The organism is Pseudomonas sp. PGPPP4 (genome assembly GCF_002256045.1).
GTDB lineage: Bacteria > Pseudomonadota > Gammaproteobacteria > Pseudomonadales > Pseudomonadaceae > Chryseomonas > Chryseomonas oryzihabitans.
The window spans coordinates 1-112,455 of sequence record NZ_NKID01000004.1 but is presented as its reverse complement, the minus strand read 5'-3'; the positions used below and the strand labels follow the sequence as shown (position 1 = coordinate 112,455).

General features: G+C 67.0%; 99 protein-coding genes and 2 pseudogenes (1 of these 101 only partly in view). 49 read left to right on the top strand and 52 right to left on the bottom strand.

Annotated features, from left to right (window positions below; all coding sequences use genetic code 11):
• Window positions 1-319, bottom strand: partial view of an LOG family protein gene (locus CFE50_RS08765; protein ID WP_241808725.1) — the 5' end (the start) only. The gene continues 761 nt to the left of window position 1, outside the view; 319 of the gene's 1,080 nt are visible here — the first part of the coding sequence; it begins with the start codon at window positions 317-319; the stop codon falls past the left edge of the window.
• A 14-nt stretch (window positions 320-333) separates the two neighbouring features.
• Window positions 334-741, bottom strand: coding sequence for a quorum-sensing-regulated virulence factor family protein (locus CFE50_RS08760; RefSeq protein WP_027597050.1), 408 nt, complete (start codon window positions 739-741; stop codon window positions 334-336).
• Window positions 742-882: 141 nt separating this feature from the next.
• Between CFE50_RS08760 and CFE50_RS08755 the strand changes: the two genes are divergently transcribed.
• Window positions 883-1,620: a tRNA-uridine aminocarboxypropyltransferase gene (locus CFE50_RS08755; protein WP_007159377.1), complete on the top strand. Its 738-nt coding sequence runs from the start codon at window positions 883-885 to the stop codon at window positions 1,618-1,620.
• Here CFE50_RS08755 and CFE50_RS08750 read toward each other — a convergent pair.
• Window positions 1,613-2,509: a DMT family transporter gene (locus CFE50_RS08750; protein ID WP_286732787.1), complete on the bottom strand. Its 897-nt coding sequence runs from the start codon at window positions 2,507-2,509 to the stop codon at window positions 1,613-1,615. The two genes, CFE50_RS08755 and CFE50_RS08750, sit on opposite strands and share 8 nt — an antisense overlap.
• A gap of 172 nt (window positions 2,510-2,681) precedes the next feature.
• On the opposite strand from CFE50_RS08750, the gene erdR reads away from it, so the two are divergent.
• Together erdR and CFE50_RS08740 are read left to right on the top strand one after the other, a co-directional pair.
• On the top strand, window positions 2,682-3,332 hold the full coding sequence (gene erdR, locus CFE50_RS08745; protein WP_007159375.1) for a response regulator transcription factor ErdR: 651 nt from the start codon (window positions 2,682-2,684) through the stop codon (window positions 3,330-3,332).
• Window positions 3,333-3,445: 113 nt separating this feature from the next.
• The gene (locus tag CFE50_RS08740) at window positions 3,446-3,811 is read left to right on the top strand and encodes a diacylglycerol kinase (protein ID WP_286733338.1); all 366 of its coding nucleotides are present in this window, start codon (window positions 3,446-3,448) and stop codon (window positions 3,809-3,811) included.
• 12 nt (window positions 3,812-3,823) lie between these two features.
• Here CFE50_RS08740 and CFE50_RS08735 read toward each other — a convergent pair whose 3' ends face one another.
• Entirely contained in the window at window positions 3,824-5,023 is a 1,200-nt protein-coding gene (locus tag CFE50_RS08735; RefSeq protein WP_286732782.1) for a zinc-binding metallopeptidase family protein, read from the bottom strand.
• A gap of 312 nt (window positions 5,024-5,335) precedes the next feature.
• Here CFE50_RS08735 and CFE50_RS08730 point away from each other — a divergent pair, with 312 nt between their 5' ends.
• From CFE50_RS08730 to hutC, 7 genes are all read left to right on the top strand, one after another.
• Window positions 5,336-7,816 (top strand): circularly permuted type 2 ATP-grasp protein, encoded by a 2,481-nt coding sequence (locus tag CFE50_RS08730; protein WP_286732780.1) that lies wholly within the window; start codon window positions 5,336-5,338, stop codon window positions 7,814-7,816.
• Complete coding sequence (locus CFE50_RS08725; RefSeq protein ID WP_286732778.1) at window positions 7,816-8,697, top strand: transglutaminase family protein; 882 nt, start codon at window positions 7,816-7,818, stop codon at window positions 8,695-8,697. The genes CFE50_RS08730 and CFE50_RS08725 overlap by 1 nt, the downstream gene beginning before the upstream one ends.
• 690 nt (window positions 8,698-9,387) lie before the next feature.
• On the top strand, window positions 9,388-10,602 hold the full coding sequence (hutI, locus tag CFE50_RS08720; RefSeq protein ID WP_286732775.1) for an imidazolonepropionase: 1,215 nt from the start codon (window positions 9,388-9,390) through the stop codon (window positions 10,600-10,602).
• Window positions 10,592-11,536 (top strand): formimidoylglutamase, encoded by a 945-nt coding sequence (gene hutG, locus CFE50_RS08715; RefSeq protein ID WP_286732774.1) that lies wholly within the window; start codon window positions 10,592-10,594, stop codon window positions 11,534-11,536. The genes hutI and hutG overlap by 11 nt, the downstream gene beginning before the upstream one ends.
• A gap of 33 nt (window positions 11,537-11,569) precedes the next feature.
• Window positions 11,570-13,240, top strand: a complete 1,671-nt coding sequence (gene hutU, locus CFE50_RS08710) for a urocanate hydratase (RefSeq protein WP_286732773.1) — start codon at window positions 11,570-11,572, stop codon at window positions 13,238-13,240.
• A 3-nt stretch (window positions 13,241-13,243) separates the two neighbouring features.
• Complete coding sequence (hutH, locus tag CFE50_RS08705) at window positions 13,244-14,776, top strand: histidine ammonia-lyase (protein WP_241810300.1); 1,533 nt, start codon at window positions 13,244-13,246, stop codon at window positions 14,774-14,776.
• Window positions 14,777-14,852: 76 nt separating this feature from the next.
• Window positions 14,853-15,566, top strand: a complete 714-nt coding sequence (gene hutC / locus CFE50_RS08700; RefSeq protein WP_286732771.1) for a histidine utilization transcriptional repressor HutC — start codon at window positions 14,853-14,855, stop codon at window positions 15,564-15,566.
• Between the two features lie 131 nt (window positions 15,567-15,697).
• Here hutC and CFE50_RS08695 read toward each other — a convergent pair whose 3' ends face one another.
• The 3 genes from CFE50_RS08695 to CFE50_RS08685 form a co-directional block, all read right to left on the bottom strand.
• Window positions 15,698-16,306 carry an FMN-dependent NADH-azoreductase gene (locus tag CFE50_RS08695; protein WP_286732769.1) on the bottom strand — a complete coding sequence of 203 codons (609 nt, stop codon included), beginning with the start codon at window positions 16,304-16,306 and terminating at the stop codon, window positions 15,698-15,700.
• Window positions 16,307-16,757: 451 nt separating this feature from the next.
• Entirely contained in the window at window positions 16,758-18,131 is a 1,374-nt protein-coding gene (locus tag CFE50_RS08690; RefSeq protein ID WP_241809850.1) for a PepSY-associated TM helix domain-containing protein, read from the bottom strand.
• 88 nt (window positions 18,132-18,219) lie between these two features.
• Window positions 18,220-18,627, bottom strand: a complete 408-nt coding sequence (locus CFE50_RS08685; RefSeq protein WP_241809851.1) for a hypothetical protein — start codon at window positions 18,625-18,627, stop codon at window positions 18,220-18,222.
• A gap of 103 nt (window positions 18,628-18,730) precedes the next feature.
• Here CFE50_RS08685 and CFE50_RS08680 point away from each other — a divergent pair, with 103 nt between their 5' ends.
• Window positions 18,731-19,276, top strand: coding sequence for a GNAT family N-acetyltransferase (locus tag CFE50_RS08680; protein ID WP_286732766.1), 546 nt, complete (start codon window positions 18,731-18,733; stop codon window positions 19,274-19,276).
• Here the strand turns inward: CFE50_RS08680 and cobF are convergent.
• Window positions 19,243-20,004, bottom strand: a complete 762-nt coding sequence (gene cobF, locus CFE50_RS08675; RefSeq protein ID WP_241809853.1) for a precorrin-6A synthase (deacetylating) — start codon at window positions 20,002-20,004, stop codon at window positions 19,243-19,245. The two genes, CFE50_RS08680 and cobF, sit on opposite strands and share 34 nt — an antisense overlap.
• 203 nt (window positions 20,005-20,207) lie before the next feature.
• On the opposite strand from cobF, the gene CFE50_RS08670 reads away from it, so the two are divergent.
• Window positions 20,208-21,341 carry an MFS transporter gene (locus tag CFE50_RS08670; protein WP_286732764.1) on the top strand — a complete coding sequence of 378 codons (1,134 nt, stop codon included), beginning with the start codon at window positions 20,208-20,210 and terminating at the stop codon, window positions 21,339-21,341.
• Here the strand turns inward: CFE50_RS08670 and CFE50_RS08665 are convergent.
• The 7 genes from CFE50_RS08665 to pdxR form a co-directional block, all read right to left on the bottom strand.
• The gene (locus CFE50_RS08665; protein ID WP_286732761.1) at window positions 21,338-23,950 is read right to left on the bottom strand and encodes an excinuclease ABC subunit UvrA; all 2,613 of its coding nucleotides are present in this window, start codon (window positions 23,948-23,950) and stop codon (window positions 21,338-21,340) included. The two genes, CFE50_RS08670 and CFE50_RS08665, sit on opposite strands and share 4 nt — an antisense overlap.
• A 114-nt stretch (window positions 23,951-24,064) precedes the next feature.
• Window positions 24,065-26,461 carry a TonB-dependent siderophore receptor gene (locus CFE50_RS08660; RefSeq protein WP_286732759.1) on the bottom strand — a complete coding sequence of 799 codons (2,397 nt, stop codon included), beginning with the start codon at window positions 26,459-26,461 and terminating at the stop codon, window positions 24,065-24,067.
• Between the two features lie 133 nt (window positions 26,462-26,594).
• Window positions 26,595-27,548, bottom strand: a complete 954-nt coding sequence (locus CFE50_RS08655; protein WP_286732757.1) for a FecR domain-containing protein — start codon at window positions 27,546-27,548, stop codon at window positions 26,595-26,597.
• Entirely contained in the window at window positions 27,545-28,060 is a 516-nt protein-coding gene (locus CFE50_RS08650; protein WP_074584476.1) for a sigma-70 family RNA polymerase sigma factor, read from the bottom strand. The genes CFE50_RS08655 and CFE50_RS08650 overlap by 4 nt, the downstream gene beginning before the upstream one ends.
• A 231-nt stretch (window positions 28,061-28,291) precedes the next feature.
• Window positions 28,292-29,485, bottom strand: coding sequence for a DUF2252 domain-containing protein (locus tag CFE50_RS08645; RefSeq protein WP_286732754.1), 1,194 nt, complete (start codon window positions 29,483-29,485; stop codon window positions 28,292-28,294).
• Window positions 29,486-29,614: 129 nt separating this feature from the next.
• The gene (locus CFE50_RS08640) at window positions 29,615-31,246 is read right to left on the bottom strand and encodes a methyl-accepting chemotaxis protein (protein WP_286732753.1); all 1,632 of its coding nucleotides are present in this window, start codon (window positions 31,244-31,246) and stop codon (window positions 29,615-29,617) included.
• A gap of 349 nt (window positions 31,247-31,595) precedes the next feature.
• The gene (pdxR, locus tag CFE50_RS08635) at window positions 31,596-32,996 is read right to left on the bottom strand and encodes a MocR-like pyridoxine biosynthesis transcription factor PdxR (protein WP_286732751.1); all 1,401 of its coding nucleotides are present in this window, start codon (window positions 32,994-32,996) and stop codon (window positions 31,596-31,598) included.
• Between the two features lie 86 nt (window positions 32,997-33,082).
• Here pdxR and CFE50_RS08630 point away from each other — a divergent pair, with 86 nt between their 5' ends.
• The 7 genes from CFE50_RS08630 to CFE50_RS08600 all read left to right on the top strand — a co-directional run bounded on the left by CFE50_RS08630 (window position 33,083) and on the right by CFE50_RS08600 (window position 38,524).
• Window positions 33,083-33,532, top strand: a complete 450-nt coding sequence (locus CFE50_RS08630) for a GNAT family N-acetyltransferase (protein ID WP_286732749.1) — start codon at window positions 33,083-33,085, stop codon at window positions 33,530-33,532.
• Complete coding sequence (locus CFE50_RS08625; RefSeq protein ID WP_241809862.1) at window positions 33,529-34,167, top strand: FMN-dependent NADH-azoreductase; 639 nt, start codon at window positions 33,529-33,531, stop codon at window positions 34,165-34,167. The genes CFE50_RS08630 and CFE50_RS08625 overlap by 4 nt, the downstream gene beginning before the upstream one ends.
• Window positions 34,168-34,170: 3 nt before the next feature.
• A complete protein-coding gene (locus CFE50_RS08620; RefSeq protein ID WP_286732747.1) occupies window positions 34,171-34,602 on the top strand; it encodes a carboxymuconolactone decarboxylase family protein in 432 nt (143 codons plus the stop codon).
• A 153-nt stretch (window positions 34,603-34,755) separates the two neighbouring features.
• A complete protein-coding gene (locus CFE50_RS08615) occupies window positions 34,756-35,112 on the top strand; it encodes a YajD family HNH nuclease (RefSeq protein WP_286732745.1) in 357 nt (118 codons plus the stop codon).
• A gap of 96 nt (window positions 35,113-35,208) precedes the next feature.
• Window positions 35,209-35,910 (top strand): ATP-dependent Clp protease proteolytic subunit, encoded by a 702-nt coding sequence (locus tag CFE50_RS08610; RefSeq protein ID WP_241809864.1) that lies wholly within the window; start codon window positions 35,209-35,211, stop codon window positions 35,908-35,910.
• A gap of 265 nt (window positions 35,911-36,175) precedes the next feature.
• Window positions 36,176-37,660 (top strand): SulP family inorganic anion transporter, encoded by a 1,485-nt coding sequence (locus CFE50_RS08605; RefSeq protein ID WP_286732743.1) that lies wholly within the window; start codon window positions 36,176-36,178, stop codon window positions 37,658-37,660.
• A 12-nt stretch (window positions 37,661-37,672) separates the two neighbouring features.
• On the top strand, window positions 37,673-38,524 hold the full coding sequence (locus CFE50_RS08600; protein WP_286732742.1) for a universal stress protein: 852 nt from the start codon (window positions 37,673-37,675) through the stop codon (window positions 38,522-38,524).
• Between the two features lie 45 nt (window positions 38,525-38,569).
• Here CFE50_RS08600 and CFE50_RS08595 read toward each other — a convergent pair whose 3' ends face one another.
• Complete coding sequence (locus CFE50_RS08595; protein ID WP_286732740.1) at window positions 38,570-39,487, bottom strand: LysR family transcriptional regulator; 918 nt, start codon at window positions 39,485-39,487, stop codon at window positions 38,570-38,572.
• A 117-nt stretch (window positions 39,488-39,604) separates the two neighbouring features.
• Here CFE50_RS08595 and CFE50_RS08590 point away from each other — a divergent pair, with 117 nt between their 5' ends.
• Window positions 39,605-39,865, top strand: a complete 261-nt coding sequence (locus CFE50_RS08590) for a DUF2798 domain-containing protein (protein ID WP_241809868.1) — start codon at window positions 39,605-39,607, stop codon at window positions 39,863-39,865.
• Window positions 39,866-39,899: 34 nt separating this feature from the next.
• On the opposite strand, the gene CFE50_RS08585 is transcribed toward CFE50_RS08590, so the two are convergent.
• Window positions 39,900-40,541: a DUF998 domain-containing protein gene (locus CFE50_RS08585; protein ID WP_502694693.1), complete on the bottom strand. Its 642-nt coding sequence runs from the start codon at window positions 40,539-40,541 to the stop codon at window positions 39,900-39,902.
• Between the two features lie 134 nt (window positions 40,542-40,675).
• Here CFE50_RS08585 and CFE50_RS08580 point away from each other — a divergent pair, with 134 nt between their 5' ends.
• Window positions 40,676-41,545, top strand: a complete 870-nt coding sequence (locus tag CFE50_RS08580; RefSeq protein ID WP_286732736.1) for a LysR substrate-binding domain-containing protein — start codon at window positions 40,676-40,678, stop codon at window positions 41,543-41,545.
• 511 nt (window positions 41,546-42,056) lie between these two features.
• Here CFE50_RS08580 and CFE50_RS22790 read toward each other — a convergent pair.
• The 4 genes and pseudogenes from CFE50_RS22790 to CFE50_RS08565 all read right to left on the bottom strand — a co-directional run bounded on the left by CFE50_RS22790 (window position 42,057) and on the right by CFE50_RS08565 (window position 47,462).
• The gene (locus CFE50_RS22790; RefSeq protein ID WP_502694692.1) at window positions 42,057-42,920 is read right to left on the bottom strand and encodes a methyl-accepting chemotaxis protein; all 864 of its coding nucleotides are present in this window, start codon (window positions 42,918-42,920) and stop codon (window positions 42,057-42,059) included.
• A pseudogene (locus CFE50_RS22785) lies at window positions 42,915-43,889 on the bottom strand (methyl-accepting chemotaxis protein); the annotation flags it as partial. The gene CFE50_RS22790 and the pseudogene CFE50_RS22785, both read right to left, overlap by 6 nt.
• Window positions 43,890-44,514: 625 nt before the next feature.
• Window positions 44,515-46,161 carry an acetolactate synthase large subunit gene (locus CFE50_RS08570; RefSeq protein ID WP_286732732.1) on the bottom strand — a complete coding sequence of 549 codons (1,647 nt, stop codon included), beginning with the start codon at window positions 46,159-46,161 and terminating at the stop codon, window positions 44,515-44,517.
• 152 nt (window positions 46,162-46,313) lie between these two features.
• A complete protein-coding gene (locus CFE50_RS08565; protein ID WP_286732730.1) occupies window positions 46,314-47,462 on the bottom strand; it encodes a YbfB/YjiJ family MFS transporter in 1,149 nt (382 codons plus the stop codon).
• Window positions 47,463-47,571: 109 nt separating this feature from the next.
• Between CFE50_RS08565 and ptrR the strand changes: the two genes are divergently transcribed.
• On the top strand, window positions 47,572-48,456 hold the full coding sequence (gene ptrR, locus CFE50_RS08560; protein WP_286732728.1) for a putrescine utilization regulator PtrR: 885 nt from the start codon (window positions 47,572-47,574) through the stop codon (window positions 48,454-48,456).
• A 50-nt stretch (window positions 48,457-48,506) separates the two neighbouring features.
• Window positions 48,507-49,427, top strand: coding sequence for a Gfo/Idh/MocA family protein (locus CFE50_RS08555; protein WP_286732725.1), 921 nt, complete (start codon window positions 48,507-48,509; stop codon window positions 49,425-49,427).
• Between the two features lie 208 nt (window positions 49,428-49,635).
• Here the strand turns inward: CFE50_RS08555 and trmA are convergent, their stop codons facing one another.
• From trmA to CFE50_RS08540, 3 genes are all read right to left on the bottom strand, one after another.
• Window positions 49,636-50,724 (bottom strand): tRNA (uridine(54)-C5)-methyltransferase TrmA, encoded by a 1,089-nt coding sequence (gene trmA / locus CFE50_RS08550; protein ID WP_286732723.1) that lies wholly within the window; start codon window positions 50,722-50,724, stop codon window positions 49,636-49,638.
• Window positions 50,725-50,787: 63 nt separating this feature from the next.
• Entirely contained in the window at window positions 50,788-52,083 is a 1,296-nt protein-coding gene (locus CFE50_RS08545) for an NCS2 family permease (protein WP_027602630.1), read from the bottom strand.
• A gap of 124 nt (window positions 52,084-52,207) precedes the next feature.
• Window positions 52,208-53,599, bottom strand: a complete 1,392-nt coding sequence (locus CFE50_RS08540; protein ID WP_283818321.1) for an MFS transporter — start codon at window positions 53,597-53,599, stop codon at window positions 52,208-52,210.
• A gap of 174 nt (window positions 53,600-53,773) precedes the next feature.
• On the opposite strand from CFE50_RS08540, the gene CFE50_RS08535 reads away from it, so the two are divergent.
• The 4 genes from CFE50_RS08535 to CFE50_RS08520 all read left to right on the top strand — a co-directional run bounded on the left by CFE50_RS08535 (window position 53,774) and on the right by CFE50_RS08520 (window position 56,519).
• Window positions 53,774-54,025 carry a hypothetical protein gene (locus CFE50_RS08535; protein WP_241808069.1) on the top strand — a complete coding sequence of 84 codons (252 nt, stop codon included), beginning with the start codon at window positions 53,774-53,776 and terminating at the stop codon, window positions 54,023-54,025.
• Between the two features lie 84 nt (window positions 54,026-54,109).
• Entirely contained in the window at window positions 54,110-54,514 is a 405-nt protein-coding gene (locus CFE50_RS08530) for an RcnB family protein (protein WP_241808070.1), read from the top strand.
• Between the two features lie 87 nt (window positions 54,515-54,601).
• The gene (locus CFE50_RS08525; RefSeq protein ID WP_007159331.1) at window positions 54,602-54,904 is read left to right on the top strand and encodes a putative quinol monooxygenase; all 303 of its coding nucleotides are present in this window, start codon (window positions 54,602-54,604) and stop codon (window positions 54,902-54,904) included.
• Window positions 54,905-54,965: 61 nt separating this feature from the next.
• Window positions 54,966-56,519 (top strand): alkaline phosphatase D family protein, encoded by a 1,554-nt coding sequence (locus CFE50_RS08520; protein ID WP_286732712.1) that lies wholly within the window; start codon window positions 54,966-54,968, stop codon window positions 56,517-56,519.
• A gap of 6 nt (window positions 56,520-56,525) precedes the next feature.
• Here CFE50_RS08520 and CFE50_RS08515 read toward each other — a convergent pair whose 3' ends face one another.
• Both CFE50_RS08515 and CFE50_RS08510 read right to left on the bottom strand, forming a co-directional pair.
• Window positions 56,526-57,878 (bottom strand): GntP family permease, encoded by a 1,353-nt coding sequence (locus tag CFE50_RS08515; RefSeq protein ID WP_286732710.1) that lies wholly within the window; start codon window positions 57,876-57,878, stop codon window positions 56,526-56,528.
• Window positions 57,879-58,081: 203 nt separating this feature from the next.
• On the bottom strand, window positions 58,082-58,615 hold the full coding sequence (locus CFE50_RS08510) for a gluconokinase (RefSeq protein ID WP_286732707.1): 534 nt from the start codon (window positions 58,613-58,615) through the stop codon (window positions 58,082-58,084).
• A gap of 186 nt (window positions 58,616-58,801) precedes the next feature.
• Between CFE50_RS08510 and gntR the strand changes: the two genes are divergently transcribed.
• The gene (gene gntR / locus CFE50_RS08505; RefSeq protein ID WP_108581323.1) at window positions 58,802-59,818 is read left to right on the top strand and encodes an HTH-type transcriptional regulator GntR; all 1,017 of its coding nucleotides are present in this window, start codon (window positions 58,802-58,804) and stop codon (window positions 59,816-59,818) included.
• 219 nt (window positions 59,819-60,037) lie between these two features.
• Here the strand turns inward: gntR and CFE50_RS08500 are convergent, their stop codons facing one another.
• The 5 genes from CFE50_RS08500 to CFE50_RS08480 form a co-directional block, all read right to left on the bottom strand.
• Window positions 60,038-60,544: a GNAT family N-acetyltransferase gene (locus CFE50_RS08500; protein WP_256203931.1), complete on the bottom strand. Its 507-nt coding sequence runs from the start codon at window positions 60,542-60,544 to the stop codon at window positions 60,038-60,040.
• Window positions 60,545-60,564: 20 nt separating this feature from the next.
• The gene (locus tag CFE50_RS08495; protein ID WP_108581324.1) at window positions 60,565-60,891 is read right to left on the bottom strand and encodes a hypothetical protein; all 327 of its coding nucleotides are present in this window, start codon (window positions 60,889-60,891) and stop codon (window positions 60,565-60,567) included.
• Window positions 60,892-60,907: 16 nt separating this feature from the next.
• On the bottom strand, window positions 60,908-61,564 hold the full coding sequence (locus CFE50_RS08490; RefSeq protein ID WP_286732702.1) for a DUF2726 domain-containing protein: 657 nt from the start codon (window positions 61,562-61,564) through the stop codon (window positions 60,908-60,910).
• A 70-nt stretch (window positions 61,565-61,634) separates the two neighbouring features.
• Window positions 61,635-62,012, bottom strand: coding sequence for a lysozyme inhibitor LprI family protein (locus CFE50_RS08485; RefSeq protein ID WP_286732701.1), 378 nt, complete (start codon window positions 62,010-62,012; stop codon window positions 61,635-61,637).
• A gap of 54 nt (window positions 62,013-62,066) precedes the next feature.
• Window positions 62,067-63,023, bottom strand: coding sequence for a LysR substrate-binding domain-containing protein (locus CFE50_RS08480; RefSeq protein ID WP_286732699.1), 957 nt, complete (start codon window positions 63,021-63,023; stop codon window positions 62,067-62,069).
• 260 nt (window positions 63,024-63,283) lie between these two features.
• Here CFE50_RS08480 and CFE50_RS08475 point away from each other — a divergent pair, with 260 nt between their 5' ends.
• Together CFE50_RS08475 and CFE50_RS08470 are read left to right on the top strand one after the other, a co-directional pair.
• Complete coding sequence (locus CFE50_RS08475; protein WP_286732698.1) at window positions 63,284-64,186, top strand: DMT family transporter; 903 nt, start codon at window positions 63,284-63,286, stop codon at window positions 64,184-64,186.
• A gap of 22 nt (window positions 64,187-64,208) precedes the next feature.
• Window positions 64,209-65,105: a DMT family transporter gene (locus CFE50_RS08470; RefSeq protein ID WP_286732696.1), complete on the top strand. Its 897-nt coding sequence runs from the start codon at window positions 64,209-64,211 to the stop codon at window positions 65,103-65,105.
• A gap of 16 nt (window positions 65,106-65,121) precedes the next feature.
• Here CFE50_RS08470 and CFE50_RS08465 read toward each other — a convergent pair whose 3' ends face one another.
• Genes CFE50_RS08465 through paoA form a run of 3 tightly spaced genes read right to left on the bottom strand, consistent with a single transcriptional unit; the run spans window position 65,122 to window position 69,000 of the window.
• The gene (locus CFE50_RS08465; RefSeq protein ID WP_286732694.1) at window positions 65,122-67,344 is read right to left on the bottom strand and encodes a xanthine dehydrogenase family protein molybdopterin-binding subunit; all 2,223 of its coding nucleotides are present in this window, start codon (window positions 67,342-67,344) and stop codon (window positions 65,122-65,124) included.
• 10 nt (window positions 67,345-67,354) lie between these two features.
• A complete protein-coding gene (locus tag CFE50_RS08460; RefSeq protein ID WP_286732693.1) occupies window positions 67,355-68,335 on the bottom strand; it encodes an FAD binding domain-containing protein in 981 nt (326 codons plus the stop codon).
• Window positions 68,332-69,000 carry an aldehyde dehydrogenase iron-sulfur subunit PaoA gene (gene paoA, locus CFE50_RS08455; protein ID WP_286732692.1) on the bottom strand — a complete coding sequence of 223 codons (669 nt, stop codon included), beginning with the start codon at window positions 68,998-69,000 and terminating at the stop codon, window positions 68,332-68,334. The genes CFE50_RS08460 and paoA overlap by 4 nt, the downstream gene beginning before the upstream one ends.
• A 318-nt stretch (window positions 69,001-69,318) precedes the next feature.
• Here paoA and CFE50_RS08450 point away from each other — a divergent pair, with 318 nt between their 5' ends.
• From CFE50_RS08450 to CFE50_RS08440, 3 genes are read left to right on the top strand one after another with little or no spacing between them, the layout of a single operon-like run.
• Window positions 69,319-69,849, top strand: coding sequence for a (2Fe-2S)-binding protein (locus CFE50_RS08450; protein ID WP_115945958.1), 531 nt, complete (start codon window positions 69,319-69,321; stop codon window positions 69,847-69,849).
• Window positions 69,846-70,832 carry an FAD binding domain-containing protein gene (locus tag CFE50_RS08445; protein WP_286732689.1) on the top strand — a complete coding sequence of 329 codons (987 nt, stop codon included), beginning with the start codon at window positions 69,846-69,848 and terminating at the stop codon, window positions 70,830-70,832. The genes CFE50_RS08450 and CFE50_RS08445 overlap by 4 nt, the downstream gene beginning before the upstream one ends.
• The gene (locus CFE50_RS08440; RefSeq protein WP_286732687.1) at window positions 70,829-73,054 is read left to right on the top strand and encodes a xanthine dehydrogenase family protein molybdopterin-binding subunit; all 2,226 of its coding nucleotides are present in this window, start codon (window positions 70,829-70,831) and stop codon (window positions 73,052-73,054) included. Before CFE50_RS08445 ends, CFE50_RS08440 begins: the two co-directional genes overlap by 4 nt.
• A 265-nt stretch (window positions 73,055-73,319) precedes the next feature.
• Here CFE50_RS08440 and CFE50_RS08435 read toward each other — a convergent pair whose 3' ends face one another.
• From CFE50_RS08435 to purM, 4 genes are all read right to left on the bottom strand, one after another.
• A complete protein-coding gene (locus tag CFE50_RS08435) occupies window positions 73,320-73,499 on the bottom strand; it encodes a hypothetical protein (RefSeq protein WP_007159313.1) in 180 nt (59 codons plus the stop codon).
• A 347-nt stretch (window positions 73,500-73,846) separates the two neighbouring features.
• Window positions 73,847-74,560, bottom strand: coding sequence for a DUF3108 domain-containing protein (locus tag CFE50_RS08430; protein WP_027596994.1), 714 nt, complete (start codon window positions 74,558-74,560; stop codon window positions 73,847-73,849).
• Window positions 74,561-74,575: 15 nt separating this feature from the next.
• Window positions 74,576-75,244 carry a phosphoribosylglycinamide formyltransferase gene (gene purN, locus CFE50_RS08425; protein ID WP_286732681.1) on the bottom strand — a complete coding sequence of 223 codons (669 nt, stop codon included), beginning with the start codon at window positions 75,242-75,244 and terminating at the stop codon, window positions 74,576-74,578.
• On the bottom strand, window positions 75,241-76,302 hold the full coding sequence (gene purM, locus CFE50_RS08420; RefSeq protein WP_007159310.1) for a phosphoribosylformylglycinamidine cyclo-ligase: 1,062 nt from the start codon (window positions 76,300-76,302) through the stop codon (window positions 75,241-75,243). Before purM ends, purN begins: the two co-directional genes overlap by 4 nt.
• Before the next feature lie 285 nt (window positions 76,303-76,587).
• On the opposite strand from purM, the gene CFE50_RS08415 reads away from it, so the two are divergent.
• On the top strand, window positions 76,588-77,667 hold the full coding sequence (locus CFE50_RS08415; protein ID WP_286732677.1) for a DUF2066 domain-containing protein: 1,080 nt from the start codon (window positions 76,588-76,590) through the stop codon (window positions 77,665-77,667).
• Window positions 77,668-77,764: 97 nt separating this feature from the next.
• The gene (hda, locus tag CFE50_RS08410) at window positions 77,765-78,469 is read left to right on the top strand and encodes a DnaA regulatory inactivator Hda (protein WP_017638945.1); all 705 of its coding nucleotides are present in this window, start codon (window positions 77,765-77,767) and stop codon (window positions 78,467-78,469) included.
• A 15-nt stretch (window positions 78,470-78,484) separates the two neighbouring features.
• On the opposite strand, the gene wrbA is transcribed toward hda, so the two are convergent.
• Together wrbA and arsC are read right to left on the bottom strand one after the other, a co-directional pair.
• Window positions 78,485-79,084 (bottom strand): NAD(P)H:quinone oxidoreductase, encoded by a 600-nt coding sequence (gene wrbA, locus CFE50_RS08405; protein ID WP_007159307.1) that lies wholly within the window; start codon window positions 79,082-79,084, stop codon window positions 78,485-78,487.
• Window positions 79,081-79,434, bottom strand: coding sequence for an arsenate reductase (glutaredoxin) (gene arsC / locus CFE50_RS08400; RefSeq protein ID WP_042135924.1), 354 nt, complete (start codon window positions 79,432-79,434; stop codon window positions 79,081-79,083). The genes wrbA and arsC overlap by 4 nt, the downstream gene beginning before the upstream one ends.
• Before the next feature lie 91 nt (window positions 79,435-79,525).
• Between arsC and CFE50_RS08395 the strand changes: the two genes are divergently transcribed.
• Together CFE50_RS08395 and CFE50_RS08390 are read left to right on the top strand one after the other, a co-directional pair.
• The gene (locus tag CFE50_RS08395) at window positions 79,526-80,776 is read left to right on the top strand and encodes a YihY family inner membrane protein (protein ID WP_027602651.1); all 1,251 of its coding nucleotides are present in this window, start codon (window positions 79,526-79,528) and stop codon (window positions 80,774-80,776) included.
• Complete coding sequence (locus CFE50_RS08390; RefSeq protein WP_286733337.1) at window positions 80,776-81,060, top strand: acylphosphatase; 285 nt, start codon at window positions 80,776-80,778, stop codon at window positions 81,058-81,060. Before CFE50_RS08395 ends, CFE50_RS08390 begins: the two co-directional genes overlap by 1 nt.
• 16 nt (window positions 81,061-81,076) lie before the next feature.
• Here CFE50_RS08390 and CFE50_RS08385 read toward each other — a convergent pair whose 3' ends face one another.
• Entirely contained in the window at window positions 81,077-82,783 is a 1,707-nt protein-coding gene (locus tag CFE50_RS08385) for a proline--tRNA ligase (RefSeq protein WP_074584449.1), read from the bottom strand.
• Window positions 82,784-82,934: 151 nt separating this feature from the next.
• The gene (locus CFE50_RS08380; RefSeq protein WP_286732667.1) at window positions 82,935-84,257 is read right to left on the bottom strand and encodes an OprD family porin; all 1,323 of its coding nucleotides are present in this window, start codon (window positions 84,255-84,257) and stop codon (window positions 82,935-82,937) included.
• 368 nt (window positions 84,258-84,625) lie between these two features.
• Here CFE50_RS08380 and CFE50_RS08375 point away from each other — a divergent pair, with 368 nt between their 5' ends.
• The 3 genes from CFE50_RS08375 (at window position 84,626) to CFE50_RS08365 (ending at window position 90,288) form a co-directional block, all read left to right on the top strand.
• On the top strand, window positions 84,626-85,042 hold the full coding sequence (locus CFE50_RS08375) for an HIT domain-containing protein (protein ID WP_042135918.1): 417 nt from the start codon (window positions 84,626-84,628) through the stop codon (window positions 85,040-85,042).
• Window positions 85,039-85,248, top strand: a complete 210-nt coding sequence (locus tag CFE50_RS08370) for a SlyX family protein (RefSeq protein ID WP_007159300.1) — start codon at window positions 85,039-85,041, stop codon at window positions 85,246-85,248. Before CFE50_RS08375 ends, CFE50_RS08370 begins: the two co-directional genes overlap by 4 nt.
• Window positions 85,249-85,440: 192 nt before the next feature.
• Window positions 85,441-90,288, top strand: a complete 4,848-nt coding sequence (locus CFE50_RS08365; RefSeq protein WP_286732662.1) for an NAD-glutamate dehydrogenase — start codon at window positions 85,441-85,443, stop codon at window positions 90,286-90,288.
• Window positions 90,289-90,396: 108 nt separating this feature from the next.
• Here the strand turns inward: CFE50_RS08365 and CFE50_RS08360 are convergent, their stop codons facing one another.
• A complete protein-coding gene (locus CFE50_RS08360; RefSeq protein ID WP_286732660.1) occupies window positions 90,397-91,422 on the bottom strand; it encodes an alpha/beta fold hydrolase in 1,026 nt (341 codons plus the stop codon).
• 214 nt (window positions 91,423-91,636) lie between these two features.
• Between CFE50_RS08360 and CFE50_RS08355 the strand changes: the two genes are divergently transcribed.
• The 4 genes from CFE50_RS08355 (at window position 91,637) to CFE50_RS08340 (ending at window position 97,464) form a co-directional block, all read left to right on the top strand.
• Window positions 91,637-93,886, top strand: a complete 2,250-nt coding sequence (locus CFE50_RS08355) for an ATP-binding protein (RefSeq protein WP_286732658.1) — start codon at window positions 91,637-91,639, stop codon at window positions 93,884-93,886.
• An 8-nt stretch (window positions 93,887-93,894) separates the two neighbouring features.
• Window positions 93,895-94,356 (top strand): response regulator, encoded by a 462-nt coding sequence (locus CFE50_RS08350; protein ID WP_007159296.1) that lies wholly within the window; start codon window positions 93,895-93,897, stop codon window positions 94,354-94,356.
• A gap of 99 nt (window positions 94,357-94,455) precedes the next feature.
• Window positions 94,456-96,867, top strand: a complete 2,412-nt coding sequence (locus tag CFE50_RS08345; protein WP_286732654.1) for a PAS domain-containing hybrid sensor histidine kinase/response regulator — start codon at window positions 94,456-94,458, stop codon at window positions 96,865-96,867.
• A gap of 27 nt (window positions 96,868-96,894) precedes the next feature.
• Complete coding sequence (locus CFE50_RS08340; protein ID WP_169854106.1) at window positions 96,895-97,464, top strand: biliverdin-producing heme oxygenase; 570 nt, start codon at window positions 96,895-96,897, stop codon at window positions 97,462-97,464.
• Between the two features lie 7 nt (window positions 97,465-97,471).
• On the opposite strand, the gene CFE50_RS08335 is transcribed toward CFE50_RS08340, so the two are convergent.
• Window positions 97,472-98,347 (bottom strand): DUF6685 family protein, encoded by an 876-nt coding sequence (locus tag CFE50_RS08335; RefSeq protein WP_286732650.1) that lies wholly within the window; start codon window positions 98,345-98,347, stop codon window positions 97,472-97,474.
• A gap of 185 nt (window positions 98,348-98,532) precedes the next feature.
• Here CFE50_RS08335 and CFE50_RS08330 point away from each other — a divergent pair, with 185 nt between their 5' ends.
• The gene (locus CFE50_RS08330; RefSeq protein ID WP_286732649.1) at window positions 98,533-99,552 is read left to right on the top strand and encodes a quinone-dependent dihydroorotate dehydrogenase; all 1,020 of its coding nucleotides are present in this window, start codon (window positions 98,533-98,535) and stop codon (window positions 99,550-99,552) included.
• Between the two features lie 118 nt (window positions 99,553-99,670).
• Here CFE50_RS08330 and rmf read toward each other — a convergent pair whose 3' ends face one another.
• A complete protein-coding gene (gene rmf / locus CFE50_RS08325) occupies window positions 99,671-99,886 on the bottom strand; it encodes a ribosome modulation factor (protein WP_007159291.1) in 216 nt (71 codons plus the stop codon).
• A 317-nt stretch (window positions 99,887-100,203) separates the two neighbouring features.
• Between rmf and rlmKL the strand changes: the two genes are divergently transcribed.
• Both rlmKL and CFE50_RS08315 read left to right on the top strand, forming a co-directional pair.
• Window positions 100,204-102,375 (top strand): bifunctional 23S rRNA (guanine(2069)-N(7))-methyltransferase RlmK/23S rRNA (guanine(2445)-N(2))-methyltransferase RlmL, encoded by a 2,172-nt coding sequence (gene rlmKL / locus CFE50_RS08320; protein ID WP_278439740.1) that lies wholly within the window; start codon window positions 100,204-100,206, stop codon window positions 102,373-102,375.
• A 167-nt stretch (window positions 102,376-102,542) separates the two neighbouring features.
• On the top strand, window positions 102,543-103,577 hold the full coding sequence (locus CFE50_RS08315) for an acyltransferase family protein (RefSeq protein WP_286732647.1): 1,035 nt from the start codon (window positions 102,543-102,545) through the stop codon (window positions 103,575-103,577).
• Here CFE50_RS08315 and CFE50_RS08310 read toward each other — a convergent pair.
• On the bottom strand, window positions 103,571-104,629 hold the full coding sequence (locus tag CFE50_RS08310) for an oxidoreductase (RefSeq protein ID WP_286732645.1): 1,059 nt from the start codon (window positions 104,627-104,629) through the stop codon (window positions 103,571-103,573). The two genes, CFE50_RS08315 and CFE50_RS08310, sit on opposite strands and share 7 nt — an antisense overlap.
• Window positions 104,630-104,710: 81 nt before the next feature.
• Window positions 104,711-105,148, bottom strand: coding sequence for an HPF/RaiA family ribosome-associated protein (locus tag CFE50_RS08305; RefSeq protein WP_241808096.1), 438 nt, complete (start codon window positions 105,146-105,148; stop codon window positions 104,711-104,713).
• Between the two features lie 221 nt (window positions 105,149-105,369).
• Here CFE50_RS08305 and CFE50_RS08300 point away from each other — a divergent pair, with 221 nt between their 5' ends.
• Window positions 105,370-106,434: a diguanylate cyclase gene (locus CFE50_RS08300; protein WP_286732642.1), complete on the top strand. Its 1,065-nt coding sequence runs from the start codon at window positions 105,370-105,372 to the stop codon at window positions 106,432-106,434.
• The gene (gene ybaK, locus CFE50_RS08295) at window positions 106,431-106,901 is read left to right on the top strand and encodes a Cys-tRNA(Pro) deacylase (protein ID WP_241808098.1); all 471 of its coding nucleotides are present in this window, start codon (window positions 106,431-106,433) and stop codon (window positions 106,899-106,901) included. The genes CFE50_RS08300 and ybaK overlap by 4 nt, the downstream gene beginning before the upstream one ends.
• Before the next feature lie 157 nt (window positions 106,902-107,058).
• Here ybaK and xylB read toward each other — a convergent pair whose 3' ends face one another.
• From xylB to CFE50_RS08270, 5 genes and pseudogenes are all read right to left on the bottom strand, one after another.
• On the bottom strand, window positions 107,059-108,555 hold the full coding sequence (xylB, locus tag CFE50_RS08290; RefSeq protein ID WP_286732639.1) for a xylulokinase: 1,497 nt from the start codon (window positions 108,553-108,555) through the stop codon (window positions 107,059-107,061).
• 72 nt (window positions 108,556-108,627) lie between these two features.
• Window positions 108,628-110,103, bottom strand: a complete 1,476-nt coding sequence (locus CFE50_RS08285; RefSeq protein WP_286732637.1) for a mannitol dehydrogenase family protein — start codon at window positions 110,101-110,103, stop codon at window positions 108,628-108,630.
• 65 nt (window positions 110,104-110,168) lie between these two features.
• Window positions 110,169-111,266, bottom strand: coding sequence for an ABC transporter ATP-binding protein (locus CFE50_RS08280; protein ID WP_007159282.1), 1,098 nt, complete (start codon window positions 111,264-111,266; stop codon window positions 110,169-110,171).
• Between the two features lie 157 nt (window positions 111,267-111,423).
• Window positions 111,424-112,257, bottom strand: a complete 834-nt coding sequence (locus CFE50_RS08275; RefSeq protein ID WP_007159281.1) for a carbohydrate ABC transporter permease — start codon at window positions 112,255-112,257, stop codon at window positions 111,424-111,426.
• 10 nt (window positions 112,258-112,267) lie between these two features.
• A pseudogene (locus CFE50_RS08270) lies at window positions 112,268-112,455 on the bottom strand (sugar ABC transporter permease); the annotation flags it as partial.

Below are 112,455 nucleotides of genomic sequence, written 5' to 3'. Positions count from 1 at the left end.
CGAGGGTATAGAGGCCGTGATCGATGCGGGTCCGCGCCGAGCCGAACACCGTGACCTTGCGCCGCCGGCGAAAGCGCTCCAGGGTGCGGAAGGCCTGCTCCAGCTCCTTGAGCGTCTGCAGCATGATCTTGGCGTCCCAGCGCGCCGGATTGGTCTGCGCCATGCGCACCACCGTCACCAGCATCTCGCGGTAGAGGCCGAGATTGGGGCTGCCGCCCGGCAGGGCGTGCGCCAGCAATTCGTCGATGCGCTGACCGAGGTCCGCGGCGCTGGGCTCCACATGGCGGGCCAGGTAGCTGTCGTCGCTGTCCTCGGTCATGCCGCGGTCTCCGCTTACTTGCCCAGGCCGCAGTCGGCGGCCTGGAAGCGCTCGACCATGACCGGCTTGTTGGTCTGGTATTCGGTGAAGTCATAGACCAGGGTGGCGCCGCGGGCCAGCAACTGGCGATAGCCGTTGTTCTGGCAGACGCTCTCGGCGAGCTGCACCCGCACCGTGGCCGGATTCTCGCGCATGCGGGCGGCATGGGCCGGGCGGACGCTGAGGTTGTTGATCAGCTGCTTGCCCTGCACGGTGTAGCCGCGGTCGAGGATGTCCTCGTTGATGGCGCGGGGCGTGCCCTGGCTGCTTTCGGTGGCCACCTTGCGCAGCATCTGGTTGAGCTCGTGGTCCTTGAGCGACTCGGCCGCCTGGACGGTGAAGGGCAGGGCGAGGGTCAGGGCGAGCAAAGCAAAACGAGGCATCGTGTTCTCCAGCGTAGAGGAGCCCGTTTCGACCGTGGTCGCGGGCGGGGGTTCGCAAGGCGTCTGCGCAGGGTAACCTGCCTGGCCGCCGCGGGCATCCCGATCGCTCTGGTAAACTGCGCTTTTGCCCGCGAGCCCGGCATGACCCCGATCAGCGACACCCCTCTGCATGCCGTGGCCCGTTTGCGCCAGGAGCGCCTGGCGCGCAGCATCAAGCCCTTCATCGCTCGTGGCTCGCGCATGGCGCGCTGCCCGAATTGCCGCCTGGCGCCCAGCCACTGCCTCTGCGACCTGCGTCCCCTGCGCCAGACCCAGGCCGGCATGTGCCTGCTGATGCACGACGTCGAGCCGCTCAAGCCGAGCAACACCGGCTGGCTGATCGCCGACGTGGTGGCCGACACCCACGCCTTCGGCTGGAGTCGCACGGCGGTGGATCCGGCGCTGCCGGAATTGCTCGCGCAGCCGGAATGGCAACCACTGCTGGTGTTTCCCGGCGAATACGCCGCGCCCGAGCGGGTGGTCGAGAGCCTGCCGCTGGCCCCCGGTCAGCGCCCGCTGTTCGTGCTGCTGGATGCCACCTGGACCGAGGCGCGCAAGATGTTTCGCAAGAGTCCCTATCTGGACCACCTGCCGGTGCTGAGCTTTCAGCCCAATGCGCTGTCGCGCTACCGGTTGCGGCGCTCCACCCGCGGCGAGCACCTATGCACCGCCGAGGTCGCCGCCCTGTGCCTGGAACTGGCCGGTGAGGCACCGGCCGGACGCCTGCTGGAGGCCTATCTGGATGTCTTCAGCGAGCGCTACCTGGATGCCAAGCATCACCTGCCGCTGGCGGCGGACAGCCCGGCCAGCCAGCAACTGAAGACCCTGCGCGCTAGTTGACCGGCTTGACCTCGACCGGCGCCTGGCGCGGCCAGAGCTGGGCGGCGAGCATGCCGGCGAACATCAGGACGCAACCCAGGTAGCCACGACCGCTGAGGGCCTCGCCCAGCAGCCAGGCACCAAAGAAGGCGGCGAACACCGCCTCCAGGGAAAAGATCACCGCCGCATGGGAGGCGATGGCACCGCGCTGGGCGAAGACCTGCAGGGTGTAGCCGATGCCGGCGGCGATCACCCCGCCATAGAGAAGCTCGGGCAGGGCCAGGACGATCCGCGTCGACTGGATCGGCTCGAACGCCAGCGCCAGCGCGAGGCTGAGCACGGCGCAGACGCCGAATTGCAGAATCGACAGCACCGTGGCGTCGTGGCGACTGGAATAGTGGCCCACCAGCAGGACATGGACTCCCCAGGCCAGGGCCCCGGCCAGTTGCAGCAGATCGCCCGAGGCCACCTGGAAGTTGTCGCCGATGCTCAGCAGGCCCATGCCCACCACCGCCAGGCTGGCGCCGATCCAGGTGCCCAGATGGCTGCGCTGGCCGAGCAGCAGCCCCAGCAGCGGCACCACGATGACATAGAGACCGGTGATGAAGCCGGAGTTGGTCACGCTGGTGAACAGCAGCCCCACCTGCTGCAGATTGATGCCCAGGGTCAGCACCAGGCCCATCAGCAGGCCGCCCTTGAGGGTGTCGCGGGTTAGGCGCTGCTGGCGGCCGCGGCGGCGCAGGAACAGCAGCAGCGGGACCAGGGTGAGGGCGCCCAGGGCGAATCTCAGGCCGGTGTAGAGAAAGGGACTGATGTGCTCCATACCGCCGGTCTGGGCGACGAAGGCGCTGCCCCAGATAAGGGCGGTGAGCAGCATGAGCAGATCGGCACGCAGGGCGGCGCTGGGCATGGGGCATCTCTTGGGCAAAACGGCAACTGTGCCGCAAACCGCAGGGCCTTGCCTACCGTCGGCGAGCCACCCGGCCTTGCTCCCGTCCGCGCCGTTCGGCATGCTTGCGTGCAGCCCGTGCGCCAGCTTCCTGGTCGATGGGGGCGCTCACGACAACAAGGAAAGCTACACCATGGCGGCTGCCTACCAGATCCTGATCGCCGACGATCATCCGCTGTTTCGCAGCGCGCTGCAGCAGGCCCTGACCCTGGGGCTGGGTGCCCAGGCGCGGCTCACCGAGGTGGCCGACATCGCCGAACTCCAGGCCTGCCTGGCCGAGCGCACCGACTGGGATCTGGTCCTGCTCGATCTCAACATGCCCGGCGCCTATGGCTTTTCCGGACTGGTCCTCCTGCGCGGCCAGTATCCTCAGGTGCCAGTGGTGATGATCTCGGCCCAGGAAGAACCCGCCGTGGTGCAGCGCGCGCGGGAGTTCGGCGCCAGTGGCTTCATTCCCAAGTCCAGCGATCTGAGCACCCTGCAACAGGCGGTCAGTCAGGTGCTGGATGGCGATACCTGGTGGCCACCGCAGGTGGAAGGCGCCGCCGCCCTGAGCGAGGAGGCCAAGGCCGCCAGTGCCGGCCTCGCCAGTCTCACGCCGCAGCAATTCCGGGTGCTCACCATGCTCTGCGAGGGGCTGCTCAACAAGCAGATCGCCTTCGAGCTGAATGTCTCCGAAGCCACGGTCAAGGCCCATGCCACGGCCATCTTTCGTAAACTCGGCGTGCGCACCCGCACCCAGGCGGCCCTGCTGCTGCAGCAGCTGGAGAGCACGTCCGGCTGACGTCCGCTGGCAGCGGCGCCCGGCCTGGGCGTGACTGCCCGCTTTTCCCTTTTCCGCACCTGCCGTCCACGCGCGGCGGCGGTTCGCCCCTGCTGGATGGAGCTTGTTTCGTGATCTCTCCCTACAAAGGCAAGACCGGTCTGCGCCGGGTCATCAACGCCACCGGCTATTCCCTGGCCGGCCTGCGCACGGCCTTTCGCCAGGAAGCGGCCTTTCGTTCGCTGGTGCTGCTCAACGTGGTGCTGGTACCCCTGGCCTTCTGGCTGGACGTGAGTCGCGGCGAGCGGGCGCTGCTGGTGGCGGTCTGCCTGCTGTCGCTGGTGGTCGAACTGTTCAACGCCGCCATCGAGGCGGTGGTGGATCGCATTTCCCTGGACTGGCACGAACTGTCGAAGAACGCCAAGGATCTTGGCAGTGCCGCGCAGTTCGTGGCCATGATCATCATTGCCGTGGTCTGGAGTATCGTCCTGCTCGGCTGAGCAGGACGAGGATCACAGGGTCGCGCCCAGGGCGGCGCCGGCTGCCGTGTCGTCCGTGGCCAGGCCCCGTTCCAGCAGACTGGGCTGGGCCGAGTGGATGACCTTGTGGATGAAGTGCAGCTTGGCGATCACCGGAGCGGGCAGGGCGAAGGGGTAGAAATCCGGCTGGCCCATGCTGCGGGACAGCTCGTTGAGCATCGCCGCCAGTTCGATCCAGGCATTGGCGAAGCCGAGGAATTCGTCGTCGCTGCGGTCTTCCGCCTCGTACAGCGCCTCGCGGGTGAAAGGCTGGAAGTCCAGCTGCAGGCTGCCGGCGTTCATGCCCAGGCTGGCGGCAGTGGCCAGGGTGTCCATCATGTGCAGGTAGTGCGCCCAGGTCTCCGCCCAGTCCTCCCAGGGGTGCATGGTGGCGTAGGCGCTGACGTACTGGCTCTCCCAGCCGGCCGGTGCGCCCTGTTCATAGTGGCGCTGCAGGGCTTCGCCATAGTCGGCGCGCTCGTCGCCGAAGAGGGCGCGGAAGGGCTCTTCCCAGTCGGTCCTGGCGACCAGCCGATCGAAGTAGTAGTGACCGACCTCATGGCGGAAATGGCCGAGCAGGGTGCGATAGGGCTCGTGCATGTCGGCGCGGACCTTTTCCCGGTGGGCATCGTCCGCTTCGAGGATGTTCAGGGTGATGAGGCCGTTGGCGTGCCCAGTGGTGGGGGTGCCGGTGGCGTCGGGGGCGAGAAAGTCGAAGGCGAGTCCGTGCTCGGCATCCACGGTCTGGGGGATCACCTGTAGCCCCAGGCCCAGCAGCTGGGCGACCAGTTGCCGCTTGGCCAGCTCCAGCTTGCGCCAGCGCTCGCCGTTGCCCTCGAAGGACAGATCCGGAATGGTGTGATTGAGCTGGCAGGCCACGCAGAATTCGTTGCCGGAATCGGCCGGCACCAGCCAGTTGCAGGCGGCGGGCGTGTCCAGGTTGGCGCAGCGGCGATAGAGGCCGCTACTGGCCTCGGGCAATTGCCAGAGACCGCCTTCGCCCGGCAGCAGCGCCGTCGGCGTGCCCTGGTCGGGGGCGTAGCCCAGGGCGTTGCCACAGGCCAGGCATTCGCTGTTGGGAAAGAAGATGGCCTGGCCGCAGGTGCAGTTGGCGACCTTGCGCTGGACGGGCAGGGCGCGCAGGGCGTTGCGTTGCTGACGATTGGAACTGTAGCTTCCGAGAAAATTGCGCATGGGGGCTGATACCTGGCGAGAGCGGCCGCGTCGGACGCCGGCGGAGCGCTGGCGTCTTGCTAGCGAATTAGTAGAGCGGCCAGACCCTGGAGTTCCAGGTTGTTCGTCGCCTGGGACGACCGGCGAGGGCTCTAGGATCGGTCCCGGCACCCGCTGACGCTTCGCTGGCCGCGGTGGCCCGCGTTTGCAGTGGCGCATCCCGAGCCACACCACTACCCTAGTGACCATCGAGACGGGCGCGGGCGCTCCGGCGCCCCCGCCGCTGCGCGCCGTCCGAATCCGCTTCCGTACCCTGTCAGCCGTCCCTTGACCATGCCCCCGAACGCTTCCCGCAATGCCAGCGACATGACCGGCAGCTACCACGAACTCTGGAGTCCGCGGGGCGGCGTGCGGCCGTCCTGGCGGCGCTTCTACGGGCACCTGGCCGGACTGCGACCCGCCCAGCTCGACCAGCGCCAGGCCCTGATCGCGCGGCAGATCCAGGAAAACGGCGTGACCTACAACGTCTACGCCGATCCCAAGGGCAGCGACCGGCCCTGGGCGCTGGACCTCTTGCCCCAGCTGATCTCGGCGGAGGAGTGGGCGCCCCTGGCCGCCGGCGTGGCGCAGCGGGCGCGCCTGCTGAATCGGGTGCTGGGCGATCTCTATGGCGAGCAGCGCCTGCTCCACGAGCGGCTGCTGCCGCCGGAGCTGGTGTTCGGGCACAACAACTTTCTCTGGGCCTGCCAGGGGTTGCGTCCGCCGGGCGATACCTGGCTGCACGTCTATGCGGTGGACCTGGCGCGGGCGCCCGACGGTCGCTGGTGGGTGCTGGCCGATCGCACCCAGGCGCCGTCCGGCGCCGGCTATGCCCTGGAGAACCGCCACATCGTCGCGCGGGCCTTTCCCGAGTTGCACCGCGATCTGCAGGTCCAGCCGCTCAACGGCTACTTCCAGGCGCTGCAACGCACCCTGAGCACCGGCCTGGACACCGGCGAGGAAGCGCCGCTGGCGGTACTGCTGACGCCGGGGCGCTACAACGAGACCTACTTCGAGCACCTCTACCAGGCGCGGCAACTGGGCTTTCCGCTGGTGGAAGGCCAGGACCTCACGGTGCGCGACGCCTGCCTCTATCTCAAGACCCTGAGCGGGCTGAGGCGCGTCCACGCGGTGTTCCGCCGCCTGGACGACGACTTCTGCGATCCGCTGGAATTGCGCACCGATTCGGCGCTGGGCGTACCCGGTCTGCTGGAAGCGGTGCGCCAGGGTAACGTCATCATGGCCAATGCCCTGGGCAGCGGGCTGCTGGAGTCGCCCGGTCTGCTGGGTTTCCTGCCCGGGGTCTGCCAGGCCCTGCTGGGCGAGACCTTGGCGCTGCCTTCCGTCGCCACCTGGTGGTGCGGCGAGACGCCGGTGCGCGAAGCGGCCCTGGCGCGGCTGGCGGAGCTGGTGATCAAGCCGGCCTATCCGGCCCAGGGCTTCGAGCCGGTGTTCGGCAAGGCGCTGGATGCCGCGGGGCTGGCCGAACTGCGCGCGCGCATCCTGGCCACGCCCCATGCCTATGTGGCCCAGGAACGCATCCAGCTGTCCCAGGCGCCGGTCTGGCAGGGCAGCAGTCTGCAGTCGCGGGCCATCGGCATGCGCGTCTATGCGGTGGCCAGCGAAGACGGCTATTGGGTGATGCCCGGGGGGCTGACCCGGGTCGCTCATGAAGGCGCCGCGGTGGTGTCCATGCAGCGCGGCGGGTCGAGCAAGGACACCTGGGTGCTGGGCGGCAGTCGCGGCGCCGCCGAGGTGCCCGGGGCACGGGTGCTGGGGGTGCGCGACCTGGTGCGCAAGGATCCCTTCCTGCCCTCGCGCACCGCCGAGAATCTGTTCTGGTACGGTCGCTACAGCGAGCGCTGCGAGGATGCCGCGCGCCTGCTGCGCATCGTCCTGAGTCGCTACCTGGACGCCGACGACGGCGGGCCGGCGGTGCAGTCGGCCATCGATCTGGCCACGGCCCTGGAATTGCTGCCGGCCGGCGGCCGACTGGCGGACCAACTGCACGCCGCCCTGGGGCCGGGTGACTTTCCCAGCGGCCTGGGCGCCAATCTGCAACGGCTGCACTGGGCCGCGGCCCAGGTCCGCGGCCGGCTGTCACCGGAGAACTGGCGCGCCATCCGCGAGGTGGAGCGCGAGGCCCATGGCCTGGGCCAGGTCGGCAGCGAGCCGGGCGAGGCGCTGCAGAGCCTCAACCGCCTGGTGATGGCGCTGGCGGCGGTGGCCGGCTTCACCTTCGACGACATGACCCACGACGAGAGCTGGCGCTTTCTGATGATCGGCCGGCGCATCGAACGGGTGCAATTTCTCGCCGGCAGCCTGGCGCACTTCCTCGAAGGCGGCGCCACCTGGGATGCGGCCGGCCTGGAATGGCTGCTGGAACTGGGCAACAGCATCATCACCTATCGTTCGCGCTACCAGGCGGCGCCCCAGCTGATCCCGGTGCTGGACCTGCTGATGCTGCACGAGCACAACCCCTATTCGATCCGCTTCCAGCTGCATGCCCTGATCAACGCCGTGGAGCACCTGGAACGCTATTACGGCCTGCCCCGCGATCCGGCATTGCACGATACCTACGACCGCCTGCGTCGCTTCGACCTTGGCACCCTGGAGAACACCCTGTTCGGCGACGCCGGCCGGGTCGAGGTGCAGCAGGGGCTGGCGCGCCTGCTGCGACAGATCGCCGAGGCCAGCAGCCAGCTGTCCGAACGGGTCATCTATCGCTGCTTCGCCCATGTCGACGCCGTCAGCCAGCGCACGGTATCCATGTGATGAACCAGGTCCGCTACCGCATCCAGCACGACACCCACTATCGCTACGAGGCGCCGGTGTCGCTGTCGCAGCAGCTGCTGCACCTGTTGCCGCGCGACTGCGCCTGGCAGCGCTGCCTGTCCCGGCAACTGGTGATCCTGCCGCAGCCGACCCAGCGCCAGGACGCCTGGGACGCCTTTGGCAATCCGCTGACCCGGCTGTCCTTCGAGCGGCCCCACGACGAACTCTATGTCGGCACCGAGCTGGAGGTGGAAGTGGACTCCCGCGCCGGTCTCGGGCTGGCGGATTCGCCCGCCTGGGAAGGGGTGCGCGATGGCCTGCGCTATCCCGCCGCCCGGGTGCCGCTGGACGTCCATCACTTCCGCTTCGAATCCCCGGCGGTGCCCCTGGACGCCATCTTCGCCCGCTTCGCCGAGGACTGCTTCCCGCCGGGCCGCCCCCTGCTGCTGGGCTGCCGGGCGCTGATGGAAAAGATCCACCGCGAATTCCGCTTCGACGCCACCGCCACCCAGGTGGCGACGCCGCTGCGCGAGGTGCTGGAGCACCGCCATGGCGTCTGCCAGGACTTCGCCCACCTGATGCTGGCCTGCCTGCGCGCCCTGGGGCTGGTGGCGCGCTATGTCAGCGGCTATCTGCTGACCCGGCCGCCGCCTGGTAAACCCCGGCTGATCGGTGCCGACGCCTCCCACGCCTGGGTCAGCGTGCATTGCCCGCTGCTGGGCTGGGTCGACTTCGATCCCACCAACGATGTCCTGCCGGATCTGGAGCACATCACCCTGGCCTGGGGCCGCGACTTCACCGACGTCTCGCCGCTGCGCGGAGTGATCCTCGGCGGCGGCGACCACGATCCGGTGGTCGAGGTGACGGTGACGCCGCTATAGCGTGCTTGGCTTGGCAAGCATTCCCGCTATGAAACGCCTGGCTACAGCGCCGTAGCGTGGAAAACGGCGCAGCCTTTTCCACCGGGCCTACGTGGCGAGGGGCGCCCTCACCCCAGCCCTCTCCCGCAAGGAGAGGGGGTGGTCCGAGCAGGCGTTCAGCGCTATCTACGAAACGCCTGCCTGCAGCGCCGTAGCGTGGAAAACGGCGCAGCCTTTTCCACCAGGACTGCGTGGCGAGGGTCGCTCTCACCCCAGCCCTCTCCTGCGGGGAGAGGGGGTGTCCGAGCAGGCGTTCAGCGCTATCTACGAAATGCCTGCTGCAGCCCCGTAGCGTGGAAAACGGCACAGCCTTTTCCACCGGGACTGCGTGGCGAGGGGCGCCCTCACCCCAGCCCTCTCCCGCGGGGAGAGGGGGTGGTCCGAGTAGGCGTTTAGCGCTATCTACGAAACGCCTGCCTGCAGCGCCGTAGCGTGGAAAACGGCGCAGCCTTTTCCACCGGAACTACGTGGCAAGAGTTCTCCCTCAACCCTTATTGTCTATACAAATCGAATGTCGCCTTTCCCCGGTGCCGGGCTTCCATTGCCTCGCTATCAGCATTCTGCTGGCCCCGTAGGCAAAGAGAAGCTTCGCGTGCTTGACGGGCGATCGGCTCTGCATTAAATGTATATACATTAACCGGAGAGGTCATCATGTCCGCCGCTACCCAATCGCTGCTCTGGCGTCACGTCACCCTGTTCGATGGCCTGCAGACCCTGCCCAAGCCCATGGCGGTCTGGGTTGAAAACGGCAAGATTGCCGGTGTCTGGCCGGAGTCCGAGTTTTGTTCCGAGCTGGCCCAGGGCGCCGAACTAACCGGGGAGGGTGGGGTGCTGACACCCGGCCTGGTGGATTGCCATACCCATCTGGTCCATGCCGGTCAGCGTGCCGGAGAATTCGAGCAGCGGTTGGAGGGCGCCAGCTACGCGGAAATCGCCCGCGCCGGTGGCGGCATCCTCGGCACCGTAAGGGCCACCCGGGCAGCCAGCGAGGCGGACCTCTTCGCCCTGAGCCTGCCGCGCCTGCAGGCCTTGGCCGACGAGGGTGTCACCACCGTGGAGATCAAGTCCGGCTATGGCTTGACGGTGGCCGACGAACTCAAGCTATTGCGGGTCGCCCGCCAGCTGGGCGAGGCGCTGCCGGTACGGGTGATTACTACCCTGCTAGGTGCCCATGCCGTACCGCCGGAATTCCAAGGCGATGCCGACGGCTACGTCGACCTGGTCTGTCGGGAGATGATCCCGGCCGCGGTGGCCGAGGGCCTGGTCGATGCGGTCGATGTCTTCTGCGAAGGCATCGCCTTTTCGCCGGCCCAGTGTGAGCGGGTATTCCTGGCGGCGCGCGAGCACGGTCTGCCGATCAAGGCCCATGCCGAGCAGTTGTCCAATCTGGGTGGCAGCGTCTTGGCCGCCCGGTTGGGCGCCCTGTCCACGGATCACGTGGAATACCTCGACGGAGCCGGCGTGCGCGCCCTGGTCGCCGCCGGTACCGTCGCCGTGCTCTTGCCCGGTGCCTTCCTGATGCTGGGCGAAACCCAGCATCCGCCGGTGGAATTGCTCCGTCGGTACGGGGTGCCCATGGCCCTGGCCAGTGATGCCAATCCCGGCACCTCGCCGCTCTATCTGCCGACCCTGATCGCGCACCTGGGCTGCACCCTGTTTCGCCTGACCCCCCGCGAAGCCCTGGCCGGCATTACCGCCCATGCGGCCCAGGCCCTGGGGCGTCCGGAACTTGGCCGTATCCAGGTGGGCGCCCCGGCGGATCTCTGCCTGTGGGACGTCGGTCAGCCGGCGGAGCTGGCCTATGAGGTGCGCCCGGGCCGCCTGCGGCAGCGCGTCTTTGGTGGGGAGGTGCAGCATGTTCGCTGATCGCCAGACCCTGGAGCTCTGGACTGGCCGTACCGATCCAGAAGCCGACGCCTTGCGCTGGCACCAGTGCATCCAGCCGCTGACCGCGGACAGCACGCCGGGTATGGCGCTGCTGGGTTTCGCCTGCGACGAGGGGGTAAGGCGCAATCAGGGTCGCGTGGGCGCTGCCGAGGGTCCCGTCGCGCTGCGGCGGGCCCTGGCCAACGTGGCCTGGCAGCGTCAGGGCCCAGCCTATGACGCCGGTGATGTCCGCTGCGCCGATGGTGATCTGGAAGGCGCTCAGACGCGCCTGGCCGGGGCCGTGTGCGGTCTGCTGGACGGCGGTCATCTGCCGGTGGTGCTGGGCGGCGGCCACGAGGTCGCCTGGGCCAGTTGGTCGGGCCTGGCGCTGCACCTGGCCAAGACGCTTCCCAAGCCACGCATCGGCATCGTCAATTTCGATGCCCACCTGGATCTGCGCGATCCGACGCGGGGCCCCACCTCCGGTACGCCCTTCGCCCAGATCGCCGCTCACTGCGCCCATCACGGCTGGACCTTCCGCTATGCCTGCCTGGGCCTGAGCCTGGCGGCCAATACCCGCACCCTGCTCAGGCGTGCCGCCGAGCTGGACGTGCTGATCCGTGAAGACCACGAGATTCGCGAGGGCAGTCTTGAGCGCATCGGCGCCGAGCTGGACGCCTTCGCCGCCGGCTGCGATGCCCTCTATCTGACCTTCGACCTGGATGTGCTGCCGGCGGGCGAGGCGCCCGGGGTCAGCGCCCCCGCCGCTCATGGCGTCAGCCTCGCACTGCTAGAGCCGCTGATCCGTCGGCTCAAGGCCAGCGGCAAGTTGCGCCTGGCCGACGTGGCCGAACTCAATCCCGCACTCGACCAGGACGGCCGCACGGCCCGGGTCGCGGCGCGGCTGATCCATACCCTGGCACTGGACCTTTAAGGCCTGCCGCGAACAACAAGAGAGGAAGATCCCATGACCCGTTTTCGTGAAGGTGAGATTCGCGCCCCCCGCGGCACTCAGCTCAATGCCAGGAGCTGGCTGACCGAGGCGCCGCTGCGCATGCTGATGAACAATCTCGATCCCGAGGTCGCGGAAAACCCCCAGGAGCTGGTGGTCTACGGCGGCATCGGCCGCGCGGCGCGCAACTGGGAGTGCTACGACAAGATCGTCGAGAGCCTCAAGGCGCTGGGTGACGACGAAACCCTGCTGGTGCAATCGGGCAAGCCGGTCGGGGTGTTCAAGACCCACGCCGATGCCCCGCGGGTGCTGATCGCCAACTCCAACCTGGTACCGCACTGGGCCAGCTGGGAGCACTTCAACGAACTGGATGCCAAGGGCCTGGCCATGTACGGCCAGATGACCGCCGGCAGCTGGATCTACATCGGCAGCCAGGGCATCGTCCAGGGCACCTACGAGACCTTCGTCGAGGCCGGGCGCCAGCACTATCAGGGCGACCTGCGTGGCCGCTGGGTGCTGACCGCCGGCCTCGGCGGCATGGGCGGCGCCCAGCCCTTGGCCGCGACCCTGGCCGGCGCCTGTTCGCTGAACATCGAGTGCCAGCAGAGCCGTATCGATTTCCGCCTCAAGACCCGCTATGTGGACGAACAGGCCAGCGACCTGAACGATGCCCTGGCGCGCATCGCCCGGCACACCGCCGCCGGCGCCGCGGTTTCCGTCGCCCTGCTGGGCAATGCCGCCGAAATCCTGCCCGAACTGGTCCGCCGCGGCGTGCGCCCGGATATGGTCACCGACCAGACCAGCGCCCACGATCCGCTCAACGGCTACCTGCCGGCCGGTTGGAGCTGGGAGCAGTATCGTGATCGCGCCCAGACCGATCCGGCTGCCGTGGTCGCCGCGGCCAAGCAGTCGATGGCCGTGCACGTCCAGGCCATGCTCGACTTCCAGAAGATGGGCGTCCCGACCTTCGACTATGGCAACAACATCCGTCAGATGGCCCAGGAAGCCGGCGTCGCCGATGCCTTCGCCTTCCCGGGTTTCGTGCCGGCCTATATCCGCCCGCTGTTCTGCCGCGGCATCGGTCCGTTCCGCTGGGCCGCGCTGTCGGGCGACGCCGAGGACATCCATCGCACCGACGCCAAGGTCAAGGAACTGATCCCCGATGACGCCCACCTGCACCGCTGGCTGGACATGGCCCGCGAGCGCATCGCCTTCCAGGGCTTGCCGGCGCGCATCTGCTGGGTCGGCCTGGGCTTGCGCGCCAAGCTGGGTCTGGCCTTCAACGAGATGGTGCGCAGCGGCGAGCTCAAGGCGCCCATCGTCATCGGGCGTGACCACCTGGACAGCGGCTCGGTATCGAGCCCCAACCGCGAGACCGAGGCCATGCAGGACGGCTCCGATGCCGTCTCCGACTGGCCACTGCTGAACGCCCTGCTCAACACCGCCAGCGGTGCCACCTGGGTCTCGCTGCACCACGGCGGTGGGGTAGGGATGGGCTTTTCCCAGCATTCCGGGATGGTCATCGTCTGCGACGGCACCGACGCCGCCGCCGCCCGCATCGCCCGGGTACTGCACAACGACCCGGCCACCGGGGTGATGCGCCACGCCGACGCCGGCTATGACATCGCCATCGACTGCGCCCGCGAGCAGGGTCTGAATCTGCCCATGATCGGCAAAGGAGTCTGATCGATGAACACCCTTATCCTGAAACCCGGCACCCTCAATCTGGCCCAGCTGCGCCAGGCCTATCTGCAGCCGCTACGCATGGAGCTCGATCCCGCCGCTTATGCCGCCATCGACGCCAGCGTGGCCTGCGTGGAAAGCATCCTGGCCGAAGGCCGGACCGCCTATGGCATCAACACCGGCTTCGGCCTGCTGGCCTCGACGCGGATCGCGCCGGCGGATCTGGAAAAGCTGCAGCGCTCCCTGGTGCTGTCCCATGCCGCCGGTGTGGGCGAGGCGCTGGACGACGACCTGGTGCGGCTGATCATGCTGCTCAAGGTCAACAGCCTGGCCCGCGGCTTCTCCGCCATTCGCCGCCAGGTCATCGAGGCGCTGATCGCCCTGATCAATGCCGAGGTCTATCCGCACATTCCGCTCAAGGGCTCGGTGGGAGCGTCGGGTGACCTGGCGCCGCTGGCGCACATGTCGCTGGTGCTGATTGGCGAGAGCAAGGCGCGCTACCAGGGCCAGTGGCTGCCGGCGCGCGAGGCGCTGGCGGTAGCCGGCCTCGAACCCATTACCCTGGCCGCCAAGGAAGGCCTGGCACTGCTCAATGGCACCCAGGTGTCCACCGCCTATGCCTTGCGCGGGCTGTTCGAGGGTGAAGATCTGTTCGCCGCGGCCACGGTCTGCGGCGGCCTGAGCGTCGAGGCCATGCTCGGTTCCCGGGCGCCCTTCGATGCGCGTATCCATGCCGCGCGGGGCCAGCGTGGCCAGATCGACGTGGCCGCGGCCTATCGCGAGCTGCTCACTGACAGCAGCGAGGTGTCCCGCTCCCACGCCAATTGTGACAAGGTCCAGGATCCCTATTCGCTGCGCTGCCAGCCCCAGGTGATGGGCGCCTGCCTGACCCAGTTGCGCCAGGCCGCCGAGGTGCTGGAGGTAGAAGCCAACGCCGTGTCCGACAACCCGCTGGTGTTCGCGGAAGAGGGCGACGTCATCTCCGGCGGCAACTTCCACGCCGAGCCGGTGGCCATGGCCGCCGACAACCTGGCCCTGGCGCTGGCCGAGATCGGCGCCCTGTCGGAGCGGCGCATCTCGCTGATGATGGATCGGCACATGTCCCAGCTGCCGCCCTTCCTGGTGGAGAACGGCGGGGTCAATTCCGGCTTCATGATCGCCCAAGTCACCGCCGCGGCCCTGGCCAGCGACAACAAGGCCCTGGCGCATCCGGCCAGCGTCGACAGCCTGCCCACCTCGGCCAACCAGGAAGATCACGTGTCCATGGCGCCCAATGCCGGCAAGCGGCTGTGGGTCATGGCCGAGAACGTGCGCGGCATCCTCGCCATCGAGTGGCTGGGCGCCTGCCAGGGCCTGGATTTCCGGCATGGCCTGAGGAGTTCGGAACGCCTGGAAAAGGCGCGCAGCCTCTTGCGCGAGCGGGTGCCCTACTACCAGGAAGACCGCTTCTTCGCCCCCGACATCGAGGCGGCCAGCGCGCTGCTGGCCAGCGGCTGCCTGAACGGGCTGGTCACGCCGCGGCTGCTGCCCAGTCTCTGAGGATGACGCGGTCCGGCAGCCAGAGCGCCGGACCGCGCGTTATCATCGGCTTTCCATTTTCCGGCTCGGAGCTCGCGTGAGCAGCACGACACCCCCACGCTACAAGGTGATCGAGGACTTCCTGCTCGAACGCATCCAGGGTGGTGCCTACCCGGTGCATCACCAGATCCCCACCGAGGAGCAGCTGGCGCGGGATTTCGCCGTCAGCCGCATGACCGCCAACAAGGCCATCACCCGCCTGGTGCAGCAGGGCTACCTGACGCGCCAGGCCGGCCTCGGGACCTTCGTCATCGAGCGCAAGGCCGAGTCCTCGCTGCACGAGGTGATGAACATCGCCGCCGAGGTGCGCGCCCGCGGGCATGTCTATTCCAACGAGGTGCTGCGCAGCGAGGCCATCGCCGCCGACGACGAGGTGGCCCTGCGCCTGGGCCTGCGGATCGGCAGCCAGGTGTTTCACAGCATCCTGGTGCACCGCGAGAACGGCCTGCCCATCCAGCTGGAGGATCGCTACGTCAATCCGCGCTGGGTGCCGCACTACTTGGAAAGCGACTTCAGCCGCCAGACGCCCAACGAGGTGCTGGTGGCCAGCTGTCCGATCAGCGATGTGGAGCATATCGTCGAGGCGGTGCTGGCCACCGCCCAGACCGCACGCTGGCTGGACATCGCCGAGGGCGCGGCCTGCCTGTCGATGATCCGCCGCACCTGGTCGAACGAGCACCTGGTCAGCTATGTGCGGCTGCTGCATCCGGGCGACAGGTACAAGCTGAGCTCGACGACGCGGCATCGCTGAGGGACCTGGCGCGGGGAGGGGGTAGGGCTTCGCGGTGCTCAACCCAACCTACGCGCCCGTCCGCCCGCGCCGATCTGCCCCCTCTCCCTTGGGGAGAGGGTTGGGGTGAGGGTGGCCCCTGCAGTCAGCGATCAGAGCCTGCTCACCAGGGCCACGGCGTCCTGTTTGGCCTGGTCGCGCGACGCCTGGTCGACTTCCGGTCCGAACAAGGTCTTTTCCACCACCACGGTGTGCATCCGATCGATGCCGACCATCTCGCACCAGGTGCGCAGATAGGACTCCTGGTGCTCCTGGCGATCCAGGGCCGCACCGCGGGCCGCGATCACCAGCGCCTGGCGACCGCCGAGCAGGCCGTTGAGGCCGCGGTCGTCGAAGGTGAACAGCAGGTCCTTCTGGCTGACCACGTCGAACAGCTGCTTGAGCTTGTAGGGGATGCCGAAATTCCAGCAGGGCACGCCGAATACCAGTACATCGGCGGCCTTGAAGCGCTGTGCCAGTGCCTTGGCCACCTTCCAGGCATGCTCCTGCTCGCTGCTGAGGGACTCGCCCTGGATGCCGGCGTACTTGGCGTCGAGGATGGGACCGTCGAATTCCGGCAGGTCGCACTGCCAGACGTCGAGGGTATCGACCTCGGCATCGGGGTGTTTGCCCTGCCAGGCCTGGATGAAGGCAGTGGCGACTTCCAGCGAAGCGGAGCGATCCTGGCGGGGCGAACCTATCACGTGCAACAGATGGGGCATGGCAGATCCTCGAAGGATGGGGATTGCGATAACTATAAGCGTCTCGCTGGGGTGCGCCAGCGTCGGATAGGGTGTGCCGATGGATGGTCTGGGAGGCGGTTCCTGGGGTGACGATGGGTGTTGGGCGGGCCCTCACCCCAACCCTCTCCCAAAGGGAGAGGGGGTGGTTTGGTGTGGGCGGGAGACTGCATTCCACCCGTTCGGCTTGGGCACAGGTGGAAAACGCTGCGCGATTTTCCACGCTACGACTGCGATTTGGGGCGGGCCCTCACCCCAACCCTCTCCCAGAGGGAGAGGGGGTGGTTGGTGCGAGCGGGAGGCGGCGTGCGTGTAGGGTGGACAACGGCGCAGCCTTGTCCACGCGTCCGAGGTGGGCACAGGTGGAAAACGCTGCGCGGTTTTCCACGCTACGACTAGGTCAGGGCGAAGCCCAACAACCACCCAGCCCAGCTCAGGCCGAGCCGGCCTCCGTGCGCAGTGCCGGGCCGCGCAGGCCGAGCAGGATGTCCAGCAGCAGGAACAGCAGCAGGCTGCCGCCCAGCACCGGCAGGCACAGACCGATCAGCAGGGCCGTCGCCGGCACCAGCAGACGCGGCAGCGGCGACAGCTGCCGCCAGAGGGCGAGCAGCCCGGGTTGCGCCGGATCGCGGCTGGGCCGGCGGCGCCACCAGAGCAGATAGCCCCAGACGGTCATCACCAGCAGCCCGAGAGCGATGGCTGCCAGCACCAGCTGGTTGGCCAAGCCGAACAGCACGCCCATGTGGGCGTCGATGCCCCAGCGGGTCAGCTTGGCCGGCAGCGAGTACTGGGCGAAGCGCACCTGATCGACCACCTTGAAGCTGGTCGGGTCGACGGCGACGGCGTCCACCTGGGTCGGCCAGCGGCGGTCGATCTCGCTGACCGTCCAGGCCTTGTCGGCGCTGCGCCCCGGACGGATCTCCAGCTTACCGGCGTCTATGCCGGCGGCGCGGGCGCTGGCCAGCACCCCGTCGAAGGTGGCCGGATCCAGAGCCGGCGCCTTTTCCATGTGCATAGCGCCATGGTGATCGGCATGCTCGTCATGGGCCATGGCCGGCGCGGGGGCGGTGCCCAGGGCGGTTTTCACGCCCGGCGTGGACCAGCCGTAGTGGGCGCGCAGCAAGCCGATGTTGTCGCCGGCGAAGCGCGACCAGGTCAGGCCGGTGGCGGAGAGGAACAGCAGGCCACCCAGCAGCCAGACGCCGGTGCTGGCATGCAGGCTGCGCAGGCCGCTAGCTGGGCGGCGCTGGCGGCGACGCACCAGCCACAGGGTCAGGCCGCCGAGGGCCGCGACCCACAGCCAGGAGGCGGCCAGCTCGCTGTAGAGACGACCAGGCTCGCCGAGCAGCAGGCTGCGGTGGAACTGGTCGATGGTGGTGCGCAGCGGCAGGATGCCACTGGTGCCGTACACCGCCATGTCACCGCGGATGGCACCGGTGACCGGATCGATGAACAGCGCGCGGTGGGTCGACTCGCCCAGCGACGGATCGTTGAACATCACCCGGGTGGTGTCGCCCTCGGCCGGCGCGGGGCGCACCGCGCCCAGGGTCAGGGTGGGACCTACCGCGGCCTGGGCGATATGGATCTGCTCGGCCAGCGGCAGGGGCTTGCCGCGGCTGGGGGTATGCAGGGCCTCGGCATAGAGATGGGCCTCGAGTTGCGGCGTGAGGGCATAGATCAGGCCGCTGGCGGCGGCCACCAGCAGGAAGGGCCCGACGAACAGGCCGATGAGGAAATGCAGCCGCGCCAACAGCTGCAGCAGCGGCCCCGGCGTCTTGGCGGCCGGAGTGGAGGGGTGCGAAGTCATAGCGTTCACCACGGAGCGACGCGCGGCCAGCAAGAGGCCGCGTGCGGGATTACGGAAAAGAGGACAGCAGCTTTCCGCGACCGGGGTGTCAGGGCGCCTGGGGATGCAGCGTGGAGCGCCGTGCGCGCGGTGGCGGCGGCAGGGCGCTCTGGTAGCGAGGACGATGAGGATCGCCGGGGCGCAGCAGCCACTGCAGCACGACGGCGGCCAGCGTGGCGAGGAACAGGGTGGCGGCGAAGACGCAATCACCCGTAGGGGAGAGCGTCGTCACGCTGCCGCCCGGCAGACCCGCGTGCATGCCGGCCATGTCGCCCTGGGCGGTCTGGACGTGCAGGCCGTGATGATGCTCGTGTGCCTGGGCCAGCGGCGGCAGGATCGGCAGGGTGAAGCGCGCCAGCATCTGGCCATGGCCCAGGGCGCAGACGAGTCCGTTCAGCAGGATGCAGGCGAGCAGCATCCAGGCGAGCGAAGCGCGCGGGGAACGGACGGTTATCATGACGGGGGACTGTATCATCGTCGCAGGCGGCGCACAGCCCGGCCGGCGCGAACCTGCGCCGAAATGTCGCGCCCCTGCCGCTGCTGGAGAGACGAACAGGACCATGAGCGAAGCGCCACCCATTACCCTCGAACGGCTCTCCGTGGCGGATGACGAGACGCTGGGCTTTCTGCTGGCAAGCTATCGCGAGCTGTTCGGTAGCCGGGTCGAGGCGACGGCCGTACCCCGGGATCTACAGCGCTTCGCCGACCACTATGGCGCGGGTCGTGGCTGCCTGCTGCTCGCCCGAGACGCCGCTGGAGAGCCCCTCGGCAGCATCGCCTATCGGCCCTACGATCGGCGCTTTCCCCAGCTGGCCTATCCCGGCGAGCGGGTGGTGGAGGTGGTGCGACTGTTCGTGGTGCCCCGGCAGCGGCGCCAGGGCCTGGCGCGGCGGCTGTTCGCGGCGCTGCTGGCCCAGGCGCGGCGCGACGCGGTCGAGCGCCTCTACCTGCACACCCATCCCTTCCTGCCCGGGGCCGAGGCCTTCTGGCTCGACCAGGGCTTTCAGGTCGTCGTGCGGGAGACGGCCTTGCCCTGGCAGACCCTGCATCTGGATCGACGGTTGGACAACCCTCAGGCGTCCGCCGGGCCCCGACAGAGCAGATAGGTGTCCATGATCCAGCCGTGCTCTTCACGCGCGGCGCTGCGCACCCGGTGGATCTCCTCGGCCACCTCCTGCAGCGGACCGGCGATAAGGATCTCGTCCGCCGTGCCCACATAGGCACCCCAGTAGATGTGCAGGCCGGGTTCGTCCAGGCGGCGATAGGCCTCGTGGGAATCGAGCATCACCACCAGGCTGTCCAGGTGCGCGGGAAAGCGCTCCAGGCGCCGGCCCGGGGTGATCTCCAGGGCCTGGCCGATGCGATTGAGCGGCACCCGGTGGCGCGCGGCCAGGGCCTGGACGCTGGAGATGCCGGGGATCACCTCGTAGTCGAAGTCCAGCCGACCTTCGCGCCGGATCGCCGCCAGGATGCGCAGGGTGCTGTCGTACAGCGCCGGATCGCCCCAGACCAGGAAGGCGCCGCATTCGTCGTCCGCCAGTTCCTGCTCGATCATCTCCACCATCAGCGCCTGCTTGGCGGCGTTGAGGTCGTCCACCGCCTGGCGGTAGTCGCCTTCGCGGCGACGCTCGGGGATGGGCGCGGTGACGAAGCGATAGTCCGCCTGGCGGATGTGGCGGGCGCAGATGGTTTCGCGCAGGTGGATCAGGCTGTCCTTTTCCGTGCCCTTGTCGAACAGGAAGAAGGTACTGGCGCGATTGAGGGCGGCGACGGCCTGGAGGGTGAGGTAGTCGGGATCGCCGGCGCCGATGCCGATGACCAGCAGGGTTTTCATGGGGTGGCCTCGAGGAAAGGAGCGGCGCCCAGTGTAACGGGGGATGTCTCTTCCGTAGAGACTCAGGCAATCGTCATGCTAGTTTCGACCGGTTTGCCTGCCGCCAGGCAGGGATGGACGGGATCGAGGGGGACAGGGGCGTGACGATGACGGCGAGCTGGCGACGGATACCCCGAGGGGTCTGGATTCTGGGTGGAGTGAGCATGTTCATGGACATCTCTTCGGAGATGATCCACAGCCTGCTGCCGCTGTTCCTGGCCACCGGCCTGGGCCTGAGCGTGCTCTATATCGGCATTATCGAAGGGGTGGCCGAGGCGACCGCGCTCATCACCAAGATCTTTTCCGGCGTACTCAGCGACTACCTGGGCAAGCGCAAGGGCCTGGCGGTGCTGGGCTATGGCCTGGGCGCCCTGAGCAAGCCACTGTTCGCCCTGGCCAGCGGTGCCGGTCTGGTGTTCGGCGCGCGCTTCATGGATCGCATCGGCAAGGGCATCCGCGGCGCGCCGCGCGACGCCCTGGTGGCCGATGTGACACCGCCGGAGATCCGTGGCGCCGCCTATGGCCTGCGCCAGTCGCTGGACACCTTCGGCGCCTTTCTCGGCCCGCTGCTGGCGGTGGGGCTGATGCTGCTCTGGGCCAACGATTTCCGCGCGGTGTTCTGGGTGGCGGTGATCCCGGCCTTCATCGCCGTGGCCCTGCTGGTTTTCGGCCTGGACGAACCCAGGGCGGCCATCGTCCAGGCGCGCACCAATCCGCTGACGCGCAGCCAGCTGCGCAAGCTGTCGGCGGCCTTCTGGCAGGTGGCGCTGCTCGGCGGCGTCTTCACCCTGGCGCGTTTCAGCGAAGCCTTCCTGGTGCTCAAGGCTGAGCAGGTGGGCGTACCCCTGGCGCTGGTGCCGCTGGTGATGGTGGGCATGCACCTGGTGTTCTCGCTGTCGGCCTATCCGCTTGGGGCGTTGTCCGACCGGGTCAGTCACCGCGCGCTGCTGGCCTGGGGCCTGGTGCTGCTGATCCTGGCTGACCTGGCGCTGGCATTGAGCAGCGGCTGGAGCGGTCTGGCGCTGGGCATCGTGCTCTGGGGCCTGCACATGGGCATGACCCAGGGGCTGCTTGCCGCCATGGTCGCCCGCACCGCCCCGGCCGAGTTGCGCGGCACCGCCTTCGGCCTGTTCAACCTGGTCAGTGGCATCGCCCTGTTGCTGGCCAGCAGCATCGCCGGCGCGCTCTGGCACTTCCTCGGTTCCGCCGCCACCTTCCAGTTCGGTGCCCTGGCGGCGGTGGCTTCCCTGCTGGTGCTGGCGGCCTGTCGCCGCAGCCTGGCACCGCTGGCCAGCTAGTCGAACAGGGGGCGCAGATAGGGCGCCGTGGGGCTGGCGGGATCGTCCGCCACCGCGCGGGGCGTGCCGCTGGCGACGATGCGACCACCGGCCGTGCCGGCGCCGGGGCCGATGTCGATCAGCCAGTCACTGCCGGCCACCACCTGCAGATTGTGCTCCACCAGCACCACTGTATTGCCTTCGTCGACCAGGCCGTGCAGCTGGCGCATCAGGCGCTCCACGTCGGCCGGGTGCAGGCCGGTGGTGGGTTCGTCCAGCACATAGAGGGTGGTGCCACGGCTGGTGCGCTGCAACTCGGTGGCCAGCTTGATGCGCTGGGCCTCGCCGCCGGAAAGTTCGGTGGCCGGCTGGCCGAGGCGCAGATAGCCCAGGCCGATGTCGGCCAGTACCCGCAGCGCTCGCGCCACCGGGGCTTCCTCGGCAAAGAAGGCCAGGGCCTCGTCCACCGTCAGGCCGAGCACCTCGGCGATGGTCTTGCCCTGCCAGCGCACCTCCAGGGTCTCGGGGTTGTAGCGCGCGCCCTGGCAGGTGGGGCAGGCGGCATAGACGCTGGGCATGAACAGCAGCTCGACGCTGACGAAGCCTTCGCCTTCGCAAGTTGGGCAGCGGCCCTTGGCGACATTGAAGGAAAAGCGCCCGGCATCGAAGCCTCTTTCCTGGGCTTCTGGGGTGGCGGCGAACAGCTTGCGCACTCCGTCGAACAGCCCGGTATAGGTGGCGAGGTTGGAGCGTGGGGTACGGCCGATGGGTTTCTGGTCCACCGGCACCAGGCGACGAATGCCGCCGAGACCCTCGACCACCTGGCCGGTGGTGGCGAGCAGGGCATCGGCCTCCAGCTCCGTTGCCTCGTCACTGTCCTCGGCGGCGCGCTGGCCCAGCTCGGCGCCCACCAGTTCCAGCAGCGCCTGGCTGACCAGGCTGGACTTGCCCGAGCCGGAGACGCCGGTCACCGCGGTCAGGCAGCCCAGCGGAAAGGCGGCGTCCAGGCTCTGCAGATTGTTGCGGGTGACCCCGGCCAGGCGCAGCCAGCCCTGGGGCTCGCGCGGTGGCCGGGTCCCGCGTTGCGGCGCGGCGAACAGATAGCGCGCCGTCACCGATTCCTCGATCTCGGCGAGACCGGCGGGCGGACCGCTGTAGAGCACCCGACCACCGCCTTCGCCAGCCGCGGGACCGACATCCACCAGCCAGTCGGCGCGCTTCATGGTGGCCAGGTCGTGCTCCACCACGAACAGCGAATTGCCCTGGGCCTTGAGGCCGTCGAGGGCTTCCAAGAGGGATTCGCCATCGGCCGGATGCAGACCGGCAGAGGGTTCGTCCAGCACATAGACCACGCCGAACAGCTGGGACACCAGCTGGGTCGCCAGGCGCAGCCGCTGCAACTCGCCGGAAGAGAGGGTGGTGGTACTGCGCTCCAGCGCCAGGTAACCGAGGCCGAGACGGGTCAGGGTCTGCAGCCGTTCCAGCAATTCGCTGGCCATGCGCTGGGCGGCCAGGCGTTTCTCCGGCGACAGATCGGGAGTCCGGCGCACGTCCGGTGCGCCAGCGTGGTCGCTGCCGCCAGCAGCCTTGCGCCGGGCGCGATCCTGCTGGCCGGTCTTGGCGTCCAGCACGCGGGCATCCTCCGCCTCGTCGAAATCGCCGGCCGCGACCCGGCGCAGCAGTACGGTGAGGTCGTCCAGCGGCAGCCGCGACAGCTCGCCGATGTCCAGGCCGGCAAAGGTCACCGAGAGCGCCGCCCGGGTCAGCCGCTTGCCGTGGCACAGCGGGCAGGTCTGGCCGATCATGAAGCGCGACGCGCGCTGCTTCATCTTGGCGCTCTGGGAGTTGGCGAAAGTGTGCAGCACATGGCGCCGCGCCCCGGTGTAGGTGCCCTGGTAGCTGGGCTCGGCCTTGCGCTTGAGCGCGGCGCGGGTTTGCTCGGGGGTGAGGCCGGCATAGACCGGGACGGTGGGCTGCTCCTCGGTAAAGAGGATCCAGTCGCGTTGCTGTTGTGGCAGGTCGCGCCAGGGGATGTCGACGTCATAGCCCAGGGTGACCAGGATATCGCGCAGATTCTGCCCGCCCCAGGCGGTGGGCCAGGCGGCGATGGCGCGCTGGCGAATGGTCAGCGAGGGGTCCGGCACCATGGAGGCCTCGGTCACCTCGTAGACCCGGCCCAGGCCGTGGCACTCGGGGCAGGCGCCCTGGGGCGTGTTGGGCGAGAAGTCCTCGGCATAGAGCATCGGCTGGTCGGCGGGATAGCGCCCGGCGCGGGAATAGAGCATCCGCACCAGGCTGGACAGCCCGGTCACGCTGCCCATGGACGAACGACTGTTGGGCTGGCCGCGCTGCTGCTGCAGGGCCACCGCCGGCGGCAGGCCCTCGATGGCCTCCACCTGGGGTACCCCGACCTGGTCGATCAGTCGCCGCGCATAGGGCGCCACGGATTCGAAGTAGCGGCGCTGGGCCTCGGCATAGAGGGTGCCGAAGGCCAGCGACGACTTGCCCGAGCCGGACACCCCGGTAAAGACCACCAGGGCATCGCGGGGGATGTCCACGTCGACGTTCTTCAGATTGTGCTCGCGAGCACCGCGGACGGAGACGAAACCGGGACGGAGGGAAGAAGGCATGACGGGCGGAAACCTTAGCTGAGAGCGTGCAGACTCGGACCGCGTCAGGGGGCAAAGGATCGCTGGGCGATGGCGGGCGACGGGACAGAGGTCTCGTCGCCGCCTGCAGCAGGCTCAGAAGTTGTAGCTGACCGACAGCGTCGCGTTGCGCGGCGCACCGTAGTTGCCACTGGTGGCGTTGTTGTACAGCGACAGCAGGTATTTGCGGTCGGTGAGGTTGTTGAGATTGAGCTGGGTGCTCCAGTGTTCGTCGAAATCGTAGCTGCCCAGCACATCCACGAGCGCATAGGCGTTCTGGTGGATACGACTGTTGTTGTCGTTTTCGATACCGCTCTGCCATCTCAGCCGCGCGCCGACCTTGGCCTGGGGCAGAGCTGGCAGGCGATAGGTCGCCAGGCCTCGCAGGCTGTGGCTGGGCACGAATTTGCGTGCCCGCTCACCGTCCGTGTCGTCGATGCGGACATAGGTGTAGCCGGCCAGCAGGTCCAGGCCGGGCAGTGCCTCGCCGGAGACCTGCAGTTCCAGACCATGGCTGCGGTAATCGGTGGTGTCGTAGAGATAGCGCGAACCGGCGAGCACCGAGGTGGCGGCCACGTTGCGCTGCGCGGTCTTGAACACCGCGGCGGTCAGGCTCAGGCGATCGTCGAACAGGCCGCCCTTGATTCCGGCTTCCAGGCTCTTGCCTTCCAGGGGATCGAGCAGCCGGCCATCCAGGCCGAAACTGTGTTGCGGGCTGAAGATCCTGGTCCAGCTGGCATAGAGGCTCCATTGCGGGCTCAGGTCGTAGACCAGGCCGGTGTAGGGGGTGACCTCGCCATGGGCGCGGGTGTAGTAGTCGTCACCGTAGCTCAGGCCGCTGGCATCGGCGCTGAGCATCCGCGCACCGACGATCCAGTGCAGGTCGTCGATCAGATTGAAGCGGGCACCGGCGAACAGGCTCTTCTGGCGATCAGTGAAGTCCTGGGTATGGCCGATGTCGTCGGTGTATTGCAGCGACGGCTCGGGAACGCCGGCCAGGGAGCCGGAGAGGGTAGTAGGGTAGTAGCCGTCCTCGGCGAGGATCTTTTCCCGCAACTTCTGGTGGGTCCGGCCGTAGCTGGCGCCCAGGGTCAGTTCGTGGTCGCGGCCGAACAGTTCGAAGGGACCGGACAGCCTGGCCTCGCCGATCAGCTGGTGCGCCTTGCTGGCGGAGTGATCGCCGAAGGCGGTGGCGTCGTCGCCGCTGACGCCGAAGATGTAGTACATGTCGGCGTTCTGCCGCTCGGTGACGCCGGTCGCCGTGAGGGTACCCTGCCAGCCGTTGCCGAAGTCGTGGGTGAATTCACCGAAGACGCGCTGGGTATCCAGATTCCAGTAGGTCCAGTCCTGGCCGATGCTGGAACTGCGACGGCCGTAGTGCAGCGGATTGCCGTCTACATCGGCCAGCGGCAGGTTGCCCCAGGAGCTGCCGTTGGCGTCGCTGTTGTGCTGGGAGAAGCCCAGGGTCAGGGTGTCGGCGTCGCTGAGATCGAAGGCCACCAGACCGGCCGCGATGTTCTTTTCGTGGCCATAGCGGTCCAGCCAGGAATGGCCCTTGTCGTGGGCGTAGATGAAGCGGCCACGTACGTTGCCGGTCTCGGTCAGAGGGCCGGAGACATCGGCATCCACCCGGCGGTTGTCCCAGGAACCGACGCTGGCGCCGAGCTTGGCCTGGAACTCGGCGGTGGGCCGCTTGCGGACGAAGTTGACTGCCGCGGAGGGGTTGCCGGTGCCGCTCATCAGGCCATTGGCCCCGTGCAGGACGTCCACCTGCTCGTATTCCGCCAGATCCTGATCGCCCACCAGCGTGGTGCTGACGAAGGGCATGCCCATGCCGTCGTACTGGAAGCTGTTGATGTCGAAGCCGCGTGAGGTGAACTGGGTGCGATCGGTCTCGGTCTGCTCGACGGTCACCGACGGGGCGGCGCGCAGGGCTTCCTTGATGCTCTGCAGGCGGAAGTCCTCGACCTGGTCCCGGGTCAGGGTAGTGATCGCCTGGGGCGTCTGGCGTTCGCTCAGGCCCAGGCGCGTGGTGCTGGTGCTGACAGGACGCCGGTAGCCGACATCGGCGCCGCCGCCTGCGGCACTGGCCTGGATGGTGGTCTCGGGCATGGCCAGGGCGGCCTCGGCGCTGCCGCCTTCCAGGGCGTAGATACCGGCACCGCGTTCGCTCCAGCGATAGCCGCTGCCACGTAGCAGGTGCTCGAAGCCCTGGTCGAGGGTATAGCGGCCCTGCAGCCCCGGACTGCTGCGACCGGCCAGCGGCGCCGGGTCGAACACCAGCTGGACGCCGGCCGTGGCGGCGAAGCGCGCCAGCACGGCGTTCAGCGGACCCGCGGGAATCCGGTAGTCACGCCCCTCCGCGGCGGCCAGGGCCGGCAGGGGTAGCAGGGCTAGTCCGGTACCGGCCAGGGGCATGCCCTGCAGGGCGACGGCCAGGATCAGTGGAGTGAAGCGTCGGGTGCCGGGTTGCTGCCGGTGGATCTTTGCCATGTCGTGTTGCCGTCCTCTAAAGCGCACCAGGTGCGGGCTGCCACCGCTCCCCATGAGGGTGTCTGCAGCTATCCCGGACGAGCGCGGCAAAGTGCTCAGGGAGCGCGGACTTTTTTTGCGGCGTCGTTGACGGTCAGGGCGCGCCCACCGCCACCCAGTAGCGGGTGCGGCGGCTGACGCGGATCGGCAGGGTGCGTTGCAGCGCCAGCAGGGCCTGATCGGTATCGTCCAGGGACAGGGCGCCGGACACCCGTAGCCCGGCGACGGCCGGGTCGCAGCGCAGCAGGCCAGGGCGATAACGACCCAGTTCGGCCAGCACCTCGGCCAGCGGGCGGTCGTGGGCGACCAGCATGCCGCGTGTCCAGAGGCTGGCATCCTCGTCCACCAGGGCGCGGCGCTGCACGCCGAGGGCATCGAACCAGGCCTGTTGTCCGGCAGTCAGCCGCACCGCAGTGCCTCGTTGCGGACGCAGCTCCACGCCGTGGGCGAAGACCGCGACCTGGCAGAGACCCTCATCCCGTCGCACGCTGAAGCGGGTACCCAGCGCTTCGACCTCGCCTTGCGCCAGGCTGACCACGAAGGGCCGGCGCGGCACGACCGGATCGGCATGGGTGGTCACCAGTACCTCGCCCCGTCGCAGGTGCAGGCGACGGATGCCTTCGTCGAAGCGCACGTCCAGGGCGGAGTCGCTGTTCAGCACCAATTGGCTGCCATCGGCGAGCACCAGTGAGCGCCGCTCGCCGATGGCGGTCGTCAGTTCGGCGCCCGGCGCATCCCACGGCAGGGTGCGCAGGGCCAGCCAGCCGCTGGGAGCTCCCACCAGCAGGGCGGTGAGCAGGCGCAGGGTGCGCCGCCGGCTGAGGGCCCGGGCACCTGCGCGGCGTAGCGCCTGCTGGCCAATATCCAGCGGAACGCTGGCGAAGGTACCCATGACCCGCTCGGCCCGTGCCCAGGCCGCGCGATGGGCCTCGCTCTGCGCCCGCCAGCGCTCGAAGGCCTGGCGCTGCGCCTCGTCGGTGTCATCGAAGTTCAGCGCGAGTAGCCACTCGGCCGCTTCCTTGAGCAACTGCGGCGCGGGCGGATTCATGCTTCGCCGGCCACCAGGCAAGCCACCAGGGCGCGCTGGATGTAGCGGCGTACGGTGATCACCGCCAGATCCAGCCGCACGGCGATCTCGGCCAGGGTCAACCGCTGGAATTGCGCCAGCAGAAAGGCCTCCCGTACCGGGCCGGGCAGGCCGTCGAGCATGGCATCGATGCGCAGCAGGGCGTCGACGATCAGCCAGTGCGTCTCTGGCGAAGGCACCTGGGCCTCAGGCAGATGGGCGATGGCTTCGCGATAGGCGCGCTCCACCTCCTGGCGTCGCCAGAGGTCGATCACCAGCCCCTTGGCCACCTGCACCAGATAGCGCCGCGAGTCCTCACGCAGCGGCAGCCGTCCGGAGCTGAGGATGCGCAGATAGGTGTCCTGGGCGATGTCCGCCGCATCTGGCGCGTTGCCCAGCCGCCCGCGCAGCCAGCCGCTGAGCCAGCCGTGATGATCGCGATAGAGCCGATCCAGGGCGACGGTGGGCGAGCCGGAAGACAGGGCAGGGCGCATGGAAGATCCTTGGCGCGAGCGCCGGTCTTAAATGATAAAGCGTCTCATTTTATTTAAAGGCTGAAGGTCGCACAATGCGTGATCAAGCGGATCGACGAGGCGGGCAGGTGGCTGAGGGTCAGGTGGGCGCCGCCTGCCGCTCCCGGGTTGGACCGGGCAGGCGGCGGGGAAGGGGCGGGAGCGAAAAGCGCGGCCCGAGGCGGTTAGCCTCGGGCCGGTCTCACGGTGGCCTCAGTCCTGCGCATGCTCCAGGGCATAGGCGCGGCAGTGGGCCAGATAGCCCATTTCATGGGCGCCCACCAGTTGCACCACGCTGCTCCACAGCCAGGAGGGGGCATCCAGGGTGCGGGTGCGATTGCGCTGCAGATCGCTCATCCACTCGACGCGGGTGGCCAGGTCCATCTGCCGGGCGTGGGCGCGGCCGACCACCCGGGCCAGGTAGGCCGCGGCGCTCATGGCTTCGCGGGCGCTGAGTTCGTCCAGTTCCAGCTTGAGATCCTGGGGCAGCAATTCACGGATGAAGAAGGAGTGATCCAGCATGCGCACCGCCAGCATGCGATTGCCCAGGGCTGGGGAGAGCTGGCGGGCGCCTTCCACCACCCGCTTGCCGTTGTCGCGGGGCATGGTGGCATGGGCCACGCGCGGAGCGGCGGCGGCTACCGCCTGCTTGACGTCGATCAGGCAGTAGTCCTGGTCATCGCCGTCGTCCACGCCCAGCAGCACGGCGTAGCGGCGCAGCCCCAGGGAGCTGCAGCCCTTGACCCAGTAGGCGCTGTCGAGCAGTTCGACGCGGCTGTCGTGGCTGCGGCCCTTGAGCGAGGTCACCAGGGCATGGATCCCGGGCGTCTCGCACAACTCGGCGATGGCCTGGCGCTCGTCCTTGCTCAGCTGCCAGAAGTGCTTGCCCAGCGGCAGCTTGGGGCGGGTGTTCTCCATGCGCTCCTTGGCCAGGTGCTTCCAGGTGCGCTGCACCGCGCTGCGCATCCCCGCCTTGACCTGAGCGGGGCGCGGGACCTCGCGTTCGAGATCATCTTCGAAGGCCACCTCGTAGCCGCGCATCATCTCTTCGAGCATCCGCGCGGTGGTCACCCCCGGCAGGTCGGAGCCGCGCGCCGCCGTGGCCAGCGACAGCGCCAGGCGTACCAGGTCATGGGCCGGATTGCCGACCACGGTCTGGTCCAGGTCGCGGATGTTGACGTCGGTGGAGCCGTGCAGATCGCCGGTGGGGCCGAGGTTGCCGGCGTGGCAGTCACCGCAGATCCACACCGCTGGCCCATTGGGCAGATTGCGGCCGGGCTGGCTGTGCAGCCACTCGTAGAACTGCACCGTGCTGCCGCGCACATAGGCGTGGGCGGAACGGGCCATTTTCAGATTGCGCAGCTGGTTGAGGCGGGGGAGACGATCGGCGGGACGCGGGGTTTTCATGCAGGGCGCAGGCCTTGAGGGAGACGCCTTTGTGACCGTTGCGCTAGGAGAATGTTGCGAGGTGTTTCGGCGAGGCGATCCCGGCCAGGTGCCGGGATCGAAGGAGACGCAGTGCGGGGAGGCCTGACGCTAGCAGCGGAACTGGCTGATCTGGCGATTCAGGTCGTTGGCCAGGGCGTCCAGGGACACCGCGGTCTGCACCGTCTCGCCGATGGCTTCGCTGTTCTGCTGGGCCATCTGCGCCAGGCGCTCCACGGTGCGGGCGACGTCGTGGCTGGCGGCGGTCTGCTCGCGCAGGGCCAGGGAGATCTGGTTGACCACCCGCACCACCTTGTCCGACGAGGTGTTGATACTGACCACCGCCTCACCCGCCTGGTTGGCCAGGTCGACCCCGCCATTGACCTGGCGCACGCCCACTTCCATGTCGCTCATGGCCGCCTGGGTCGCTGCCTGGATCTTCTCGATCATGGCGGCGATCTCCTGGGTGGAATTGGTGGTGCGCTGCGCCAGCTGGCGCACCTCGTCGGCCACTACGGCGAAGCCACGTCCCTGTTCGCCGGCCCGTGCCGCCTCGATGGCGGCATTCAGCGCCAAGAGGTTGGTCTGGTCGGCGATGCCCTTGATCACGCTGACGATGGAGGACACCCGCTCGGAGTGCTCGCCCAGTTCACCGATACGGGTGGCCGAGGACTGCACGGTACCGGCGATGGATCTCATGCTGTCCACCGAGGCCTGGATGGTCTGGCCACCGTCCTGGGCCAGTTGGCCCGATTGGCTGGAGAGGTCGTGGGCTTCCCCGGCGTTGTCCGAGACGTGGTTGATGCTCACGGTCAGCTCTTCCACGGTAGCGGCCATGCTGGAAGCGGCGCTGGACTGTTCCTGGGCAGCGGCGGACAGCTGCTGGGAATTGGCCGAGATGCTGTGGGAGGCGGCCACCAACTGGTCGGTGCCCTGCTTGATCCCCTGGATCATGCCGCGCAGCTTGTCCTGCATCTGGCCGAAGGCGGCCAGCAGTTGGCCCAGTTCGTCGCGGCCACCCGTGGGAATCGGCGAATCCAACTGCCCGGCCGCGATAGTGCGGGCGATGGCGACCGTCTGCTCCAGCCGACCCACGATGGTACGTGACAGCGACCAGGCAATGCCCAGGGCCAGCAGTGCGGCGAGAATACCGCCACTGATGAGGATCGCCATGGCCTGTTGCTTGGCGTCATCCATCGACTGGGTACGGCTGTCCAGCAGCCGGCTCTCGCGGGCCTTGATCTGCGCCAGCACGTCGCGCATGCCGTCCATCTTGCCCTTGTCCTGAGCTGTGGCGATGCGCGCGGTCAAGGCATCCAGCGGCTGGGTGCCGGCATTGACCTGCCGCCGCAGCGTCAGGATCTGCTGCACGGATTCGTTGTTCCATTGCTGCTTGGCCTGACCCAGTTGGGTCAGATCGGCTTGCTGGGCGGGGTTGTCGCGGGTGAGCTGAGTCAGCTCCTGCAACTGCTCGGCGAACTGCTGTTCGCCCTTGTTCAGGGGGTCGAGAAACTCCTCCTTGCCGGTCAGGGCGAAACCACGCATGCCGGTTTCCATGTTGACCAGCGCCAGCAGGGCCGCGTCGGAATCCTGCAGGACATGGTAGGAGTGGATGTTCTGCCGGACGGCCTGGTTGACCTGGTTGAAGCCCTGCCAGGCCGCCAGGATCAGCGCCAGGATAATGACCAGAATGGCGCCGAAGCCGAGTCTGAGTTTGTTCGCGATGGTCAGCTGTTGCAGCATGGGAAGGCCTCACGCGCCAGGTTGTCGACTCACGCCCAGAGGGCAACATTTATGGGAGTACCGCGAACGAGCGGAGGGAAACGCGACTAATCCGTGTCTTGCGTGGACGGCGGGGAAGCGTGGCTCCAGGTAGTGCAGGTATCGCAGGTGACTCCGCTCGTACCGCTCCCTGCGGACTAGGTGCCGAAAAAGGCAGGCTTTCCGATCAAGAGTGGCAGGCTAGAGCCTCCGAGCCTGGTCTTTGAGCGGTTGCGCCTGAAAAAGTTTTATGTGACGCAATAAACATTTTTGCGCTTCGGGGCAGCCCCTGATGACGGGACGGCGAAGGGCCGAGACGAACAGCGAGCGGTCAGGGCGCCAGCTGAGCCAGCCGCCGGGCCAGGACTACGGCTTCCCCCACGCTGGCGACATTGGTGAATCCCAGTAGCAGGCCCTGGGCACTGGGCGTCTCCAGGTACCAGCGCGACAGGGCCTGGACCGCCAGGCCGTCGGCCTGGGCAGCCTCCGCCCAGCTGCGATCGTCGCCCTGGGGCAGGCGGGCCAGCAGGTGCAGACCGCCGGCCTGCAGGTCGATCCGCGTCGCGTCGCCCAGGGCGTTCGTCAGCGCCTCGGCCAGCCATTGGCGGCGTTGCCGATAGAGGCTGCGCATGCGATTCAGATGGCGGGCGAAGTGCCCTTCTTCGAGAAAGCTCGCCACCGTGCCCTGCAGCAGCAGGGGCGCGTGGTTGTGCAACCGATCAGCGCTGCGACCGAAGGCGGCGACCTGGGCGGGCGGTACCACCAGGTAGGCGAGGCGCAGACCGGGAAACAGCACCTTGCTGAAGGTCCCGGTGTAGAGCACCCGACCGCCATCGTCCAGGCTCTTGAGCGCGGGCAGTGGCTTACCCTGGTAGCGGTATTCGCTGTCGTAGTCGTCCTCGATGATCCAGGCGTTCTGCCGCCCCGCCCAATCCAGCAGCGCCAGCCGCCGGGGCAGGGCGAGGGACACGCCCAGCGGACTCTGGTGACTGGGGGTGACCAGGGCACAACGGGCCGCGGGTGCCCGGGCGAGACCGGCGGCGACATCCAGTCCCGCCGCGTCCACCGGAACCGGCACCAGTGCCAGGCCGGCGTCCTGCAATGCCCGGCGGGCGATGAAATAGCCGGGCTCCTCGAACCAGCAGGCGTCACCGGGCGCCAGCAGCGTCTGGACGACCAGATCCAGGCAGGCGCGATAGCCCGCGCAGACGAACACCTGCTCCGGACGACAGGCGATCCCACGGGACAGGCCCAGGTAGGTGGCAATGGTGGCGCGCAAGCCGGCGTGACCGCGGGCATCGGGATAGACCAGTCCTTCCAGGCCCTGGCTGCGCAACTGGCGCGCGGCCAGGCGCGTCCAGAGCTTGCGCGGAAAGGCGTCCAGCGCCGGCAGGCCTAGCTGCAGGGGCAGCGGCGCGCCGCCGGCATGGGTCGCCGAGGCGATCGGCGTGGGGGGTACGGCCGGTGGCGGTACGGCCGGGCGACTCCACTGCGGCGAGACGATGGTCCCGGCCGGACCGCGGGGCAGCAGAAAGCCTTCGGCGATCAGCTGCTGGTAGGCCATCTCCACCGTGCCCCGGGCCACGTTCAACTCCGCCGCCAGGGCGCGAACGGCCGGCACCCGGTCACCGGGCCGCAGCTGGCCTTCGTCCAAAGCCTGGCGGAAGCGCTGGTAGAGCTGGCGATAGAGCGGCAGGGCAAGGCGGCTGTCGAGGGCGGCGTTCAGGGTCATGGCCTGGTCGTTTGTAGCTTTCTTGGCTCTATAGCCTAGGCCATTGGCGGCCTAGAGTGGCGGCATCTTTCCTGGAGACCCTCACCATGGCCCTGACCTTCCAGCCACTGCCGCCCGATCATCCCCTTTGCCCGGCCAGCCTGGCGCTGATGCAGGTGCTGCGCCCCCATCTCGCCGACGCCGAGCGCTACCAGGCGCAACTCCAACGCCAGGCGGCCCAGGGCTATCGGCTGCTGGCCGCCCTGGAGGAGGGCGAGGTGGTCGGCCTGGCCGGTTATCGCGAGCTGGAGAATCTGCTCTACGGTCGTTTCCTCTATGTGGACGATCTGGTGGTACAGCCGGCCCGCCAGCGCGATGGCTTGGGTGGGCGGCTGCTGGCGGCGGTCCGTCGCGAGGCCTTGGAGCGCGGCTGCTCCCATCTGATCCTGGATACCGGGCTGCACATGCCCCTGGCCCAACGCTTCTATTTCCGTCAGGGCCTGCTCGCCCGCGGCTTGCATTTCGCCGAGCGCCTGAGCGGAGAGCTGCCGGCATGAAGACCGCTCTCTACCTCAATGCCAGTCCGCGCCCGGCTGCCTCCCAGGGGCATCGGCTGTCCGGCGAACTCCTGGCTGCCCTGCGCCAAGGCTATCCCCGCCTGCGGGTACTGGAGCGGGATCTGGCCACCGCGCCGCTGCCGCCCCTGAGCGCCGACTATGCCGAGGCCCTGACCCGGCGCACGCCACCGGAGACGCCGGTATTCGCCCTGTCCGAAATCCTCATCGGCGAGTTGGAGGCCAGTGACCTGCTGCTGATCAACACGCCGCTGCACAACTTCACCCTGCCGGCGGCGCTCAAGCTGTGGCTGGACTTCGTGCTGCGCATCGGCCGCACCTTCGAGTCCACCGCCGAGGGCAAGCGCGGGTTGCTGGCCGACCGGCCGGTCTATCTGCTGGTCAGTTCGGGCGGTCATCACCGCGGGCCACGCGCACGGCAGCCGGATTTCCTGACCTCCTACATGCGCCATGCCCTGGGCACGCTCGGGCTGTTCGACCTGCACTTCAGTTATCTGGAGGGCCTGGTCGGCGACCCCGCCGAGGTGGCCGACACCCTGGCGAGCGCCCGTGAACAACTCTCCCGCGAGGTGCCTTTCCGCCATCTCGCCAACCCTGCCACTACCACTCTGGAGTGAATCATGAGCCAACTGCGACTGCCGTTTTCCACCCTATCTCCCGCCGCCTACCAGGGCCTGATCGCCACGGGCCAGGCCTTGGCGCAGAGTTCGCTTGGCCAGGAATTGGTAGAGCTGATCTATCTGCGCATCTCTCAGATCAATGGCTGCGCCTTCTGCCTCGGCAAGCATGCCGAAACCCTGCGCAAAGCGGGTGTTACCCAGGCCAAGCTGGATCGTCTGGCCGGTTGGCGGATCAGCGAACTGTTCGATGCCCGCGAGCGTGCCGCCCTGGAATGGGCCGAGACCCTGACCGCTGTCGCCGACAAGGGCGCGCCCGATGTGGCTTACGAACCGCTCAAGGCGCAGTTCAGCGACGCGGAAATCGCCGACCTGACCTTTGCCGTGGCCTTGATGAATGCCTTCAATCGGTTGGCGGTGGGGATGCGCCTCTGAGGCGACGGTGGGCCGCAGCGAAGACGGATTGCAGGACTTCGCCGCGCGCCCCGGATGCTTGGGCGATCAACCGCCCGATCCAGACGCCGACGCTCACTTGGAAGACCGGGCCAGGCTATACTGCGCCTTTCTACCCGACCACCCAGGTGCAGCATGGCTACCGATACCTCGAAGCTGGATCGAATCCTCGCCGAGACCCAGCGTGAGCGCGAACGCGGCTACCGCGACAAGGCGCTGAAGATGTATCCCCACGTCTGCGGTCGCTGCGCCCGCGAATTCGCCGGCAAGCGCCTGAGCGAGCTGACCGTGCACCACCGTGACCACAACCACGACAACAATCCCCAGGACGGCTCCAACTGGGAATTGCTGTGCCTGTACTGCCACGACAACGAGCACAGTCGCTACACCGATCAGCAGTACTTCAGCGACAGCTCCCTGAGCTCGCCCAAGATGGCCCAGGCCACCCACAATCCCTTCGCCGGGCTGGCCGGGCTGCTGAAAAAGGACTGAGGGCAGCGCGGACCTGCGCACCCCGGTGGGTTAAGCCGGCCTTAAGACGTGCCATCTACCTTTTCAGTCCTGATGCCGAAAAGGGAGCGAGCGGGGATGAGACGTTCGACGCGTGCGCCACGGCTGCCCAGGGTCGTCCTGGCGCTGCTGACCGCGAGCTGGCTGACGGAGGCTGCGGCCGACATGACCGTCATCCGCGGGGAAGGCAGTGCGACCACTGCCGATACCGCGTCGGTGTACTTCAACAGCGGCATCAACGATCGTTCGGTCAGCTCCCTGCTGGCCGCCTTGAGCGACATAGCACTCAAATATCCCACTACCAAGAACGTCAATCTCCATCTCAACAGTGGCGGCGGCATGATGAATGCCGGCTATGTCGCCTACGAGTTCATCCGGCACTATCCCTTGCATGTCAATGTCATCAATGCGGCCGCTACCGATTCCGCGGCCACGATGATCTATTGCGCGGCCACGGATCGCTATGCCGAACCGCTCTCGAGCTTTCTCTTGCATCCGGCTGCGGCGGAGATAGCCGCCAACGGATTCATCAAGCCTGATCAGGCCAGACAGGCAGTGCAGGATGCGGAGCGGGCGAACCTGAAATTCAGCGAGATCTACAAGAGCTGTCTGAAGCTGGCGCCGGACGCCCTCGCCACGTTGCTGTCCTCCGAAAGCAACAGCCGACATCTGAATTACGCGGCCGCCAAGGACATCGGCCTGATCACCAGGGCGCAGGACCAGTTACCCGAGGGGAGCGACCGTGCCGCCTATTTCATCAGCGACGGCGGGGGCAGATAGGGCCAGGTCAAGGCTCGGCGTCGGGGCCAGATCCCGGCGCGGTCTACAGGCGCACTCGCTTTCGTGCTATCTTCGACCTATGCAATGCCCTTCTCCTGACTGGCAACCCAGTCCCCCATAGCTCGCGCCTTCCTCGTCCTTGCCTGTTGCAAGGACGCTTGCCGTCCTGTCGCGCCCGCGACGTGGCGGCTGCCCACCCTGACATTCACGCCTGATCCGGCGTTTGCCACCTGCTCGATGGGTCAGGCACAGGTGCGAGTTATCTATGCTGCATACCCTCAAGACGCATTGGTTCTCCAATGTGAAGAACGACGTGCTGTCCGGCCTGGTGGTCGCCCTGGCGCTCATCCCGGAAGCCATCGCCTTTTCCATCATCGCCGGGCTCGATCCCAAGGTGGGGCTCTACGCCTCCTTCTGCATCGCCGTGGTGATCGCCTTCGTCGGCGGTCGGCCGGGGATGATCTCGGCGGCCACGGGCGCCATGGCGCTGCTGATGGTGACCCTGGTCAAGGAACACGGCCTGCAGTACCTGCTGGCCGCCACCCTGTTGACCGGGGTGCTGCAGATCGCCGCCGGCTATCTGCGCCTGGGCGCGCTGATGCGCTTCGTGTCCCGCTCCGTGGTGACGGGATTCGTCAACGCCCTGGCGATCCTGATCTTTCTTGCCCAGTTGCCCGAGCTGACCCATGTCGGCTGGGAGGTCTACGCCATGACCGCCGCCGGGTTGGGCGTCATCTATCTGTTCCCCTTGTTGCCGGTGGTGGGCCGGATGCTGCCGTCGCCGCTGGTCTGCATCCTGGTGCTGACCGCCGTCTCCCTGGCCCTGGGCCTGGACATTCGCACGGTGGGCGACATGGGTCAGCTGCCCGATACCCTGCCGGTACTGCTCTGGCCGCAGGTGCCCCTGACCCTAGACACCCTGCTGATCATCCTGCCCTATTCGCTGGCGCTGGCCGTGGTCGGCCTGCTGGAGTCGCTGATGACCGCCACCATCGTCGATGACATCACCGATACGCCCAGCGACAAGAATCGCGAGTGCAAGGGCCAGGGGATCGCCAACATCGCTGCGGGTCTGCTGGGTGGTATGGCGGGCTGCGCCATGATCGGCCAGTCGGTGATCAACATGAAATCCGGGGGCCGTACGCGGCTGTCCACCCTCTGTGCAGGCGTCTTTCTGCTGCTGATGGTGGTGTTCCTGGGCGACTGGCTCGCGCGCATCCCCATGGCGGCCCTGGTCGCGGTGATGATCATGGTTTCCATCGGCACCTTCAGCTGGGATTCGATCCGCAATCTGCGGCGTCATCCGCTTTCCACCAATCTGGTGATGGTGGCTACCGTGGTGGTCGTGGTCGCTACCCACAACCTGGCGCTCGGCGTGCTGGTCGGGGTCTTGCTGGCCTCGCTGTTCTTTGCCAACAAGGTGGGGCACCAGCTGACCATCATCTCTCGCCTGGAGGCGCCCGGCGTACGCCGCTACGAGGTGCAGGGCCAGGTGTTCTTCTCTTCCACCGCGGCCTTCCTCGCCGCCTTCGATTTCAAGGAGGTGCTCGACGAGGTGCGCATCGACCTCAAGGCGGCCCAGTTCTGGGATATCACCGCCGTCGCCGCCCTGGACAAGGTCGTGCTCAGGTATCGCCGGGAAGGCGTGACCGTGCAGGTGCTCGACCTCGACCAGGCCAGCGCGACCCTGGTCGATCGCTTCGGCATCCACGACAAGCCGGGGGCCGGCAGCGAACTGCTGGGCCATTGAGGAGAGACACCCATGAGCAAGATCATCGCCTGTATCGACGGCTTGCCCCTGGCGGGCAGTGTCTGCGACCACAGCGCCTGGCTGGCCCACCGCCTTGCGCTGCCCATCACCCTGCTGCACGTCCTGGAACGCAGCCTCTATCCGACCTCACCTGACACCAGCGGCGCCATCGGCCTCGGCTCGCGCGAGCACCTGCTCGAAGCGCTGGCCCGGCTGGACGAGCAGCGTGCCCGCCTGGCGCGGGCCGACGGCGAGGCGCTGCTGGCCGGAGCCCTGCAGCGGTTGCACGCGCGGGGGGTGGCGACGGCGCCGACGACGCTCCAGCGTCATGACTATCTGGCGGATACCCTGCGCGAACTGGAGGCCGAGCTGGGCGTGCTGGTGATCGGCAAGCGCGGTGAGCACTCCGGCAGTCGTGGGATCGGCAGCCAGCTGGAAACGGTGGTGCGGATGCTGCACAGGCCCATCCTGGTCTGCGCTGCCGATTTCATCGAGCCCCGGCGCTATCTGGTCGCCTACGATGGCAGCGAAACCACTCACCAGGGTCTGTTGCGCGTCGCCAGGAGTCTGCTGCTGTCGGGGCTCGAGGGCGAGATCCTGCAGGTCGGCGACACCACCCCGGCCCGACTGGCCGGACTGGAAGCCGCTGCGGATCTCTTGAGGTCCTGTGGCAGCACGGTGACGACGCATCTCGTTGCCGGGCATCCGGAGGAGGCGATTCCCGACCGGGTGCATGCCACTCGGGCCGACCTGCTGGTGATGGGCGCCTACAGCCATTCTGCCGCCAGGCGCTTCCTGCTGGGCAGCCAGACCTCTCACATGCTGCGTCACACCGACATCACCACCCTGGTACTGCGCGCCTGAGAGAGCGGCCCTGGTCAGGATCGCGACCAGGACCCGCGAGCCCGGCTAGACGGCCTTGGGCGGCAACGCCTCTTCGAGAAAGTCGATGAAGGCGCGCACCTTGCCGGTCAGCGCCGAACGTTCGGCGACGCAGGCATATATGTCCATGGCTTCCGACTGGGCCGACGTGGCGCCCTGGCCATCCGCGCCGAACAGCGGTATCAGCTGCCCGCGCTCGATCAGCGGCAGGGCGACGAAGTCCGCCAGGCGCGCGATGCCGCCGCCGTTCACCGCGATCTGCGCCAGCATGTCGATGTCGTCGCAGACGAAGCCGGGGCGCGTGGCTGCCTCGAACACCTGGCCTTCGCGTTCGAATCGCCAGGGCAGATAGCGACCGTCGGTGGGATAGCGAAACAGCAGGCAGGCATGCTGCTGCAGGTCTTCCGGAGTGCGCGGCGTGCCCGCGTGCGCCAGATAGGCGGGCGATGCGCAGAACAGGAAAGTCCGGGACGCGATGCGTCGGGCGACAAGGTTGTCGCTGAGCTGCGCCTTGATCCTCAGGCTGACGTCTATCTGTTCCAGGCGATGATCCAGGCGCCGGTCGGAGCCGATCAATTCGATGTCGATGCCCGGATAGCGGCGCTTGAACGCCGGCAGCAGCGGCGCCAGCAGATGCCGGCCGAAGGCGGCGGTGGTCGCCACCCGCAGCGCTCCCTGGGGTTCGCTGGCCAGGGTCGCCGACTGGGCGGCGCTCTCGACCTCCTGCGGGATGTGCCGGACCTTGTCGAAATAGCGGGCCCCGCTTTCCGTCATGGCCAGGCGGCGCGTGGTCCGCGACAGCAGGCGCACGCCCAGATGCGCCTCCAGCCGGGCCAGGCTCTGACTCACCGCGGTCGCACTCAGGCCCAGGCCACGGGCAGCCCCGGCGATGCTGCCGGCTTCCACGACCTTGATATAGGTACTGATCAAACCCAGGATGTCCACGAGATCCCTATCGCTGTATTCGTTGATTTCTGTTGAAGGTGAACCAACGGCGACGCGGCTACCGGCCGGTTCCGCTGCTTGTTAGCTTGGCCTCGCCCATCCACCAGAGACTAGCCGATGAATTCCCAGACTCCAGCGCTTACCGCCAGACGACGCCTGCCCAAGGGCGTGACGCCCTATGTGTTCGCCCTCTATATGTCGACCATCATGGCCTTGCTGATGTGCCTAGTGATCACCCTGGCCGAGTTCGGGTTCGATGCCTATTACTTCAGGAATGTGATGAATGCCTATCAGGTGGCGATGCCTGCGGCGTTCGTCTGCGTGTTGCTGGTCAGACCGCTGGTGGCGCGGCTGGTCGCCCTGACCGTGCAGGCCTGAGGCGTCCGCCGTGGCGCTCGCCGCTGGCCGCCGGTTACCCGCGTTCGTGCCGGGCCAGCCAGGCCAGGACCGCGAGCCAGCAGACGCCCGTGGCGTAGTTGAGGCGCTGGTAGAGGCCGAAGCCCTGGCCGTCGGTGACCGCTCCCGCCATCAGGGCCGCGGTGACCAGCGCCAGCGCGGTACAGAGGATCGAGAAGCAGGCAAAGCCTGGCGAGGCCAGCAGGCGCCTGCCAAGCCAGCCCCAGAGTGCGCTGGCCAGGGTCAGCGACAGGAACATCACCAGGCCCGCCAGGTTGTGCAGCGTTTGCGAGCGCGAGGGCTGCACCGGGGCGCAGCCCTGATCGCAGGGAAAGACGCCGGTGGCGAAGCTCGCCAGGCCATGCAGCAGGATCAGGGCCGCACTCAGGCAAGCCAGGTGCGAACCGCGAAAGCGCCGGGCCAGGCCCAGGGCCACCAGCACGAAGAGCACGCCGAGCGGCAGGTTGTTGATCCAGGCGGAAAAGCCCTGGGTAGGCGCATCGATGGCGCCCAACCGACTCAGGGCGTGGTCGACATGGCTATAGCCGGGATAGGCCAGGGCGGTCAGTCCTACACCGATCGTCAGCCAGACAGGAATCACCAGACCCATGCCCAGCAGAACCCGGTCGACCCTGTTCAAGGTGGACGTCCTCGTCATCATGGCTCGCGCTTCCTGGGTCTTGAGATCCGCTCATGCTAGGAGGCGCTGGCCGGCGAGCGTTACGGATTTTTTTGCAAGGCAGCTTGCCCTGGCGTCATCCTGTGCCGCCCCGCCGCCAAGGATGACCGCCGATGACTAGACGCCTGCCCAGCACCACGGCGCTGGTAGCCCTGGAGGCGGCTGCCCGCCATCTCAGCTTCGCCAGGGTCGCGCAGGAGCTGGCGCTCAGTGAGGGCGCCATCAGCCGGCAGATCGCCAAGCTGGAGGCTGCGCTGGGTGTCCGGCTGTTCAATCGGATCGGCAATCGCGTCGAGCTCTCCGCCGCCGGTGCCGGCTATGCCGCGCAGATGCGCACGGCGCTCGCCGACATCGAGCGCCATACCCAGCAACTGATCGCCCAGGCCCGCGGCGCCACGACGCTGGAAATCGGCGTCATCCCGACCCTGGCCGGTCGCTGGCTGATCCCCCTCCTGGCGCGTTTCCACGAGCGCCATCCGGAGATCCAGGTCAACCTGCGCGAGCGGACGCAGCCCTTCGCCCTGGAAGACAGCGGCCTGCATGCCGCGATCAACTACGAGCATCCGGCCTGGCAGAGCCTGAGGGTGCAGCGGCTGTTCGAGGCGCCACTGGTCGCGGTCTGTCATCCGCGACTGGCCGATCATCCGCCGGCCAGTCTGCCGTTGTTGCACAAGCGGGAGAGTCCGCACAGCTGGCGTCGTTATGCCGCGCTCACCGGACTGCCCTTGGGTGTCCAGGCGACCGGCCCTACCTATGATCGCTATTCGCTGCTGATCGAAGCCGCCAAGGCCGGTTTCGGCATGGCCCTGGTGCCCCAGCGCTACATCGAGGAAGACCTGGCCACCGGCCGCCTCCAGGCGCCCTGGCCGGCCATGCCCGAATTGCGCGAGCGCTATGTGCTGGTGACCCGGCCCGCGGAGGCTGTCGATCCGACGCTGGCGCTTTTCGAGCGGTGGCTGCTGGAGGAGGCCAGCCTGGAGTAGGGGAACCCGAGGGTGGAAAAGGCGGCGCCGTTTTCCACCCTGCGCTGGGGCATAGCGGGTGCGCCCCTCTACCTGGGGGCGTGGTAAGGGATCTGCAGGCTGGTTTGCAGCGAAGCCGCTATCGCAGCGGGCTCTTTCGCGTGGAAAAGGCTGCGCCGTTTTCCACCCTACGCGGGCCACACTGGGTACGCCTCCTCGCCCCATGGGAGAGGGACGGGGTGAGGGATCTGCAGGCTGGTTTGCAGCGAAGTCGCTATCGCAGCAGGCTCTTTCGCGTGGAAAAGGCTGCGCCGTTTTCCACCCTACGCGGGCCATAGCGGGTACGCCCCTCTGCCTGGGGAGAGGGGCGGGGTGAGCGATCTGCAGGTTGGTTTGCAGTGAAGCCGCTATCGCAGTGGGCTCGTCCGCGTGGAAAAGGCTGCGCCGTTTTCCACCCTACGCGGGCCACACCGGGTGCGCCCCCTCTCCCCATGGGAGAGGGTCGGGGTGAGGGAGGCCCCCGGCGCCAGACCTACACCTTGAAGCGCGCCGTCATCTCCTGCAGACGCACGCCGATGCGGGCCAGCTCCATGCTCGAAGAGGCCGTCTCCTCGCTGGCGGCGGCGGTCTGGTCGGAGATGTCGCGGACGTTGGTGACGTTGCGGCTGATCTCTTCGCCGGCCGAACTCTGTTGCTCGGCGGCGCAGGCGATCTGTTCGTTCATCGACTCGATGTCCTTGACCGACTGGGTGATGCGCTTGAGCATCTCGCCCGCCTCGCGCGACAGGCCGACGCTGCTGTCGGTCAGCTGCACATTGTGGTCGAGCACCGTCGCCATGCGATCGGTGCTCTGGTGCAGGCCGGTGATGAGCTGGGCGATCTCGTCCGTCGAGGAGCGAGTGCGCTGGGCCAGGCCGCGAACCTCGTCGGCGACCACGGCAAAGCCGCGGCCTGCCTCGCCGGCGCGAGCGGCTTCGATGGCGGCATTGAGCGCCAGCAGATTGGTCTGCTCGGAAACCGCCTTGATCACGTCGAGCACGCCGCCGATGCTGTCGGCATGGCCGCGCAGGGTGGCCATGGCCGCCTTGGTGGACTCCATTTCCTGCGCCAGCACCTCGATCTGGCTGACCGCCTTGCTCACCGACTGCTCGCCCTGCTGGGCCTGGCGACTGGCCTCCAGCGCGGACTTGGCCGCGTCCCCGGCGTTGCGCGCCACCTCGTGGGTGGTAGCGGTCATCTCCTGCATCGCGGTGGCGATCTGGTCGGTCTCGACCTTTTGCGACTGCACGCCGGCGCTGGTCTGTTCGGTGACCGCCGACAGCTGTTCGGCGGCACTGGCTACCTGGACCACCCCGTCGCGCACCTCGCCGATCAGCCGCCGCAGGTTGCCGGTCATGCGCTGCATGCTGGTCTGCAGGGCGCCCAGTTCATCCTTGCGGGTGACCGCCTGCTGATGAGTGAAATCGCCGTTGGCGACGCTTTCGGCCAGGGCCACGGTGTCCTGCAGCGGCTTGACGATGGAGCGGGTGATCAGCCAGGCACAGGCCGAGCCCAGGACAATGGCGACCGCCAGCCAGATCAGCAGCAACTGACGGGCACTGGCCGCATCGGCCTCACGAAAGTCCTGCTGGATCGCGGTCAGTTTGTCGGCGACGGAAAGCAGTGTGGTAATGGTGGTGGTGATACCGCCCTGAGCCTGGTCTACCTGCGCTTGCGCCGTCACCAGCTGGTCGAGACGTTGTCCGTAGCCGGTGATTTCATTGACGAGCTTCTGCACGGCCTCGGTGGGCAACGCCGTGGCGCCGAGCGCCTTGGCCTGGGTGAGCGCCGCGCCGATCGAGGTACGCGCCGTCTGCTCGCTGTCCTTGCCGGGGGTGGTGGCGTAGCCACGGAAATCGATCCTCATGCGCTGCACGCCGATGAACAGGGCGGCCACCTGCTGGCGATCCGCCGGACGACCGGTCTCGCCATTGGCTGCTTCGGCCAGTGTCAGCAGCTGGGCATTGGCTGTCTCCGCCGAGGCGCTGGCGGTCTTGCGGATGCTTTCCCGCTCGCGGGTGGCGGCGATCGTCTGATTGTAGAAGTCGCGATAACGCTTGAGGGCGTTGTCCGCCTCGTCCAGCAGGGTCCGGTTAACGGGGGCGTTGAAGTACGGAACGATGCTGTGCAACTGGCCTTCGGTCTTTTCCAGTGCGGCGAGCCACTTGGCCGCCTGGGCGTCATCGGCCTTGGTGAGGTAAACCAGCCGTTCGATACGCATGTCGCGAGCTACGGTGCTGTAGGTGGCGATGTCATTCATGCGCTCGCTGCGATCGCGCAGGGTATCGGTGGCGGCCCACCCGGTATAGGCCACCAGCAGGATCATGCCGATGAGCAGGGCGAAGCCAAGGCCCAGCTTGGCCCTGACAGTGAGATTACTTAGTGGATTCCAGCCATTTTGCTGCATGTGGACTACCTGGATAGCGGCGCGGTGGAAGGCGCCGGCTCGGTAGCCTGGCGCCTCATGCTTCGCGGTTACGGCAGCCTCTGTCGATTCGTCACCCAGCCGGCGGGACCGGCCGGCGCGAAGGGGGCGCTTGGCATCTTGTGCGGGTAACCACGGATTGGCCTGGAGAAATCGCCATTGGCATTCGGCCTCAGCGGCCGGATCCCCCGATCCGCCACGCCGTCGAGATCAGGGCAGTCGGACGGTCGGCTCAAGGACGGGGGTGGATGCCTCGATTACTACGATTCCTAAAGGCTGCCTAATAGAGCCTGAATCGCCGTAATGTTCGAATTTGGGCGATAGGCTGCGCGATTACGAGGACAGTCGGCAGGGTGCGAGGAGGTCCTACATCGTACCTTCCGTTCTGTCAGGGTCTTGTCAGCTATTGGTTTGACTATATGGCGTTGACCAAGGGGTGGCAGAGGGCTGGGTACTTTCTCCAGCAGAAATGAAAACGCCCCGACCGCTAGGCCGGGGCGTTCTCTGGATGGGCGGAGCCCGCCGATCACACCGCCGCGCTGCGCTCCTTGATGTCCTGGTGCAGGATGCGGTCGTTCTCGGAGTAGTCCACCGGGCAGTCGATGACGTGCACGCCGGGGGTGTCCAGGCAGTGCTGCACCAGCGGCGCGAAGGCCGCCGCGCTTTCCACGCGATGGCCGTGGGCGCCGTAGCTTTCGGCGTAGCGGACGAAGTCCGGGTTGCCGTAGTCCAGACCGAAGTCCTCGAAGCCCATCTGCGCCTGCTTCCAGCGGATCATGCCGTAGCCGTCGTCGCGCAGGATGATGACCACCAGGTTCATCTTCAGGCGCACCGCGGTTTCCAGCTCCTGGCTGTTCATCATGAAGCCGCCGTCACCGCACACCGCCACGATGGGGGTGTTGGGGTGCACCAGGCGCGCGGCCATGGCCGACGGCAGACCGGCGCCCATGGTGGCCAGGGCGTTGTCCAGCAGCACCGTGTTGGGCATGTAGGCCTTGTAGTTGCGGGCGAACCAGATCTTGTAGATGCCGTTGTCCAGGGCGACGATGCCGTCGGACGGCAGCACGTGGCGCAGATCGGCTACCAAGCGCTGCGGATAGACCGGGAAGCGGTCGTCGGTGGCGCCTTCGGCGACATGGGCCTCGTTGGCTTCGCGGATGGTCAGCAGGCGATCGAAGTCCCAGGTGGGCTGGACCTCGATGCGCTCCTTGATCTCCCAGATGGCGTTGGCGATGTCGCCCACCACCTCGACCTGCGGGAAGTACACCGGATCGACTTCGGCGGAGCGGAAGTTGATGTGGATGACCTCGGTGCCGCCGCGGGTCATGAAGAACGGCGGCTTCTCGATCACGTCGTGGCCGATGTTGACGATGAGGTCGGCGGACTCCAGGGCGCGGTGCACGAAGTCACCGGCGGAGAGGGCAGCGTTGCCCAGGAAGCGCGGATGGCGCTCGTCGACCACGCCCTTGCCGAGCTGGGTGGTGACGAAAGGGATGCCGGTCTTCTCGATCAGCTGGCGCAGGACACGCGCGGTCATCTTGCGGTTGGTGCCGGCGCCCAGCACCAGCACCGGGCTGCGGGCGTTTTCCAGCTTGGAGACGGCGGCGGCGATGGCCTTGGCTTCGGCGACCGGACGACGGCTCAGGCTCGGCGGGACCGGCAGGCTCTCGGTGTGCTCGTCGGCGATGTCTTCCGGCAGTTCCAGGTGCACGGAGCCGGGCTTTTCTTCCTCGGCGAGGCGGAAGGCCTCGCGGATGCGCGACGGGATGTTGTCGGCGGAGGCGAACTGGTGGGTGTACTTGGTGAGCGGCGCCATCATGCGGCACACGTCGAGAATCTGGAAACGCCCCTGCTTGGATTTCTTGATCGGCTTCTGGCCGGTCAGCATCAGCATCGGCATGCCGCCCAGGTAGGCGTAGGCGCCGGCGGTGACCAGGTTGGTGGCACCTGGACCGAGGGTGGAAAGGCAGACACCGGTCTTGCCGGTGAAGCGGCCGTAGGTGGCGGCCATGAAGCCGGCGGACTGCTCGTGGCGAGTCAGGATCAGCTTGATCTGCGAGGAGCGACGCAGGGATTCCAGCAGGTCCAGGTTCTCTTCGCCGGGAATGCCGAAGATGTATTCCACACCCTCGTTCTCCAAGCAGCGAACGACCAGATCGGAGGCCTTGATCATGAGTGTTGTATTCCTTGTAGGGTGGATGGCGAGCGCCTGAGGCGCCTCCTCTATGAGGCGCGGCGACCACTGTACTCAGGAACGGCGAAATATTTCAAAACAAGGAACCACCCAGTTTTACTTCTGTGACGAATGGCCGCAGCGGAAACGATTCAGGCGACGCAGCGCTGTAGCGACGCCCGGGCGCGGCGCAGTTGCAGACCAGCGAACAGCAGACCCAGCGCGGCGATCACCAGGGCCGGTTGCAGATCGCCGGCATAGTGACTGCTGGCAGCGCCGAGCAGCGGACCGAGCAACTGGCCGGTGGCGAAGCTGGCGGTGAGCACCCCGGCGTTGCGTTGCGGCGTGGCCGGCGCCAGCTCGCGGCCGTATTGCATCACCAACTGCATGCAGGCGAGGAAGGGACCGCCGCAGAGCAGCACGCCAAGGAACAGCGCCAGGCTACCGGGCAGGAGGCAGAGCAGCACGCCCGCGGCCTGCAGCCAGAGGGTCGCGATCAGCCAGCGGCGGGTATCGGTGCCCGGGCGCCTCAGGCTGACCAGCACCACGCCCAGGGCCGCGGCCAGGCCGTAGCCGGGCCAGAAGAGGTCGGCCTGCCACTGGCCATGGAAGCGGCTGGCGGCCATCTGCGAGAGAAAGGTCGCCGGCAGGATGTAGCCGACGCCCACCAGGCCATAGGCCAGGATCAGGCGATTAAAGGCCGGGGAGCGCTTGGCCGGCGCCGCGGCGGCGCTGGGTAGCGGGGTGGCCGGACCGCGCCGTGGCAGCAGGGGCAGCAGCGCCAGGGTCGCCACGCTGGCGAGCAGGCCGTAGCTCAGCCACAGCTGGTTGGAGTCACCGCCCAGGCGATTGCTGACCAGGGCCATCAGACCGCTGATCAGGATGCCTACCCCGGGACCGGTAAAGACCAGGGCGCCCAGGCGCGGCCGGCCGGCCTCGGCGGCCAGGGGCTGGCTGAGACCGGTCACCATCACCAGTACCCAGGCGCTGGCCAGCCCGGTACCGAAGCGCAGCAGCGCCTGGGCGGCCAGGCCATCGGCCAGCAGCGACGCCAGGGTCAGGCCGGCGCAGAGCCAGAGGCCGCCGACCAGCCGGGCATGGGTACGGCGGGCGAAGAGGGCATCCAGGGCGCCCAGCAGATAGCCCAGGTAGTTGGCCGCGGCCAGCAGGCTGGCGCCGGTGAGGTCGATCTGGCCCTCGGCGATCAGGTGGGGCAGGGCGGGGGTGAGGGCGAAGCGGCCGATGCCCATGGCGGTGGCCAGGGCCAGCAGGCAGGCCAGCAGGCGGGTGGTGGCGGTCATCGCAAGACTCCAGTAGCGAGCGGATGGGTACAGCCTAGGCCTTGAAGTTAATCAATAAAAACGAATAATAGAGAAATAGATGTTCAGCTAAAGAGAAGGGTGGTGATTCATGGAATTCGCAGAGCTACGCATCTTCCAGGCGGTGGCCGAGGAGGGTTCCCTGGTGAAGGCCGCCGAGCGGCTCAATCGGGTGCCGTCCAATCTCTCCACGCGCCTGCGCCAGCTGGAAGACAAATTGGGGGCGGAGCTGTTCCTGCGCGAGCGCCAACGGCTGCACCTGACCGCCGCTGGCCACCGGCTGCTGGACTACGCCCATCGCCTGTTCGCCCTGGCCGACGAGGCGCGCAGCGCGGTGCAGGGCGGCGAGCCGGCCGGTACCTTTGTGCTGGGCTCCATGTTCAGCACCGCGGCCATCCACCTGCCGGGGCTGCTGGCCCGCTATCACCAGCGCTATCCCAAGGTGAATCTGCAGGTGCACAGCGGCCCCAGTGGCGAACTGGTCGAGGGCCTGCTGGCCGGGCGCCTGGACGCCGCCCTGGTGGACGGCCCGGCGCCCGACGCGGCGCTGGAAGGCCAGCCCTGGTTCGAGGAGCGCCTAGTGCTGATCACCGGGCTGGAACTCGGTCCGGTGCGTTCGCCCGCCGACGTGGCGGGGCGCCCAGTGTTCGGTTTTCGCGCCGGCTGCTCCTATCGTCGCTACCTGGACACCTGGTACGCCGCCGCCGGGGTGCCCAGCGGACCGGTGATGGAGATCGAGTCCTACCACAGCATGCTGGCCTGCGTGATCACCGGCGGAGTGGCGCTGATGCCGGAATCCATGCTCGACAGCCTGCCCGGTCGCGAGCGGGTGCAGCGTCACGAAATCCAGGCACGCTTCGCCCGGGCCACCACCTGGCTGATGTGGCGCAAGGGCCGCGAGGGGGCCAATCTGCGCAGTTGGCTGGAGTTGCGCGAGAGCCTGCAGACCGACCGCGAAGCTGTTGCTTTGGTGTGATGATTGCCCGATCCTAGGTGGCGGTTTCCTACCGTTTACCGAGGACGATCATGATAAGAATAGCCATCGTCGGTTTGGGCAAGATCGCCCGTGACCAGCACCTGCCGGCGCTCGCCGCCAATCCCGACTACGAGCTGGTCGCCGTGGCCAGCCGCAATGCCCAGCTCGACGGCGTCGCCCACTATCCCAGCCTGAGCGCCCTGCTCGAAGACGGTCCGGCGATCGACGCCGTGTCGCTTTGCGCGCCCGCGGCGGTGCGCTACGAACAGGCCCGCGAGGCCCTGGCCGCGGGCAAGCACGTGATGCTGGAAAAACCGCCGGGGGCGACCCTGAGCGAGGTGGATGCCCTGGCCCGCCAGGCCGAGGCGGCCGGTCTTTCGCTGTTCGCCACCTGGCATTCCCGCCATGCCCAGGGCGTGCAGCCGGCCCGCGCGTGGCTGGAAGGCAAGCGCATCCAGGCGGTGCGGATCGAGTGGAAGGAAGACGTGCGCGTCTGGCATCCGGGGCAGGCCTGGATCTGGGAACCGGGCGGCATGGGCGTCTTCGATCCGGGCATCAATGCCCTGTCCATCGTCACCGCCATCCTGCCGCGGCCGTTCTTTCTCAAGGAGGCGACGCTGCAGGTGCCCGGCAACTGCCAGACCCCAGTGGCGGCGCAACTGGCCTTCGTCGACAGCGCCGGGGTGCCCATCGCCGCCGACTTCGACTTCCTGCAGACCGGTCCCCAGACCTGGGACATCCATGTCGACACCGATGCGGGTCGCCTGACCCTGAGCAAGGGCGGCAGCGAGCTCTATCTGGACGGCCAGCTGAGCCACCAGGGGCCGGATCAGGAGTACGCCGGTCTCTATGCCCGCTTCGCCGAACTGGTCGCCGCAAATCGCTCCGACGTCGACGTGGCCCCACTGCGCCATGTAGCGGACGCCTTCCTCTATGGCCGTCGGGAGACCGTGGCGGAATTTCACGAGTAAGGGGACCCTCACCCCAGCCCTCTCCCCGAGGTAGAGGGTGCGCCACCTGGGGCTCGTGTAGGTTGGGTTGAGCGCAGCGAAGCCCAACAAGGGTGGCTTGGCTTGTTGGCTTCCCTCACCCCAACCCTCTTCCCAAGGGAGAAAGGCGCTCAGCTGCGGCGTAGGGTGGAAAACGGCGCAGCCTTTTCCACGCGGGCTGGCTCGATGCTCAACGCCGCTCCAGCAACACCCCACTCTCCATGTGGTGCGTCCAGGGGAACTGGTCGAACAGGGCGCAGCGGGTGATGCGGTGGGTGTCCTGCAGCTGGGCGATGTTCTCGGCCAGGGTCTCCGGGTTGCAGGAGATGTAGAGGATGCGCTCGAAGCGGCGGGTCAGTTCGCAGGTGTCCGGATCCATGCCGGCGCGCGGCGGATCGACGAAGACGGTGCCGAACTCATAGCTCTTGAGATCCACCCCGGCCAGGCGCCGGAAGGGACGGACCTCGTTGAGCGCCTGGGTCAGTTCCTCGGCGGAGAGGCGCACCAGGCTGACGTTGTCCACGCCATTGCTGGCCAGGTTGTGCAGGGCGGCGTTGACCGAGGTCTTGCTCACCTCGGTGGCCAGCACCTTGCGGACCCGGCTGGCCAGCGGCAGGGTGAAGTTGCCATTGCCGCAATAGAGCTCCAGCAGATCGTCGTCGCGCTCGCCTAGGGCGGTATGGGCCCAGCTCAGCATCTTCCCGTTGACGGTGCCATTGGGCTGGGTGAAGCCGCCCTCGGGTTGCAGATAGCTATAGGTCTTGCCGGCCACCTCCAGCTCCTCGATCACATGGTCACGCCCGATCACCAGGCGTTGACCGCGGGAGCGACCGATCAGGCTGACGCCGAGGTCGGCGGCCAGGCGCTCGGCGGCGGCCTGCCAGGCGGCGTCCAGCGGGCGGTGGTAGGCCAGGGTGATCACCGCATCACCGCTCAGGGTGGTGAGGAATTCCACCTGGAACAGCTTGAACGACAGCGCCACGTCTGCCTGCCAGCCGGCCTTGAGCCGGGGCATCAGGTCGTTGATGCGCTGGCTGGCGATGGGGAAGTCCTCGATGAGGATCGGCGTGTGCTTGTCGCCCGGGGCGAACATGGCGTAGTGGCGCTCTTCGTTCTCCCGCCACAGGCGGAATTCGGCGCGCAGTCGGTAGTGCTGCAGCGGCGAGGCGAAGACCTCCGGCTCGGGCGCCTGGAAGGGCGCCAGCAGGTCGCGCAGGCGACCGGCCTTGGCATCGAGTTGGGTCTGGTAGTCGGCGGGGGCGAAGGAAGGCTGGGACATGGTAGATCCGGAGAGACGATGAGGCGGGGAAACCCTCGGGACCAGGGCCCCGAGGGTGGCGGGTCAGGCGTTGAACCAGCCCAGCTTGATGACGAACAGGATCGACAGCACGATCAGCGCCGAATTCAGCTCGCGGGTACGGCCGGACAGCAGCTTGATGACCGTCCAGGTGATGAAGCCGAAGGCGATGCCGTTGGCGATGGAATAGGTCAGCGGCATGGCCAGAGCGGTGACCAGCACCGGGGCGGCGGTGGTCAGGTCGTCCCACTCGATCTCGGCCAGGCCCGAGGTCATCAGCACGGCGATGAAGAACAGCGCCGGCGCGGTGGCGAAGGCCGGCACGCTGCCCGCCAGGGGAGCGAAGAACAGCGCCAGCAGGAACAGCACCGCGACCACCACGGCGGTGAGGCCGGTACGACCCCCGGCGGAGACGCCCGCGGCCGATTCGATGTAGCTGGTGGTGGTGGAGGTGCCCAGCAGCGAGCCGAACATGGCGGCGGAGCTGTCGGCGATCAGGGCGCGGCCCATCTTCGGCAGATGGCCGTCCTTGCCCATCAGGCCGGCGCGCTTGGCCACGCCGATCAGGGTGCCGGAGTTGTCGAACAGGTCGACGAACAGGAAGGCGAAGATGACGCTGATCAGGCCGACGTCCAGGGCCCCCCGGATGTCCAGCTGCAGGAAGGTCGGGGCCAGCGACGGCGGCATGGAGACCAGGCCGCCAAAGGCGCTGACGCCCAGAGCGATGGCGATCACGGTGACCACCAGGATGCCGATCAGCACCGCGCCGGTGACCTTGCGCGCCTCGAGCACGACGATCAGGAAGAAGCCGAGGATGGCCAGCAGCGGACCGGGTTTGGACAGGTCGCCCAGGCCCACCAGGGTCGCCGGATTACCCACCACGATGCCGGCGGTCTGCAGGGCGATCAGCGCCAGGAACAGGCCGATGCCGGCGGCGATGCCCGAGCGCAGCGGCAGCGGGATGCTGTTGATGATCCATTCGCGGATGCGAAAGATCGACAGCAGGAAGAACATCAGCGCCGAGAGGAACACCGCGCCCAGGGCCACCTGCCAGGTATGGCCCAGGTGCAGGACCACGGTGTAGGTGAAGAAGGCGTTGAGGCCCATGCCGGGGGCGAGGGCGATGGGGTAGTTGGCGATGAGTCCCATGAGCGCCGAGCCGATGGCCGCGGCCAGGCAGGTGGCAACGAAGATCGCGCCCTTGTCCATGCCGGTGGCGCCAAGGATGCTCGGGTTGACGAACAGGATGTAGGCCATGGCCAGGAAGGTGGTCACCCCAGCCAGCAATTCGGTGCGGACAGAGGTGTTGTGGGCCTTGAGTTGGAAGAGTCTTTCCAGCATGGGATGCCTCGTGCGCGCCGGTCTGATCGGAAAAAACGGCGCGCATCATAACAGGTCGGTTAACACGGGTAAGGCACTAAGACTTACCCCCAAATCGGCATCGGGTCGAGCACTGTCCGGTCGGTCAGCTTTTCGCGGTGTGCCCGCTGACCGAATCGCCTGCGTTGCGGGCCAGGCGGAAGGCATCCAGGGTGCTCAGGATGCCGAGCACGGCCACTATGCAAAAGGCTAGCCGGAAGTCCGACAACTGCGGATCGAGGTGGCCGTGCCACTCCATCGAGGCGCGCAGCAGCAGGGCGGCGATGGCCACGCCCAAGCCCATGGCCAGCTGAAAATTGGTGCTGAACAGGGTGGACGCATGGCTCAGCTGGGGTTTGGGGATGTCGGCGAAGGCCAGGGCATTGCTGGCGGTGAATTGCAGCGAGCGGGACACCCCGCTGGCGAATAGCAGGAGCACGATCAGCGGCAGCGGCCAATCCGGGGTGAGCAGGCCGCACGCCAGCAGGCTGATCGCGCTGAGCAGGCCGTTCATGGTCAGGATGGTGCGCAGGCCGAAGCGGCGCATGGCGGCGGTGGTGAAGGGCTTGGCCGCCAGGTTGCCGGCGAACAGCGCCAGGAGCAGCAGGCCGGCCTGGAAGGCGTCCAGGCCAAAGGCCAGCTGGAACATCAGGGGCAGCAGAAAGGGCGCGGTGGCGATGGTGATGCGGAACAGGCCACCACCGAGAATGGCGGCGCGGTAGGTGGGAATCCGCAGTGTGCCAAAATCGATCAGCGGACGTTCGATCTTCGTCATGTGACGCACCGCCTTGGTGCCGAGAATCAGCCCTATCCCCATCCAGGCCAGGTTGCTGCCCAGGCTGCCGTGGTTCTGGCCGAGCCGTTCGACGCCCCACATGAAGGCGACGCAGGCCCCGCCCAGCAGCAGGAAGCCGCGCCAGTCCAGCGGATGGCGCTGGGTTGGCAGGTCGGCGGGCACCAGGCGCCAGGCCAGCAGCAGGGCGATCGACCCCAGCGGCAGATTGAGATAGAAGATCCAGCGCCAGTCGGCATAGGTGGTGATCAGGCCGCCCAGGGGCGGGCCCAGCACGGGGGCCACCAGGCCTGGCCAGGTGATGAGGGCGATGGCGCGCACCAGTTCGTGCTTTTCGGTGACCTGCAGCACCACCAGCCGCCCCACCGGCACCATCAGCGCGCCGCCGAGCCCCTGGAGGATGCGCGCGGCGATGAATTGCTCGAGGGAGAGGGCCATCCCGCACAGCAGCGAGGCCAGGGTGAAGACGCCAATAGCCAGCGTAAAGACCGGTCGTGGACCGAAGCGCTCGGCGATCCAGCCACTGACCGGGATGCCCACGGCGATGGCCAGCAGATAGGCGCTGATGCCCAGATTGAGGTCCACCGGATCACGGCCGAAGGACGCCGCCATCTGCGGCAGGGCCGTGGCGATCACGGTGGCGTCGAGGTTTTCCATGAAAAAGGTAAAGCTCACCAGGCCGGCGAGAATCTTCCAGCGTTCCAAGATGCGGCGCCTCAGGCCAGGGGGGTCGGGCTACTCTGCCTGAGGTCCTGCAAGGTGCGCCAGCCCTGGCTTGCCGATAAAAAGTCAAAGGATTCACCACCGTCTTCCGGGCAGGCTGCTACAGTCGAGAGGGGACAGGTTCGATAATCGTCATCGCCACGAGGAAGCCGTTGCATGAAGGACGTGACCGATAGCCACATCATGGCCATGGCGGAAGCCCGGCGCCTGCTCGAACGCGGTAGCCAGGCCAAGCGCCAGCACCAGCGCTATTTCCTCAATTTCCTGACCTTGCGTCAGGAGGCCTCGCGCCTCAGCCAGCAGTCCTATCGCCTGAGCTGCTCGCTGGACGCCTTTTCCACTCAGCGCTCTCGCCAGTTGCCGCCGGTGCTGACCCTGGTGAAGGTCGACCAGGACGAACGCCGGTAAGACCAAAGGCGCAGCCGTAGGTATTCGTGGAGCTTTTCCGTTGGCCTAGGGGTCAAAACCTCGAATGCAGAGGAGAAACACCCCATGATCAAGCAATCGCTGCTCTCCCTGGCCCTTGGTGCCGTCGTCCTGACCGGCGCCCTCCACGTCCAGGCCGCGCCCGAGTCCATGACGCCAACCAAGCCGGCCGCCGACAAGGAAGCTTCCGAGCCCACCAGTCCGCAGTATCAGACCAAGGTCAACAAGAAGGACGCCAACCAGGGGGAAGAAAAGGTCACGCATGATCCTGATCATCCTACCTTTGAACTCGAAGAGGGTGGCCGAGCGCCGCGTAAGTACATCCGTGACGAGTACGTGATCAAGGACTGGAAAAAGCACGGTCTGGAGCAGCCTGGGGAAGACAGTCAGTGGGTCAAGATTGGGTCGGACTATGTGCTGATAAAGCGTAGCAACGCGGTGATCGGCAAGATCGTCAAAGCCAAGCAGTGATCTACAGCGCCAGGGTCGCGTCGTCGACCCGGTAGCGTTCAGGGTGTCCAGGCGGCATGCTGAGGCACCCTTTCCGGAGTTTTTTGCATGACCAGTGAAATCCGCGTCGTCGCCATCCTGCAGGCCAAGCCCGGCCAGGCGGCCGCCGTCGAAAACGCCCTGCGCGCCATCGTCGCCCCTTCCCGCGCCGAGGCTGCCTGCCATTTCTATACCCCGCACCGCGATCCGAGCCACGAGGGCCGCTATGTCTTCATCGAGCGCTGGGCCAGCCGCGAGGCCCTGGCCGAGCACGAGCAGACCGCGCACTTCAAGCAGCTGCTGAGCGATCTCGACGGCCTGCTCACCGAGGCGCCCCAGGTGATGATCCTGGAAGAATTACCGCTGGCGTGAGCCGGGCGACATAGCGCTGTCATTTGCCTGAGTCACCCTGGCCTCTTTTCGCGGAGCCTGGATGAACTCCTCTAGACGTCAAGCGCTGGGTCTGCTCGGCCTGGGTCTGAGCGCGCCCTGGTTCGCCGGATGCAGCGCGCGTGAGCCGCAACCGGATCCCTTCACCCTAGGCGTCGCCAGTGGCGATCCCGCTGCCGATGGCTTCGTCATCTGGACCCGCCTGGCGCCGGATCCCCTGGCCGAGGATGGCTTGGGCGGTCTGCGTACCCCGGTCGAGGTGCAATGGGAAGTCGCCCTGGATCCGGGGCTGCGTCAGGTGATCCAGCGCGGTACGGTCCAGGCGCAGCCCCAGGCGGCCTTCAGCGTACCTATCACCCTGGTCGGTCTGCCGCCGGGGCGACCCTACTGGTACCGCTTCACCGCCCTGGGGCATCAGAGTCGCATCGGTCGCGCCCTCACGCTGCCGCCGCCGGCCAGCGCGCCGCAGCGTCTCAAGCTGGTGGCGGCCTCCTGCTCCCACTATGAGAAGGGCTTCTTCAGTGCCTATCGGCACATGGCCGACGAGCAGCCGGACCTGGCGCTGTTCCTCGGCGACTACATCTATGAGTCCAATGTGCCGCTGCTGCTGCCAGCGGTCCGCCGCCACGGCCTGCCGGAAGCCCGCGACCTGGCCGGCTATCGGCGGCGCCATGCGCTGTACCGCACCGATCCCGATCTGCAGTACCTGCACGCCCATGTCACCAGCCTGCTGACCTGGGATGACCACGAGGTGCAGAACGACTATTCCGGTCCCTGGTCGGCGGATCCCCGAGTCAGTCTGGCCGCCTTCGCCGCACGACGGCAGGCGGCCTACCAGGCTTTTCGCGAACACGCCCCGCTGCGCGCCTGGCGCATCCAGGGCAGCGCGCTGCACCTCTATGACCGGTGGCGCTTTGGCGACCTGGCGGATATCCACCTGCTCGATGGCCGGCAATACCGCAGCGAACCGGCCTGCGCGACGACCCGGACCCGGGGTGGCCATCTCGTTGCCCCGAACTGTCCCGGCCTGCGCGACAGCACACGCAGCATGCTCGGGCAGGCGCAGGAGGATTGGCTGATGGATGGCTTTCGCCGTAACAGTACTCGGTGGAATCTCATTGCCCAGGACCTGTTGCTGGCACCCCTGCGCCAGCGCCTGCCGAATGGCGACCCGGCGCGCTGGACCGACGGCTGGGACGGTTACCCGGCCACGCGGGAGCGCCTGCTGGCGGCCATGGCTGCAAGTCGCCTGCCCAATCCGGTGACCCTGGGCGGGGATATCCATTCCTTCTGGGTGACGGATCTGCACCGCGATCCGGAGGACGAGCGGAGCCCAGTGGTGGCGAGCGAATTCGTCGGCACCTCCGTCACCTCGGACGGACCGGATTACCGCCGCTTCCAGGCGCTGTTGCCGGAAAATCCCCAGGTGCGCTTCTTCGACAGCCGGGAGCGTGGCTATCTGGCCCTGGAGCTGACGCGGGAGCGGTTGCAGGTGGACCTGCGCACCATCAGCGACCGAACCCGCCCGGATGCCAGGCGCGGCACCCGGGCGAGCTTCGTGGTGGAGGGGGGGCGGCCGGGGGCCACCCCGATCTAGCGAGGATCAGACGAACAGCGACAGCAGCATGATGAAGGCCAGGGCCACCACCGAGAGGATGGTCTCCATCATCGACCAGGTCTTGAAGGTCTCGGCCACGGTCATGTTGAAGTACTGCTTCACCAGCCAGAAGCCGGCGTCGTTGACGTGGGAGAGGATCACCGAACCGGCGCCGGCGGCCAGCACCAGCAATTCCTTGTTCACGCCGGGGATCAGCGCCACCACGGGGGCGACGATGCCGGCGCCGGTGATGGTCGCCACGGTGGCGGAACCGGTGGCCACGCGGATCACCGCCGCCACCAGCCAGGTCAGCAGGATCGGCGAGATCTGCGTCTGCACCGCCAGGTTGCCGATCACGTCACCGACACCGCTGGCCACCAGCATCTGCTTGAAGCCACCACCGGCGCCGACGATCAGCACGATGGCCGCCACCGGCGCCAGGCTCTGGTCGAGCAGCTTGACGATCTTCTCGCGGGAGAAGCCGCAGGCGGTGCCGAAGCTGTAGAAGCTCAGCAGCAGCGCGGCGAGCAGGGCGGTGATGGGATGGCCGATGAAGTCCATCCAGATGCGGAAATGATTGTCGGCGGCAAAGAAGATGTCGGCGAAGGCCTTGAGCAGCATCAGGATCACCGGCAGCAGCACGGTGAAGACGGTGATGCCGAAGCCCGGCAGATTGCGGTTGTCGGTCTCCTGGGCGATCTGGGCGACCAGCTCGGGATTGGCCGAACCGGGGATGCGCTTGGCGATCCAGGCACCAAAGATGGGACCGGCGATCATGGCGGTGGGCAGGCCGACGATCAGGCCGTAGAAGATGGTCTTACCGATGTCGGCGCCGAACACCCCGACCGCCAGCAGCGGACCCGGGTGCGGCGGTACCAGGCCGTGCACGGCGGACAGGCCGGCCAGCAGCGGGATGCCCAGCTTGACCAGCGACAACCCGGTACGGCGGGCGACGATGAACACCAGGGGCGCCAGCAGCACGAAGCCGATCTCGAAGAACAGCGGGATGCCCACCAGGAAGGCAGCGAACATCATCGCCCAGTGCACGCGCTTGATGCCGAAGGCGCGGATCAGCGTCTGGGCGATCTGGTCGGCGCCGCCGGAATCGGCCATCAGCTTGCCGAGCATGGTGCCCAGGCCGAGCAGGATGCCGACGAAGCCGAGCACGCCGCCGAAGCCGTCCTGGAAGGATTTCATGACCTTTTCCACCGGCATGCCGGAGGTCAGGCCGAGAAAGCCCGAGGCGATGGTCAGGGCGATGAAGGGATGGACCTTGAACTTGGTGATCAGGAGCACCAGGCCGACGATGGTGACCGCGGCGTCGAGCAGAAGGAAGCTGTTGTGGTCCATGCCGAACATGGCGCCTCTCCTATTGTTGTTGTGGGCGTTGTAAGAGCCTATTCAAAGTCTGCTGCGCGTCGGCCAAACTGCGTTGAAAATGGCTTCGGAATGCTCATTTACCATTCGTAAACTCCGCTTCCTCAGTCCTTTTCGCCTTGTTTGTCTCTAGCTCGCGAGACTTTGAACAGACTCTAAGGGTTGGAATGGGTAGCGCTGTCTCGTCAGGCCGGCTGGGCCAGGCGAGTCGAGGTGTTCCACCAGGCCGACACCTGGGTGCCGATGGCGGGCAGGGTGTCGCGTGCGTCCACTACCAGCGTAGCCGGTTCACCGTGGGGTGCTTCGAGGGCGGCGAACTGGCTGTCGATCAGGCTGGCGGGCATGAAGTGCCCCGGGCGATTGGCCACGCGCTGGGCGGCGGTCTCGCGGGTCAGTTCGAGAAAGACGAAGCCGAGACCGGGCACGGCCTGGCGCAGCTGGTCGCGATAGCGGCGCTTGAGTGCGGAACAGGTGAGTACCGGGCGTTCGCCCGCGGCCACGGCAGCGGCCAGTTCTTCACCGAGGCGGGTCAGCCAGCCGGCGCGATCCCCGTCGTCGAGGGGGATACCGGCGCTCATCTTGGCGATGTTGGCGGCGGGGTGGAAGGCGTCGCCTTCGATCAGGCGGCCACCGTCCTGCTCGGCGATGGCCGCGCCGATGCTGCTCTTGCCGCAGCCTGCGACGCCCATGACCACCAGTGCGGGAATGGGAGTGTTCATCATCACCTCCGGTCTGGAGACAGCGCTACCCCGAAAAGCGAAAAAGGCAGCGGCTTCCAGTTCTTGTCGATCTTGTTGGGCCGAATGCCGACGCGGTGCGGAAGACCACGTCAGGCTTGTAGTGTCTGCTGAGACAGCGCTACCTTAGGCGCGTTCTCCGTCTCTGACAAGTCTGAAACCATAACAATGAATCGAACGGGTTCTCGTAGTTCCGGTCGGCCCACCCTCACCGAGGTGGCGCTGCAGGCCGGTGTTTCCCCCATCACGGCCTCGCGTGCCCTGCGAGGTGTCGCCAGCGTGGCACCGGAGCTGGTCACCCGCGTGCAGGAGGCCGCCGCGCGCCTTGGCTATGTCACCAATCCGGCCGCTCGTGCCCTGGCCTCGGCCCAGGGGCATTCGGTGGTGGTGCTGGTGCCCTCGCTGTCCAACCACCTGTTCATCGAGCCCCTCGAGGCCATCCACGAGGTCCTGCGTCCCCGTGGCCTGGAGGTGCTGATCGGCAACTACCACTACGATCCCGAGGAAGAGGAAAAGCTGATCCGCAACTACCTGGCCTATCAGCCCCGGGGACTGCTGCTGACCGGCTTCGACCGCACCGACGCCGCGCGCCAGCTGCTGGCGGCCAGCGGGGTGCCGCGGGTGCACATGATGGAGCTGGATCCGGCGGGGACGGTGCCCAGCGTCGGCTTTTCCCAGCGCGCCGCCGGGGCCGCCGCGGCGCGGCATCTGCTGGCGGCCGGACGCAAGCGCCTGGGCTATGTGGCCGCCCAGCTCGACCCGCGGGCGCTGGCCCGAGGGGAGGGCTTTCGCGAGGTGCTGCGCGAGGCGGGCTGCTATGACCCGAGTCTGGATGTGCTGGATCCGCAGCCGTCGTCCGTGGGGCTGGGCGCCCGGCAGTTTCGCGAGCTGCTGGCCCGGCGGCCGGATGTCGACGGCCTGTTCTTCTGCAACGACGACCTGGCGCAAGGCGCGCTGTTCGAGGCGCAGCGGCTGGGCATCGCCATCCCCGAACGGATCTCGGTGCTGGGCTTCAACGACCTGCCCGGCTCGGCGCACACGGTCCCCCGGCTGACCTCCATCCAGACCCCCCGCGCCGCGGTAGGGCGCCAGGCCGCGACCCTCCTGCTGGGGCTGCTCGACGGCCGCAGCCAACCGACCTGCGTGGACCTGGGATTCGAGTTGGTGAGTCGGGAGAGTGTGTAGGGCTTTGGCTTGGGTCGATCGTGACCACGGCGGTCTGTCGATGCAGCCAGAACTGTATGACGTTGCTTATCGCGGTCATGGGCCGCTCCTACGGGGCTTGACGCTTCTGTAGGAGCGGCCCATGGCCGCGATAAGGTTTTGCTCGGACAACGAATAATCCATCTTCTGGCATCCATCAGCTCCGCGGACCGTCATAACCGCGATCGCGGTGCAGCCACCTTACCGCAACGCCTTGGCCAATATCCGCGACTGCCCCCGGAAATCCTGGCGGGCATAGAAGGCCTGGGCGTCCTCGTTGAATTCCATGACCTCCAGGCGCAATTCGTCGACGTCGTTGTCCCGCGCCCAGGCTTCCACCGCGTCCAGCAGCCGGGCACCCACGCCCAGCCGTCGGTGGCAGGCCGACACCACCAGGGTGCCGATCCGGCAGAGGATCAGCGGCTGCAGAAAGGAAATCGAGCGGGTGTCGGACAGGCGCGCGGTAACGAAGCCGACCAGTTCGTCACCGGCCTCGGCGACGAACAGCACCCCGTCTTCCGGCTCCAGCTGGGCGGCCCAGTAGTCCTGGTCGCGCCAGCCGCCGGAGGGTTCGGCGAAGGTCGCCGGGGCCTGCCGGTGATGCTGCTCGGCGAGTTGCTCGGCCAGCCGGCAGACGGCGGCGAGATCGGTGACGAAGGCGGGACGGATACGCAAGAGCGGTGCTCGCAAGAGGAGTCGGCCGTTCACCTTACGCCGCGCTGCGCGGGTCAGGAAGCCTTGGCATCCAGCTGCCGGTACCAGTCGGCATAGGGGGTGTTCCTGGCCATCCGCCGGTTGTAGTCGGGCGCGCCATCGGTCCACCAGACCGGTCCGCGCTCGCCCAGGGCGTGCTTGGCGGCGTCCACCGCGGCGCGTGCGCTGCGCAGGGCGGCTTCGTCACCCTGACGCTTGGCCACGCCCACCTGACGGCGGGCATCCATCAGTTCATGGGTCAGCAGGTCGCGGCGGTCGGCGGGCAGGCTGGGGTCGGTGCAGCGCCAGAGTCGGCCCCTGACCACGAAGTAGCGTCCGTCCGGGGTGGTGGGATAGCGCATGGCAAGGGCCCCTTGGTCAGTCGTCGATGTCGAGCAGGCCGCGGCAATCCGGATAGTTCGAGCAGGCCCAGAATTCCCGGCCCTGGTGGCGACCGCTGCGCGCGCGGCGGCGGACCATGGGCGCCTGGCATTCCGGGCATTCCGGCGCGAGGGGCTGGCTGGGCACTGCGGTTCGCTGGCGCGGACGGCGCCCGCCGAACACGGCGTCGCGTACGGCGGTGGCGGAATAGCGCGCCGCCGCAGGGATCTCCACCAAGCGCAACTGGGCGGCATCGCACACCGCGCGGACGAAGCGGTCGCGCTGCTGGCGATGGCGCTGCAGGTGCGACCTGTCGTTGAGTTCGACCACGGCGTGCACGGCGAGGTCGTCGCGGCGGCAGATGGCGAAGTCGAAGTGCTTGCAGTTGATGCGATTCTGCGCGATCAGATAGCGGCGGCGATCGCGCAGCGGCAGGGTCTGGACCACATCGGCGATGCGCACCTTGCCGAACACCCGGTAGTCGTCGCCCACGGCTTCGTCGAGCACCGCGAGAAAGGCCTGTTCGGCGGGGGTGAAGAGGGCTTCGACCTGGCGATAGGGAAAGGCGGCCTGGCGCCGGCGCTGCCACCACCACAAAGCCCCCAGAAGCAGCAGTCCGGCCGGGACCAGCAGGGGCAGGTAACGCTCGTACATCTCGAACTCCAACAGCGGGGCGCCATGATAGTGAGTTCCGGCGCCGGACAGCAGCGGTGGCGACGAAGCGTCAGTCGCGCCGCGGGAGTTGCCGTTGCAGATCGTCCAGCCGCAGCAGGGTCACCGACTTCAGACAACTCAGATACTGCAGCTGCTGCATGGCGCCCTGGAATCCGCGCGTCGCGTCAGCGCAGCGGGGTGCGCGGTCGCTTTGCCAGAGCTGCTGCAGGCGTTCGAAGGCGGGTCGTTGCGCAGCGGAGAGCGCGGCCAGGCGGCGGCCGTAGACGTCGGCCAGCCGGGCTTCGGCCAGGGCCAGATCCCCGGCGGCGCAGGCCGCCAGCTGCGCCTCGCCGCCCTGGCGATCGCAGTCGGCCGGGGGCTGCTCGGCGGCCAGGGCGGCGGTCGAGAGCAGCAGGGCGAGCAGGGCGGACAGGCGACAGGTGTTCATGCAGGCTGACTATTGCAGGGGCGGAGCGCCTAGACTGCCGTAAAAGCGCGGCTCTCACCAGGCGCCGCCGGTCTCCTGCGGCTCGCCCTGGGTCTCGCGGAATTGGCGGATCTGCACCAGCAGCCAGTCGATCCAGCGCTGTACCGGCGCGTCTACCGGGCCCTTGGGCAACACCAGGAAGTAGGCCTGGGTCGACAGCTGGTTGAACCGATCCGGCAGCGGGCGGACCAGGGCGCCGCTGGCCAGCAGGCGCTGGGCCAGCACGCAGCCGCCGAGGGCCACGCCCTTGCCGGCCGCGGCCTGTTGCAGGGCCATGCCACTCAGCGAATAGCGCGGACCGCGCAGACTTTCGCCCAGGGGTACCTGCTGGCTGGCGAACCAGTCCTGCCAGGCGTTGAAACGGCTGCTGGGCCGGCCCGAACGCCAGCCGCCGGGCCATTCGGCATGCAGCAGCGGATAGGCCAGCAAGGCGGCGGGTTCCGCCAGTGGCGCCGGGATCAGCGTCGGGCTGCACACCGGAAAGATCCATTCGCGCAGCAGCAGGCGCGTCTCGCCGTCCTGCCAGTCGCCGCGGCCATAGCGGATCGCCGCCTGGGCACCGCCCTCGGTACCCAGCGGCACGATGGCGGAGGAGGCATCGAGAAAGACCTCGATATCCGGATGCTGGCGCTGGAAGTCTTCCAGGCGCGGCAGCAGCCATTCTTGGCCAAAGGTGGGCGGCGCACTGACGGTCAGGACGCTGCTCTTGACCCGCGCCCGGGCGACGGCGCGGGTCAGGCCGTCGAGGTGCGGCGCGATCTCCGACGCCAGGGCGCGCCCCTGGACGGTGAGGCGCACCCCCTGGGCCAGGCGCTCGAACAGCGGCTGCCCCAGCTCTTCCTCGAGCAGGCGGATCTGCCGGCTGATGGCGCCGGCGGTGACGTGCAACTCGTCCGCGGCCTTGGCAAAGTGTTGGTGTCGCGCGGCGGCGGCAAAGGCGCGTAGGGCATTGAGGGGGAGGGCGGTGGTCACGGCAGCCTCGGCTTGTCTGAAAAGTGCCTGCGCTCGGTCATGCTGCGTTAAAAACCGGCTGGATCGCCAGCCCGGTCGGAATGCTCATTTACCACTCGTAAACTCCGCTTCCTCACCGATTTTTGCCTTGCCTGACCTTCGCTCGGCGACTTCTCAGACAAGCCTTAGTTTTCCTGAGCCTGACGCCCATTAAACATCGTTTGTCCGACCTGTTCAGCCACCTTCACCATGCAGGCTCACTTTTTCCTGGAGCGACGCTCATGCGCAAGGAGCTGGATCTCCCCGCCGTGCTGGTCATGCTGGTGCTCTGCCTGGTCTGGGGCCTGCAGCAGACGGCGATCAAGGCCATCGCCGAGCAGGTGGATCCGCTGCTGCAGATCGGCTGGCGCTCGCTGCTGGCGGCCGGGCTGCTCTATGGCCTGGCGCGCTGGCGCGGCATCCGCTGCCTGGGCCGCGACCAGACGCTGATCCCCGGGCTGCTCGCCGGGTCGCTGTTCGCCCTCGAATTTCTCTGCATGGCGGTGGGCCTGAAATACACCAGCGCCGCGCACATGGTGGTGTTCATCTACACGGCGCCGCTGTTCGCCGCCTGCGGTCTGCACTGGCTGGTGCCCGGGGAGCGGCTGTCGGGGCGGCAATGGCTGGGCATGCTGCTGGCGGCCACTGGGGTGGTCTGCGCCTTCCTGATCGGCAAGCCGAGCGGCGGCACCAGCTGGCTGGGCGATCTGATCGGCCTGGCCGGCGGCGCCGCCTGGGGCGCCACCACGGTACTGATCCGCCGCAGCGCCCTGGCCGAGGCGCCGCCACTGCGCACCCTGTTCTATCAACTCGGGGTGACCGGCGTGGTGCTGCTGGCGCTGGCCCTGCCGCTCGGCAAGCGCCTGGATCTGGCCGGGCTGGATTCCCTGGCCTGGTCGAGCCTGGCCTTCCAGGTGTTCATCGTCGCCGGCATCAGCCTGCTGGGCTGGTTCGTGCTGCTCAGTCGCTATCGCGCCGCGCCCCTGGGCGTGCTGACCCTGCTGACGCCGCTGTTCGGTGTGCTGATGGGCGTCTGGTTGCTGGGCGAGACCCCGGGACCGGGATTTCTCGCCGGCGCGGCCCTGGTGCTCAGCGGTCTGCTGATCGTCAGCTATCCTTCCCGCTCGCGAGTCGCGTCCCGCTGACTCGCCTGGCCCTGAGCATCCGATGTCGTCCACCTCGCTGAATCCCTGGTTGCTGCGCCTCATCCCCCTGGTGTTCCTGGCCCTGTGGTCCGCCGGCTTCGCCGTGTCCAAGGTGGGCCTGGCCTATGCGCCGCCCTTCACCCTGCTGGCGATGCGTTATGCGCTGGCCTTCAGCGTGCTGCTGGTGGCTTTCCTGATCCTGCGTCCGCCGCTGCCGCGCACCCGGCGGGAATGGGCGAATCTGGCCGTGGTGGGCTTTCTGATCCAGGGCGTCTATTTCGGCATGAGCTATGGCGCCCTGGTGCTGGGTGCCTCGGCCAACGTGGTGGCCATGGTCGCCTCGCTGCAACCGATCCTGGTGGCCCTGGGCGCACCCCTGCTGGTGGGCGAGCGGGTGACGCCGCTGCAGTGGCTGGGGCTGGCCCTGGGATTGCTCGGCGCCATCGGGGTGATCCTGGCCCGGGCCAGTGTGGCCGTGGAGTCCGTCCCGGGCATCTGCCTGGCGGTCGGCGCGCTGCTGGGCATGACCAGCGCCGTGCTCTACGAAAAGCGCCTGGGCGTGGCCCAGCATCCGGTCACCAACAATCTGGTGCAGTACAGCGTCGGCCTGGTGTGTTGCGCACCTCTGGCGCTGCTGTTCGAGCACAGCCCGGTGCACTGGGCACCGGCCTTCATCGGTGCCCTGGCCTATCTGGTGCTGGCCAACTCGCTGCTGGCCATCAGCCTGCTGGTGTGGATGATCCGCGCTGGCGAGGCGGCGCGGGTCAGTGCGCTGTTCTTTTGCGTACCGCCGGGCGCCGCCCTGAGCGCCTGGCTGCTGCTGGGCGAGACCCTGCCGCCACTGGCCTGGGTGGCCATGGTGATCGCTATCGGTGGGGTGCTGCTGGCGACCCGGGCAGGGGGCAAGGCGGCGCGCTGAACCGCGCCGCCCGTCCTCACGTCGTCTTCAGCCCCGCCAGCACCTTGTCCACCGTCAGCGGATAGTCGCGGATGCGCACCCCGCAGGCGTTGTAGACGGCGTTGGTAAGGGCGGCCCCGGCGCCGCAGATCCCCAGTTCGCCGACCCCCTTGATCTTCAGCGGATTGGCCTTGTCGTCCACTTCCGGCAGGAAATGGGCTTCGATGGCGGGGATGTCCAGGTGGCAGGGGTAGTGGTAGTCGGCCAGATCATGGTTGACGAAGTGCCCGTGGCGCGTATCGATCACCCCGTCTTCGTGCAGGGCGCTGCCCACGCCCCAGATCATCCCGCCCAGCATCTGCGAATGGGCGGTCTTCTCGTTGAGGATACGCCCGGCAGCGAACACCCCAAGCATGCGTCTCAGGCGGATCTCGCCGGTGAGGGCATGTACCCCCACCTCGGCGAAGAAGGCCCCGTAGCCCTGCTGCGAATAGTCCTTGAGGGTCTGCCCCGGCTTGATCTCGCCGATGGCCTGGAGATCGTGCTGGCGCGCCAGTTCGGCGAGGTCGCGACTGCCGTTGTCGGCGATTAAGCGACCGCCAACGAAGCGGGCACTGGCCGGATCCAGACCCGCCGCATCCGCCGCTTTCAGGCGCAGATTCTCGCAGGCGACATAGACCGAAGAACCGGAACTGGCGGCGCCAAAGGAGCCGCCGGAGCCGGCCCCGGCCGGGTCGTCGCTGTCGCCCAGCAGCACCTTGACCCGCTCCACCGGCAAGCCGAGCGACTCGCCGGCGATCTGCGCCAGGATGGTGTAGGTCCCGGTGCCGATGTCGGTCATGGAGGTCTTGACCGTGGCCGAGCCGTCCGCCTCCAGACGCACCCCGGCCTGGGACGGCCTGAGCATGTTGGCGCGACTGGCCGCCGCCATGCCCATGCCGATCAGCCAGTCGCCGTCGCGCACCTGACCAGGCGTGGCCTGGCGCCTGCTCCAGCCAAAGCGGCGGGCGCCGTCCTGCATGCACTCCACCAGCTTGCGGGAAGAGAAGGGGATGTGCTTTTCCGGATCCTGGCTGGGCTCGTTGCGGATGCGCAGCTCGATGGGATCGAGACCGAGCTTGACTGCCAGCTCGTCCATGGCGCTCTCGCTGGCCAGCATGCCCACGGCTTCGCCGGGCGCCCGGCAGGAGCCGGACTCGGGCAGATCCAGCTCGACCATGCGGTGCGCCACCAGGCGGTCGTTGCCGGCATAGAGGGTGCGCGAGGACAGGCCGGTGGGCTCGTAGTAGGTCAGGCCGCGGGCGGAATGGGACCAGCCTTCGTGGGCCATCGCCTGGATACGGCCATCGCGGTCGGCGCCCAGGCGGATGCGCTGGATGGTGGCTGAGCGGTGATCAGTGATCTGGAACATCTGCTGGCGGGTGAGGGTGACCTTGACCGGCCGGCCGATTGCGCGAGCGGCCATGGCGCCGATCAGGGCGTCGGCATAGATCGGCAACTTGCCGCCGAAGCCGCCACCGATATAACGCGCCACGATGCGTACGTTTTCCTTGGGCAGCTGCAGGGTATTGGCCACGCAACTCTGCGCCTGCTCGACGAACTGGGTGGAGCAATAAATGGTCACCCGGTCGCCGTCCCACTGGGCCAGGCTGGCGTGGGGCTCCATCTGCGCATGGATGTGGTAGGGCGTGGTGTAGCGCTCGTCGAGCTTGATCGGCGCCCGGGCAAAGGCGGCGTCGACATCGCCCGAGGCGGTGTCGGTGGGCTGGTCGCCATCCGGCGGCTTGACCGCCTGGCCGAGGTTGGCGGCCAGGTCGAAGACGCCCGCTTCGGCCGCATAGTCGATCTCCACCAGAGCCGCCGCCAGGCGCGCCTCCTCGAAGCTCTCGGCCACCACGAAGGCCACCGGCTCGCCGAAATAGCGCACCTGGTCGCTGTCCAGATAGGGCTTGGGCCGGGTGAAGCGACCGCTGTTGTTCGGCTCGCGCGCCGCCTGGCGCGGCGCGTTGCGATAGGTCAGCACGCTGAGCACGCCCGGCGCGCTCTCCGCAGCCGCGGTGTCCAGCCGACTGATGCGGCCCTTGGCGATGGTGGCGCCGACGATGAAGCCGTAGGCCACGCGATCGTTACGAAACTCGAAGCTGTAGGGTGCCTGGCCGGTGACCTTGAGCAAGCCGTCCACGCGGTCGACGGGCTTGCCGATCAGGCCGCCGCGATTCTCGTCGATGAGGTTGCGGCCGGCGGGTTGGTTCATTTCCATGCTGCTGTCCTCAGGCCTGTTGGCGGGCATCGGCTACGCCAGCGCGCAGGATGCGGCGGGTCAGCTCGAGCTTGAAGTCGTTGTGGCCATAGCCACGGGCGCCGGCGAGCAGGGCATCGCCCACGGCGGCCAGGTCACTGTCCACCGCCTGGCCGGCAAAGGCCTGGTCGGCCGCTGCCACCCGCCAGGGCTTGTGCGCCAGGCCGCCGAAGGCCGCCCGACCGCTGCGGATGCGGCTGCCATCCAACTCGACGATGGCCGCCATGGACACCAGGGCGAAGGCATAGGAGGCGCGGTCGCGTACCTTGCGATAGACCTGGATACCCGGTGGTGGTGGCGGCAGGGTGACGGCGGTGATGAGTTCGCCGGGTTGCAGCACCGTTTCGATCTGCGGGGTGTCCCCGGGCAGGCGATGGAAGTCGGCGAGGGGGATGCGCCGGGTGCGGCCAGTGGCTTCGCGGGTCTCCACCGTGGCGTCCAGCACCCGCATGGCCACCGCCATGTCGGAGGGATGCACGGCGATGCACTGGTCGCTGGCGCCGATCACCGCGTTCATCCGATTGAAGCCGCCCAGCGCCGCGCAACCACTGCCGGGCTGGCGTTTGTTGCAGGGCATGGCGGTGTTGTAGAAGTAGGAGCAGCGGGTGCGCTGCAGGAGATTGCCGCCGGTGGTGGCCTTGTTGCGCAACTGCGCCGAGGCGCCGGCTAAGAGGGCGCGGGACAGCACCGGATAGCGTTCGCGCACCCGGGCGTCGGCGGCCAGGGTGGAGTTGCGCACCAGGGTGCCGATGCGCAGGCCGCCGTCCGCGGTGGCGCTGATCTGGTCCAGCTGCAGGCGATTGATGTCCAGCACCTGGCTGGGGGTCTCGATCTCCAGCTTCATCAGGTCCAGCAGGTTGGTACCGCCGGCGATGAAGCGACTGCCGGCCTGGGCGCCCCGGCGGCTGGCCTCGGCTTCAGTCTGCACGCGCTGATAGTCGAAGACCCTCATGCCTGGCCCCCCGCCATCTGGATGGCCGCGACGATATTGGGATAGGCGCTGCAGCGGCAGAGGTTGCCGCTCATGCGCTCGCGGATCTCTTCTTCACTGAGCTTCATCGGCCCGTCGAGGCGCGCTGATACGTGACTGGGCATGCCGGCCTTGACCTCGTCCAGCAGGGCCACCGCCGAGCAGATCTGTCCCGGGGTGCAATAGCCGCACTGGAAACCGTCCTTGGCCAGGAAGGCGGCCTGCATGGGATGCAGGCGCTCGGCGTTGCCCAGGCCCTCGATGGTGGTGATGCTGTCGCCTTCGTGCATGGCCGCCAGGCTCAGGCAGCTGTTGATGCGCTGGCCGTTCACCAGCACCGTGCAGGCGCCGCACTGGCCATGGTCGCAGCCTTTCTTCGTGCCGGTCAGGTGCAGGTTCTCGCGCAGCGCATCGAGCAGGGTGGTGCGGCTGTCGACCCGGAGCCGGCGCGCCTCGCCATTGATCTGCAGGGTCAGCGGCAGCAGTTGCGGCAGGCGGGCGGCGATGGCCTGGGGCGTCAGGGGCGCACCACCGCTGGCCTGGGCGAAGGCGTAGCCGGGGATGGCGCTGGTCGCCACCAGCACCGCGGAGGTGCCGAGGAACTGACGCCGGGACAGGCGCCAGCGTGCATCGGAGTCGGAAGCCATGGTCGGATTCTCATCGTTGGGGGCACATCACGGGCGTTCTGATGACTGCCCCCGAACCTATGGGGTTCAGGCCACTGGGCCGCTGGCGCAGCGGAGCGCCATACCAGATGTGTCCTGGCCGGGGCGAAGCCCTCTGGAACGGGCTTTCCAACGCTTCGCTGAACAACCCTCAACGTGACGTTGAATACCGCTGGGCAGGGGTGCTGAACCGCTTCCGGTCGGGCGCAGTCCCTTACCTGAGGTGGCCTTTCGCTGTCACCGCCTGATTCCGACCACGGGGGCAATCTGCACCCCGCGGCTTTAACCGTGAGGTCCGCCATGAACGCTACCCCCGCGCGCCAGTTCCAGCCCCTGGCCGAACCCGAGTCCCATACCATCGCCCTGACCCTCAACGGCAAGCAGCTGCAGCTGGCCGTGGAGCCCTGGACCACGCTGCTCGATCTCTTGCGCGACCACCTCGATCTCACCGGTACCAAGAAGGGCTGCGATCACGGTCAGTGCGGCGCCTGCACCGTGCTGGTCAACGGCACCCGCATCAACAGCTGCCTGGCCCTGGCGGTCATGCAGGACGGCGCCGAGGTCACCACCGTCGAGGGCCTGGCCCAGGGCGACCAGCTGCACCCCATGCAGGCCGCCTTCGTCGCCGAAGACGCCTTCCAGTGCGGCTATTGCACCCCGGGGCAGATCTGCTCGGCCATCGGCATGCTCAAGGAAGGTCACGCCCACAGTGAAGCCGAGGTGGCCGAGCAGATGAGCGGCAACCTCTGCCGCTGCGGCGCCTATCGCAACATCCGCGCCGCCATCGAGCGGGCGCGTCCTGATTGCCAGCAAGGGGAGGGCCGCGAATGAACCGCTTCGGTTATGCCAAGCCCAACGCCGTGCCCGACGCCATCCGCCAGCATGGCCCCCAGACACATTTCATCGCCGGTGGCACCAACCTGCTGGACCTGATGAAAGAAAACGTCGAGCGCCCCGAGCAGCTGATCGACGTCAACGGCCTGCCCCTGCGCGAGGTCGAGACCACCACCGAAGGCGGGCTGCGCATCGGCGCCCTGGTCAAGAACGCCGAGGTCGCCTACCACCCCGAAGTGCAGCGGCGCTATCCGCTGCTGGCCAAGGCCATCCTCGCCGGCGCCTCGCCGCAACTGCGCAACATGGCCTCCACCGGCGGCAACCTGCTGCAGCGTACCCGCTGCTACTACTTCTATGACGTGGGCACCCCCTGCAACAAGCGCGAACCCGGCTCCGGCTGCGGCGCCCGCGAGGGGCAGAATCGCATCCACGCCATCCTCGGCCACAGCGAGCAGTGCATCGCCACCCATCCCTCGGACATGTGCGTCGCCCTGGCCGCGCTGGAAGCCCGGGTCGAGGTGAGCGGTCCGAACGGCGAGCGGGTCATCGATTTCGCCGACTTCCATCGACTGCCCGGCGACACCCCCGAGCGCGACACCAACCTCGCCGCCGACGAACTCATCACTGCCGTGACCCTGCCGGCCGAGAGCTTGGCGGCCAACAGCGCCTACCTGAAGATCCGCGACCGCGCCTCCTATGCCTTCGCCCTGGTCTCGGTGGCAGCCGCGCTGGAATTGGACGGCGAGCGCATCAAGCAGGTCCGCGTCGCCCTGGGCGGCGTGGCCCACAAGCCCTGGCGCCTGCCGGAGGCCGAGCAGGCGCTGGTCGGTCAGGTGGCGGACAAGGCGGCCTTTGGCCAATTGGCCGATCGCCTGCTGCAGGGCGCCCAGGGCTTCGCCCACAACAGCTTCAAGATCGAACTGGCCCGCCGCGCCATCGTGCGTGCCCTTACCGAAGCCGCCGGAGGTACCCTGCAATGACCGTCGTCCATCTGCAAAAAGCCGTTCCCCGCGTCGACGGTCCGCTAAAAGTCACCGGCCAGGCGCTCTATGCCGGCGAATTCAGCGTCCCTGATCTGGCCTTCGGCTTCGTCGTCAACGCCACCATCACCAAGGGTCGCCTGCTCGGCCTGGATGTCAGCGAGGCCCTGGCCCAGCCGGGCGTGCTCGAGGTGCTCAGCCATCTCAACCGACCCAAGATGGCCAGCTATGATGAAAGCTACACCGACATGGACGCGGCCGACGGCAAGCCCTTCCGGCCGCTGTACAACGATCGCATCCTCTACAGCGGCCAGCCCATCGCTCTGGTGGTGGCCGAGACCTTCGAGGCCGCGCGCCACGCCGCCTCGCTGATCCGTGCCCAGTACAGCGAGGAAGACCACGCCACCGACCTGGCCCAGGCCCGCAGCCAGGCCCACGAAGCGCCCATGGAATTGCCGGACAACCGCGGCGACGCCTCGGCGGCCTGGGCCGCGGCGCCCGTACGGATCGAGGCCGAGTACCACTCCGCGGCGGAATTCCACAACCCCATGGAGATGCATGCCTCCACCGTCATCTACCACAAGGACGGCAAGCTGACTGTGCATGACAAGACCCAGGGCGTGCAGAACAGCGCCCAGTTCGTCAGCAACATCTTCGGGCTGGGCGAGGGCGACGTGAAGGTCATCTCGCCCTTCGTCGGCGGCGCCTTCGGCTCCGGTCTGCGTCCCCAGTACCAGCTGGTGCTGGCGACCATGGCCGCGCTGCAACTCAAGCGCTCGGTGCGGGTGACCCTGACGCGCCAGCAGATGTTCACCTTCGGCTACCGTCCCGAGACCTACCAGCAGCTCAAGCTGGCCTGCGACAGCGACGGCAAGCTGCAGGCCATCGATCACAGCGCCCTGGGCATCACCTCGCGCTTCGAGGACTTCACCGAAATGGTGCTGGTCTGGTCGGCGTCGCTCTATGCCTGCCCCAACGTCAAGCTGGCCTATCAACTGGCCGCGCTGGACGTCTACACCCCCCTGGACATGCGCGCCCCGGGCGCGGTGCTGGGTGTCTATGCGCTGGAAAGCGCCATGGACGAACTGGCCTATGCGGCCGACACCGATCCACTGGAATTGCGCATCCGCAACTTCACCGACACCGATCCGGCCAAGGGCAAGCCCTATTCCAGCAAGGAATTGCTGGCGTGCTATCGCCAGGCTGCCGAGCGGTTCGGCTGGGAGCGGCGCAGTATGGCGCCACGCTCTATGCGCGACGGCAACCAGCTGGTGGGCTGGGGCATGGCCACCGGGGTCTGGGAAGCCATGCAGCAACCCGCCACCGCCAAGGCGGTGATGAACATCGACGGCAGCCTGGTGGTGGCCAGCGCCACCTCCGACATCGGCACCGGCACCTATACGGTGATGACCCAGATCGCCGCCGAAAACCTCGGCCTGCCGCTGGACAAGGTTACCTTCAAGCTGGGCGATTCCACCCTGCCCAAGGCACCCCTGGAAGGCGGTTCCTTCACCGTGTCCTCGGTGGGCACCGCGGTAAAGCTGGCCTGCGACCAGCTGCGTCAGCAACTGCTGGATGCGGCCAAGGAAATGGATAACTCGCCGCTGGCCAAGGCGGAGCTGGAGCAGGTGGTGTTCGCCGACGGCGGCATCAGCCTCAAGACCGATCCGGCCCAGCGCGTCGACTTCACCGCCATCCTCAGGGCCTCGGGTTCGCCGTCGATGGAGACCCTGGCCAGCGCCGAACCGGCGGAGGAGCGCGACAACTACGCCACCGGTACCCACTCGGCGGTGTTCGTCGAGGTCAAGGTCGACGAAGACTTCGGCAGCGTCCAGGTCAGTCGCGTGGTCACCGCAGTGGCTGCGGGTCGCATCCTCAACCTCAAGACCGGCGAGAACCAGGTGGCTGGCGGCATCGTCTGGGGCATCGGCATGGGCCTGCAGGAAGAGGGGATGATGGACACCACCGAGGGGCGCTGGATGAACCACAGCCTGGCGGAGTACCACTTCCCGGTGCAGGCCGACATCCAGCAGCTGGAGGTGATCTTCGTCGAGGAGAAGGACGAGATCGTCAATCCGCTGGGCGCCAAGGGCATCGGCGAGATCGGCATCGTCGGAGTGGCGGCAGCCATCGCCAACGCCATCTTCCACGCCACCGGCAAGCGGGTCCGCGATCTGCCCATCACCCTGGACAAGGTGTTCGCCGACGAGCTGGTGCACTAGGGCCGAGGTTGGAGCCATGTTGGGCTTCGACGATGAAGCCGTCTCAGCCCAACCTACCAAAGCGTCCCGCCGCGCTGAACCGCCCCCTCTCCCCCCGGGAGAGGGCTGGGGTGAGGGGTGCCAGGTACACCGTTGACCCCGATAACGTTGGGCTTCACTCCGCTCAACCCAACCTACCCCAACCCCTCGCTCCACCCTGAAACGAAAAAGGCCCGCCTCCAAGAGGCGGGCCTTTTTCAGGCAGTCGGTAAAAAGATCCTTCGACTCACTCGGCGTGCGACGCGCCTTCGTGTTCGATCTGCTCCTTGTATTCCAGGGCAGCGGCTTCGCTCTGATAGACGCCGACCAGTTCCCCTTCCTGCTTCACGTCCCACAGATGCATGCCCAGGCCACGGGCTTCGCGGGACATATGGTCTTCGTCACGTTCGGTTACGGTAATGGTCATGCTGAATCTCCTTGGTCGAGCCCGCGCTACGGCAGGGCTTGAAAACCCATACTAGAGCGTTTCGCTTCTGGACCAAGGCGTATCTCGGCAACAAGTTGTTACAACTTCTGCGACAATCTGTCGCGCCTGCGGTTGTCGTTTCGCTGCGTCGGCATCGCGGCCATGGGCCGCTCCTACAAAATCCTGCCAGCATGTAGGAGCGGCCCATGGCCGCGATAGGAGAAGAGGCACACTGCCCGAGGAAGGCTGCTGGATACTCACTCGACTGTCACCAGGCAGCCATCACACCTGCCTTGGCGCATAAAAGAAAACGCCCTCCGAAGAGGGCGCTTTGCCTGCAGACTGGATCAGTTGGCGCCCTTCACCGTGCGCCCGTTGACCGTGCCTTCCTTGAGGCTGGTCTGGTATTCCTTGCCGTCGCTCTCCTGCTGGTAGAGACGCACCAGCAGATAGTCCCAGTCCTTGGCGAACCACAGCTCGGTCTTGCGGCTGCTCTTGGTGGGGTCGCGCACGCGCTCGACCTTGATGGTGTCGAGCAGACCCAGCGGGGTGCGGATGCGCTCCGGGCCGATGACGCGGAAGTCGTAGGTGTCGATGCTGTCGCCGTCGACGATCTGGTAGCTCATGCTCTTCTTGCCGTCGGCCACGTCCTGCTGCAGCTTGAGCTGGTAGGTGGACTTGTCCAGCAGACCGCGATCCAGGGTCAGGCTGACCGGATCATCCTTGTCCTTGCCGGTGACCTTCTTGCCGGCCCAGTCGAAGGTCAGCTCGCTCTCGCGGCTCTTGCCCAGGCCACTGCGCTTGTACTGGTAGGTATCCGGCAGAAAGGCTTCGCCTTCGCGGCGGAAGGTGCTGGATTCGTTGAGACCGGCGACCAGCATGGAGGCCTCGAACTTCAGCTCCCAGCGGCCATCGGCTTCCTTCTGCAACGAGCGCTCGGCCGAGCCGCTGACCGGCATCTGCTTCCAGTCGGCGGTGTAGCTGGCCGTGAACGGCTGCAGGTCGAAGGCAAAGGCCGAGGCGCTGCAGAGGGTGGCCAATAGGAACAACAGACGTCGCATCAGTTTCTCCTTGGATCAGGAAGGGGAGGCCGCGGCCGTCAGCGACGGCAACTCGGCCCCGGTAGGCGGCAGCGCCTCGCCGTCCAGCTCGGCACCCAGGGTACCCAGCCGCAGACGACCTTCGGCAAACAACCGCACGGCCACAGGATAAAGGAGGTGCTCGGCGGCGTGTACCCGTGTCGCAAGGCTCTCCGCCGAATCTTCGGAACGTACCGGCACCCGCGACTGCAGCACGACCGGACCGCCATCCAGCTCTTCGGTGACGAAGTGCACGCTGCACCCGTGCCAGGCATCGCCGGCATCGAGGGCGCGCTGGTGGGTGTGCAAGCCCTTGTACAGGGGCAGCAGCGAAGGATGGATATTGAGCAGGCGACCCTGGTAGCGCCGCACGAAGGCGGGCGTGAGGATGCGCATGAAGCCGGCCAGCACCACCAGATCGGCGCCCTGGGCGTCGATGGCGGCCGCCAGGGCCGCATCGAAGCCTTCGCGATCGGCATGCTCGCGGTGATCGATCACCTGGGTGGCGATCCCGGCCTGCCGGGCCCGCTCCAGGCCATAGGCCTCGGCGCGGTTGGCGATCACCGCCGCGATCCGCACGGGCGGCGTCGCGGCGTCGATCAGGGCTTGCAGGTTGCTGCCGTGGCCGGAGATGAGCACCACCACGGCGCAGTCGGCTTGACTCATCCGTGCTGTTTCAGATTGTTCAGCACGACCTGGTCGGCGCCCTCGGCGGCCTGTTCGATGCGGCCGATGACCCAGGGCTGCTCACCCTCGGCACGCAGCACCTGCAGAGCGGCTTCGACCTGCTCCTGGGCCACGCAGATGACCATGCCCACGCCGCAGTTCAGCACGCGGTGCATCTCGGTCTCGTCGACGTTGCCCTGCTGCTGCAGCCAGTCGAACACCGCCGGACGCTGCCAGCTGGCCACGTCGAGCACCGCCTGGGCGCCCTCGGGCAGTACGCGCGGGATGTTGTCCAGCAGACCGCCGCCGGTGATGTGGGCCATGGCCTTGACCGCACCGGTGTCCTTGATCAGCTTGAGCAGCGGCTTGACGTAGATGCGGGTGGGCGCCATCAGCAGCTCGGTCAGCGGCTGGCCGTCGAGCTGGATGTTCTCGATGTCGGCACCGGCCACCTCGATGATCTTGCGGATCAGCGAATAGCCGTTGGAGTGCGGACCGGAGGAGGGCAGGGCGATCAGGGCGTCGCCAGTGGCCACCTTGGAACCGTCGATGATCTCGGACTTCTCCACCACGCCGACGCAGAAGCCGGCCAGGTCGTAGTCTTCGCCTTCGTACATGCCGGGCATCTCGGCGGTCTCGCCGCCCACCAGGGAGCAGCCGGCCTGTTCGCAACCGGTGCCGATGCCGGTCACCACCTGGGCGGCGACGTCGACGTTGAGCTTGCCGGTGGCGTAGTAGTCGAGAAAGAACAGCGGCTCGGCGCCACAGACCACCAGGTCGTTGACGCACATGGCCACCAGGTCGATGCCGATGCTGTCGTGCTTGGCCAGGTTCATGGCCAGGCGCAGCTTGGTGCCGACACCGTCGGTGCCGGAGACCAGTACCGGCTGGCGATAGCCTGCCGGGATCTCGCACAGGGCACCGAAGCCCCCCAGGCCGCCCATGACTTCCGGGCGGGCGGTGCGCTTGGCGACGCCCTTGATGCGTTCTACCAGAGCCTCACCGGCGTCGATGTCTACACCGGCGTCCTTGTAGCTCAGCTGGGGTTGTTTGCTCATGAATCCTGGCCTTTGGCTAATGGCGAAACGAGCCGGCTGGCGCCAGCCGGCAATGAGGCGGGCGATTTTACCAGAAGCCGTGCCAAAGCACGCGGCCCGCCGCGGCCTCCGGTCCGGGCGGCGATGGCACCCGGCCAGCCTGCCGTGGTCTGAGCCAGATCGCCTGTCCTTTCGCCGGGCGGGTAGTCCCCGCCGCTACCTTATAAGCAGCCCGCGACCCAGTGCCCTTGCTCGCGGGTCAGGCGGCTTTTAAGGTATGCCCCTTGCCCCTTCTATGGAATCGCCATGCGCCGTCTCGTCCTTCCGTTGCTCGCTTCGCTGCTGGTCCTGAGTCCGCTCGCCCGCGCCGAGGTGGTGGACAACCTCTACCAGGTCCGCGAGCCGGTGACCTCGCAACAGCCGGACGAGCGCAATGCCGCCCTCAAGCGCGCCCTGCAGGTCCTGGCCGGGCGCCTGACCGGCAACCCCCAGGCCGGCCAGACCCCGGCGCTGGCCAGCGCCCTGGCGGCGCCCGAATCCCTGATCAGCCAGTACGGCTACGACGCCGGTCCGCCAGAGGTGCTGGTGGTCAACTTCGATCCGGCCGCCACCGAGCGGGCCCTGGGTCAGGCGGGTCTCTCGGTATGGGGCGCCAATCGTCCGGTGGTGATGATCTGGTGGCTCAACGACGCCGACAGCGGGGCGACCCTGGTCGGTGACGGCCAGCCCGCCAGCACCGGGGTCCAGCGCGGCGCCCAGCGCGCCGGTCTGCCGATCCGTCTGCCGCTGGCCGACCTCAACGAACAACTCGCCGGCACCGCCGCCAACATCGACGCCAGCGATCCGACCGCCCTGCGCCAGGCCTCCGAGCGCTACGGCGCCAATGCCCTGCTGGCCGTCCACGCCAAACCCCAAGGCAATGGCTGGCAGGCCCAGTGGCGCCTGTGGAACAACGGTGCCGCCGAACAGGGCAGCAGCCAGGCCGCCGATCAGGATGCCCTGGCCGCTGCGGTGCTGCAGGATGTCGCCGCGCGCCTGTCAAAGAAATTCGTCTCCCGCCCGGGCACGACCCAGCCGCTGACCCTGGTGGCCGACAATTCCAACTTCGAACGCTATGCCCAGCTGCAGAAGGTACTGGAGCCCCTGTCGAGTCGGCTGGTCAAGGTCGACGGCACCCAGCTGACCTACGACCTCACCGCCAATCCGGACCAGTTGCAGGCGCAACTCGGTCTTGCCGGTCTGCAGCCTGCTACGGCGCCGGCCGCTCCGGCACCGGCGACCCCGGCTGCACCCGTCGATGCCACGGCTGCTCCGACCCCGCCCGCGGCTCAGCAGGCGCCGGCCGCGCAACCGGCGCGGAACACCCTGTATTTCCGCTGGCCGTGAGGGCTGGCACCCAAGACTGAAGCGGCTGCTGCGAGGGGCCCGGGATTTGGTTAGACTTGGCGCCCTCGCGAAACTGCCAAGAGCCGTTCGAGCCGGCATGATGCCTTTACAGCTGCCCCTGGGCATTCGTCTGCGTGACGACGCCACCTTCGTCAACTACTACCCTGGCGCCAATGCCGCGGCGCTCGGCTATGTCGAGCGTCTCTGCGATGCCGACGCCGGCTGGACGGAAAGCCTGATCTATCTCTGGGGCGGCGCGGGTGCCGGCCGCAGCCACCTGATGCAGGCCGCCTGTCACCGCCTGGAAGAACTGGGCGAGCGCGCCATCTACCTGCCCATGGGCGAACTGGCCGACTACGGCGTCGAGCTGTTCGACAACCTCGAACAGTGCGAGCTGGTCTGCCTCGACGATCTCGACGCCCTGGCCGGGCAGCGGCGCTGGGAAGAGGCGCTCTTCCATCTGTTCAATCGCCTGCGCGATGCCGGCAAGCGACTGCTGATCTCCAGTACCGCCTCGCCGCGGCAATTGCCGGTGCAGCTGGCCGATCTCAAGTCGCGCCTGACCCTGGCGCTGGTCTTCCAGTTGCGCCCGCTGTCCGACGAAGACAAGCTGCGCGCCCTGCAACTGCGGGCCTCCCGCCGCGGCCTGCACCTGACCGACGAGGTCGGTCGCTTCATCCTCTCGCGCAACACCCGCAGCATGGACGCCCTGTTCGACATGCTTGAACGCCTGGATCAGGCGTCGCTGCAGGCGCGACGCAAGCTCACCATTCCCTTCGTCAAGGAAATCATGGGCTGGTAGCCGCGCCGGCTACCGCTATTGCTGCAGGCGACCCGCCAGGGTCGCCAGGCGCTTGCCCAGGGCCCGGCACAGCGCCGTCTCCTGCTCGTCCAGCGCGCGCTTGCCATCCGCCCCGGCGAAATGACTCGGCCCATAGGGCGTACCGCCCCCCTTGGTTTCCAGCAGGGCGCTTTCGCTGTAGGGCAGGCCGGTGATGAGCATGCCGTGGTGCAGCAGCGGCAGGGCCATGGACAGCAGGGTGCTCTCCTGGCCGCCATGCAGACTGGCGGTGGAGGTGAAGACGCCAGCGGGCTTGTCCACCAGGGCGCCGGTCAGCCAGAGGCTGTTGGTGCCGTCGAGAAAGTACTTCATGGCGGCGGCCATGTTGCCGTAGCGCGTCGGACTGCCCAGGGCCAGGGCCGCGCAATCGCGCAGGTCGTCGAGGGTGGCGTAGACCGCGCCCTGCTCGGGCACCGCCGGAGCGACGGCGGCGCACTCGGCGGAGACTGCCGGCACGGTGCGCAGGCGCGCGGCCATGCCGCCCATCTCCACCCCGCGGGCGACCTGGCGGGCCATCTCGGCGGTAGCGCCATGGCGGCTGTAGTAGAGCACCAGGACATAGGCTTCGGGGGTCATTGCAGGATCTCCAGGACACGCTCGGGGGGACGACCGACGACGGCGCGTTCGCCGTGCACGGCGATGGGTCTTTCGATCAGCTTGGGATGGGCGGCCATGGCCGCGATCAGGGCTGCGTCGTCCAGCGCCGGATCGGCGAGGTTCAATTCGCGATAGGCGTCCTCGCCGGTGCGCAGCAACTGGCGCGCCTCCAGGCCCAGCTTGGCGAGCAGCGCGCGCAGGGTGGCGGCATCCGGCGGCGTTTCCAGGTAGGGCACCACGGACACGGCTAGCTCGCGGCTTTGCAGCAGCGCAAGGGCTGCCCGCGATTTCGAGCAGCGCGGATTGTGATAGAGGACGATTTCACTCATGGGCTGATCCATAGAAGGTAAGATGCCCATTGTAGCGGGTTGGCGAGGACTGCCGCGCCAGCCCTTGACCGTGCCTTTCGAGGAACCGCCAATGCCGGCCCGCTTGCGTGAACTGCTGTCCTTCGTTCGCTACCTCGCCGACCGCTTCATCGAAGACCGCGCCCCCAACAATGCCGCGGCCCTCACCTATACCACCCTGTTCGCGGTGGTCCCGGTGATGACCGTCACCTTCGCCATGCTCTCGGCGATACCCGCCTTCCAGGGCACGGAAGTGCAGATCCAGGCCTTCATCTTCCGCAATTTCGTGCCCTCCACCGGGGCGACCCTGGAAGAGTACCTGCGCAACTTCATCGAGCAGGCGCGGCACCTGACCTGGCTGGGCGTGGCCCTCCTGGCGGTGACGTCCTTCTTCATGCTGGTGACGGTGGAAAAGACCTTCAACGACATCTGGCGGGTACGCATTCCGCGGCGCGGGGTCTCCAGCTTCCTGCTCTACTGGGCGGTGCTCAGCCTGGGGCCCCTGCTGCTGGGCGCCGGCTTCGCCATGAGCACCTACCTGGCCTCGGTGGCCCTGGTGTTCGGCTCCTACGGCATGTCCGGCGCCCAGGCGCTGCTCAAGGTCACGCCGCTGCTGTTCAGCATCGCCGCCTTCACCCTGATGTACGCCGCCGTGCCCAACACCCGGGTCCCGCTGCGCCATGCGCTGATCGGCGGAGCCCTGACCGGGGTGCTGTTCGAGGCGGCCAAGAGTCTGTTCGGCCTCTATGTCTTCTATTTCCCCGGCTACCAGCTGATCTATGGCGCCTTTGCCACGGTGCCGCTGTTCCTGGTGTGGATCTATGTCTGCTGGCTGATCGTGCTGCTCGGCGCGGAGGTGGTCTGCAGCCTGTCCACCACCCATCACTGGCGCCGCGCGCCGCTGCCGGCCTTCTTCATCCTGCTCGCCGTGCTACGGGCCTTTCTGGAAAGGCAGCAGAGCGGTTCCAGTCTGCATCTGGGGCGGCTGCACCAGGCGGGCTGGAAGCTGCCGGAGCATGAATGGCATGCGGTGCTGGCGTTCCTGCAGCAGGAACGCCTGGTGTGCCAGAACGACAGCGGCCACTGGGTGCTCTGCCGCGACCTACATGGCTATGCGCTGCTGGATCTGCTGGATCGCGCACCCTGGGCACCGCCGGCGCCGGATTGCTGGCCGCCTGCCGAACGCTTTCCCGGTGACTGGTATCCACAGCTGCAGGAGGCCTTCGCGCGGCTGCAGGCACAGCGTCATGAACTGCTCGCCGGAAGCGTGGCCCAGTGGCTCAAGGTCGCGCCGGTGCTGGAAGAACGAGGAGCCCCGCGATGATGGCAAAATCGGCACGTCATGGCCTGATAAGTGGCCGCGTCCAGGGCGTCTACTATCGCGAGAGCACGCGGCAGGAGGCGCAGCGACTGGGCGTCACCGGCTGGGTGCGGAATCTGGCGGATGGCCGGGTGGAATGCCACCTGGAAGGTTCGGTCGAGGCGCTCGCCCAAATGGAGCTCTGGCTATGGCAGGGACCGGCAGCGGCCGAGGTGACCGGGGTGGAGCTGGAGGAGGTGGCCTGTACAGGCCTGACCGACTTCCAGGTCAGGCGCACGGACGCCTGACCTGGAGCGGTAGCCCTCAGCGGGCCTTGAGGAAGCCGACGATCTCGGCCAGGGCGACGTTCTGGCTGTCGCTGTCGGTACGGCCCTTGTATTCGACCAGGCCTTCGTTGAGACCGCGCTCACCCACCACCAGGCGATGGGGGATGCCGATCAGCTCCATGTCGGCGAACTTCACGCCAGGGCTGGTCTTCTTGTCGCGGTCGTCCAGCAGCACATCGAAGCCGGCGGCCTTCAGCTCGCCGTAGAGGCGATCGGTCGCTTCCTTCACCGCGGCGTTCTCGTACTTCATCGGCACCAGGGCGATCTGGAAGGGCGCCAGGGCAGCCGGCCAGCGGATACCGCGCTCGTCATGGTTCTGCTCGATGGCGGCGGCGACCACGCGGGACACCCCGATGCCGTAGCAGCCCATGGTCAGGGTGGTGGGTTTGCCTTCCTCACCCAGCACCGACAGTTTCATCGCCTCGCTGTACTTGGTGCCCAGCTGGAAGATATGGCCCACTTCGATGCCGCGCTTGATCACCAGGGTGCCCTGGCCATCGGGGCTCGGATCACCGGCCACCACGTTGCGCAGATCGGCGACCTGGGGCAGCGGCAGATCACGCTCCCAGTTCACGCCGAAGTAGTGCTTGTCTTCCTGGTTGGCGCCGATGCCGAAATCGCTCATCAGGGCGACCGAGCGATCGACGATGCAGGGGATCGACAGATTCATCGGGCCCAGGGAACCGGGGCTGGCGCCGATGGCCGCGCGGATCTCCGGCTCGGTGGCGAACACCAGGGGGCTGGCGACTTCCGGCAGGTTGGCCGCCTTGATCTCGTTGAGTTCGTGATCGCCACGCACCACCAGCGCGACCAGGGTGCCTTCCTCGGCGCCACGCACGACCAGGGTCTTCACGGTCTTTTCGATGGCCAGGCCGAATTTCTCCACCAGATCGGCGATGGTCTTGGTGTCGGGGGTGTCGACCAGACGCAATTCCTCGGTGGCGGCGCCGCGCGCGGTCTCCCGCGGCAGGGCCTCGGCCTTCTCGATGTTGGCGGCGTATTCGGAAGTGTCGCTGAAGGCGATGTCGTCTTCACCGGAACCGGCCAGCACATGGAATTCGTGGGAGCCGCTGCCGCCGATGGAGCCGTTGTCGGCCTGCACCGGACGGAAATTCAGACCCAGGCGACTGAAGACGTTGCAGTAAGCCTGGTACATGGCGTCGTAGGTTTCCTGCAGCGACGCCTGGTTTAGGTGGAAGGAATAGGCGTCCTTCATCACGAACTCGCGGCCGCGCATCAGGCCGAAACGCGGGCGGATCTCGTCGCGGAACTTGGTCTGGATCTGGTACAGGTTGATCGGCAGCTGTTTGTAGCTGTTCAACTCGTTGCGCATCAGGTCGGTGATGACTTCCTCGTGGGTCGGGCCCACGCAGAAATCGCGCTGATGACGGTCCTTCAGGCGCAGCAGCTCGGGGCCGTACTGCTCCCAGCGACCGGATTCCTGCCACAGCTCGGCGGGCTGGATCGCCGGCATCAGCACCTCCAGGGCGCCGGTGGCGTTCATTTCTTCGCGCACCACGGCTTCCACCTTGCGCAGCACGCGCAGGCCCAGCGGCAACCAGGTATAGAGACCCGAGGCCAGCTTGCGGATCATGCCGGCACGCAGCAGCAGCTGGTGGCTGATCACCACGGCATCGGAAGGGGTTTCTTTGAGGGTGGACAGCAGGAACTGGCTGGTACGCATGGCTAGGCGGTCTGTCGGCATCGAGACGGGACCGGCATTGTACGGCGGGGTGGGGCAGGGCGTACAGGGACGCGGGTGGCGCCGACCGGAGGCCGGAAAAGAACAGCCCGGCGAATGCCGGGCTGCTGGATCGTGCGAGGTACGCTATCCCTTACAGGATGCTCAGCGGGTACTCGGTGATCAGGCGGAACTCGTTGACATCGCCACCAGTGGTGGCATCACCACGGTGCCAGGTTTGGCGAACGCGGAAAGAGAGGTTCTTAGCAGGACCGCTTTGCAGGATGTATTTGGCTTCTACGTTGGTCTCTCTTTCTTCCGCACCGTCGGCGTAAGCGCCATAGAAGCCGTTGGTGCTGTCCTCGATACCGGTACCACGGACATAACGAGTCATGAAGCTCAGGCCAGGTACGCCAAGGGTGGCCATGTTAAGGTCATACCGAGCCTGCCAGGACTTTTCGCCAGGCGCATTGAAGTCGGAGTACTGAATAGAGTTAGCCAGGAAGATGCCGTCCCCGCCGCCATTGGTACCCGCTACTGCAGCGTAATCGAAGGGCGTGTTGCCGTTCACCTTTTGGAAGCCAAGGGTAAACGTGTGAGCATCAACGCTGTAAGCCGCTGCCAAGGAGTAGGTGTTGTTGCTGATGTCACCTGCTTTGGCGCTGCCAGTGTCTTTGGTGTAGTAGTAGTTAGCGTCGAAGGTCAGCGACTGGTTGGCTGTCAGCGGCTGTACGTAGTTGGCATTCGCGTAGTACTGGTTCCAGACATCTTCCAGTTTTGCGTAGTACAGCGATGCACTGAACTGATCCGAGAATGCGTACTTACCGCCAGCGTAAGCTGCGGAATTCGCTACTGCGCCAGAATAGCTGGTGCCGATCGAGCCATTGTGGAAGGTGTTAACACCGTCGCGGGCATCGGTGAAGTAACCAGCTTCGAAGAACAGCTTGTCGATTTCTTCGCTGGTCAGCATGAAGCCAGTGCCGGTGGCCGGGAACAGGCGGCTACCGCCTAGAGCGAAGACCGGAGACGTAGGCTGCAGGTAGCCGTACTTCAATACAGTATTGGACACACGCACTTTGACCGCTGCGTTAGCAAACGAGTACTCGTCTGCTGGGCTACGATCGTTTTCGATAGGTAGGTTGCCAGAGTTGGAGTGACCAGCACCGCCGTCCAGTTTCAGGCCAAGATAACCGCTGGCATCCACACCAACACCCACGGTGCCTTGGGTAAAGCCAGAGGAGTAGTTGAGGATGAAGCCATGGGACCAGTTGCGCCCGTCATGTGGCACCTTGTCACCATCAGCATTTACGGATCGCTGCGTTTCCGCACTACGGTTGAAGTAGTAGTTTCGGTTCAACAGGTTCAGCTTGCTGTCTTCGACAAAGCCCTTGGACTCGGACTGCTGGTCGGCGAAAGCCAGTTGAGTGGTCCCTGCGGCTACGGCCAGGGCGAGAATGCTCCACTTCATCGCTTGCATCAGAAATGCTCCTTTGGGTTGAAAGTCAGCCATCGTGTCAGCCGTGGCTGTTTGTTCTAATGGCGGCACATATAGCACCTCTCTCGGAGGGGCGATAGGCTTCATCAAAATTTTGCGTGTGATGAGCGGATTAACCGTGACTCTTAAGAAAGCTCTTTAAGAGTTCCCGTCCGATCGTCGTACCCGGATCGTGATAGCAAAAAGCGTGCACAAACGCTCAATCCCTGAGCCCGCCTGTCTATCGCTGCTCCGCTCCCCGGGCAATGGGCAGTTTCGGAAGGGTTGGTTGCACCTTTGTGACACCAAAGGTTTCACTTGCACAAAGCTGTGCACACTTTTAGTGCCGACAGGTGTTGGCAGGAGATGAGATGTTCCAAATAGACCCACGGCTGGCCGGAGATACCCTGGAAGTGGCGTCCTTGACGCTGTGTCAGGTATTGCTGCTGAACGACAGGCGCTATGACTGGCTGGTGCTGGTACCCCGGCGCGAAAGTGTTACCGAGATCCTCGACCTGTCACCCCAGGATCAGGCACAACTGTGGCGAGAGGTGACACTTGTTGCCCAGGTGTTGCGCCACGCGCAGCCGGATCTAAAATTGAACATCGGTGCTCTGGGCAACGTCGTCAGGCAATTGCACCTGCACGTCCTGTTGCGGCAGGAGGGCGATCCGGCCTGGCCCGGCCCGGTATGGGGGCACTCGCCACGCGAGCCCCATACCGCGGAAGCCGGCCATGCCGCAGCGGAACGCTGGCGGGTGCTGCTCGCGGAGGAGACACAGGCATGACCCTTGAAGACCGTATCGCCGACCTGGAAATGCGCCAGGCCTTCCAGGACGACACCATTCAGACCCTCAACGACATCATCGTCGAGCAGCAGCGGGCGCTGGATCGCTGCGCGGCCCAGATTCGCGTCCTGGCCGAGCGCCAGGCCGAGCTGCAGAGTTCGGGTGGCGGTGGGCTGCCGGACGAGGCGCCGCCCCCACACTATTGAGATCCGTTCCGCAGCTGAATCTTGTTGTCGCGCTGACGTACGTGCATAGCTGTCTTTGTTGGCTACTCTAGCCGCACTGCATCTTTGCACTTTTTTGGTGCAGTCCGGCCTCGTCCCCTGTGGAACTCGCTCCGGGAGAGGCCTGTCCTCTGCGGAGCGAAGCCCACAGCACCTTCAGGACGGAGTACGGTTATGGCGTTTTTCACCGCTGCCAGCCAAGCGGATTTCCAACAACAACTCAAGAATGCCCTCGCGGCCCATGTCGAAGGGGATGCCCTCGAACAGCTGGAGCGCTTCACCGCCCAGTTCTTCGGCATCGTCCCGCTGGAAGAGCTCACTCAGCGTCGGCTCTCCGATCTGGTCGGCTGCGTACTGTCGGCCTGGCGTCTGCTGGATGTCTTCGATCCGTCCGAGCCGCGGGTCCAGGTCTTCAATCCGGACTACGAACGACACGGCTGGCAATCGAGCCACACCGTGGTGGAGGTGCTGCACGCCGATTCGCCGTTCCTGGTCGACTCGGTGCGCATGGAGCTCAATCGCCAGGGTTACAGCGTCCATACCCTGCAGAACAGCGTTCTCAGCGTGCGCCGGGATGCCCAGGGTCGTCTGCTCGAGTTGCTGCCCAAAGGCCAGCAGGGCGAAGGGGTGACCCGCGAAGCCCTGATGTTCCTCGAGATCGACCGCTGTGCCGCAACCAGCGAGTTGCGCGCCCTGGAGGCGGCGCTGCAGGAGATCCTCGGTGAGGTGCGCCTGGCCGTCGGCGACTTCGCCGCCATGAAGGCCAAGGTCGCCGACCTGTTGAGCTGGCTGGATCGGCGTCCGGCTGGCGTGGAGGAGGGCGAACTGGCCGAGGTCAAGGCCTTCCTCGACTGGCTGCGCAACGACCGTTTCACCTTCCTCGGCTACGAGGAATTCACCGTCGAAGGCGACGGCGAGACTGCGGTGCAACGCTATGTGCCCGACTCCCTGCTCGGCCTGTCGCGACGCCTGCGCGGTCGCCCTGAGACCGCCGAAATCACTCTGTCCGGGGAGCCGCTGCGCTATCTGCGCGAACCGGTGCTGCTGTCCTTCGCCAAGGCAGCCGACCCGAGCCGGGTGCATCGCCCGGCCTATCCCGATTTCGTTTCCCTGCGCGAAGTGGACGCCAGTGGCCGGGTGGTGCGCGAGCACCGCTTCATGGGCCTCTACACCTCCAGCGTCTACAACGACAGCGTGCGCGAGATTCCCTATATCCGCCGCAAGGTCGACGAGGTGCGTCGCCGCGCCGATTTCGACAGCAGCGCCCACCTGGGCAAGGAACTGGCCCAGGTCCTCGAAGGCCTGCCGCGGGACGATCTGTTCCAGACCCCTGTGGACGACCTGTTCAGCACCGCCATGGCCATCGTGCAGATCCAGGAGCGCAGCAAGGTGCGCGTCTTCCTGCGCCGCGATCCCTATGGCCAGTTCTTCTATTGCCTGGCCTATGTGCCGCGCGACATCTATTCCACCGAGGTGCGCCAGCGCATGCAGCAGATCCTCATGGATCGCCTGCATGGCACCGACTGCGAATTCTGGACCTTCTTCTCCGAATCCGTGCTGGCGCGGGTGCAGTTCATCCTGCGCGTCGATCCGCTGCAGCCGCAGGACGTCGATCCGGCGCGCCTGGAGCAGGAGATGGTGCAGGCCTGCCGCAGCTGGAAGGACGACTTCGCCAGCCTGATGGTGGACAGCTTCGGCGAAGCCCAGGGCACCTCCATCCTGGCCGACTATCCGCTGGGCTTTCCGGCCGGCTACCGCGAGCGCTTCGCGCCGCACCTGGCCGTGGTGGACATGCGCCACCTGCTGGCGCTCAGCGACGAGCGCCGTCTGGCCATGGGCTTCTACCAGCCGCTGACCCAGACCGGCGACAACATCCTGCACTGCAAGCTCTATCACGCCGATACGCCCCTGGCGCTGTCGGACGTCCTACCGATCCTGGAAAACCTCGGGCTGCGCGTGCTCGGCGAATTCCCCTACGAGCTGCGCCATCGCAATGGCCGCCGCTACTGGATCCATGACTTCGCCTTCACCACCGTGGCCGGTCTGGAGCTGGATCTGCAGCAACTCAACGACACCTACCAGGACGCCTTTGTCCAGGTGGTGGACGGGCAGGCGGAAAACGACAGCTTCAACCGCCTGGTGCTGACCGCCGGGCTGCCCTGGCGCGACGTCGCGGTGCTGCGCGCCTATGCGCGCTACCTCAAGCAGATCCGCATCGGCTTCGACATCGGCTACATCGCCGCCACCCTCAACGCCCATGTCGACATCGCCCGGGAACTGGTGCGGCTGTTCCGCATGAAGTTCTACCTGGCGCGGCGCATGACCAGCGAAGACCTGGACGACAAGCAGCAGCGTCTGGAGCAGGCCATCCTCAGCGCCCTCGACGATGTCGCGGTGCTCAACGAGGACCGCATCCTGCGGCGCTACCTGGACCTGATCAAGGCGACCCTGAGAACCAACGTCTTCCAGACCGACGCCGGCGGCAAGCCCAAGGCCTATTTCAGCTTCAAGCTCGATCCCAAGGCCATTCCCGAGCTTCCGCGCCCGGTGCCGCGCTACGAGATCTTCGTCTACAGCCCGCGCGTGGAAGGGGTGCACCTGAGATTCGGCAACGTCGCCCGCGGCGGCCTGCGCTGGTCGGATCGCGAGGAAGACTACCGCACCGAGGTGCTGGGCCTGGTCAAGGCGCAGCAGGTCAAGAATTCGGTGATCGTCCCCGTGGGCGCCAAGGGTGGCTTCGTGCCACGGCGCCTGCCCACCGGCGGCTCCCGCGACGAGATCCAGGCCGAGGCCATCGCCTGCTACCGCATCTTCATCAGCGGTCTGCTGGACATCACCGATAACCTGAAAGACGGTGAAGTGGTCCCGCCGGCTGCCGTGGTGCGCTACGACGGCGACGACCCCTATCTGGTGGTGGCGGCCGACAAGGGCACCGCGACCTTCTCCGATATCGCCAACGGCATCGCCCGGGACTATGGCTTCTGGCTCGACGACGCCTTCGCCTCCGGTGGTTCGGCGGGTTACGACCACAAGAAGATGGGCATCACCTCGCGGGGCGCCTGGGTCAGCGTGCAGCGCCACTTCCGTGAGCGCGGCATTGATGTCCAGACCGATCCGGTCACCGTGGTGGGCATCGGCGACATGGCCGGCGACGTCTTCGGCAACGGCCTGCTGCGTTCGCGCAGCCTGGAGCTGGTGGCGGCCTTCAACCACCTGCACATCTTCATCGATCCCAATCCGGACGCCGAGCGCAGCTATGTCGAGCGCGAGCGGCTGTTCAACCTGCCGCGGTCGAGCTGGACCGACTATGACGCCAGCCTGATCTCCCAGGGCGGCGGCATCTTCCCGCGCAGTGCCAAGCGCATCGCCATCAGCCCGGAGATGAAGGCGCGCTTCGATCTGCAGGCCGATCACCTGACGCCCAACGAGCTGATCAACGCCCTGCTCAAGGCGCCGGTGGATCTGATCTGGAACGGCGGCATCGGCACCTACGTCAAGGCCAGCTTCGAAAGCCACGCGGACATCGGCGACAAGGCCAACGATGCCCTGCGCGTGGACGGCTGCGACCTGCGCGCCAAGGTCATCGGCGAGGGTGGCAACCTGGGCATGAGTCAGCTGGCGCGGGTGGAATTCGGTCTGCACGGCGGTGCCTGCAACACCGACTTCATCGACAACGCGGGCGGCGTGGACTGCTCCGACCACGAGGTCAACATCAAGATCCTGCTGGGCGACGTGGTCTCCGCCGGCGACATGACCGTCAAGCAGCGCAATACCCTGATGGGCGAGATGACCGACGAGGTCGGCGAACTGGTGGTCGCCAACAACTACATGCAGACCGGTGCCCTGTCCCTGGCGGAATACCGGGCGCGGACGCACCTGGCCGAATACCAGCGGCTGATCGTCGACCTCGAAGGGCGTGGCAAGCTGGATCGTACCCTCGAATTCCTGCCCAGCGACGAGGTGCTCGCCGAGCGCGCGGCCAAGGAGCAGGGCCTGACGCGGGCCGAGCTGTCGGTGCTGATCTCCTACAGCAAGATCGATCTCAAGGAACAGTTGCTGGCCTCTTCGGTGCCGGACGACGACTACCTCGCCCGGGACATGCAGGGCGCCTTCCCGCAGCGCCTGACCGAGCAGTTCCCCGAGGCCATGGCGCGCCATCGCCTCAAGCGCGAGATCGTCGCCAACCAGATCGCCAACGACCTGATCAATCACATGGGCATCACCTTCGTGCAGCGCCTGTGCGAATCCACCGGCATGAGTGCGGCCGATGTCGCCCGCGCCTATGTGGTGATGCGCGACGTCCTGCATCTGCCGCACTGGTGGCGTCAGGTGGAAGCCCTGGATCATCAGGTGCCGGCGGAGTTGCAACTGCGCCTGATGAGCGAGTTGATGCGACTGGGCCGGCGGGCGACCCGCTGGTTCCTGCGCAGCCATCGCAGCGGCCTGGATGCCGGCGCTGTGGCGGCCTTCTTCGGGCCGCGCATCGCCGCCCTGGGGGTGCGCCTGGACGAACTGCTGCAGGGCGAGCCGCGCCAGGACTGGGAAGAGCGCTTCCGCGCCTATACCGAGGCGGGCGTGCCCGAGCTGCTGGCGCGGGTCGTCGCCGGGACCAACCACATCTATACCCTGCTGCCGGTGATCCAGGCCGCGGAGGTCACCGCCCAGGATCCGCTGGAAGTGGCAGCCACCTGGTTCGCCGCGGGTGATGTGCTGGACCTGGCCTGGTACCAGCAGCAGCTCAACCAGCTGCCGGTGGCCAATGCCTGGCAGGCGCTGGCGCGCGAGGCCTTCCGCGACGAGGTGGATGTGCAGCAGCGCACCATCACCATCGCCATGCTCAACCTGAGCGAGGCGCCGAGCGATCCGGAAGCGCGCCTCTCGCTGTGGCTGGAGCGCCATCGGGCAGCCGTGGAGCGCTGGCGGGGTCTGCTGGTTGATCTGCGCAATGCCAGCGGTCAGGACTATGCGATGTACAGCGTCGCCAGTCGTGAACTGGCGGATCTGGCCAGCAGCAGCGCCTGAGACAGGCGCTGCCCACGAATGGCGTTCGTGGGCAGCGTCGTCTGACAGGGCATGAAAAAAGGCGGCGTACCCTCGGGTACGCCGCCTTTTTTCAACGTTCGGATTCGATCAGGGCTGGGGTTGTGTCGAGGGTGCCTGGAGGGCGCTCAGCCCTTGCAACAGGGCCTGGTGAAAGCGCTCCGGCGCCTGCATCTGGGGCGCGTGGCCCAGGTCCTCGAATTCCACCAGGGTCGCCCGGGGGATGCGCCGCGCCGCCGCCTTGCCCAGTTCTGGATAGTGACCCAGCTGCGCCTTGATGGCGGCCGGCGCGGCGTCCTTGCCGATGGCGGTGGTATCACGCTGGCCGATCATGAGCAGGGTGGGCATGCGCAGTCGGGCGAATTCGTAGACCACCGGCTGGCTGTAGATCATGTCGTAGATCAGGGCCGAGTTCCAGGCGACCCTTTCCTTACCGGGGCCGTTGTTGAGACCGGCGAGCATCGTCACCCAGCGTTCGTAGGCCGGGGACCACTGGCCGGCGTAGTAGGTGCTGCGCTCATAGTCGCGGATGCCGTCGGCGGAGGTCTTCAGCTCCCGGGCGTACCACTGGTCGACGCTGCGATAGGGTACGCCCAGGGCCTTCCAGTCCTCGAGGCCAATGGGGTTGACCAGCACCAGCTGTTCGGTGGCCTCGGGATAGAGCAGGGCGTAGCGGGTCGCGAGCATGCCGCCGGTCGAATGGCCGATCAGGGTCGCCCGGGCGATGCCCAGGTGGTCGAGCAAGGCCCGGGTATTGGCGGCCAGTTGCTGGAAGCTGTACTGGTAGTGGGCCGGCTTGCTGGATTTGCAGAAGCCGATCTGGTCCGGGGCCACGATCCGATAGCCGGCAGTGCTCAGCACCTGGATGCTCTGCGCCCAGGTGCCGGCGCAGAAGTTCTTGCCGTGCAACAGCACCAGGGTCCGGCCGTTCGGTTTTCCGCTCGGCGCGACGTCGAGATAGGCCATTTCCAGTGGTTGGCGCTGGGAGTCGAAGCTGAAGGTCTTGACCGGGTAGTCGTAGTCGAAGCCTTCGAGACGTTCGCCGTAGAGGGGCTCGGCCTGACCGAGCGGACTCAGCAGCAGGGCGACCAGGGGGAGGGCGCGGCGCAGGGACATGGACAGGATCCTGGGGCTAAAACAGCTCCGACCGAAGGCTGGCGGAGAAGATTCCAGCGCGCCCCGAGAGTGTGTCGCCATGAAGGCCGCTTTCCGGCCTGCGCGCCGTTTCGCTTCGCCTCCTGCCCAGGGTCTGATAGTCTGAATGACCTTTGTTTCCGTTTCGGCGCACCGCTGTTCCTGCGCTTCTTTCCGATCACACGAGGTTCCCGGTTTGGCGCTCGAGTCACCCTCCAAGACGCAGCCCGACGCTCTGGCCGATTGCGCCAACGAGCCGATCCATATTCCCGGCAGTATCCAGGAACATGGCTTCCTGTTCGCCGTGGAAGAGCCGGATCTGCGCATCGTCCAGGCCAGTGCCAACGTCCGCGAGTACCTCGGGGTCGCCGTGGAGGAGGTGCTGGGTCGCACCCTAGACGAATTGCTGCCGGAACGGGATCTGCCGGCCATGCTTGACGCCCTGACCCAGGAAGAGCAGAACCCCATCTATCAGGGCGATGTGACCCTGGGGCCGCGGCAGCAGACCTTCGCGCTGTTCATGCACCGTTTCGGCGGGGTACTGATCGTCGAATTCGAGGCGCCGGTGGACAGCCGGCTCGGTCTCAATACCCTCTATCCCATGGTGCGGGTGTTCATCGAACAGCTGCATCAGGCCGAAACCGTCGACGCCATCGCCAAGCTCGCGGTGCGCGAAGCCAAGCGTATTTCCGGTTTCGACCACACCATGATCTATCGCTTCGACGAGGACGGTCATGGGCAGGTGCTGGCCGAGGAATGTGATCCCGGCGTACCCAGCTATCTGGGCCTGAGATTTCCCGCTTCGGACATTCCCGCCCAGGCGCGTCGCCTGTACCTGGCCAACCGCATCCGGGTGATCGGCAACGCCTACTACCAGCCCTCGCCGTTGCAGCCGCAGACCAATCCGCTGACCGGGCAGCCGCTGGATCTCAGCTTCGCGCAGCTGCGCAGCGTGTCGCCGGTGCACCTGCAGTACATGAGGAACATGGGCACCCTGGCGTCCATGTCCATCTCCATCGTGGTCGGTGATCGCCTCTGGGGCCTGGTGCTCTGCCACGACCGTCAGCCCCAGCGGGTGTCCTTCCAGACGCGCACCGCCTGCGAGCTGTTCGGCCGGGTGCTGTCGCTGCAGATCGATGCCGCCGAGACCCATGCGGAATCCGATCGCCGGCTGGCGCTGCGCCAGGCTATGGTGCAGATGCTCTCGACCATGGCCGACCGCGACAGCGTCTGCCAGGGTCTGCTGGAGCTGCCGCAGGTCTTCTTGGATTTCGCCCGGGCGCAGGGCGCCGCCATCATCTCCTCCGACGGGACCGAGCTGATTGGCCAGGTACCGCCGCGGGAAGTGGTGGACAGCCTGGTCGAGTGGCTGTCGGTCAACGTCAAGGACCACTTCGTCACCGACAACCTGGCCAAGGACATCGCCGAGCTCCCCCAACTGGCCCAGCATGCGGCCGGGGTGCTCGCCGTACCCATTTCCGAATTGCATTCCCACTACCTGATCTGGTTCCGCAGCGAACTGGTGCAGGTGGTCAACTGGGCCGGCCGGCCGACCAAGCAGGAAGGCAGCGACGGGCGCCTGTCGCCGCGGCAGAGCTTCGTGCTCTGGCAGGAGACGGTGCGCGGCCTGTCGCTTCCCTGGTCGCCGTTAGAGCTGGAAAGCGCCATCGAATTGCGCAACGCGGTGCGCGGGATCGTCCTGCGCAAGGCCGAGGAGATGGCCGAACTGGCCGAGGAGCTGCAGCGCAGCAACAAGGAACTGGCGGCCTTTTCCTACAGCGTGTCCCACGACCTGCGGGCGCCGCTGCGCCACATCGCCGGCTATGCCGAGCTGCTCGGCGACATCGAGGGCGGCAAGCTGTCGGACCGGGGGCGGCGTTTCCTGGAGAACATCGGTTCGTCGGCGCGCTTCGCCGGCAGCCTGGTGGACAACCTGCTGAGCTTCTCGCAGATGGGGCGGGCCGCGATCCGCTATTCCGACGTCAATCTCACCGCCCTGGTGGAAGCCATCCGCGAAGAGATGGCGCCGGACTATGCCGAGCGGCAGGTGGAGTGGCACATCGGCCCCCTGCCTGTCGTCATCGCTGATGCCGCCTTCGTCCATCTCGCCTTGCGTAATCTGCTGGCCAATGCCATCAAATACAGTCGCTACGAAGAGCCGGCGGTGATCGAGATCGGCACCTTGCCGAGCGATTCCGAGGACATCATCTTTGTCCGGGACAACGGCGTCGGTTTCAACATGGATTATGTGGGCAAGCTGTTCGGCGTCTTCCAGCGCCTGCACCATGCCGATGAGTTCGAAGGGGTCGGCATCGGTCTGGCCAGTGTCAGACGCATCATCGAGCGCCATGACGGTCGCGTCTGGGCCGAAGGTGCCATCGGCGAGGGCGCGACCTTCTATTTCGCCCTTCCCAAACAACGACCGTCGCCGGTACACAAAAGGTAGTTCTATTCATGCTCAAACCCATTGTGCTGGTCGAAGACAATCCGCACGATCTGGAGCTCACCCTGGTGGCTCTGGAGCGCAGCCAGTTGGCCAACGATGTCGTGGTCCTGCGTGACGGCGCCGAGGCGGTCGATTACCTGTTGCGCCGCGAGCCCTATGCCGATCGCGAGCCGGGCAATCCCGCCGTGATGCTGCTGGATCTCAAGCTGCCCAAGGTCGATGGCCTCGAGGTGCTGGACCTGGTGCGTGGTACCCCGGAGCTGTGCAGCATCCCCGTGGTCATGCTGACGTCGTCGCGGGAGGAGCCCGATCTGGAAAAGGCCTACGAACTGGGCGTGAACGCCTACGTGGTCAAGCCGGTCGAATTCCGTGATTTCGTTGCCGCGATCAGTGACCTCGGCGTGTTCTGGGCCGTACTCAACGAGCCGCCGCCAGGATCGCGCCGTGTCGCCAGGCGCATTGGCCGTTAGCGAGTGAAGATAAGTGCATCCGTATCCAGTCATCCGCGACCGGCAGATATGCGCGACCCGGCTCCCCTGAGCGAACAGATCCAAGGCCGACGTCCGTTTATGCCCCTCTCGAAACAGATCAAGATCCTCCTGGTAGAGGACAGCAAGCTCGACGCCGAGCTGATCCTGATCGAGCTGGAAAGGCACGGCTTCGAGCTGCAATCCAAGATCGTCTACGAGCGTACCGGTCTCACCCTGGCCCTGAGCCAGCAGACCTACGACATCATCCTTTCCGACATCATCCTGCCGGGCTTCTCCGGCGCCGAGGCGCTGCGCGTGGCGCGGGCGCTGGCACCGGAAACGCCCTTCATCTTCGTCTCGGGCATCTTTGGTGAGGTGCACGCCGTGGAGATGATGCGCCTGGGTGCCAACGACTATGTGCTCAAGCAGAGCATGGAGCTCCTGGCCAAGGCCGTCGAGCGGGCATTGCTGGTGGTGCACGAGCGCCGCGAGCGGCGCCGCGCCGAAGAAGCCCTGCACAGCCTGGAGGTCAGGTCGCGGCTGGCCATGGACGCCTCCCGGCTGGGCACCTGGGAATATCTGCCGACCAGTCGCACCCTGATCTGGGACGAGCGCTGCAAAGCCATGTTCGGCCTGCCGGCCGATGCCGTGGTCGATCTTGACGTGTTCGAGCGACTGTGCGGCAGCGATGGCCTCGAGCGCTTTCTGCATACGGTACGCCAGGCGAGCGCCGCTGAGCGCGACGACGACTACCGCAGCGAATACCGCATCCGCCTCGACAACGGCGTCCAGCGCTGGGTCGAGACCCGCGGCCAGCCCTTCTTCGACGCTGGCGTCTGCACCCGCTTTCTGGGTGTGATGCTCGACATCACCCAGCAGCGCGATGCCGCGGAAAAGCTCGAGCGGCTCAACGTCAGTCTCGGCGAGCGCGTCGAAGAGCGGACCCGGGAGCGCGATCGGACCTGGGACCTCACCCGCGATCTGCTGCTGGTGTGCAAGCCCGACGGCACCCTGGTGGCGCTCAATCCGGCCTGGGAAGAAAATCTGGGCTGGTCGCGGGTGGAGTTGCTCGACTCCTCGCTGCTGGCGCTGGTGCATCCCGACGAGCGCTTCATCACCGACAACGAACTCAAGCAGCTGGCCACCGGCGCGACCAGCCAGCGTTTCGTCAACCGCATCCGCCATCGTGACGGCAGCTATCGCTGGATTTCCTGGACGGCGGTACCGGATGCCGGCATGACCTATTGCTCCGGGCGCGACATCTCCTCGGAAGTCCTGGCGATGGAAGAGCTGGCGGCGGCGAACCGCCAGCTGCGCGAGCAGATCGACGAGCGCGAGCGGGTCGAGGCGACCCTGCAGCAGATGCAGCGACTGGAAGCCGTGGGTCAGCTCACGGCGGGCGTGGCCCATGACTTCAACAACCTGCTCACCGTGGTGCTCAGCAGCGCCAGCTTCCTCGAGCGCGACCTGACGCGCCTGGCGGCCAGCGACAAGACCCAGGGGCGGGTGCAGAACATCCGCGAAGCGGGCGAGCGGGGCGCCAAGCTCACCGCCCAGCTGCTGGCTTTTTCCCGTCGCCAGCGACTGGCGCCCAAGCCGGTCAAGCTCAATGAAACCGTCGAGGGCATGCTCGAGCTGCTGCGCAGTACCATGGGCGGCAGTGTCTGGATCGAGACCCACCTGCGCGCCGATTGCTGGCACGCCCTGGTCGATCCGACCCAGATCGAACTCATCATCCTCAACCTGGCGATCAATGCCCGGGATGCCATGGCGGTCGGCGGCACCCTGCGCCTGAGCACCTCCAACCAGACCATCAGCGAGCCGCCGCAGCGTCCCGAGGAACCCGAACCGGGCGAATACGTGCTGCTGGCGGTGCAGGATTCCGGTACCGGGATGAGCGAAGAGGTGCTGGCCAAGGCCTTCGAACCCTTCTTCACCACCAAGGAGGTGGGCAAGGGCTCCGGTCTGGGCCTGGCCCAGGTGTTCGGCTTCGCCAAGCAGTCCGGTGGCGGGGTCCGCATCGAGACGCAGATGGGCAGTGGCACCACGGTGCTGGTCTATCTGCCGCGTACCGAGGCGGAGGATGCCCAGGATCCGATCGGGCTACCGGCCCTGGGGCGCGACGAGCAGGCCGCCGAGCGCCGCATCCTGCTGGTCGACGACGACCACGCGGTACGCAACGTGACCGCCGCGCTGCTGGCCGATCTCGGCTATCAGGTGGTGGAGGCCAGCAATGGCTTCGCCGCCCTGAGTGCACTTGAGCGCGATCCCCAGATCGATCTGCTGCTGGCCGATTTCGCCATGCCCGGCATGAACGGTGCCGAACTGGCCCGCCAGGTGCGCAAGCGGCTGCCGCAGTTGCCGGTGGTCTTCATCACCGGCTATGCCGAACTGGGCGAACTCGATCCCGAACAATCCTTCATCGTTCCCAAGCCCTTTCGCGAGGCCGACCTGGCAGCCCGGCTGCAGGCCGCCCTGCGCGGCGAGAAGCCCCAGCCTTCGCCGCTATGAAGGCCGGCGCCAACTTGAGGTATTTGCGTGTCCTCCATCCGTGAAATGTTGCGCGCCGAGGGCGGTGCCCTGCACGAGCAGGTCGATGCGACCTTTGGCCGCTATGCGCTGCAGACCCGGCTGCATTACACCGCCTTTCTGCAGGCCCATGCCCAGGCTCTGATCGGTCTGGAAGACCTGCTGGAGCGCTCCGGCATCCAGCGCCTGCTGCCCGACTGGGCGGAGCGTCGCCGCACCGGGGTGCTGGCGGAGGATCTGCAGCGCCTGGCCGCCGAGCAGCCCGAACCCGTCGTCCTCGAGCGCCTGCTCGACGAAGGCGAGTGCTGGGGGGTGGCCTATGTCCTCGAAGGGTCTCGGCTGGGGTCGCGAATGCTGGATCGCCATGCCGGCGAGAGTCCCGACGAGGCGGTGCGCGACGCCCGGGCCTATCTGGGTCACGTGCCGCCCAAGGGCGCCTGGCCAGGCTTTCTGCAGCGTCTGGATGAGGCGGGCAGCGATGCGCGCCTGCATCCGGCGATGCTGGCCGGCCAGCGGCTGGCCTTCGAGGTCTTTCTGGCGGCGGGGCAGCGACATGCGCCGGCGGTAGCCGCCCCCTGAGCGGTTTCTAGAGCGCCTGCAGGTAGCCGATCACCTCGGCAGCGCCCAGGCGTTCGAGAATCTCGCTGAGGACCCGGGTGCTCGCCACCTCGCTGGGCAGCAGCAACCACTCCAGATCCTGGCCCGGGGCGGGCAGTGGCAGGCGCGCATAGTCGAGCTTCAGGCCCAGCAGCACCTGGATGAAGTCGGGGTGGTTCCAGACCGCATTGGGCAGGGCATAGACTGCGAAAGCCTCCTGCAGGCGGTCGATGGCCGCCGGATCCAGGCGCAGGCACTGGATCTGCGCCGGCACCTCTACGGCGATCCCGCGGATGCGGGCGTAGGCGATGATGCTGGCGAAGGCGAGGGTGGTGGCCGTATCGTTTTCCAGGAACAGTCGGGTACCCCGCCAGCTGGCCTGGCGCAGACGCAGGGGCTGTTCTGCAGACAGATTCGGCAAGGTGCGATAGAGCGCCGCCTGGAAATCCCGATAGCCGATGATCCGCACCTGCTCGCGCGCCGCGGGCAGGGCGGCCAGTTCCTCCAGCTGTACCGCCGTATCGAGCGTGCTTTCGCCGAGGCGCTGGCAGAGGCCATCGATGGCACGCAGGTCGAGGGCGGCGGCCTGCAGCGTATCGGCGACCACCAGCTGACTGAGCAGGGCATGGGCGTGGCCCTTGATCTCCTGGGTCGGTCCGGACAGGGCGGCGCGGGGCAGGCCGAGCAGCAGGTGCAGCGGATGGCCTTCATCCCACCAAAGGCTGTCGGTAGGCGCGGGCAAGGGGACGAAGGCGTCGGCCAGGCGTTCCAGGCAACGCTGGATCCGGCGGCTGGCCAGGGAAGGATGCAGATGCAAGGCCAGCGCAGACCAGGGGCTGCCCAGGAGGTTGGCACTGTTGCTCATGAGGTCTCCGGGGCGGATAGGAACTGCACGACCGAGTCTAGCGTGGCAAAGACCGCGCTATTGTCAAATGATTCCCGAAAGGTAGGATCTTTTGTGCGAGTGACCGTTCGCCTCCGGAGCGAGCGACGTATGGCCGGTGGCAAGCCTGTATAATGCGCGCTTTCCGAATCGCCTGTGAGTCCGCCATGTACGACGCGCTCCGTCCTCTGCTCTTCAAAATGTCTCCCGAAGGATCGCACGATCTGGCGCTGGACCTGATCGGTGCCGCGGGTCGTCTGGGCCTGACCGGGCTCGGCCGGCGGCCGAGTCGGCTACCGGTCCAGGTCATGGGCCTGGAGTTTCCCAATCCCGTGGGCCTGGCCGCCGGACTCGACAAGAACGGCGCCGCCATCGACGGCTTCGCCGGTCTGGGTTTCGGCTTCATCGAGATCGGTACCGTGACGCCACGGCCGCAGCCGGGCAATCCCAAGCCGCGGCTGTTCCGCCTGGAGCAGGCCGACGCCATCATCAACCGCATGGGTTTCAACAATGCGGGCGTGGATGCGCTGATCGAACGGGTCAAGGCCGCGCGCTTCCAGGGCGTACTGGGGATCAACATCGGCAAGAATGCCAGCACTCCGGTGGAACGGGCGGTGGACGACTACCTGATCGGCCTGGACCGGGTCTATGCCCATGCCAGCTACATCACGGTGAACGTCAGCTCGCCCAATACGCCCGGCCTGCGCAGCCTGCAATTCGGCGATGCGCTCAAGAGCCTGCTGGAAGCCCTGCGCCAGCGCCAGGAAGACCTGGCGGTCCAGCACGGCCACCGCGTGCCCATCGCCATCAAGATCGCCCCGGACCTGACCGATGAAGAGATCGTGCTGACCGCCCAGGCGATCCGCGATGCCGGGATGGACGCCATCATCGCCACCAACACCACCCTGGGTCGCGAAGGGGTGGAGAATCTGCCCTATGCCGCCGAGGCCGGCGGCCTGTCGGGCGCCCCGGTGCGCGAGAAGAGCACCCATGTGGTGCGGGTACTGGCCGGCGAGCTGGGCGGCCGACTGCCGATCATCGCGGCGGGCGGGATCCTGTCGGGGGAGGATGCGGCGGAAAAGATCGCGGCGGGCGCCAGTCTGGTGCAGCTCTACAGCGGCTTCATCTATCGCGGACCGGCCTTGATCCGCGAAGCCGTGGATGCCATCGCGGCAGCGCGCCCCTGAGGGGGAGGGGGCTCGCTGGGAGCCCCCGTGGGACCGGGTCCCTGATCCTGGGAGAGGATCTGACTGGAAAACAACCAGAACGCTGTGGAAGCCCTGGGCTTCCGCTAGTGAAATCGAATTAGCCTACGGCTTGAAGTTGATTCATGCGTTGAAGACCGGCGGTGCCTACGTAGCCGTCCCATTGGTCGCTACGGCCCTCACGCCAGCCATTGAGCCAGGCCTGCCGGACGGCGTCCTGGGTGAAGGGGCAGAGGTCCCGCGATTTGCCCACAATGCCGTGCTGATAACCACGCTGGAAAGCTCGTTCCATTGGATCACGCTTGAGTCTTCTCATAGGGTAGTGCCCTCGTAGGTTGACTTGCAGATTGTCCATGGCCCGTTGCAGGCCTGGATGCCAGAGCCGGCGTCCTGACATCCGCCCCGCACCTTCGCGCTGCGGGTGGTCAATTACTAACCAATGGCGCTCCAGCTGGGAACGACCTTTTAGCTATAAGCCGTAATCAAATCGAAATGAAATGGCGATAAACCGCCGCTGGAATGCCGTCACTGCGGCTTGTTGAGACGCAGTCAAACTTTCACGCAAGGGGCTGTCCTCATCGGTCAATCCGACCAAAGGCAGAAAGTTCCTTGCGCTAACCTATGGATTCAACGATGTCCGCGATGCAACAACTCATCCTCACCTGTCCAAAGGGACTCGAGACCCTGCTGCTGGAAGAGGCCCAGGGCCTCGGCTTGCAGGAAGCCCGCAGCCAGACCGCGGCGGTGCGCGGCGAAGCCAGTCTCGCGGATGCCTACCGCCTGTGCCTCTGGTCGCGCCTGGCCAACCGGGTGCTGCTGGTGCTGGCGCGCTTCCCGGTGGAAGACCCCCAGGGGCTGTACCTGGGCGTGCACGGGGTGGAATGGGAAGAACACCTGGCGCCCACCGGCACCCTGGCGGTGGGCTTCAGCGGCCAGGGCGCGGGCATCGACAACACCCATTTCGGCGCCCTCAAGGTCAAGGACGCCATCGTCGACCGCCTGCGCGAGCGCACCGGGCAGCGCCCCACGGTGGACAAGATCGCCCCGGACCTGCGCGTCCACCTGCACCTGGAGCGCGGCCAGGCCATCCTCTCGCTGGATCTCTCCGGCCAGAGCCTGCACCAGCGCGGCTATCGCCTGCAGCAGGGCGCGGCGCCGCTCAAAGAAAACCTGGCGGCCGCGGTGCTGATCCGTGCCGGCTGGCCGGCCCTGGCCGCGGCCGGTGGCGCCCTGGCCGACCCCATGTGCGGGGTGGGCACCTTCCTGGTCGAAGCCGGCTTGATGGCGGCGGACATCGCCCCCAACCTGCGCCGCGAGCGCTGGGGCTTTTCCGGCTGGCTGGGCCATGTGCCCGCCCTCTGGCAGCAACTGCACCAGGAGGCCGAGGCGCGAGCCGCCGCTGGCCTGGCCAGGACGCCCGCCTGGATCCGCGGCTACGAAGCCGATCCGCGGCTGATCCAGCCGGCGCGCAACAACATCGAGCGGGCCGGTCTGTCCGAGTGGATCAAGGTCTACCAGGGCGAGGTCGCCAGCTTCGAGCCGCGTCCGGACAAGGGCCAGACCGGCCTGGTGATCTGCAACCCGCCCTATGGCGAGCGCCTGGGTGACGAAGCCAGCCTGCTGTACCTCTATCAGAATCTTGGCGAGCGCCTGCGTCAGGCCTGCCTGGGCTGGCGCGCGGGGGTCTTTACCGGAGCGCCCGAACTGGGCAAGCGCATGGGCATCCGCAGTCACAAGCAATACGCCTTCTGGAACGGCGCCTTGCCCTGCAAGCTGCTGATGTTCGAGGTGGAGACCCGCCAGTTCGTCACCGGCAGTCGCAGTGGCGAGCGCCCGGCCAATGCCCAGGCGGCGGAGCCGGCCAAGCTCAGCGAAGGCGGGCAGATGTTCGCCAATCGGCTGCAGAAGAATCTCAAGCAGCTCGGCAAGTGGGCCCGCAGCCAGGGCGTGCAGTGCTATCGCCTGTATGACGCCGACATGCCCGAATACGCGGTGGCGGTGGATCTCTATGGCGATCGCGTGCACGTGCAGGAATACGCACCGCCGCGCTCCATCGACCCGGACAAGGCCCAGGCGCGCCTGCTCGACGCCCTGGCGGCCATTCCCCAGGCGTTGAACATCGATCCGTCGCTGGTAGTGGTCAAGCGCCGCGAACGGCAGAGCGGCACCAAGCAGTACGAACGCCAGGCCGCCCAGGGTGAATTCCTGCAGGTGGAAGAAGCGGGCGCCAAGCTGCTGGTCAACCTCACAGACTATCTGGATACCGGGCTGTTCCTGGATCACCGTCCGCTGCGTCTGCGGCTGCGTCAGGAAGCTCAGGGCAAGCGTTTCCTCAATCTGTTCTGCTACACCGGCGCCGCCACGGTGCAGGCGGCAGTGGGCGGGGCGCGCAGCACCACCAGCGTCGACCTCTCGCGGACCTACCTGGACTGGGCCCGGCGCAACCTGGCGCTCAACGGCTTTTCCGAGCGGCACCGCCTGGAACAGGGCGATGTCCTGCACTGGCTGGAAAACGATCGCGGCGAATACGATCTGATCTTCGTCGACCCGCCGACCTTTTCCAACTCCAAGCGCCTGGAAGGGGTGTTCGACGTCCAGCGCGATCACGTTGCCCTGCTCGACTCGGCCATGGCCCACCTGAGTCGCAACGGGGTGCTGTATTTCTCCAACAACTTCCGCAAGTTCGAACTGGATGCGAGTCTCGCCGAGCGCTATCGCGTCGAAGAGATCAGCGCCAGCACCCTGGATCCGGATTTCGCGCGCAATCCCAAGATCCACCGCGCCTGGCGGTTCAGCCTGCAATGAGCCCAGCCGCCTGAACTGCCGCTGAACGGGTCGGGCATCGAGCCGTTCAGCCTGTGAACCGGTGCAATCCAGCCTTTTCCCACGAACGCCCCAGCAGCCCATGCCGTCCACAATGACGGCGCAGCGCTGGGTCGTGCCTGGCGGGATGAGGAGGGAAAGGTTCTACGATGCTGGTTTCACTGCAGGCTCTCAGGGCCCTGGCCGCCTGGCTGGTGGTCTTCCATCACTTCATGCAGGTGTTCTTCGATTTCCACGCCGACAGCCTCGGCGGCCATCTGCTCTCCACCCGGGGACAGGTCGGGGTCGACATCTTCTTCGTGCTCAGCGGCTTCGTGATCCACCTGTCCACCGCAGGCCGACCGCTCAGGCGCAGTACCTTCCTCTGGCACCGCATCGCCCGCATCGTCCCTGCCTACTGGCTGTACACCGCGGTGACGGCGCTGATCCTCTATCTGGCCAGCGACGTGATGCCCATCTACGGCGTCGCCGCGCGCGAACTGCTGCTCTCGCTGTTCTTCATTCCCAGCGAGAATCCGGCGGGCTTCGGCCACTATCCGATCTTGCCGGTGGGCTGGACGCTCAACTTCGAGATGCTGTTCTACCTGCTGTTCGCCCTGTCCTTCGGCGTGGCCGAGCGCTGGCGCATTGGGGTGGTCAGCCTGCTGGTGATCCTGGTCAGCCTGGTGCTGGCCCGCGAGTCCTTTGTCAGCAGCTTCTATCGCAATCCGATCATCTTCGAATTCCTGCTGGGGGTGAGCCTGGCAGCGCTCTATCGCCGTGGCGCCCTGCGCGGTCCCAAACCCCTGGCCCTGGTCGCGGCCCTGGCGGCGCTGACCTGCCTGGTGGCCTTTCCCGCCGATCATCCCTGGCGCCTGCTGACCTGGGGCGTGCCCAGTGCGGTACTGGTCGGCGCCTGCGTGATCCTCGAACCCTGGTTCGCCGGCTCGCGGCTGTGCAAGGCACTGGGCGACTGGTCCTATTCGGTCTATCTGGTGCACGTCATCGTGCTCTGGCTGGGCGACTACTGGCTGCACCAGCAGTGGGGCTTCAGCCCCTACCAGACCCTGGCGGTCTGCCTGCCGGTGATCCTGCTGCTGGCCTGGGCCAGCTACGAGTGGATCGAGCGCCGCCTGTCGCGCACCCTGCGCCAGCTGGGCGAGCGCCTGGTCGGGCGGCGCCCGCAGTGGGTGGTCGGTCAGTAGGCCGTGCGTTCCGCCGCGCTGAGTTCGGGCAGCAGCGCGCGACCTTCCGCCGAGGAACGCTGCGCCGCATCCAGCAGGGCCATCAGAGCGCAGGCCTGGGCCGGGGTGACGGGATTGGCGGCGCGCCCGGCCAGGGCCTCGACCAGGGAGAGGTAGTAGCGACGGTGATCGCCCGCCGGCGTCGGCAGCGCCTGGCGCCTGCCGCTGGCGTCGATCAGCCAGCCCGAATCCGGATCCTGGCCCCAGTCGGGACCACCGGGGCGCACGCCGGCCTTGAGCGCGTCCTCCTGGCGATCCGCACCCTGTTTGATCCAGCTGCCCGCGGTGCCCTGGGCGAGAAAGCGTGGCACGCCACCGGCGGCCAGCATCCCGGCTCTCAGGGTCACCTGGCGGGTGCCGTAGTCCAGCTGCACCTGGAACCAGTCGTCGGTGAGCGCGCCGGGTCGTTGCCGCACCAGCTGCGCCTGCAGGCGCTCGGGCAGGCCGAACAGGCAGAGCGCCTGATCCAGCAGATGGGGACCGAGATCGAACCAGAGGCCACTGCCGGGTAGCGCGGCTTCGCGCCAGCGCGTCCGCACCTCGGGACGAAAGCGCTCGATGCGCGATTCCAGACTGGTCAACTCACCCAAGGCGCCGCTGGCCAGGACTGCCTGCAAGCCGAGGAAATCGCTGTCCCAGCGGCGGTTCTGGAACACCGACAGCAACCGGTCGGCCTGTTCGGCTTCCGCAGCGAGTTGCCGGGCTTCGGCCAGGGTCACGGTAAAGGGCTTGTCGACCACCACGTGCTTGCCGGCGGCCAGGGCGGCGCTGGCGAGGGGCGCATGGGTCTGGTTGGGTGAGGCGATCACCACCAGGTCGATGGCCGGATCCCGCACGGCTGCGAGGTAATCCGCGGTGACGCGTATCCCGGGCAGATCGGCCTGAACACGCGGGGCATCCCGTGAGGCCACCAGTTCCAGAGAGAGCCCAGGGATGGAGCCTAGCAGGGGGCCATGAAAGGTCTGACCGACGAAGCCGTAACCGATCAGGGCGACGCGAAAGGGGGAGGGCATGGGGCTTCCTTGTGCCGGGGTGGAAAACAGCGAGGCCGCTCAGGGAGCGGCCTCGGTTGAACGCTAGCGTCTAACGGCGCATCACTTCAACTGGTGATCGTGAGCCAGTTGCTCCCGTTCGAGGAATTCGTCCTGCCGCAGCGAATCCTGGAATTCTGCGGAATCTTCCAGGGCCAGGGGATCGTTGAGTTCTCCGCCCGACAGCCGCTTCTTTTCCAGCTTGCCGGAGAGGTTGCTGATGGCCCGATGCAGCTTGTCGGCTGCGCCATCCACCGCCTGTTCCAGGGATTCGGCCTTGTGCGTCACCGAAAGCGGCTGATGGCCCTTGATACGGGCCTCCATCTGGCAGCGCTTGTCTTGGGCGCCCGATTTGCCGGCGTTCTCGTCGTTGAGGTGCACCTCGACGCGGGTCAGGAGTTCGTCGAAGCGATCCAGGCGGTCTTCCACCACGGATGCCACCCAATTCTGTAAACCGGCACTGCCTTCGATGTTGTGGTCACTGTTGACTTGGACTTGCATGCGGCTTCCTCTTTTTGACGGGCCTGACCATTGGATGAGGCCGGTCAGGCCGAGGTTCAAGGCTGTTCGTCCGGTGTGCGTGTCACCCGATGTTTCCTTCTGGCAGTGTTCAGAGGCGTCGCAAGTATCGGAAAACGACGCTCAGGTCGCGGTCGCTGGCGTTTTGCCTTGTCCACTGATAATGCGCGACCTTCCATCGTCCGTCGCAGTGGGGATCGTCAATGCCAGATGTGCTCACCCGTGGCCGCAATTTTGCCCGGCGGCTCTGGCTACCCCGTGCGATTGGTCTGCTGCTCAGCCTGAGTTGCATCGTTTCGGTGCAGCTCACCCAGCCGGTATCCATTGGACTGTGGATCCTGCTGTTGGCCAATGCGCTGCTCTGGTCGCCGCTGGCCTACTGGCGCGCCGTCCGCGCTCGAGACCCCTATCGCGCCGAGCTGGGCAACCTGCTGCTGGACTGTGGCTCGGCCAGCTTCTGGGCGGCGAGCATGGGCTTCAATCTGCTGCCCAGCGTGACGCTGCTCGCCATGACCGGTCTCAACATGCTCGGCGCCGGTGGCCTGGCCTTCTGGCGCCGCGGGCTGGTCGCGCAACTGGCGGGCATCCTGGTCGGCCTCGTGGTGCTGCGCCATCCGATCGCCATCCAGACCTCCACCGCACAGATCTATGCCTGCCTGCCGATGATCATCGCCTATCCCTGGGCCCTGGGCCTGGTGAGCTTTCGCCTGGCGCAGCAGCTGTCGCGGCGCAAGCAGGAGCTGGAGCTGATCAGCAAGCAGGACGGCATGACCGGGCTGCACAACAGAACCCACTGGGATCAGTTGCTGCAGCGGGAATTCGCCCGCTGCAAACGCAGCGGCGCCGCGGCCAGCCTGGTGATGATCGATCTGGACAACTTCAAGCTCATCAACGACCGCTTCGGCCATCAGGCCGGCGACGAGATGCTGCGCCAGTTTTCCGGTCTGCTGGCGCGGACCATCCGCACCAGCGATCTCGCCGGTCGTTTTGGCGGCGATGAATTCGGTATCCTCTTGCCCGACACCTCGCCCGAGCGGGCCCTGGATCTGATCCGGCGGCTGCAGGAGCGTCTGCACGACATGCAGGCAGGCGGCCCCGGCGACCGCCAGAACGTGCGCGTCGGCCTGAGCTGCGGCATCGCCGGCTTCGACCGCGCCTACGATGACGTCGCCCACTGGTTGCAGGCGGCCGACTTCGCCCTCTACCGCGCCAAGGCTCAGGGCCGCGGGCGGGCGGAGGTGGCCGATCCCCAAGGAGTGCTGGCATGACCCCGGCGATAGAACTGCTCAAGAAGAGCCAGGTGCCCCACGAGGTACTGAGCTACCACCATGACCCCAAGGCCGCCTCCTATGGCCTGGAAGCCGCCGAGAAACTCGGTCTGGCACCGGAGACGGTGTTCAAGACCCTGCTGGCGGCAAGCGAGAAGCAGGAGTTGCTGGTAGCCATCGTGCCCGTCGCCGGCACCCTGGATCTCAAGGCCCTGGCCCAGGCGGCCGGGGTGAAGAAACTGGAGATGGCCAAGCCCGACCAGGCCCAGCGCAGCACCGGCTACCTGGTGGGCGGCATCAGCCCGCTGGGGCAGAAGAAGCGGCTGCGTACCTTCATCGACGCCTCCGCGGCGGCCTTGCCAAGCATCCATGTCAGTGCCGGGCGCCGGGGGCTGGAAGTGGCCCTGGCGCCGACGGATCTGGCGCGCCTGCTGGACGCGCCCTTCGTACCGATCGGCAAGGGCTGAGCGCCTGTCTACCGGGTAGGGTGGAAAACCGCGTAGCGTTTTCCACGCGCGATCAGGCTGGTGGACAAGGCTGCGCCCTTGTCCACCCTACGACGGGTTGGTTGCCGAATTTCAGCAGGGTGGAAAACCGCCTGGCGTTTTCCACCCCCTCTATCCGCTAGGCGATCCCGTAGCTCTCGCGCAATTGCTGCCGATAGCGCTGGTAGGCCGCCTCGTACTCGGCGACCCGCGCGGGATCCGGTTCGGCGCGGCTGGCCGGGTCCAGGTGCACGCAGCGCTCGGTGAGGCTGTCGAGCGACTCCGGGCGGCCCTGTTCGCGACTCCAGCACCAGGCGGCCTGCAGGGCGCCGCCCAGGGCCGCGCCTTCGCCATGGACCGGGCAGACCACCGGGGTGTTCATCAGATCGGCGATCAATTGCCGCCACACCGGGCTCTTGGCGCCGCCGCCGATCAGTCTCAAGGTATCGCCGGGCATGCCCAGGTCACGCAGCAGATCGAAGCCGTATCTCAGGGCAAAGCTCACCCCCTCGACCACTGCCCGGCACAGGTTGGCGCGGGTCAGGTTGGTGGCGGTGAGGCCATGCAGGCTGGCGGTAGCGGTCGGCAGCGCCGGGACCCGTTCGCCATTGAGGAAGGGCAGCATCAGCACCCCCTCGGCGCCGATGGGCGACTCCGCCACCAGACGGGTGAATTCGGCCAGGTCCAGGCCGAGCAACTCGCGGATCTGGCCGCTGGCGTTGGTCAGGTTCATGGTGCAGATCAGCGGCAGCCAGCCGCCATTGGACGAGCAGAAGCCCGCAACCGCGGGGTGCTCGCTGATGCGAGGTTCGTCGGAATACCCATAGAGGGTGCCCGAGGTGCCCAGGCTCAAGGTGATCTGGCCAGCGCGGCTGTTGCCGGTGCCCAGGGCGCCCATCATGTTGTCGCCGCCGCCGCTGGAGACCAGCGCCTGGGGATTGATGCCCAGTTGGCTGGCGACCTCCGGCCGCAGCCGTCCGACCGGCTGGTCGGCTTCGATCAACTCCGGCAGGGCGCGCTCCAGGCGTCCACTGGGATCGATGTGGCGCAGCAGCTCCAGGTCGTACTGGCGAGAGCGTACGTTGAAATAGCCGGTACCCGAGGCGTCGCCGTATTCGGCCACGGCGCGTCCGGTCAGCCAGAAATTCAGGTAGTCGTGAGGCAGCAGCACCTGGGCGATCTGGCCGAACACCTCCGGGTGCTGTTCCTTGGTCCAGAGCAGCTTGGAGACGGTGTAGCCCGGCGCGATGGCCAGGCCCAGGCGCTCGATGGAGTCCTCGACGCCGCCCAGATGCTCCAGCAGACGCTGGTTTTCCGGGGTGGATTCGGTGTCGCACCAGAGCTTGGCCGGCCGCAGCACCTTGCCGCTGTCGTCGAGCAGCACCAGGCCGTGCTGCTGACCGGAGACGCCGATGCCGAGGATGTCCTGGCCGTCGCTGCCGGCCTGGGCCAGGGCGGCGCGGGTGGCCGCTACCAGCGCGCGGATCCAGTCCGCCGGATTCTGCTCGCGGCGGCCATTGGCGCCCTCGGTCAGGGGATGAGGCGCACTGCCTTCACCCAGTACCACCCCGCGCTCGACATCCAGGATCACCGCCTTGGTGCCCTGGGTGCCGCAGTCTATCCCGAGAAACTTCATGCCTGGCCGCTCCTTGTTGTTGTTTGGGCTCGTATTGATCATCGACGCTGCCCAGGCAGCTTTTTGCCAAGGCTAGTCGCCGAGCAGGGTCTGCAAGGTGGCGCTGACCCCATGGGTACGCAAGTTGTACAGCTGCCGCTCGAAGGCGGCAACGAAGGCCGCGGATTTCGGGATGTGCTTACCGAAGATTTCCTCGGCGCCCAGCAGGCGCTCGGTGAGATTCTTCTGATCCTGCACCAGCTCTTCGCAGTAGTTGGCGCGCGGATCGGGAATGCGATAGGTCGCCCCGGTCTCGTCCACGCCCCGCAGATAGACCGCCCAGGCGGCCACCACCAGGGCGGCGCGATCCAGGTCCTTGCCGTCCTCGATCAGCCGGTTGATGGTCGGCACGGTGAATTTGGGAAACTTCGACGAACCGTCCGAGCAGACCCGCTCCAGCTGGTCGGCGATGGCGCGATTGGAGAAGCGCTCGATCAGGGTGTCCTTGTACTGGTCAAGATCGATGCCGGGCACCGGGGCCAGCTGCGGCGTCACGTCCGCGTCCATGTAGGTACGGATGTAGCGCACGAACAGCGGATCGGCCATGGTCTCGTGGACGAAGCGGTAGCCCTTGAGGAAGCCAAGGTAGGTCAGCGCCAGGTGGCTGCCGTTGAGCAGCTTGATCTTCATCTCTTCATAGGGGGTGACGTCATCGGTGAACTGGACGCCGACGTCTTCCCAGGCTGGACGGCCAGCGACGAACTTGTCTTCCAGCACCCACTGCAGGAAGGGCTCGCAGACCACCGGCCAGGCATCCTCGACGCCGTGTTCGGCCAGCAGCGCCGCGCGATGGGCGGTGCTGGTCATGGGGGTGATGCGATCGACCATGGCGTTGGGAAAGCTGACGTGCTCGGCGATCCAGCCGTGCAGCTCTTCGTCCACCAGGGCGGCGTAGGCCAGCAGGGCCTTGCGGGTGACCTGGCCATTGTGCGGAAGGTTGTCGCAGGACATCACGGTGAAGGGCCCGGTGCCCTCGGCGCGGCGCTTGGCCAGCGCCGCCAGCAGGAAGCCGAAGACGCTGCGCGGATCGCCCGGATGCTGGAGGTCGTGCTGGATCAGCGGCAGCTTGAAGTTGAATTCGCCGGTGCTGTCATCCATGCAGTAGCCGCCCTCGGTGATGGTGAGGGAGACGATGCGGGTGCTGGGATGGGCCAGCTTGTCGATCAGCGTCTGGGTGCCGTCCTCGGCCAGCAGCATGCCGCTGATGGCGCCGACGACGCGCACCTCGGTGTCCGGCTCGTCGGCCAGCACCACCTGGGTGTAGAGATAGTCCTGGCCGGCCAGGGCATCACGCATGGCGCGGTCTTCGGCGCGCAGGCCGACGCCGCAGATGCTCCAGTCCAGGTCGCGCCCCTGGTTCAGCAGGGCCTCGGTGTAGATGGCCTGGTGCGCGCGGTGGAAGCCGCCGACGCCGATGTGGACGATGCCCTGGCGCAGCTGGCAGGCGGCGTAGCCAGGCTTGGCGATGTAGTCGGGCAGTTGTTCGAGGTGCTGGCGATTGAGTTTCACGATGGCGATCCTGCAAGGCGGCGCCCCGGGCGCGCAGAGCGCCGGGGCTGGAAGGAGGGGGATGGTCAGGCGGCTTTGCGCAGCAGCGGCGCCACGGCGCGGCCCTGCTCGTCGAACAGGTGGCAGAAGTCCACGTCCAGGGCCAGGCGCTGGCGTTCGCCATAGGCCACGGCGCAGTCGCCGGGGACGCGCACGGTCAGCGGCTCTTCGGCCTCGGTGACCATGTGGCAGTAGGTGTCACTGCCCAGGCGCTCGGCCACATCGCTGATCACCGGCAACTGGCCGTCGGCGGCCAGGCGCAGGTGTTCCGGACGAATGCCCAGGGTCACCGGGCTGCCGACCGCCAGGTCGTCGCCGCGGCGCGGCAGGTGCAGGCGCGGACCGGCCGCCAGTTCCACTTCCACGCCCTGGGCGTCGGTGGCCGCCACCTTGCCCTTGAGAAAGGCCATCTTCGGCGTACCCAGGAAGCCGGCGACGAAGAGGTTGGCCGGATGGTGATAGAGCTCCAGGGGCGAGCCGACCTGCTCGACGCGGCCGCCGTTGAGCACCACCACCTTGGTCGCCAGGGTCATGGCTTCCACCTGGTCGTGGGTCACGTAGATCATGGTGGCCTGCAATTCCTGGTGCAGGCGCGCCAGCTCCAGGCGCATCTGCACGCGCAGGGCGGCGTCCAGGTTGGACAGGGGTTCGTCGAACAGGAAGATCTTCGGCTGGCGCACGATGGCGCGGCCGATGGCCACCCGCTGGCGCTGACCACCGGAGAGCTGGCGCGGCTTGCGCTCCAGCAGCGGCGTCAGCTCGAGGATGCGGGCGGCGTCGGTGACCTTGCGCTCCACCTCCTGCTTGTCGATCTTGGCCAGGTCCAGGGCGAAGGACAGATTCTTGCGCACGCTCATGTGCGGATAGAGGGCGTAGGTCTGGAACACCATGGCCAGGTCGCGCTTGGCTGGCGAGACCTCGGTGATGTCGCGACCGTCCAGTTCCAGGGTGCCGCTGGTGACCTCTTCCAGACCGGCGATGAGCCGCAGCAGGGTGGATTTGCCGCACCCGGACGGGCCGACGAAGACCACGAATTCGCGGTCGTTGATGTCGAGGTCGACGCCCTTGATGATTTCCAGCGAGTCGAAGCCCTTGCGCAGGCTGCGAATTTTCAGATTGGCCATGACAGGAATCCTCTTGTTATTTGAGCCGTCGCTGCGCGTCGCGAGCGAAGGCGAGACAAGGAGGAAGGTCGCGAGGAAGCGCAGTTTACGTGGGTAAATGAGCATTTCGAGCGACCTTCCGACGCCGGATCGGCAAGCGCAGTAGCGCAGCGACGGCTCATTTCACGGCGCCGAACGACAGGCCGCGCACCAGTTGTTTCTGGCTGATCCAGCCAAAGATCAGGATGGGTGCGCAGGCCAGCGTCGAGACGGCCGACAGCTTGGCCCAGAACAGTCCCTGGGGACTGGAGTAGGAGGCGATCAGCGCGGTCAGCGGGGCGGCGTTGGACGAGGTCAGGTTCAGCGACCAGAAGGCCTCGTTCCAGCAGAGGATCAGCGACAGCAGCATGGTCGAGGCGATGCCGCCCTTGCTGATCGGCAAGAGCACCCGGACGATTTCCTGGTAGGTGGTGGCGCCATCCAGGCGCGCCGCCTCGAGGATGTCCTTGGGGATGTCCTTGAAGTAGGTGTAGACCATCCAGACCACGATGGGCAGGTTGATCAGGGTGTAGACGGCGATCAGCAGCAACCGGCTATCGAGCAGTTCGAACTGCTTGGCCAGCAGGTAGATGGGCACCAGCACCCCGACCGCCGGCAGCATCTTGGTGGACAGCATCCACAGCAGCAGACGCTGGGTGTTGCGGGTCTCGTGGAAGGCCATCGAGTAGGCCGCCGGCAGCGCCAGCAACAGACTGAGCAGGGTTGCGCCAAAGGAGATCACCACCGAATTCAGCGCGAAGTGGAAGTAGTCGCTGCGCGCCTGGATGGTCAGGTAGTTCTCCAGCGTGGGCATGAAGAAGAATTGCGGCGGCGTGGCGAAGGCGTCGATCTCGGTCTTGAAGCTGGTCAGCACCATCCAGAAGATCGGGAAGAACAGCACCAGGGCCACCAGCCAGGCGAGCAGGCCCAGCAGCAGGCTCTGCAGGCGCCGGGATTGCTTGAGCGTCAGCATGTCGGGGTCCTCACTGTTGGGTCAGGTTCTTGCCAAGCATCCGCACCAGGATGATGGCGGCGATGTTGGCGATGAGCACGGCGATCAGGCCGCCGGCGGAGGCCAGGCCGACGTCGAACTGCAGCAGGGCCTGGTTATAGATCAGGTAGGCGAGGTTGGTGGAGGCGAAGCCCGGGCCGCCACTGGTGGTGGTGTAGA

Bases quoted from the DNA above. Each gene is read 5' to 3' on its own strand.
- gntR (WP_108581323.1), top strand. From the start codon at position 58,802: ATGAATCGAACGGGTTCTCGTAGTTCCGGTCGGCCCACCCTCACCGAG.
- CFE50_RS08495 (WP_108581324.1), bottom strand. From the start codon at position 60,891: ATGCGCTATCCCACCACCCCGGACGGACGCTACTTCGTGGTCAGGGGC.
- CFE50_RS08475 (WP_286732698.1), top strand. From the start codon at position 63,284: ATGCGCAAGGAGCTGGATCTCCCCGCCGTGCTGGTCATGCTGGTGCTC.
- CFE50_RS08755 (WP_007159377.1), top strand. From the start codon at position 883: ATGACCCCGATCAGCGACACCCCTCTGCATGCCGTGGCCCGTTTGCGC.
- CFE50_RS08310 (WP_286732645.1), bottom strand. From the start codon at position 104,629: ATGCCCTCCCCCTTTCGCGTCGCCCTGATCGGTTACGGCTTCGTCGGT.
- CFE50_RS08415 (WP_286732677.1), top strand. From the start codon at position 76,588: ATGCGCCGTCTCGTCCTTCCGTTGCTCGCTTCGCTGCTGGTCCTGAGT.
- hutI (WP_286732775.1), top strand. From the start codon at position 9,388: ATGTCCGCCGCTACCCAATCGCTGCTCTGGCGTCACGTCACCCTGTTC.
- CFE50_RS08510 (WP_286732707.1), bottom strand. From the start codon at position 58,615: ATGAACACTCCCATTCCCGCACTGGTGGTCATGGGCGTCGCAGGCTGC.
- cobF (WP_241809853.1), bottom strand. From the start codon at position 20,004: ATGAAAACCCTGCTGGTCATCGGCATCGGCGCCGGCGATCCCGACTAC.
- CFE50_RS08685 (WP_241809851.1), bottom strand. From the start codon at position 18,627: ATGATAACCGTCCGTTCCCCGCGCGCTTCGCTCGCCTGGATGCTGCTC.
- CFE50_RS08670 (WP_286732764.1), top strand. From the start codon at position 20,208: ATGTTCATGGACATCTCTTCGGAGATGATCCACAGCCTGCTGCCGCTG.
- trmA (WP_286732723.1), bottom strand. From the start codon at position 50,724: ATGTCCCAGCCTTCCTTCGCCCCCGCCGACTACCAGACCCAACTCGAT.
- CFE50_RS08530 (WP_241808070.1), top strand. From the start codon at position 54,110: ATGATCAAGCAATCGCTGCTCTCCCTGGCCCTTGGTGCCGTCGTCCTG.
- CFE50_RS08660 (WP_286732759.1), bottom strand. From the start codon at position 26,461: ATGGCAAAGATCCACCGGCAGCAACCCGGCACCCGACGCTTCACTCCA.
- CFE50_RS08580 (WP_286732736.1), top strand. From the start codon at position 40,676: ATGACTAGACGCCTGCCCAGCACCACGGCGCTGGTAGCCCTGGAGGCG.
- erdR (WP_007159375.1), top strand. From the start codon at position 2,682: ATGGCGGCTGCCTACCAGATCCTGATCGCCGACGATCATCCGCTGTTT.
- wrbA (WP_007159307.1), bottom strand. From the start codon at position 79,084: ATGACCCCCGAAGCCTATGTCCTGGTGCTCTACTACAGCCGCCATGGC.
- CFE50_RS08390 (WP_286733337.1), top strand. From the start codon at position 80,776: ATGGCAAAATCGGCACGTCATGGCCTGATAAGTGGCCGCGTCCAGGGC.
- CFE50_RS08430 (WP_027596994.1), bottom strand. From the start codon at position 74,560: ATGCGACGTCTGTTGTTCCTATTGGCCACCCTCTGCAGCGCCTCGGCC.
- CFE50_RS08515 (WP_286732710.1), bottom strand. From the start codon at position 57,878: ATGTTCGGCATGGACCACAACAGCTTCCTTCTGCTCGACGCCGCGGTC.
- pdxR (WP_286732751.1), bottom strand. From the start codon at position 32,996: ATGACCCTGAACGCCGCCCTCGACAGCCGCCTTGCCCTGCCGCTCTAT.
- CFE50_RS08590 (WP_241809868.1), top strand. From the start codon at position 39,605: ATGAATTCCCAGACTCCAGCGCTTACCGCCAGACGACGCCTGCCCAAG.
- CFE50_RS22790 (WP_502694692.1), bottom strand. From the start codon at position 42,920: ATGACCGGCAACCTGCGGCGGCTGATCGGCGAGGTGCGCGACGGGGTG.
- CFE50_RS08650 (WP_074584476.1), bottom strand. From the start codon at position 28,060: ATGCGCCCTGCCCTGTCTTCCGGCTCGCCCACCGTCGCCCTGGATCGG.
- CFE50_RS08305 (WP_241808096.1), bottom strand. From the start codon at position 105,148: ATGCAAGTCCAAGTCAACAGTGACCACAACATCGAAGGCAGTGCCGGT.
- CFE50_RS08350 (WP_007159296.1), top strand. From the start codon at position 93,895: ATGCTCAAACCCATTGTGCTGGTCGAAGACAATCCGCACGATCTGGAG.
- ybaK (WP_241808098.1), top strand. From the start codon at position 106,431: ATGACCCCGGCGATAGAACTGCTCAAGAAGAGCCAGGTGCCCCACGAG.
- CFE50_RS08275 (WP_007159281.1), bottom strand. From the start codon at position 112,257: ATGCTGACGCTCAAGCAATCCCGGCGCCTGCAGAGCCTGCTGCTGGGC.
- CFE50_RS08680 (WP_286732766.1), top strand. From the start codon at position 18,731: ATGAGCGAAGCGCCACCCATTACCCTCGAACGGCTCTCCGTGGCGGAT.
- CFE50_RS08280 (WP_007159282.1), bottom strand. From the start codon at position 111,266: ATGGCCAATCTGAAAATTCGCAGCCTGCGCAAGGGCTTCGACTCGCTG.
- CFE50_RS08535 (WP_241808069.1), top strand. From the start codon at position 53,774: ATGAAGGACGTGACCGATAGCCACATCATGGCCATGGCGGAAGCCCGG.
- CFE50_RS08370 (WP_007159300.1), top strand. From the start codon at position 85,039: ATGACCCTTGAAGACCGTATCGCCGACCTGGAAATGCGCCAGGCCTTC.
- CFE50_RS08445 (WP_286732689.1), top strand. From the start codon at position 69,846: ATGAACCGCTTCGGTTATGCCAAGCCCAACGCCGTGCCCGACGCCATC.
- rmf (WP_007159291.1), bottom strand. From the start codon at position 99,886: ATGAGAAGACTCAAGCGTGATCCAATGGAACGAGCTTTCCAGCGTGGT.
- CFE50_RS08600 (WP_286732742.1), top strand. From the start codon at position 37,673: ATGAGCAAGATCATCGCCTGTATCGACGGCTTGCCCCTGGCGGGCAGT.
- rlmKL (WP_278439740.1), top strand. From the start codon at position 100,204: ATGTCCGCGATGCAACAACTCATCCTCACCTGTCCAAAGGGACTCGAG.
- purM (WP_007159310.1), bottom strand. From the start codon at position 76,302: ATGAGCAAACAACCCCAGCTGAGCTACAAGGACGCCGGTGTAGACATC.
- hutG (WP_286732774.1), top strand. From the start codon at position 10,592: ATGTTCGCTGATCGCCAGACCCTGGAGCTCTGGACTGGCCGTACCGAT.
- CFE50_RS08690 (WP_241809850.1), bottom strand. From the start codon at position 18,131: ATGACTTCGCACCCCTCCACTCCGGCCGCCAAGACGCCGGGGCCGCTG.
- CFE50_RS08380 (WP_286732667.1), bottom strand. From the start codon at position 84,257: ATGCAAGCGATGAAGTGGAGCATTCTCGCCCTGGCCGTAGCCGCAGGG.
- hutU (WP_286732773.1), top strand. From the start codon at position 11,570: ATGACCCGTTTTCGTGAAGGTGAGATTCGCGCCCCCCGCGGCACTCAG.
- CFE50_RS08640 (WP_286732753.1), bottom strand. From the start codon at position 31,246: ATGCTGCAACAGCTGACCATCGCGAACAAACTCAGACTCGGCTTCGGC.
- CFE50_RS08525 (WP_007159331.1), top strand. From the start codon at position 54,602: ATGACCAGTGAAATCCGCGTCGTCGCCATCCTGCAGGCCAAGCCCGGC.
- CFE50_RS08735 (WP_286732782.1), bottom strand. From the start codon at position 5,023: ATGCGCAATTTTCTCGGAAGCTACAGTTCCAATCGTCAGCAACGCAAC.
- CFE50_RS08630 (WP_286732749.1), top strand. From the start codon at position 33,083: ATGGCCCTGACCTTCCAGCCACTGCCGCCCGATCATCCCCTTTGCCCG.
- CFE50_RS08610 (WP_241809864.1), top strand. From the start codon at position 35,209: ATGAGACGTTCGACGCGTGCGCCACGGCTGCCCAGGGTCGTCCTGGCG.
- CFE50_RS08345 (WP_286732654.1), top strand. From the start codon at position 94,456: ATGCCCCTCTCGAAACAGATCAAGATCCTCCTGGTAGAGGACAGCAAG.
- CFE50_RS08605 (WP_286732743.1), top strand. From the start codon at position 36,176: ATGCTGCATACCCTCAAGACGCATTGGTTCTCCAATGTGAAGAACGAC.
- CFE50_RS08750 (WP_286732787.1), bottom strand. From the start codon at position 2,509: ATGCCCAGCGCCGCCCTGCGTGCCGATCTGCTCATGCTGCTCACCGCC.
- CFE50_RS08330 (WP_286732649.1), top strand. From the start codon at position 98,533: ATGTACGACGCGCTCCGTCCTCTGCTCTTCAAAATGTCTCCCGAAGGA.
- CFE50_RS08360 (WP_286732660.1), bottom strand. From the start codon at position 91,422: ATGTCCCTGCGCCGCGCCCTCCCCCTGGTCGCCCTGCTGCTGAGTCCG.
- CFE50_RS08450 (WP_115945958.1), top strand. From the start codon at position 69,319: ATGAACGCTACCCCCGCGCGCCAGTTCCAGCCCCTGGCCGAACCCGAG.
- ptrR (WP_286732728.1), top strand. From the start codon at position 47,572: ATGGAATTCGCAGAGCTACGCATCTTCCAGGCGGTGGCCGAGGAGGGT.
- CFE50_RS08465 (WP_286732694.1), bottom strand. From the start codon at position 67,344: ATGGAAATGAACCAACCCGCCGGCCGCAACCTCATCGACGAGAATCGC.
- CFE50_RS08395 (WP_027602651.1), top strand. From the start codon at position 79,526: ATGCCGGCCCGCTTGCGTGAACTGCTGTCCTTCGTTCGCTACCTCGCC.
- CFE50_RS08655 (WP_286732757.1), bottom strand. From the start codon at position 27,548: ATGAATCCGCCCGCGCCGCAGTTGCTCAAGGAAGCGGCCGAGTGGCTA.
- CFE50_RS08545 (WP_027602630.1), bottom strand. From the start codon at position 52,083: ATGCTGGAAAGACTCTTCCAACTCAAGGCCCACAACACCTCTGTCCGC.
- CFE50_RS08375 (WP_042135918.1), top strand. From the start codon at position 84,626: ATGTTCCAAATAGACCCACGGCTGGCCGGAGATACCCTGGAAGTGGCG.
- CFE50_RS08555 (WP_286732725.1), top strand. From the start codon at position 48,507: ATGATAAGAATAGCCATCGTCGGTTTGGGCAAGATCGCCCGTGACCAG.
- CFE50_RS08695 (WP_286732769.1), bottom strand. From the start codon at position 16,306: ATGCCCCATCTGTTGCACGTGATAGGTTCGCCCCGCCAGGATCGCTCC.
- CFE50_RS08335 (WP_286732650.1), bottom strand. From the start codon at position 98,347: ATGAGCAACAGTGCCAACCTCCTGGGCAGCCCCTGGTCTGCGCTGGCC.
- CFE50_RS08440 (WP_286732687.1), top strand. From the start codon at position 70,829: ATGACCGTCGTCCATCTGCAAAAAGCCGTTCCCCGCGTCGACGGTCCG.
- CFE50_RS08570 (WP_286732732.1), bottom strand. From the start codon at position 46,161: ATGATCAAGGCCTCCGATCTGGTCGTTCGCTGCTTGGAGAACGAGGGT.
- paoA (WP_286732692.1), bottom strand. From the start codon at position 69,000: ATGGCTTCCGACTCCGATGCACGCTGGCGCCTGTCCCGGCGTCAGTTC.
- CFE50_RS08645 (WP_286732754.1), bottom strand. From the start codon at position 29,485: ATGAAAACCCCGCGTCCCGCCGATCGTCTCCCCCGCCTCAACCAGCTG.
- CFE50_RS08470 (WP_286732696.1), top strand. From the start codon at position 64,209: ATGTCGTCCACCTCGCTGAATCCCTGGTTGCTGCGCCTCATCCCCCTG.
- hda (WP_017638945.1), top strand. From the start codon at position 77,765: ATGATGCCTTTACAGCTGCCCCTGGGCATTCGTCTGCGTGACGACGCC.
- hutH (WP_241810300.1), top strand. From the start codon at position 13,244: ATGAACACCCTTATCCTGAAACCCGGCACCCTCAATCTGGCCCAGCTG.
- CFE50_RS08520 (WP_286732712.1), top strand. From the start codon at position 54,966: ATGAACTCCTCTAGACGTCAAGCGCTGGGTCTGCTCGGCCTGGGTCTG.
- CFE50_RS08435 (WP_007159313.1), bottom strand. From the start codon at position 73,499: ATGACCATTACCGTAACCGAACGTGACGAAGACCATATGTCCCGCGAA.
- CFE50_RS08725 (WP_286732778.1), top strand. From the start codon at position 7,816: ATGAACCAGGTCCGCTACCGCATCCAGCACGACACCCACTATCGCTAC.
- CFE50_RS08485 (WP_286732701.1), bottom strand. From the start codon at position 62,012: ATGAACACCTGTCGCCTGTCCGCCCTGCTCGCCCTGCTGCTCTCGACC.
- purN (WP_286732681.1), bottom strand. From the start codon at position 75,244: ATGAGTCAAGCCGACTGCGCCGTGGTGGTGCTCATCTCCGGCCACGGC.
- arsC (WP_042135924.1), bottom strand. From the start codon at position 79,434: ATGAGTGAAATCGTCCTCTATCACAATCCGCGCTGCTCGAAATCGCGG.
- CFE50_RS08300 (WP_286732642.1), top strand. From the start codon at position 105,370: ATGCCAGATGTGCTCACCCGTGGCCGCAATTTTGCCCGGCGGCTCTGG.
- CFE50_RS08385 (WP_074584449.1), bottom strand. From the start codon at position 82,783: ATGCGTACCAGCCAGTTCCTGCTGTCCACCCTCAAAGAAACCCCTTCC.
- CFE50_RS08365 (WP_286732662.1), top strand. From the start codon at position 85,441: ATGGCGTTTTTCACCGCTGCCAGCCAAGCGGATTTCCAACAACAACTC.
- CFE50_RS08490 (WP_286732702.1), bottom strand. From the start codon at position 61,564: ATGTACGAGCGTTACCTGCCCCTGCTGGTCCCGGCCGGACTGCTGCTT.
- CFE50_RS08665 (WP_286732761.1), bottom strand. From the start codon at position 23,950: ATGCCTTCTTCCCTCCGTCCCGGTTTCGTCTCCGTCCGCGGTGCTCGC.
- CFE50_RS08315 (WP_286732647.1), top strand. From the start codon at position 102,543: ATGCTGGTTTCACTGCAGGCTCTCAGGGCCCTGGCCGCCTGGCTGGTG.
- xylB (WP_286732639.1), bottom strand. From the start codon at position 108,555: ATGAAGTTTCTCGGGATAGACTGCGGCACCCAGGGCACCAAGGCGGTG.
- CFE50_RS08620 (WP_286732747.1), top strand. From the start codon at position 34,171: ATGAGCCAACTGCGACTGCCGTTTTCCACCCTATCTCCCGCCGCCTAC.
- CFE50_RS08585 (WP_502694693.1), bottom strand. From the start codon at position 40,541: ATGACGAGGACGTCCACCTTGAACAGGGTCGACCGGGTTCTGCTGGGC.
- CFE50_RS08625 (WP_241809862.1), top strand. From the start codon at position 33,529: ATGAAGACCGCTCTCTACCTCAATGCCAGTCCGCGCCCGGCTGCCTCC.
- CFE50_RS08460 (WP_286732693.1), bottom strand. From the start codon at position 68,335: ATGAGGGTCTTCGACTATCAGCGCGTGCAGACTGAAGCCGAGGCCAGC.
- CFE50_RS08730 (WP_286732780.1), top strand. From the start codon at position 5,336: ATGCCCCCGAACGCTTCCCGCAATGCCAGCGACATGACCGGCAGCTAC.
- CFE50_RS08760 (WP_027597050.1), bottom strand. From the start codon at position 741: ATGCCTCGTTTTGCTTTGCTCGCCCTGACCCTCGCCCTGCCCTTCACC.
- CFE50_RS08615 (WP_286732745.1), top strand. From the start codon at position 34,756: ATGGCTACCGATACCTCGAAGCTGGATCGAATCCTCGCCGAGACCCAG.
- CFE50_RS08565 (WP_286732730.1), bottom strand. From the start codon at position 47,462: ATGACCGCCACCACCCGCCTGCTGGCCTGCCTGCTGGCCCTGGCCACC.